We start from the raw sequence: 115,343 nt of genomic DNA on the forward strand, positions 1-115,343 counted from the left end.
GTCTTGCATATGGTTATAGCAGCCTAAAACTCCCAATCCGGCTATTTACGCATCACTTCTAACCGAAACGACTCGGTCGATTTTGCAAGCAAGGTGAGGGACTGGTTTTAGTTTTGCAAACCATTCTTACGATGGATGTCCTTATATATTTTTGACTCGGTCGTTGCAAACCATTCTTACGATGGGTGTCCTTATATATTAATGTTAACTGGCGGTGACTCCTCGACGTCAAATTATGGCTCAATCAAACCATTTTGATTATACTCGTGTAAAATGCGTCACGTTCAATTAATCGCCCTACCAACCCTTAATTAACGCAAACAAAAATTGCTGTACGCCGGCCAATAGAAAATGCAAAAAGGAACACAAAATGATCATCGATCTTGAGACATCGCCTCTGGGGAAAAAAGAAGTAAAAGCACAAGCCTGTATTGTTGGCGCGGGCCCAGCAGGAATAACTCTGGCGCTCGAATTAGCGCGAGCTCGACCGGACTGGAAGATTGTGCTGTGTGAAGCCGGCGGGCAAAACTTAGCGACGAATAGAGAGAAACAAATTTACAAAGCATCGCTAGGTGAAAAAAAGTACGCCGTCCTCGACATTTCTCGACGCCGGAAACTTGGCGGCACATCAACTCATTGGGGTGGGTGGTGCAAACCCCTCGATACCACTGACTATGAAGACAATCATGCATGGGACGTTCCGGCATGGCCTTTCTCTGAGAAAGAGCTAGAGCCCTTCTTCCAACAAACTCAAAAATGGTTAGAGATTAAAGGCGACTTTTACGACATAGAGAAAATTCGCGACCGACACGCTGAGAAGCTTCTTGAGCTCCGACCGAACACTCGGGTTAGCCAACATCTATTTCGTTTCAGCCCCCCGACCCGGTTCGCAGAGCGGTATGTCGATGAGCTTGAAAAACAGGACAACCTCACTTGTTTACTTCACGCAAACCTGCACGACCTGTCCCGTAATGGAGATCGTATTTCGGCTGCGCATGTACGCGCATTAGATGGCGAGTCTATTACGATTACAGCCGATAACTTTGTATTGGCAATGGGCGGAATGGAAACGACGAGACAACTACTAAATATGCAGGAGAATAATACCGCTCAAGGCGAAGGTATATATTCAAACCACCTAGGTCGTTATTTTGCAGACCATTACGGCGCTCGACCTGGAGAATTACTAGCAATTGAAAACTTGCAATATAGCCGCTTTCTAGATGGTGACGCACCAGTGATGCCGGTACTAACATTTTCAAAAAATGATATCAGAGCTGCTGGCCAACATAATTCATGCATGATGCTGCGACCAAAACCTTCTTCCGATTCGCTTTTATCTAACTACGGTGGTAACACAGGCCTAGGCTTTAAGTCTAGTGAATATTGGCACTATGATATCCAATCAATCGTCGAACCACGCCCCAACCCTTCGAGCAGAATTGTATTAACCGATGAACGCTGCGAACTAGGCTTACGTAAGATGAAGCTTGACTGGAAGCTACATCCTGGCGACTATAAATCCGCTTATGAGCTCTTAGGCGCATTAGGCGACGAGCTCTCAGCTTCTGGACTTGGTCGCGCTCGCATGGCTGACACAAACACGCCTAAATCTATCGCTGCAGCCAACGGAGCATGCCACCACCTTGGCACCACCAGAATGGCTGCCAACGCCGAAGACGGCGTGGTGGATCCAAACCTCAGGGTCTTCGACCATGAAAATTTGTACGTTGCCAGCTCATCGGTTTTTCCTCGTTACGGCTATTCTAATCCTACTTTCACAATTGTCGCACTATCGATACGACTGGCTAACCACTTAGCAAAACAAAATGGAGAAAAGGCATGATTAATCGTCGAGATTTCATGGTGGCGGGGTTGTCCGCTGGCGCAACCACTGCGCTATTTTCGGTCACTGACTTCAACTGTTTACCACCCGAAAAAGCAACAACGTCAATAGAGCAAGTCGCGCCAACCTACACCCTTGCCACCGGGCTAGGGGAAAAAATGGACACCTTTTTGTTATCGCTCGAGGGCACCGAACAGGTAGGGAAAGCATGGGTCACTTCATTTAGTACGCCGCCAACCTTAGCGCAGACCGCGCAAGCCGTGGGCGCACGGATTAAAGTTGATGCGGGTGACTTACCCGCAATTACCTCGTCTCGCATATTAAAAGATTTTTCTGAAAATAAATTATGCGAGTTAAATGGCTGGAAGCTTAGTCTGATGGAGTGCCAATTGGCGGGCCTTCGGCATTTGGCTATCGAAGCCAACCCTGAAAATCTTAAGATATCGACTGCAACTGAGAAGATGTCACTAATAGATCAATTGACACCTGGCATTATTGCACCGCTTAATAAATGGGGTCCACAATCAACAACTGAAGGTAAAAAGTTTAACGAACAACGAGATGGCCATAGCGGAATGTGGTTTCAGTTTGATGGTGCGCCATCCCATGCGAAAATAATGATCGACGGGCAGCTACTCAAAACTGCAGTGAATGAAAAAGTATTAACTTCCGGCCTATTTGGAGAAATGCAAGATCGAATTCTCGCCACTCCAGGAAGCTATGAGGTGGCACTGGTCGATCCTATCCGTAAAATCAAGCAGCCGATCGGCGAGCTAGTTATTAAAGCAGACCCAAGCAAAAGAGAGACGGGCTTTTGTGAGGTTACAAAATGGGGGCCACAACGAACCGTAGCCGGCACTGCCACCAACCCTCAGCCGGATGGTTCGATGGGCATTTGGGCTCACACTGATTGCTTACCCGAAAAAGCCCAGCTACTGTTAGTGGACGACCGACTCGAGCTTTCGCCCCGAAAATTCGGCTTCGTTTCATCAATACCTCTTGCCTTGTTAGAAACTCCAGGTAAAAAGCCCTTAATTATTTACGATGAAGTATCGAAGAAAAAGCACACAATAGGTTTCGTGACCATTGAATAGCCACGTGATATTACGTTACTTGGCGCAATAACGATGATCATCATGATTAAATTGAGCAGCAATGCAGCCATATAGATCATTACGCTGCCTAGACGGATTGATAAATCAGGCGCTGATTATTTGCTGGCATCGCGACGTCGGCTTGTAATGCAAACCCAGCGCCTACAGTAAGCGCGTCGACGAATTCGAAATCACGAATTGCGCGCCCTTAAGTCCTGATCGAAGCGGCAATAGACTAAAGTGCCTTAATGTACTATGGTCAAGGTGAAATGATGTACTCCTGGGCGGTGCGAATGCTGGAAGCACGATGTGCGGTACTGCTTGAGCAAGATAAAGAGTGTGTTGCGATACCCACGAGCTCAGAGCAAATGCGCAGTAACTCATCACTACATCGAACTGCCATGCTTGATTTATTTCGAGACAACGTAGAACGTTTGGTTCTGGAACACAGTTCACCCAGTAGTCTTAATCGTAATTTTCTACATGAAGACGCGATCAACGTTTTCATCTCGGCGGATTTTTTTGCTGCGATACACCTGCCAAATCGCCAAGGCATGCGCGGACGTGTTATCTCCGCCGGCGATGCTTTTTCTGGCACGCTTTCGATTAATAAAAAGAGTATCAAAGCGGAACGGGCACGCACCATAACCAGCTCTGCAGATATAGACTGGTGGACCCGCTCCGCCGCCAACAAACCATATACCGAGGTTCATTTTGCACCTGCATGGCGTATTTACGACGTTGTTTTAGATGCTTCCGATAACGAGAAACTCGAAATTGACAGCCCATTGCCTTGGCACACCGGCCCTTTCGAGTTGAAAAAAATTGATACGCTAACCGGCGAAATAGTGACAGACGAAACAGCCAAAGAAGGCGTAATAGCTTTCGGCGCATTTACCGCTATTGCGCGAGCTGGCGGTGCGTATGCCATGATGAACAATGCTTGGCCTGTGAACTTTGGCGAAGATACTGGCCCCAATAACTATGGAACTCGAACTCAGCCTGTGGTAATTGCGTCCGAATCAGCAAACGTTATCTATAACTCTTCAAAAATCTTTGAAGGCACTGCTGGCAAACAGGATTTTGATACAAAATGGTTAGTGAGACGTGTCGCCCCAATCACCATAGTCGACGGCGGTAATATCACCATCCATGGCCATTTTGGTGATGCCGAAGCGGCGCGTGCAGGCAGATCTAATAAGCAACGACGGTCATTTATTCCAGTTGACACCGCACTCTATTACGATATTGATTTTCGTAAAACGACGGTCAGCAGTTCCTCCAATATGTACTTACGTACCGCGGCAATCTTTAGCCGAAAGCAAGGCTACAATCAATTAGGTTGGAGCCATGAGAATTCGTTCTCAGCGCGGCATCAAGGCTCAGTATCGCATGAGGGTTCTCGCAGTACCAAAGTAAAGTACTCCGCAGGTGCCAAGCTGAACGTGAGTCTTCTAGCTGAATTCCGAGGCACCATTTACTCAACCGGCTGGGACGCGACGCCTTACACGCTTTTTGCTGGTATCGCACCAACCGCGTTGTATTTTACGCGGGATTAGTGCCGTTAGACGTGCAACGCAAAGGCTTAGAACAGGACCAACCTAAGTCAACGCGGTGACATTTATGACTTGGCCTTAGTCATTCCGATGCAAAGGCCAAGTCACTTATTTAGTGCGTTCTGCCACCAATGGCGGTGCGACTATGTACCCAAGCATATTCCTCAAAGGTGGCGTCGGCAGTGGTATTGGCTACGTGGCTCGTCTTGAATTCAACATTTGATCGAGCGAACCTACCCGAAGCCTAAGAAACCAGAAGTCAGCCTAATTTCTAGGAATAAATACGGGCAGAAAAGTAGATTGGAATACCCCTGTAATCTCAGTTTTGAGTAGAGGATTTCAGATGCATTCAGTTTCAAGATTTGAGTTACTTCATCAGTCGTCGATTTCGACCCGCATGATTCGGTTGGTAGCGCTTTGATGTATGAGCAAATCGCCATTACGGCTGGGGCGCATGTGACGCACGATGCCGGAGTGAATTCCGCCTGATGGTATAGGCCAGCTCTGAAAAGTCTTTGTTTTGATATCAAAACGCACCAGAGCATCCGGGCGCATCCCAGACTCGTTGTACCAGACTGCCCCATCGACGACCGCTATCGCGTAGGGGTGAGAGAGCGGACCACTCGGTGAGGGCCACTCCTGAACCTCGCCGCTACGCGGATTATAGCGCCCTAGGCGGCCGCGACTGGAGTTAACGTACCAGATCATGCCGTCGGCGGCGATATCAAGCCGCCGCACTTTAGTCCCCTTATGGGGAAGCTCGATTTCGGTGAGGGCCATAGTCTTGGGGTCGACCCGCACCAGACAATTGCGCCCGTTGCACGCGACCCAGGGCGTACCCGAAGCATCAATTTTGATTCCGTACGGACGTGAACCAGCAGCCGGCATGGTTACCAACTTGATTTTACCGCTTCGCGGGTCGAGGCGACCAATGCGGTTGGCGTGCTGAAGTGTGAACCAGAGGATGCCGTCAGAATCGAAAACTGCCGTATGTGGGTCGCGCGCCGCGGGGTCGGGCATATCGTAGACTCTGATTTCCCCATTGGCGGCGTCGAGCCGGCCAATCGTTCCGTTTTTATTACCCGTATACCAAACGCCGCCGTCGGGATCCAGCGTTACCGAGTGCGGCATTGCCCCTGTCGGCAATGGGTATTCACGCAGTTTCCCGGTGCTCGGATCAATTGACCCGACCAAATTGCCCCACTGGCCTGCCCACCAAATCTTGCCATCTGGTGCCTCTACTGGGTCGCGCGAGCGTTGACCTAGCGTTGGAACCACCCATTCTTTAAAAGAAATACGAGTGCCACCATCAACGATATTCGGCAAGCGGCGATTGTTAGGTGGAAAGTGTTCGGCGAGGTACTCTACGATGGTATTCCCGTGCGCGGGATCGGCCGACAGGTCGACCATGGTAGCGGCCAGTTCCAGCCAGCCCTCACGGTTATAGCCAAGGCTGTGGGTTATCCGATTAACAGAGTGACACACCGAGCATTGTGCTTCAACGGCCTCCCTGCCCTTGCCATTAGGCAGACCCTCGCCGTAAGCCGCTGTCGAGGCGACAGCGAAACATATCGCGAGCCGCAAAACATGGGTATTCAAGTGCCTATTCATAAGCCATCTCCAAGTGCACCGTGCGGACTTAGTGTTTTTTATACTATGCTTGCCGGTCACACACGTCAACGGCTCTATAAGTAATCAAAGTCAGAGTAAAATTAGAAATCAGTGTTACATTGCTAAAAATTATAGTTGGACACTCACTTACCTAAAAGCCGACAAATTCATGTGGGATTCTTACTTCACCAGCAAGGCCCTACTCAATTCAGGGCCAGACCAACTATTTTTGTGATCAATGATAAATAAAATTGTTGCATAACAATTGTCACAACTCAAACCGCGCTTCGACCAACCCCATCACTCGGCGTACGGTAGGAATTCGTTTACCGACAACCAGCTCTTTAGTGCGGACTTGGTACGTTCCAAATGATGACTATAGTGTGATCGATTTCGGTACAGGGATGTGGAAACATCAGTACCATGGAGCATTGATTTATTAAGCCGGGGCGGCCACTGAACTGGCAACGCGAATGATACTCTGGTTGACTTGTATGGCTATCGAATTAAAAATAATCGGGCGAAAAACTGAGTGCCAGCAGATTGAACAGCATTATCACTTAAGGCACGTAGCGCACCGAGTAAGACCAGAAGTTGGCGTACTCACAGGCTTCTAGATCATAACTACCCCACTGGAGTGTGGTGTGCGCCAATGTATAAACCTAGTCACGTTCTTAGGTATTGCGCTTTTATGCAACGGAATTACATTAGCAAATCCAAAAGTGGTGGTTCCATTAGAGTTCGATGGAGTGACACCTATAGTTAAAGAACTAGAGCAAAGTAATGCTAGCCATTTGGGAACTTCTGCGTGCGCTAGCAGTCGCCGCCTTACGTAGTGGCTCATTTGGTATTTACCATACAAAAGTTGAAGCGTCGCCAAGCTAGCTACAATGTAGGCTCAAACTCCGCGAGGACCTTTGGATCTGCTAGACTCATAGCTTAAACAAGGCCCTGTATAAGCTTGCTGAACAAGGTTTAAAACCTCTCACACAAGATTCACGACAGTCAACCCTCTACCAATAAAGTACAATACACAAAAAACCTAGATAAACGCCACCATGTCAAAAATAGCCTGCGCTTCACACATTCTTGTCAGAACAGAAAAAGACGCCAAATCTATTAGTCAGCAGTTACGCAAAGGCGGAGATTTTGCTGCACTGGCGAAAAAGCACTCTACATGCCCATCTAAAAATAAAGGCGGTGATTTAGGCGAGTTTAAAAAAGGCACCATGGTCAAGCAGTTTGACAATGCGGTGTTCACCAAAGGCAGTGAAGACAAACCATTTTTGGGGCCTATCAAAACCCGCTTTGGCTACCACCTGATTCAAGTTTTGTACAAGTCTTAGGCTAGGTGACCCTCAAACCGCAGTAACTAAATTCGATTTCTTCACTCTTATCAAAAAAGGTATTACTAGTGATCTGTGAACAATAAATCTACCACCACTTTAAACTTGAGCAGCAATTTTTATTATTCCTGACTAATTGATTAGCAAAAGCTTCAGCAGCTAATGTTTCTGCAGGTCCAAGCTGTGAGCCATAATATGCAGCACGCTGATCAACAGCATCAAAGAACCTACTCATAACCTTGTCGTTATAGTCAGAGTGAAATTTTGTAATTGAGGCTTCTTTGATCATCTTATAGGCATGGTTGTAAGCATATGCTTTTTCGAAATCTGGTTCTTTTTGTCCTCTTGAGTCTTCATTGATCCCCATTGAATAATGAATAGCCATATCACTTAGGGCATCAACATCCCCAAAGACTTCCCATGACTTATTGAGCCATTTGACGGCTTCTTTTGAGTCTCTACCTGCTTTCAATTGAAGCAGCTTTATTGCACCAAAATCACCTTGATCCGCCGCAATTTCTGCCCACTTAGCAACTTCTGACAATGCTCGTTGTGATGGAGTGATATCTGCACAACGTTCATAATCCTCGGTCAATTCTGATACAAGCAGAGTGATCATCTCAGCGCTTTCTCGGCTCACGTCAACCTCATACTCCCTATCAGATTCAAGGTTCGGATGAGCCAATACCTTTTCTTCGTCAATCCGCTTTATAGCCCCGTCTAGGGCTTCACGACTATCGTATGCAAAATTACACTGATATAGTTCAAAAGCTAAATTTCGAGCAGAGCCAACATCACCGTCCAGAGCTTTACTAACAAGTTCGTCATACACATTAGCCAAGTTTTTGGGTTGGATTCCATGGTCAGTAAACTCAATATTTTTATATTTAATACCATCTAAAAACGAAAGCTCATCCTCTAATCCAACATTACTTTTGATCGCGTCTCTAGTTTTGGTTTCCCCCAGTACTTCAGGCTTGTTTGTTGAGATATTTACTTGTTGAAAGTCATGTGACGTTGAATTTGGTAGATATTTATCCTGTACTAAGAAATAAATACAGATTGATATGCTTGTAACAATACCGCATGGCAATAAAATGCGTTTATTTGATTTCATCGGCTTTTCTTCTTAGTAAAATTAAACACATGGCTAACACCGCCCTGCTTCTCTAGCTTCGACATAAACTACGCTTTGTATGACTTTTTTGTGTAGTGTTTTTCCTTGAGGGAATTGACTTTGTCACGACTGAGCGCCAAAGTATAGTAGGTATATGTCTACTAATGGTTCACCTATGAAAAGGATTCTTTGGCTCATAAGCCTGCTTTTACTCAATTGCGACATTTCGTTTGCGCAACACTACACCGCTGACACCATCTTTAGCTTCCCTGGGAATAAAGTCTATGCAGGTGGATTCGCCAAAGTAAATGATGACCTATTTATTACGTATAAGGATGGTCATGAGGGTAAGGGTGTGTACGCCCAGAGTCGCACAAGTGGGAATTCAGAACTCATTCTGGCTAATAATAGTTTCTTTGGCACCGATAGAATCTGGGATTCGTATTTCCATTCACTAAAAAATGGTGCGCTGATAGATATTTTCGGCAAGCTTTACTTCACCGATGGGACGCGAGCAGGAACTCGGTTTATTGCTGACTTTGGATACACGGGCATTGGCGGGTCGTTAGGGTATGATTTTTCTCGGATATTACAAGTCGTTCAGGCTGGGCGCTTCGTATACCTGTTTCAGTCAAGGTTCTTGGAATACGGCGAGAGCACAGATCAGGAGGAACCTGCGCTCTGGCGCATTGATCTGCGTAACTTGAGTCGAACAAAGATTTACCAAGATGAGGGTTCCGAATATAGACAAACCAAAATTTTGGATAGCGATGATAACGGCGAGACTGTGATCGTGTTTGCAGACAGAGGTGATGCTGGAACTGGATTGTGGCTAGCGTCTCCGAATAGGAATGACATTGAGCCTTTAGCATTGTTCGATAATGCCGAAGGTCGTTTTTTACGAGTATCACAGTGGCAGTGGAGTGTTCGAAATCGGGCTGGGCTGTTTTTTTGTCGTAAAGGCATAGACCAAGGAGAAGGCTCCGACGGGATGGTTAAAGACTCTGTATGGAGACTTTCAAATTCCAATACTTTGGCGCGTATTGCTGAAAATTGTGGCGATTATGATGATGCGGCGGTGAGTTCCGATAAAGAAATGCTTTACTTCACTCTCAACGATGGTCGGGAAATTTGGCAAAATTCAGGACCTACAACGTCAAACCGGTTGCTTAAACTGGTGCCTGCGGGCAATGGAGCATTCTCAGACCTGTGTACCGCCGGTAATTATTTGGTTGCGAACTATATTGATTACAATGATTGGGAAGTTATTAACGGTCAGTATCAATTTGAATATCGAGTGGATATTTTTTCGCGCGACGGCTCCCAGCAGTCGTTGCCTAATGTGGAGGCAAGATGCATCGGTGACAAGGTTTTGTTGGCCGGCCCTGATTCACGAGGTTTGATGGCTTACGAGTACGACTACGTGTTTACCCCAGAAGATAGTCAGCGCACTAAAATTTATGGCACAAGCTCGGGCGAAGGTTTGTTGACATACCAGCAGTTTTCGGATGACGTATTATTCCTATACCGACGACAAGTGAGCGATACTGGGTTGTTTGAAAATAGATATCGAGACCGGCTAGTTAGCTTAGCGTTCAACGTAGGGAACTACACAGCATTCTTACCAAGTGTGATGCATTTGCTGGAAGAGCAGGACGACAGCGAATGAGGTAAAACAGTCAAAGATCGAGGGGTATCCAGTAAGTCAACTTGCGACATTAGGTCGAGCCTATCGCATATCGGTGACTGCTTGATCCACGCTAACACTTTTACTCATATGCATTGGATGTCTTTAGCATTTACTCCCATTGTGTGGAAAGGTTAAATCACCGTTGTTTGCCGCCCTACTTCCCTCGGCTAATTACCCCTCCTTGGATTTGGTTGCGCATCCTTGCGCTAGTGCGCCCCTGAAAAGACCGATCATTTTTTGTTGTTAAAGCCCAAAAATAACCGACTTTCCGTTTTTAAGAGGCACCACAAAGAAGCTGGTGTCGACAAATTCAAATGCGCCTACGTCGCACAGTGAGTCGCGTGTTGCCCCTCGTTGGTCGGTGTCGGTGCAGTTGCTAATGTTGCCGGTGTTGATAGCCATGCTGTTAGCGGCTAGAGCATGTGTTTGGGTTGGGCCGCCGTTATTCGCTAAGCGTAATAAGCCAGGGTCGCCAGAACGGTTTGCGTTGCATGATCCGTCTTCGATGATGCTGGCTGAGTCGATAATTACCGGTGCGGAAGTTCGTCGATAATAGCAGTCACCGCCAGCGGAATTGGCGATAATGCTATTGTTAAGGGTGAGCGTTCCTGTGTCGTTAAACCCATGGGATGCAACGATTCCCGCACCACCTGTAGCGGCGGAATTTGCAGACAGTGTCGTTTGGTTTAATATTACTGTAGAACCGTATGAGTTGATGCCTCCGCCGCGACTTGCCGCTGAGTTGCCAGAGAGGGTACTGTTGTTCAATGTTAGGGTGGTCGCTCGCGGGGTTAGGTAACCGACAACCCAAATGCCGCCGCCGCGACTTGCCGCTGAGTTGTCAGAGAGGGTGCTGTTGTTCACCGAAATAGTTGGTCCACTTAGGGCGGCAATGGCTCCACCATCCTGCGCTGAGTTTCCCGACAAAGTACTGTTATTGACCGTCAAGCTTGCCTGATTGCGAATGTGAATTGCCCCTCCTTCACTAAAATTTTGATCTAAAGCTGCGTTACTCCTCATTACACTATGGCTTAGCGTTACGTTGACGCTGCTGGCATAAATTCCACCAACACGAAACGCGGTATTGCCCGATACCGTGCTGTTAGTGATATTGATGCTACCAGCGGTTCCCGCAGAAATTCCACCACCATTCGCACCGGTGCTCTCACCACCAGTACTTAAATTATTGTTCACGGCGCTGTCATACAGATTAATGGTGCTGGAGGCAGCCGCTATACCGCCACCGCGGCGGGAAGCCGTGTTGCCAGATACGGTAGTGTTATTGAGCGTTAGGGTAGAAGAATAAGCCAGCACGCCTCCGCCATTCGACTCACCGCCTTCGATAAGCCCGCCTGTGAGAGTCAAATTGTCGAGTGTTAAAGATGACGAGTTAACCGTCAGCACACGTGAAGCTTTGTTGGCGTTAATCGTAATGCCATCGGTATTGGCGCTGGCATTAATCGCAATATCTTTATTGGGGCTAACCAATATACGACCATTAACTAAGGTGATGGTATTAGATGGCAGACCGTTTGAAAACGTAATGGTATCGGTACCTGAGTTGCTGCCAAGCGCACAACCATTGTTTTGGTCGACCGAGGTGTTGGCCGATACAATGGCCTCGCGCAAGGTGCAGCCAACGCCATCGTCGGTGTTTGAATTAACGACAATGGTGGTTGCATGCGACAATGAAGGTAAGGCTAGCAACTGACTGATGGCTAGTGCGACACAGGTTTTACTCATTGGGCTCAATGGCGGCATATGTACTCTCTTAACTAGGTTTCTTATTGGCGAATTCAGTGGATCTTTAGATCCACTATTCTCGTTAGTGCCAGAAAGTCAGTTAATGGTTCAATGGTTGAGAAAAAAAGGTCGGGCTGGATTAACGTTATTTACGTTTGCGTAAAAGTTGCTAGATACCCGCCTTTGCGGGTATGACAGGAGCTAAAGAAAGTGATTTATGACTTTTTGCATTAAGCCCTAAATGTTCGCTTCGAGTGTGCGACGGCTTTGATCTAGAGTTTTTTCTGATAGGAAGTCGGAAGATCACATTGGTTTGACCGCCAGATCATGCAATTCAGATAATTCAAGCGGCGAGAACAAAGGTACTAGCTCGATTCTACGTTCGAAAAGTGCACTCTGGTTCTGTGTGCGTCGTGCTAAAAGCTGTAACTGAGGCCGCCACCAACACTTAGAATATCAAAATCGGAATTCAGTTGAATATTATCTATGGCCACTTGAAAGCCGATTCGGTTGCCTGGCTGGTATCGCCAACCAACGGTAAGACCCAAACCAGTGCCATTTTCAGATATAGAAGACTCACCGTTTAAAAGTAAATTGACGTCATACCTTAGTACTGACACGTCGGCGAAAAACGCTTGTCGCTGAGACAAAAGATACTGGTAGCCTCCTTTAACATAAATAGCATCATAGACAAGTTCGTCTTCTCCAAACAAGTCGTCAACTAGAGACAAACTTCCGCTCTCTCCGTCTAGGTAGCCAATGCCAGTGTAGAAACCACTATCAAATTTATAATTATAAGACAAACTATAGTGCTTTGTATCTTCGTCATTAAAACCTAGTTGAGCAAGGTCGGAATCTAACTCTCCTGCCAAGAGATTGATTTCTAGTGAGTGCCGTGACTCCAATTTGGCGTTATTTTCTGCCAACGCAGGCTGGCTAATTACTGATAAAAAGAAGAGTTTTAGCGATAGAGGTATTAGATATTTGGTTTTCAAATTCATGTTTCTGTCCTGTTAGAGTGTAATTAATTGATTCTTCGTATGGCCAATTGAAAGATTACTGATGTCTGCAACACTCCCAAAAGCTTTTGCGATAGTTCTTAGTCATGAGCTATTTGTTTTTTTTCGCGACGATAAAAACCCACAGAGCTTTAGCTGGTCGCCATTGGTAGTCGATTTCGAAACCGGCGGCTACTAAACTGTTCACTAAGCTTCGGACTGAAACAAATTTTACGGTTGGAACTTGCCCAAACAGCTTTCCAAGCCAGAGTAAGGGCCAGAGTAGAATGTAATAGCCTTCACGTAAGCAGGCACTGCTAGTGATGAATACACCGCCGGGTTTAACGAGCTCAAATGACTTTGCAATCGCGGCCTCCCTGTCGTCGAGTAAGTGAAGCACACTCAACCCCAATACAGCATCATAAGACTCGGGAGCCGCGACGAAGTTATCAATAGATGCTTTTTCAAACCGGACATTAGTGATTTTTTCTTTGTCTGCCTTCGACTTTGCGATATCGATCATATTTTCTGAGAAGTCAATAGCATGAATATGTTCAACGTAAGGCGCATGGATCAAAGCGGTCGAGCCGGTACCACAACCAAATTCGAACACTCTTGATTGAGCGCTTAGATAACGCCGACTAACTTCAAGCTTCTTCTCATAACTTGGCACATCTGAAATTGCTTGCTTGGAATACTTGTTTGACGCTTTATCCCAAAATTTACTTGCTTTTGAATTCGTATTCTTATGGCTGGTCATAATTGATTTTTCGCTATTTTGCGAAGAGATACCGTCGCTGTATTGGACATTAATCAATTATATTGGTTTATATTAAACCTTTACAGATCTATAATTGCATGTTTTCTATGCGTATTTGTATGAAAAAGGATTCTTTAAAATTTGATTGGAATCACGCGCGAGCATTCCTAGTTACCGCTGAACAGGGTTCGTTGTCGGCAGCGGCCCGTGTTTTAGGGCTCACACAACCGACCCTAGGAAGACAAGTGAACGCCTTAGAAAGAGAATTAGATGTCACTCTTTTTGAACGCGTAGGACGAGGCTTGACGCTGACACAGAGTGGCCTTTATTTGCTTGAGCATGTCACGTCGATGGGCATGGCGGCAGAGCATGTTTCGTTGGCCGCAATGGGGCAGTCGCAATCTGTCTCGGGCACCGTCTGCATCTCAGTAGGTGAGATTTATGGTTCGTTGGTGATGCCTAAGATTGTTAAAAAAATCAAAGATGAAGAGCCTGGAATCACAATTGAAATCGTCGCATCAAATGAGACCAGTGATCTACAAAAGCGCGAAGCTGATATTGCTGTTCGCGCCTTTCGACCTACACAAACTGAGCTGATCACCAAAAAGATCAAAGAGATGAGCGGAACTTTTTACGCTACGCCCTCTTATCTAAAAACGCTAGGCCCGATCAACACAGTTCAAGAGTTGGGGCGTGCTAGTTTTGTTTCGCTAGGTAGCCGCGAGACTTATTTAAAGGCGATGGCTGGATTCGGTCTAACTCTCACAGACGAGAATATTTCAGTGCTTTGTGAGAATCATATTGTCCACTGGGAGATGACTAAAATCGGCTTAGGAATTGGTGTTGCACCGCAAGACATCGGAGATACGGAACCGCTGGTACAGCGCGTAATTCCAGATTTCGACCTGGTACAGTTTCCGATTTGGTTAACCACACACCGTGAACTTCGCACCAGCAAAAAAATTCGACTGGTATTTGACTTGCTTGCCGAAGCACTTGCGCGCTAAGAGACTATTACTAACAAACTCGTGAGAGGAGTAAGACCTAATTACGCTGGGGAAAATGTGCCCGGTAAATGCTGAACATCTACTTTCCTCTTAACGATAATCTAAGCCTCCCTAATTCTTGATGACTTTCTGCTGGAACGGAGGATATTGATATTAACTTATTCATAACCCTAGATTCTTTCGCTGCACACCGGTCGTTGGTTGAAAATTAGGTATTGTTGCCACCAATATTGAGTATTACTGCGAGTTTGAACATTGCTAAGATTTGTGGGGCGCATTAAGAGTTACCTTCACTACCAAAATGAATACTGACACTCACGCTCCCCGTGCTTCGAACAGGTGCTCGGAAATTGAAGTGGCTCGTTGCTGGAATGCTTTGTTAGCGCAGACAGGTTTCACAACGGTGTTAAATGCCGAATCAATAAATGAGCATGCGAGGGAATTTTTACGAAGACACGTTAGGCGTTGCCGGCTACGCATGAAGGATATTTCGCGACGTATCGTATGCTCTTAGCGATCAATTGATTTATATATGTGCGCGCCCGATAATGCTTGAACCATAATCATAGCCACCTACCTACCACTAACACTATGAAATCACTAGAATTTTTGAGTCCTGCGCGCTCCCTATTACTCGCCCTACCCTTCATTTTGGGCATGCCGTCTCAGCTCGTTGCCGGCCCAGAAGCAGCAAAATATATCAGTGCAATTATGCTGTTGCTGGATGAACAAGAGCTTGACCTGTGCGCTCACGCGGTCGGCGACCCGAGTCTGCCAGACCTAGGTGAAAACCCTATGCCGGGGCATACCGACCCAGGCAAAATGGCTGAGCATATGGCAATTTTTGATTTTGTCGACTATGACAACGCCACTCACGTAGCAGTGCAAAGCGGTAACTGGAGCAGTCAAAGCACTTGGTACGCGGGGCGAATCCCGACTGACTGCGCTAAGGTGGTGATTCCGGTGGACACTACGGTAAGTTATGACATTGACAGCGATGTACGCTTACATACAGTTCGAGTGGACGGAAACCTGAATTTTTCAACCTCAAGTTCGACCCGCATGGTACTGGACACGCTCGTTGTTGACCCTCGTGGCGTGTTACAAATAGGCACTAAAGCAAACCCGATGCCGGCCAATCGATCCGCCGAAATAGTGATCGCGGATAACGGTGATATTAATGTTCAACATGACCCCATGCTGCTAAGTCGCGGTGTGGTTGCACATGGCACCACTCGCATCCATGGCGCGGTCAAAACAACGCACCTAAAAGTAGCTAGCGATCCGCTGGCGGGCCAAACTTCATTGACTCTTACTGAGAGCCCAATTGGTTGGCGTATTGGCGATAAGCTGGTGATTGCCGGCACTTACTATCTTGGCTGGAAATGGGACAATGACATTCGTGCCGTACGTTACTTTGGTACGCAGGATGAAGTGCGTACCATTGAGTCTATTGCAGGCAACAGCATCACCTTGGATTCAGCACTGGCATTCGACCATACTTCGCCACGCGCCGATTTAAAAACCAGCGTTGCGAATTTTACTCGGAACGTGGCAATTCGAACTGAAAACGCAGATTCGGTAGCTGTTCACCAGCGCGGCCACGTGATGTTTATGCACAGCAATAAGGTGGATGTTCGGTACGCCGAATTTGATGAATTGGGCCGCACGGACAAATCCGTTCCTAGCCTTGATATCAGCAATGTGTCACCCGTTAGCGCGAACAGCAATGTACAGGGGCGCTACAGTTTTCACTTTCATAGAACCGGCACAGCCGATCAACGTCAGCCTGCGGTCGCGGTCGGTAATGCTGTATTCGGCTCGCCAGGATGGGGCTACACACATCACGACAGTCATGCAGACTTCCACGACAATGCGTCGTTCAATACCTTTGGCGCAGGATTTGTTGCGGAGACCGGCAATGAAACCGGAATTTGGTCAGGCAATATTGCGATTAAAGCTGAGGGTAACTCCGCATTCAATCCAAAGAATGGCAACGACCGAGAAGGCTTTGACATGGGGCGAACCGGAGACGGGTTCTGGTTCCAAGGCCGACTGGTAAGAAGTATTGATAATATCGCCGCAAGCGTGAATCATGGCTTTGTATACCTGCATCGCGGGTCGGGAATGCTGAATTTTCCACCGGACCGGTTTATGTTGCCTGAGGCTCTAGGCCTTGGAAGTGACGCGACGCCTGACGATGCACCGATTAGGGACTTTGACAACAATGAGGCGTTCGCGAACACCGTTGGGCTCTATATTGTTAAAGCAAACCCGAACCAAGAACACGACATAATGACAACCCTCAGTGACTTTACTGCTTGGAATGTGCGCGCAGGAGCGGCAATTGAATATACCTCGCATTACCTTGTTAATAACTTTGATCTAATCGCCGCGCCCAGCAATCTTGCGCCGTTCTATGCACCTGCATTTGGCTTAGAGTTTGGCACCAATACTACTGACATGGTCGCTAAGGATATTCATATTAACGGCTTTCCTGAAGGCATTCTATTGAGCAAACATCAGACGAATTCTGAGGATTCAGGTAGAGATCAATTTGTTGTGATCGGTGGCTCTTTTACCAATGTTGGTACCCATTTCGTGGAACAAGACGCCACCGATCTAATCATTAGTAATGACGATTTGGTGCCGGGTAGATTCAGCGTAGACGTGAATAACAACGGTGGTCGATTTGAATACCTGTCCGCTGCGACCTCCGCCGGCGCCGGTGTGTCTTATACGGGCTTTAAAACCGATAGCATCGGGCAGACGCCTGTGCCGGCTGGAGTTGACACCTATGGCATCTTTGTTCGCGACATGATTGCCAATGTTGAGATTAATGGCTACTACCACGACACCGATTCTGGAGATATTTACACTGTAGTTGAAAATTATTTCAGTGATCGCGCCACTGGCGAGATTCATAAGGTTGGCTTTAAGACGTTTCTCGGCCCAGATGTTGTGTCCGTGTTAGGCAATCAATTCCATGCTTGGGCAGACGCCGTAGACATGGGCGACATCAATATAGCGAGTGCGTCGCCAACGGCTATCGATGATGCAGCGAGCACCACGGTAGAAACCGCCGTACAACTTAACCTCACAACCAATGACACTGATCCAGAAAACGACTCCTTGTATGTGGATGGCATTGTGCAACCTAGAGACGGAAGGGTATTCCAAGATTCGGCTAGCAGTGTTACCTACATGCCCAATTTTGGATTTACCGGCGTAGACACCTTTTATTACTGGGTAAGCGATGGCAACGGCAATTTCAGCAAAGGCCATGTCAACGTTACCGTGTCAAACTAGGCCTGGCTATGCGGTGAAAAAAATCAACGAGTAGCTCTGGGTTTATAAGAGCTGCTCTGAGATTTTTTAAATTAGCTTAGGGCTTGAACAGTGTTTAAGCCTTGAAAGCCTGCCCTATTCTGCGCAGGTTACATCCATGGACCAGTGGTCTTGTCCACACATGCGGTAGATCCGTAACCTGCCACCACGCTTGTTTGGCGGAAGACCCACCGAAGTTGCTTTTTATCCCGCGGCGTCTTAGTTCCGCGGTCTTAGTTCCGCGCTCTTAGTTCCGTGGTCTTAGTTCCAACACAAATATATAATTTGACAGTCTGTGTTAGATTGTCGGCTACCACTGACTCTGATAACTGTATTAAATTTAAGGTAACTCACTAATGTCAATAATCATTCATGGGTCTATTCTGTCCCCGTTCGTTCGTAAAGTCAGCTTAGTTGCGGCGGAAAAAAATATCGCGATTGAACGACAAGACCTAAACCCTTTTGCACCACCTGCGAACTTTGAAGAAATAAGTCCGTTACGCCGTATTCCAGTCCTTGAAGAAGATGGTTTTTTTCTGGCTGACAGCTCGGCAATTGTGGCTTACCTTGATGCAAAACAGCCCTCTCCTGCTTTACTGTCATCTGAGCCTAAAGCTCGCGGTCAGGCTTTGTGGATTGAAGAATACGCTGACACGGCTTTGGCTTCTGACATTGGTCTGGGTGTGTTTCGTCCGGCCTTAATTAAACCAATGATGGGCAAGCCGGTTGATCTTGAGGCTATCAAAGAGGCTTTGACGGTTACTTTGCCTCCAAGGTTTGCGTATTTAGAAGCACAAATCGATGGTAAGGAGTGGTTCGCAGGTTCCGAACTAGGGGTAGCCGATATAGCCGTCTATTCACAAATTACAAGCTTGTTGCACACCGGTCACCTTCCAGAAGCTGAGTTGTACCCTTCACTCATGGCGCACTTCGCCAAAATACAAGCGCGACCAACATCACAAGAATTATTGCAAACCGAGATCGCTGTTATCAGCGCCGTTAAAGAAAAAATACAGGGTTCGAAATGATCGATTTATACACCGCACCAACGCCTAATGGCCATAAGGTATCGGTCACGTTAGAAGAGCTGGGGCTAGATTACACCGTTCACCTTTTAAGCCTGACTGACGGAGATCAAAAGAAGGATTCGTTTTTAAAAATAAACCCGAATGGTCGTATTCCAGCAATCATTGACCATGACTTAGACGGGCTGGCTATTTTTGAATCTGGCGCAATTATGATTCATCTGGCTGAAAAGACAGGACGTTTGATGCCAAGTGGCGCTAAAGGCCGTTCTCAAGTTATGCAATGGCTTATGTTCCAAATGGGGGGACTCGGACCAATGATGGGTCAAGCGAACGTTTTTCATCGTTACTTCCCTGAGAAAATCCAAGTCGTGATTGATCGATACCAGAACGAATCAACCCGTCTTTTGGGCGTATTGGATAAACACTTATCAGACCATGAGTACTTGGCTGGCGACTACTCCATAGCCGATATTGCCAATTGGTGTTGGGCAAGAATTCATAATTGGTCCGGCGCAGATATTACCGGTTTAGATAACCTACAACGCTGGATGCAACAAATCGATGAACGCCCAGCCGCAATTGCAGGCATTAAAGTGCCTATCGATTTGGCCGCGTTAATGGCGAGTAAAAAAGAACAAGAAGCCTTTAAAAAAGGTGGTCAGTCCTTGCTCTAAACTCCTCGAATGTTAAGCACTTTAGTAGAACTGCCATTTTTGAGGGCAGTCAGCTAAAGTGCTTGAGTTATGAACAGGGATGGCTCACGCAACGAGCTGACATAGAACGGAACCGGCTTTAGCCGTCTGAGAAGTTGTTCGTGGCAGCAGAGTATGGCTTAGCGTCGATATTCAAATAGATTCTAGGCAATGTTCAGCTTGTGTTGACCGTATATGAGTCGCACGTAGGCAGCTTCGGCAGGCTCGCCGTTGATTGCCGCTTTAATGAGAGGAGCAATGTGTGTCGACGAGCTATTTATACTTGTCCACACAACCTGTGGATAACATTGTTTGTAACTTTTGTATCGCTATATTCGACGCCAATATTTCGCGATTGACTCATTTTTAAGCAGAGGACTATCTCGGGTACTATTTCCCTCAAGTATGCCTTTCAAACCTCCGAATTAAGTGTTCGCTTTGTCTATTATCGCTAACCTCAGAAGCACGGATAATATCTAGATTCTCGCTAATACGCCGCACCTACTTTTGTTGTTACCTGATTTTTAAGCTGAGATTGTCTCTGTAACATACTGATTAATAGTGTTTATTTTTCATGTCAGCAAGAAGTCAGGTGAAAATCATTTGAACTTCATGTGATTTAAGTCTTGATGCCCTAAAGTCGATTCTAGTGTTTCGCTTTCAATAAAGAGAACTTAGATCATGGGCTGTAGGTAAACGCCTTAAATTCGAACTGACTCGAGGAAATTTATGAAAAATATGTCAATACTGGTGCTATTGGGCGCTGCCCTATTACTCGTAAATACTGATGCTAGTTATTCCAAAGCTATTACCATTAACCCGACCGGCACAGCTGCGCTATTGGACGGCCGATGCGGCAATGATGATGAATGGCACGCAGCAACAAAACTTGAGCTACCACACCAGGCATTCGTGTACCTAATGCATGATGACGAGTCCTTTTATATTTGTGCCAAAGGAGAGGCAACAGACACGGCGGTTTTAGATCTTTACATAGAGCATGCAGAAACCGGCTATCTTCACAAATTTCACCTTTCCGCTCAAATGGGAGAGCGGGTATTCACCGACCAAGGGTGGAGCGACCCCGAAACATGGATTCTCAAAGATTGGGCCGGATTCTGGGTACCCTATTTTGGCAATGAAGATTCTGAAAATGGAAAGCGCCCTAAGTTCTATACAGGGTTACACAGGCAGGTTCAGGTGTTACGCAAAAAGTTCCCCGGGAATACTTGGAATATGATGTTTGGCGTGAGTATTAAGCGTGATGGTAAGTGGATGGATTTACGGTACCCAGAAAAAGCGGAAGATGAAGATAAGTCGACTTGGGCGACGTTTGCGTTCTCGGAGTAACAGCGTCGATTTCTAATCTTTAGTAATAACTAACCGCTTATTTATCGCGGGACTCCTAATCATCAACAAACAGCTGAAACCGCTGCTTGGCTGCTAATCGGAAAGTGGAGATCGCTGGTCTTTTCTGACGTTGTTGGTCGCACGATGTCAATATCTGATGGTGTTGGGTTCTCCAAGGCGCTCCATATCTAGTTGGTCAGCGTCCTGATTGTCGGCAGCGTGCGGAAGTATTCGCGCCGTTCAATATCGCAGTACGCATATCGTTGCTAATTCTTTCTTGATATGGCCAAGGCCGCAGTGGTTCGATTGATGGCATATCGAAACCTGGGTCGCTCCAGAGTGATCCATCTATACCGGTCTTATTGGTAATATTGGCGCCGATTCGGTCGCCCTCTTCCCCAGCTGAGTGTAAGTTTGAGTTGGCCTCAAGGAGCGGCTGGTGCTGCAGACCGTTGTCACGTGAGTCACTTGACACTAAGCCGATGGCCGAGCAACCAACCCCGCCCTTGATGGCATTCTCAAAACAGTTGTTGAATGAATTAGTGATCACGCCATCGCCTGTGTTTTGGGTATTAAAAGCGTATTCGGTAACGTCTAAAATAATTGAGTAAACGATGTGCTCTCAGAGACTATTCGGATCGATAGCCGAGATTGTCTAGTTATTGATTGATCATTACAGCCCTAGAGGGTCTGTTGAGACAATATCGAACTTTGCTTCATCAACAAAGGCATCGTTTATAAAAAATCGAACGTAATAACGTCCTGGTTCTGCCCAACCTTTCGGGAGGTTTTCGTACTTCTGCATTTTAATATGAGTTGATGCGTATCGATGATCAAAGGCAAATGCTTGTCTCCATGGGCGCTCGCGCTCGATTTGAACCTCTCCATTTCTAAGCCACTGCAGCCTAAATTTAGTTCCCGGTTCTACTTCCGTGATCGCTTCAAAGCTCAAATAAATCTTTTTGTGTGTTGTAGTGAAAACGCGCTGATCGGATTTACATTGATTGTGCGGTAAGTACGCGAAATTCTCATTCGAACAAAATCGTATTTCGCCAAATACAGTGCCGAAACCTTCACCTTCATGATGTTTCTGTACCGACTTGGCCACCACAATAGCCGCCAAGGCAACAAAAAACACGAGAATATACTTAATGGCAGTACTGGACTTTATAGAACGAGGTCCTTTTTCAAAGGGAGGCGAAGGTAAGGCTAGGCTTTTTTCGATTCCCGCTAAGGTGATTGTGCGCATACCAGCCAATTTTGGCAATATTACATCTCGACCAGACGTTTTTCCGAATCGTGATATTCCGAAATAGCGCCTCCTATCTGCAGAGCGTTTTCCCTTGCGGGACGCGGCATGAGAGATCAAGGTTGCCCATTCCTGACTGTAAGCTTCACCTGAGGTAACCAATTGAGTGAATCTGACTAGGCTTTCACTACTCATGCCTGGAGGTTGTTCGTACCAATGGCGGATTTGACTTATGGCTAAATGCTCGGAAATCTCGGACTCAGTCCAGGAATCCGTCTCCGAGTCAGACTTTCCTAGCCCGACCTTGAGGCAAACATCCATTACTAGGCCTAAGGGCCACTCTAGTGCAATGGCTGGTGGTGGTCGGTGGTACATCTGCCAATATCCGTTTAATTAAGTTTCTACAGCTATTTTTAACAGATTTAGTCGAATATAACGTCGAATAACAAAAAAATAACAGAAATATTTCCGCTGTTATAGAAGATTGGTGTCGTTCAAGCCCGCTGGCTAATAATTAATAGTAAAAACGGATGCACTTGGGCAAACCTTGCTATTGGGTAATAAGGGCGACAACGACTAAATCGGCCTTCACAAACTCAATGTTTCTCAACAGTCTCATTATAGTTACAAAGGAGAATTGAATGAATTTAAGCGGAAAGATAATTGTAGTTGCAGGATTTTTGCTGTTGCTTGCTGGTTGTACGGCCGTACCGGCATTGATCCTAGAAGGGACGAGAGCTTCAGTGCAAAGTAGTCAGAATAAGTTCAAAGATATAGAAATTGTGTTTCGACAAGGGTTTGACTATTCCTCAATTCAGTCCGTGAAATCCGCAAGCTTTCTGGTTGCGGAAGGTGGTAATAATCCATTCTCACCTGGAGCCGGAACTACTCTTGCAGACAATCTGGCGAAGGAGTTTTTGATGAAAGGGCTAAATGTAGAGGAGTACACAATGCTAGAGAGCCTCGTGTTAGAAAACAAGCTAGGCTCAGACACAGGCTCGCTTTTGGTGGCGGCTGAAATGGCTGGTGTGGATGCGATTTTCTCAGGTTCAGTTGAAGTGGGGCAGGATTTTAACTCAGGCTTTATGGGGATTGGTATGGGAATGAAACAAGGAATAACAGGGGCGACTCTCAAGTTAATTGACGTTAAATCAAAAAAAATAATTTTAGTTGTGTCTTCGAATTATAAGAAGCCCAAATCATCAAATGACGTGGCGAGCGATATCGCGGAAGCATTTTATGCGAGCCAATCGACAGCATCAGATCAACCTAAGGATGGGTAGCTTGTTGGTTGATGTGTAGATCGAATTAGTGTTCGTAAGTATGCGTTAAAAAACGCGAAAATCGTAGAGTTGATGACAAAACGTAGCTCATCTTTATGGGCGCATATCAATCTTGATCAAGAAAATTAAAATAACAATGTATAGGTATATCCAATGAAAAAAATCATTAAGCTTTTAGTTAGTATGACTCTAATAATGTTTGTTTTGAATGCACAGGCCGAAAAATTATTCGAGTTGTCTGCTGGACAAGTCGAGATCGGGAATGGCGATACTGAATTTGCACAACTCGCATATGGCTTTGAGCTCGAGAGTTATCCAGTAGCAGTTCTCATTCGATTGGGAGCGGCTCTGGACGACATAGAAAATGAGACCAATTTAGGGCTTGGAGGTGAGGCTGCTGAAGCCCGCGGTTATACGTCGACTTTGAGTGAAACAGCTGCGGATTTGAAGTTTGCGTCACTCTTGGCATCACCGGATTTGGCTTTGACTGACAATTTTTCAGTGTACGGGCTAGCAGGATACAGCCTGATTAGTGCCGACGTCCAGACCATAGGTCGAGTAAATGGAATTGCTGTAGTTGACGGAAGTTTAGGTGAAATTGACGGAGGGTATTTTTCATACGGGGCAGGTCTTAGGCTCAACTTCATTGAGAGCTTTTCTATCAAAGCAGAGTACTTTGCTTTGTCTAGTGATATCTCTACCACCAGTGTCGGCTTCGCATGGCACTTTTAAAGCAGCCAATAACAAACGAATCGGAGGTTAACATGAGTAACACAAGCAGCGCTTACCAAACCAGTTCCGCACTCGGTGGGTTTGTATCATTTCTAGGTTGGTCCGTCATTATATTATCCTGTACAGCACCTATCTTTATGATCCAAAAGGCTGGTCAGGTTGGGCTAATAGCCATTCCAATATCGATCGCTATTAGTTTGTTCGGATTACTATTAGTGGTTGCAGGTCAGTCACTTCACGCTCAGTTAGCCACGGCAAATTACAGTAAACAGATACTAGATATAATGAAAGTGGACTCTTGACTTAGGTGTCGCAATGCCTCGTTCACGAGCGCCTCTGCTATTATAGAGTTGGGACTTTCAATGCCGTGGTTTAGACTTGGCCTACTCGCCTAAGCGGTAACTTTACCTATTTCTTCCATTGCCGCTATCCGATGCCCTTTCATATGTGAGAGGGCTTAAACCTGAAGCCAAGGATGATGCTTCGAGCGTAGACCAGCAGTTTACGGCTCACTCTAAGTTTTTTATATTGGCCTTTGAATAATCCTTAAATATGAAAAAAATATGACGGCAAGAGCTGTTATATTTTTTTGACCCTGTTCGCGTTTCAGACAGAACTTGTATGCTAACAAGCAACCTTCAATAATCTGGTGTTACTGACTATGGTCGTATTTCAGCATTATTTAGCCCTACTTCACCGCGTATTGTGTCCGCTGAGCAATGCGCAAGTGTAGCTACTATCTGGTTTTGGTAGCCCTGCTTGGGAGCATCGGGCTAGCTGGTGTAGTGCTGCTTGAAATAAGCCCTACTACCGACCTCACGTTACCTCTCACGCATTCACTACCGCTTACCGCTAAATCTAATCAGTCACCGCCCTCTTCCGAGCTCGAGTCAGGCGCTAAATCAAGCCCATCGGAGTTTGTCAAAGTGCCAGACTGGCAAGCCTTCATAGCCGACCTTAACGCGCCGTATGGTTTTGCAATTGAGCCTATTGGTAACCGCTTGATCTGGAGCAGTTCCGGGGACGCGACCTTTAAAACAGCAAATCAAGATGGGTCGCAAGTAACTAGCCTGTTGTCAAATTTTGAAAACCCTTTCGAGCTTTTGGTCGAGTCTTCATTTGGACATACTCGATACTTGTATCTCGACGGCGCAATTCAAGTGCAGACAGTCGATACTGAACTGGATACGCGAGATGATCGAGTGCTGCTAAACCTGCCTTCTCAACCACTCCATGGAATGGGGTTTGATGAAGCAACCAACACGCTGTATCTCGGAGATCAGTACGGCCGACCGGCTTTGGCGATTGATTTGTCCGCGAATACCCCGCCGTTTATAAAAAAAATAACTCTGATCAATATTCCATCACAGGAGAAATAAATGAAAACCCTATCATCTAGTTACCGGCCACAATGGCTGACCTTAGTATTTACGATTATGCTCGGCTTTCTTCTTCTCACCAAGCCGATACATTCGCAAGCGCAGCCTATTGTTGGCTTTGCAGATCTACACTCACACTTAATGGCCGAACATACCTTTGGTGGCAGTTGGTATTGGGGAACGGTCGAAGGATCAATTGACTGGGCCTTGCGTCGATGTGATGGCAACCCAGCCCAGAGCCACGGCGCTATTGCCAATTTACCCGGAATAGCCGAGTTCATCGCAACCGATACTGGAATTCATTTAGGCAAGCGACGTGGCTACGACCGACGCAAGTGTAAAAAGGTATTCGGCATTACAATTCCAGGCACCTGTCCACGCCCTCATTTTGAACACTGGCCACGTCATGATGGTTTAGCGCATCAACAGATGTGGCATGGGCACCTTCGTCAAGCATTCGACGGTGGAATGAAGGTTATGGTTGTATCACTCGCGGAATCCAATTTCCTATGTCGCAATACACCATCTTCAAAACGTCTGTATAACTGCGATGAAATGGCCTCTGTGCATCGCCAAATAGACAAACTAAATCAGTTTGTGGCTAATCATTCAAGCTGGGTTGGCATTGCCAGATCACCAGCGGAAGCGCGTAGCCTAGCGTCACAAAACAAGCTCGCCTTAGTTGTCGCGGTGGAGGTCAGCAATTTGATTCCGAGCGGTAGTATTACGACTCAGCTTGACCAGCTTTACAATAAAGGTGTTCGCTCAGTGCAATTGGTTCATCACCATAATAATCGCTTTTCAGGTGCAGCGCCGATTCCCAAGCTAGTGCAAACAGTGAACTTGGTTGAGGTCGTTAAAGGTGAAATGAGCCCGATTAACGATGTGAGTTGCGGGAACGATTGTGATGGTGACACGCACCTAAACTCGCAAGGGCTGACTGGCGATGGGTCGCTGTTGGTGAATGCTATGATCGATCGCGGTATGTTAGTTGATGTGGCGCACGTGTCGCGCTTATCACTTACACAAATTCACTCGATTTTGGCGCAGAATAGTAACTACCCAATGTTCTATTCTCACGCACATCTATTCAATTCGATAGATGGGAGCAAAGACCAACGGAATGAGAAGCACATCAAACCGAGCGAAATCAGTTTAATCAACGCGACTGGCGGTATGGTTGGCTTACGCACTGGGTTGGAAGCTACCACCACGCATAACGCGAACATTGGGAACTATTGCGATGGTTCAATACGATCTTTTGCGCAATCCTTAATGGCTGGCGTTGATCAAGGGCTTAGTTTGGGGTTTGGCGCAGACCTGAACGGGTTCATAACGCAAATGAAACCTCGTTGCTACCCCGACAATGACCCCGCGACGCAAGATGTGCAACGCAAAGGGCTGGCGCACGTAGGTTTGCTACCCCAGTTAATGCAGGATCTAGAGAATATTGGTGTGCCGCAGCAGTACATTGATCATTTGGATGGTTCTGCTGAGCGGTTTGTGACCATGTGGGAACGCGCTGAATCAATTGCTGCATCGAACTGATTCTTCATCTGAAGCCTTGTCGGTAAGCCGAGATCGGCAGTGACGAGCATAAAAATTAGCGTTGACCAGGTTATAAGCTGGTTAACGCTAATGTCGTTAAGGGGCTATTTTGCAGGAATATCACTTGAGATTGGAATACTCACGAGTACTTGAAATGTTCCGATCTTCGCCAAACTTAAGCCAAGACCGTCGCGTAGCACGCATTGAGTTGACCCAATATGGTTAGTCGCTGTGGCCTGCATAAATTGCGTGAGCGATATCTGTTGCGATCGCATTAATACTGGGCGTGTTCGATCCAGCGAGAAATCACTGGAAGGCAACCAATCGAACAAGCTTAGGTTTAAGGTTTGCTCAGGCAGAATTCCTTGGTGTTCAAAGGTAGCGTATAAGCCCCCAGAAACGTGAATAGAATGATCTTTAATCGAATCGGGTATTTGGCCATCTAATACTTCAACGGCCGCCATTTTGATGCCCTGCTCTAAACGCGTTAGGTCCATGATGTCGCGTGCCAAGTAAATTGCTTGGTTTGCCACGGTTAATTGCCCTTTTAAACCGCTAAGCAAATCACACAATTGGGTCATAGCATTCCATAAGGTGTGATCAAAGCGAGATGACATGTAACCTTGGGCGGTGCACATCAGCAGGTGCCGAGGTGGTAGCTGCTCGAGTGTTGGCGCTAATGCCGTCTTGCGACATCGCATGCGTTCATTCATCGGGGGGAATGAGTCCCCAAAATGCTCAGTTCTGAACTTGGCTGGTGATAGCCGGAACCGATCTTTGAATGCACGAGTAAAGTTCGCCTGACTCGAAAATCCGGCTAACGCGGCGATATCTAATAGTTTTTCATGGGTATTGGTTAGCCTGCTAGCAGCCAGAAAAAGTCGATTTCGTGACACATATTCAAAGAATGTTTCGCCCAAGTAGTCAGCAAACAGAGCCTGAAAGTGCGCAGGCGAGTAGCAGCTAAAATCGGCTGCCTGTTGTAATGAGATCGATCGATCCAATGATTCCAAAACGTAAGATACCGATGTGTCTAAACGCTGGCGATGACGCAGCTCAGTGGTGTAGTTCAGACGGCCTTCCATATTCCATTAGGTACTGGTTGATATGTCGATCAACCAAACGTCTCACAAGATCTGGGCGCATGCAACCGCTACACTCACAATTGTCTATTTGGCGGCCCGTTTCGGCATTCGATCAGATCTCTAGTCTTGTCGAGTACTCAAGATATAGCGAAGAACGAAAAGTGTTGCATACCTCGTGCCAGCCACAATTATTCCTGCCCTTTTTAGGCTGCGTTTTTCAAATCACTCTGTCGTAGGAAAATATCGCAACCACGGGCGGACAAGCCCTTGAAGATGGACAAGATGTTGCGGTCGAATTTACGCACGAACTACAAAATGGCACTACAAAATGGCACTGCAAAATGACACTGCAAAATGACACTACGGAATACCAGCGTCACCGGAAACGCAGCGGTCCTCGGCAGCGTTCTATCGGCTATTAATAACAGCATTGTTGCCGCCTGTGTAGTGACTTCAGCGACGGTTTCTGTGATGTGGGGGCTCTCGAAGTTTTTTAAGTCGAAACGTTCTTTATCATTCCTTTAGAGAATGGCAAGTTGGTCACTTTTGCGCTGTAAGAAAGCCAGATAACTTCGATAAGCTTCATTCGCCATTAATTCTAAGTCGACTGGCTTTGTGTTTGGTGTTTTTTCGCTGCATTTACAAAAAAATTAATCCAAGTGAACCGAACCGACAGTCTCCGACACTAATACATAACTGCCGAACCTCGAACCAGGCTCGGACGTAAGTACTATTCAAAAGCACTCTCATCTAAACAACCACTCACTGGCAAACTATACGATGTCAGTGGATAACCTGAGACAAATGAAAACATGGACAAGAATTCAAATAAACCGACCCATCATGCCGCGCAAAACTCACTAGCGGATGCACAGCCAATCGCTACTGATCGACGTAAAGCGGTGCGCACTATTTTGGCCGGTAGCGGAATAACGGCGGCGGCAACAGTAGGTAATTGGTCGAAACCACTACTCGATGCAGTGATATTGCCGGCCCACGCACAAACTTCAGTCGTCTCCGTAGTGCTTGCTGGTAATGTTGGCTTAACGCCAGTTGTTAATAACACTAGTCAAAAAACGAATGGTATTCTTGATTTTTTCGTTGGGACTGCCTATGCACAAGAGAGTGAGCCAAATTTGGGCGGCGCATGTCTGACAATGAGCATCACCGGCAGCGTGTTTACAGTTGATTTAGAGTTTGTTGCGGAACCAAAGATCATCATCGAAGGCGCGGTGTCAGGCAATGCTTTTACTGGCAGCGGACAAGGTGTCACAATTTCGGGTACCGTCGACCTTAGCCCTAGCGCTGAAACCGCAGTAGGCAACATAAGTAATTCTAGCAGCTCATTTGATTTTTCAATTAATTCAAATGCAGGTGCTTGCGAGGCGATCGCTCCGACTACGACTAGTGCTCCGACCACGACCAGTGCGCCGACTACGACCAGTGCCCCGACTACGACCAGTGCTCCGACTACGACCAGTGCCCCGACTACGACCAGTGCCCCGACTACGACCAGTGCCCCGACTACGACTAGTGCCCCGACTACGACGCCATCACCGGCCAACAGCTAACTATTCTGAGTCGATGCCTGAATCAATATCTAAAGCAATTTGTCTTGCCATATTCATCAAGCCAAATACGCAAATATCTGAAGCCTCGTTGCTCACTGCTAAGCCATTTATTGACCGTTGGATCATTAGCGGTGAAAGCTTGGAAGCGCAACAAGAGGGTCTTATCCGTAACGCGCTCGCGGGGGTCGAAGGTCATTTCGTAGGCAATGCTAAAAATGACTACGGCCAAGCAAAATGCGCATTACTGCGTGAAGCACAACTATCTGCCGATTGGGTTTTAATGCTCGATGCAAACGAAGAACTTTGTGTTTTTACGCCGAGGCTGCAAATTCCTGAAGCTGCTGACATTGGCTTGCTCGATATAAAAAGAGGTAAATCGGTCACCTCCGAGGCAAGATTATTTAGCGCCAACGCTAAGGTAACATTTAGCTATCCGGTGGCAGAGTATCCGAGCGCAAATGGCGACAACTCGGTTCAGGTATCAGGCTGCGCAGTACGCAGTCATACGCCATCACAAAGCTTGCTTGAAGATCGTGTAGTTAACCGGTTTCTGCTCGATTCGGTACTCGGAAAATACCCGCGAAGTGCTGAGCTATCGTTGTTATTAGGCAAGGTTGAACTTGCGAATGGTCAGCTTAAACCAGCGTTGCTGCACTTTGAGGCGATTCGAGACTTAATGGCATCGGACACAATTTCATGGACGGCTCACTATTTAGCTGGCGTGATTTGTTCCGCTCAACGAAACCTAGTTCGCGCAATCTATCACTGGCAAGCGGCATTTGATCTTATGCCCGATCGAGCAGAACCACTGATGCGGCTCGCTGAATTACACTATACCGAAGAAGACTATGGCTCCGCCGCTCGGCTCACGGCCGAGATAGCCGACATGGATCGACCCGTCTCGGTGGATTACTACGAACCTGATATTTATAGGTATACAGCGGAGGTTTTAAAAGCACACGCTTGGCATAAGTTAGGTCGAAGTGAAGAGGCTATTGCATGTCTGAATGACCTGATAGCGCCGCAGTTGAATCTCAGCGTCAAGACTGACGTGCGCGTGGCATTAGGTGATATTGAGCACGAAGTAGCCTTAGCAAGCGCCGAAAAAGAGACGTCGGCTCAAGTAGGCCAAACGAGCAACTGTCAAACCCTGACGACACAAGCATCATCCCCCTACCCGTCACCTCAGCCAAAGCTTACGATTGGTATGGCTACCCACGACGACTACGATGGCGTTTACTTTAGTGTAATGAGCTTGGTGCTGTATCACCGCGACCACTTGAACGACGTTGAGATTCTCATCATCGACAACAACCCAGATTCTAAACATGGTGAAGCGGTTCGCGGCTTGGCTCAGCGAGTTAAACAGATTCGGTATGTTGCTGCGCAAGAGTATCGTGGAACGGCCATTCGTGAACGAGTGTTTCAGGAAGCAAAAGGCAAATACGTTCTCTGTATGGATTGTCATGTATTTCTGCACACGGGCTCATTGGGCCGTTTGATCGACTACTTTGATGCGAATCCAAATTCTCCTGATATTCTACACGGCCCAATTTATTACGACGATCACAATAACTTCAGTACGCACATGACCGCAGATTGGTATGACGGTTTTTACGGGCGTTGGGGTAGTAATCCGCAAGGTGGCAATTCTGACAACCCGCCCTTTGAAATACCAATGCAAGGGCTTGGACTGTTTGCTTGTGTCAAGTCTCAGTGGCCAGGCTTTAATCTAAAGTTTCGCGGCTTTGGCGGCGAAGAAGGCTATATTCATGAAAAATTCCGTCAACGCGGTGGCAGAGCTCTGTGCTTACCATTCTTACGTTGGACACATAGATTTGACCGCCCTAATTCACCAACTTATACCAACTCATGGGAAGATCGTATTCGAAACTACCTTATTGGATGGGATGAGCTAGGCTTGGATACCAGCCAAATTTTACAACACTTTTCGCAGACGCTCGGAGAGGTTAATACCAGCGCGAATTACGCGCGCTTTCTAACCGAGAAACAGAGCCCACTTTGGGGCTACGACACCGTTTACCTGTATTCCGCTATCCCTTTTGGCTCAGAGGTTCTAACTGGTTTAGGTGTTCAGAGGATCATTCAAACAGCATCGTCTAAAGATATGCTGACAAGCTTATTGCGTCAGTCAGTAAAGCACGGCCTCCCCAATGTATTGGTACTGATAGCGAAAACTGATAGCAAGTTGGAGTTTGAAACAGCGATTTATAATTCACTTCCCAACTTCGAAAGCTTTCAAACAGGTGGCGACGATATTCAAATTATTGAGTCGCCTAAGTTCCAAGCAAATTTGATCACATCTGCAGGATTTTTAACGGCTGCTGATTGCATAACGGAAGAATGTTTGTTGAGTGCTGACAAGTTACATAAAATGTCGACGAGTTTTCGTGAATTGATGGTGGATGTATGATTACCTACGTATGTTCATATTGGTTGTCGCCAGCAGCTGGAGAAGCGAGAGAAGCCGAATTGAAACGCTATTTCGACTTACATTGCTATTTAAAACAGCGCATGGGGAGTCAGCAAATAATTTTAACTAATTTGGATTATCCCGGCGCCATAGAGTTAAAGGTTCCGCCAAATTTCACCGAGAAATATGCTTTTTTTGCACGATACTTTGGCCTCAAACAACTAATTGAAAGTGGTGTTCAATTACCTATTTGCTTACACGATCATGACTTTTTTAATGCGAAAGACTTACCCTATGACGAAAACGCAATCCTAGTGGGTTCAATGGTGGATGGATACTTTTCGGAGCAAGCGGTTGTTTATCCAGAAATAGCTAAGCAGGCGATTATGGCGTTTACTGACAAGTTGTGGAGCTTAGACTTCACTGCCGGATTACAATATGGCTATGGAACGGAAGTGCGTCATGAAGGGCTGTATTCGACCGAGCAAACGATGAGTGACTTGGCCCTACAACCCTTTAAGTCAATACCGATGCGCCAAGGGTTTAACGTTAAAGACCAAGTAAGTTTCGATATTGTGTCGCACCACTCACTTGATGCGGCATCTATTGCGAGCACAGAGATCCCATCTGGGTCGCACGGGATTCATGGGCATTTGAACAAAGGTCAAGCCACCGAGGTAATGCTCGATTGGCTTGCGGAAAATTTGAGCTAGAGCCGGACCGGTTAAAGTGATGCCTGACCATAGCCCACCCTATTCCCATTGCGCTGTGTGATATGTTCTTCCGATGTTGCGCTGCGCTTTCAAATGATTGCTAGGTCCAAGAATTCGGATCCCTATTGAACCATTTGCTCCGATCGAGGCACTAACTGATAACAAGCTGTTAGAAGTGGCAGGCTAGGCCTACAATAATACAATTTTTATAAGCACAGGATTCTCGTGGCTGACAGAGTAAATGATAGTGATGCAGCTCAACATAACAACTACCGCTCAATTGAAGACGATAAACTTTTGAATTTAATTGGAGACAAAAAAGACCGTATGGCGTTGACTGAGCTCTATGAGCGCTACCAGCGGCCGGTCAGGAATTTTTTGTTGCGCGGCATGCGCGAAGTCAAATTAATCGACGAAGTCTATAACGACGTAATGCTTACTATTTGGCACAAGGCAAATAGTTTTCGAGGCGAGTCAAAGGTGTCGACTTGGATATTTTCCATTGCGTATCGGCAGCGTATGGCTCACTCACGAAAAGAAAGCAAGCACGCGCAGCTGAGCGCAGTCGAACAACAGCTTGAGTTCGAGACTGATTCCCATGTATCGCAAGCTGAAACACTGCAAGCGGCAATGGCGGAGTTATCGGAACATCACAGGGCCGTTATTGAATTAATGTATTTTCATGGGTACAGCACAAGTGAAATTGGGGTCATCTTAGCTTGCCCTCAAAACACCGTTAAAACGCGGTTATTTCATGCGCGAAAAAAACTTAAAGCAACCTTAGAGGTCGGCTATTCAATGCTGGGGGCTCATTGATGAAAAATATTAAAGCGAGTGAACATAGTGATATTTTTAGCGAATCTATGATTGTCGACTATGTCGGAGGTCACATTGAAGACGATACAGTACGTGCCGACTTTGAAAAAAAGTTAGCAAATAACGCAAGGCTTAAGCGAGCTGTCGATGAAGAACGTCAATTGCGAGATGCCCTGCACTCACTTGAGCACGCCAGCGCTGAGCACGAAGTTACTAGTAGCGAAGATGGGCTTGAGAAGCTGTTCGCGAAACTAGATGAGGTAGAAGACGACGCTGCTATTCAGCAACACCAAGACTCTAAAACTGGTTTCAGGGTTGTTAGTCGGAACTGGTTCGCTGGCGCTGGCATCGCCGCTAGCTTAGCGTTTGTCGCCATGCTGTTGGTTGGGACCGAGGTGACTACGACTACTTCTGATTTCACGCTACTAAGTGATCCACAAAGTGCGACTCAGGCGGATTTTAATGACTTGGTTAAAGCTCGCCGAGTTGCTCAAGTGTGGCTTGTGAATGAATTGCCGGCGGCTGAATTGACTCGTCTTTTTGGTCAATATCAGCTTACCTTGATTAGCCGTGCCGGCGCGGCCTGGATCGTTGCATCGTCGACTCCGCTGTCTGACCAACAGTTAACACAACTTGAAGCCGTAGCGAGTTTCAAACAGGTCAGTCTGATCTCGTACAATAACTAAACAAGTGTGAGTAATTACACGCAAAGCAACGGTATTGATAAGTGAATATATATAGCAAAGTTTTATTAGCTATTGTGGTTGGTATATCGTCGGTTTCAATTAATGCTCAACCGCAGACTTCTGAGTGGGTTGTGGTGCTCAATGACCCTCGCCCTGAACGCCTTAAAGGTTGGCAACGTGATCAATACTCGGGAGATGGTCATTATCGCAATGCTTTAGAACTCAAGCGCGCTAGCCGACGCGTAGCCGATAAACATGATCTGGCCATTCGTGCAGAGTGGTTTATAGAAAGTCTTGGGGTTTACTGTTTGGTCGCGGCGATTAATGGCGATCAAGCGCTAACCTTGGATCGTTTAAGATCGGACGCTAATGTGAAGTCAGTGCAAGCATCAAACAGCTTCGAGCTGTTACGAGCCGAAATATTACCCGTTGTTGAACTCGCTAGCATCGATGCGAAGTTGTCTTCTAACCTAACAAAGCTACTCGCTCCGCCAGAGTTGCAACTGCCCCCATCTATTGATGGGCGTAGAGTTGCCATCGCATTGGTGGACTCAGCGGTGGACGATACCCATCCTGAAATTAGCAAGCAGGTCATTAAAAACCTTGATTTTGTTGATGATGAGAACTATCCAGCCACTACTGATGTACACGGAACCGCAGTAGCTGGAGTAATTGTCGCTGATCAAACCAGTGATATTGGCGTTACTGGCGTAGCGCCTGGCGCAAGCCTCTCGGCGTATCGAGGTTGTTGGGAGCGCGCAGAGAGTCATACTGGGGCACGTGATGCTACAAATTGCAACACCCTAACTCTCGCGCGCGCTTTGGACGCGGTAGCGATGAGCAACGAGGCAGACATTCTAAATTTGAGTCTGTCTGGCCCCAAAGATGAATTACTAGATCAGCTTGTGAAACAGATTGTGTCACAGGGCACGATAGTGGTCATTGCTTTTGACCCGACCCGATTAGCCACCGATCGCTTTCCGTCAGTCTCAACTGGCGTAGTGACGGTTCGCGCTGATTCCCTCAATCAGGACCAGACAGAGATTTTTTCTGCGCCCGGTGAAAAAATAGTGGCTGCACCTCGAAAACGTGCCAACTTTATGCAGGGCCACTCGGTTGCAGCGGCTTATACCAGCGGTATATTGGCGCTATGTATACAAGTTGAAGAACAGTTAAATAAGAAGATTTGCACACCTGAGCTCTTTGCGCAACTCAGTCGTAATAACACCAACAACCTACATCAACTCGCCAACGAGTTAGCTAAGAAATTAGATTCTGCAACCCCAGATTATTAGCTCTTAAATATCAGCCTAGTAGATTCGATAACGAACGTTTATCGCGACTTCCGGTTGTTCAATATTCAGCTTAACGAAGCGCTTATAGTCTGAGCTGCTTAGCATAAACTTTAACTCCGTTGTCCAACGTGATTGGGCATATTCAATGCCAAGCTGACCGTACTCCAGAGAGTCTACTGGCGCGGAGCTCTGTAGCGAGGTTAGGCCGGCCTCGAGCTTCAGTCGCCAGTTATCACGTAATGGTTGAGAAAATTGCAACGAGGTCGTTACTCCAGATGCTCCCTGCCCTAGCAATGAGTCAGTTGCCTTTACTGCTAGCGTGTAACGCTTGCCTAAATGCCATTTAGCGCTGGCCGTGGTGTACTCCCACCCTTTTAGAGTTGAACTTGAGTAATCGTGTCGAGAAACTGCGAAGCTAATCGCCTGGCGTTCATTGAGTGGAGTGAACCAGCCAAGTTTGGCGTCACAACCTCGCTGAATAACTACTCGATTAACGTTCTCACCAGCAAAGCATGAGAGCGCGGCAAAGCCTCCACCGTTTGCAGACCATTCACCGGACAGAGCGACTGTTGGATAGTTACTCGTGAGGTTTACGCCATCGATAAAGCGGCCCGATTCCAGGCCACCAGTGAACTCTATGACGTCCGCTCGCGCGGTATTGACGATGATAAAACAAACTACAAAGGTGATTGAGGATAAAACGTTACGTACTTGCATGCATGAGGACCGACGGTATTTCTCTGAGTCTTGGCTTGATGCCAATATTGCACAGGAGTCTAGTTTAGACTGCGTGTAATTGAAAGCGTAGAGCTAATCCGATTCGTAAAACCAAAGGCTAAATTCGAAGGTGCTAGTCATGTTGTTCGCTGTGGTCGGGATCACAGCGGTGATTCGGGACGACTATCAATAACGTAGATTCTGGCTGGTCATTGCTTAGGTCTCAGCGCTTCGATGATCTGCGCGTCGACCCAGAATATATCCACATTACCTTGTGGCGATGAATCTATCTTTCGATTGAAGAATAGATACTTGCCATCCGGCGTTACGCTAGCAGATGCTTCCCACGCTGAGGTGTTTATTTCATCACCCAAGTTAATGGCATCACTCCATGAAGCATCTTGCTGTCGAAAGCTTATGTAGATGTCAGAGTGACCAAACCCACCTTCTCTTCTACCATCCCAAATAATGTATGACTCATCGGCTGCGATAAACGGATGGGCATTGAATTTTCCGCTGTTAATCTCTTTACTCAGTGGCCGTGGCGCTTCGCGTTTACCGTCCACGAATCTTGAATAGCGGATTATGCCATCGCCATTAGATGAGCCTATTTCATCAAAGACATACGTTCCTTTAGCGGAAGCCGTAAGACGCATGATGCGTATTTCCGCAAATGGTGAACCGAGCCTTTTCACCTCAGACCATCCAGCCTCGTTGCGTTCCATATACTTTTTACCCAGATGCATGGTCTGGCCACTTGGCGAGATAAATGGTTGCCCTACCCTTGGAGATACAATTGTCTCAATCCATTGGCTTCCATCATTTTTGAGTACCACAAACTCTTGCTTTTTGACGCCATCAACGTCGGCGACCTCTCTGATGAAGTAAAATTCATTTAGTTCCGGTGTGAAAGTGCCTCCATACTCCCAATTTTCTGTAGTAACTATGCTTGGGGCGAAAGGTTCAGGCGTTATTCCAGGCGGTCGCTGCCCAAGATAAGCGCCAGTCCGGGCTGGGAGCTGATCGAAGCTATGGCTTTCGGCATTCACTGTAAGCAGCAGTGCGAGATAAAGATAAAACTTTTTCATGCGCTACTCCTTGCCAGCGGTTAAGCCTGATAACCAATTAACGCCACGGATACTCGTCATTGGGAATGCGGCCTGATGATCCCCTTCAACCACGACATTGGTTAACAACAAACTCTTATCGCTTGTACTCTTCAATATATTAATAAACTGTTCCGTGTATTCGCCCAATTGCGTCTCTAGCATGCCATATGAAACAAACACATTAGCGTTTAAGTTTTTATCTTTAGACTTAGACGCAAGTTCGGAGATCGCTGGAATATCTCTCTTTAACGACGGACTTCCTAGGATATAGTTTTTAAACGTGTCGGGTTGTGTGAATAGTATATAGGCGCCAAATTTTCCACCGGCTGAGTACCCAAAGTAAGTGCGGTTGTTAGGATCAGTTCGATAGCTGTTTTCTACTTTGGTGATGACAACGTTGCGAATGAAATCTAGATGATTGTTAGCTTGTCCAAATTGAATTTTAGCTTGGCGCTCGGGGTTGGCAGATGGTGTCATTGAGTAGTCGCGAAACCGACTAACGTGTTCACCAAACTCTTTCACCAAATTCTTGTCGATGTTCTTTTGCCAAGAGATACCAACTAAAATGACGTCTTCCATCAAATATTCAGCGGCGGCGGACAAAGCATCGATATGCCACTTGGCATCAGTAAAATAGATTACTGGGTATTTTTTATTGGAGTCCTTTGCATAGTCTTCGGGTAATTTTATCAACAATTCATATTGTCGGTTCGAGCTTGATTCATAAACCGGCACCACCTGGGTTCTCGGCATTTCATAGGGATTATATTCACTCCCCTCAGCAGCTACAGACGGTAGCAGTAGAAGCAAAATCGCTAATATCGAAATTTCTTTCATGTCTATTTAATTCTCCCTGGTGAAACGCCAACTTTTAATTAGCCAGTGTTTTGTATATAAACTAGAGGGGTCAAACTTAGACGGGGCGAAACAAAAATGCCTGAAGTTATGCTGATTTCTGTCTGACTTCCACCTGAATCCAGTTTGGTCTTATATATATCAACTGGTTACGATGGTATGTTCAAAAATAATTGAGCGTTATACTCAGGCAAGTTCTCATGTTTAGACTTACATTTACGTATAAGCGTTCACCCTAGTTAGAGGTAATATGTCGGCACAGTATTGGGTAGGTGAGTTTTTTATTGATTTATCCCGAAACCAAATCACGCAAAACAAGCAAACTCGCACTATTGCGCCCAAGGCTTTGGCGGTGCTGACCTGTTTGGCTAAAAACCAGGGAGAAGTGGTAAGCCAAGACGAGCTGTTAGCACAGGTTTGGAAAGACACGGTGGTATCTCCGAATACACTACAGAGAAGCATTGCCCAGCTACGAAAAGCACTCGGCGACGATGGTAAAGTTCAAGTGCTTATCAAAACTCATGCTAAACAAGGCTACAGCTTAGACTGTGCTGTTCGATGGCAAGCTAAGCCTAGCTTAGTAACCTCTAAAGATGCTCGGGATACGGTCGACCACACGCATCAAGATAATGTAAGAAACAGCCCGAACAAAGGCTCAAAGCGAACCAGACCAGTCTTCATTCTGGGCTCAATCGTGGCGACAATAATTACTATAGGTGCTATTAGCTATCAGTATTTTTCACATACGCAGAATCGCGTATTTAGCGTTGAGGAGATAACTTCGCTGACCGCCACTGACGACAAAGAATTCGATGCAACGTATACGCCTGACGGTAAATACATCGTGTTCCACCGCTATCTGGACAAACAATGTGGCAATAAATTATGGGCAAAGGACATTAGCACGCAAAAAGAGATCCAGTTGACCCAAGAGTGGGCCGCTTACGGACGCCATAGTTTTTCTAATGACGGCAAGAAACTTGTGTTTTTGGCAACTGAAGCGTGTAGCGCACCGGTAACCCAGTCTAGTTGCTACAATTTAATGAGTCTAGATTTTGCACAGGCAGTGGAAAGCCCACAGCAACCGAGCACCTTAATGCAATGTCAAAATTCAGTGGTAAAGAACCCGGTATGGCTGAACAATAACGATATTGCGTTATTGCAAAAGCATTCAAATCGGTGGAAATTAATCAGCTATTCGCCAAACAAAAATCGCAGCACCGATATATACGACCTCAAAGATGGGAATTTGATCCACTTTGCCTATTCGCTTAAAGATGATGTAATCGCCGTTACCAGTATTCACAATGATGGCCAGCAATACATTGAATTACTCAACCCTGATGGGCGGATCATCTCAAGCCAGAAAATAGAAAGCACGCCGGAAATACCCAATTTTCGTTCGATCTACCCGAGCTTTGATCCGTTAAATGAGCAACTCGTTTTTAGCACCGGTAGACAGCTTTTTACTCTTTCATATGCCGGAAAAATCACCAAAATTAGCTTAGCTTTTACGGAAAGAATGGTACAGCCACAGTTTCATCCGAACGGCAAACGTATGCTGATGATCAAAGGCCCGTACGACAGTGATATCGTGTCATTGCCGTTGAGCGAGGTAATCGAGACAAACTCTATTGAGGTAACCGCTCGCGCCGAGTCACAACAACCACGAACTACTGCAAGTTTCGAGCGATCAAACCTAGGTGAGGATTACGCTGTTTTTCAACCCAGTGGTGAGTTAATTGCATTCTGGTCGGAGCGTTCCGGAGAGGAACAGGTTTGGATTAGCGATGGGCACGGTGCGCCACGACAACTTACCGAATTTCCAATTGATACGTATATTCAAGGAATAGATTGGGCGGCTGACGGCCGGAGTCTTTTAGTAAGTGCCAACAATGTGCTTACTCAAGTGTTTCTGGATGGCAAGCAAATACCTTATCAATTACAACATCCGGTGGCTCGACTTCTCCAATGGGATAGCGCAAACCAAAGCGCCTTATTGATCTCACGTGTCAGCGGTATATTCAAACTTGTGGAGGTTGATTTGGATAGCCTAGTAACTAGGCAGCTAACCGATAAGACCGTTTTGTGGGCACTTAGAAGTGAAGATGGGCGCTTGATCTATAAAGATCGATCTGACCAATTTTGGCAACCTGGCGCCGCTGAAGATCGACTTATCGAAGCGTTGCTTGGACAAAAATCTAAGGCTAAATCGTTTGTGATAACTGGCAATGTGATTTACGCCATCAATACCGACAATCAACTTTGGTCTTATGATCTCAATACGGATACGCTGGAGGTATTAGGCGCGCTACCCGAAGACGTCGATTACCTGACAGATATTAATGAGACGGATATTTTAATGACTATTGAAGTTGCGGCGAAAAAGGAAGTGGTTGAACTCGTGTTAAGCGATTAAGTTGGCAAATACAATCTCGATGGGCGCGCTAACTTGGTAAACCAAAGCGGCGTTATCTGCTTGGATGAGGCCGAACTATTCGGCCTCATCACGATCATGTTACGCGGGCTTGATCAAACCACGGGGCGACTGCCCTTCAAAAGTGACACAGTGTCATCTGATATGGTCAATCGCAGTTCGTTTTTCGGTTGCTGAAAATACCTTATAAAAACTGGACTTATCTTGAATATTAATCGACAGCTGTAACATTCTAGATATATCACTGGCCGAAAAAATGCCTCTGATTTGCTTAAGTGTCTGATCTATAACCAAGCAATGTTGCTGGCCGCTGTCTTTGAGTACTTCTATCACATCGCCAATGGTGGCGTTTGCAAGCTCTTTATACGACAGTGCAACTAACTCACTCTTAGGGCGCATCATGTCGGTGACTACAATGTCTTCACGCAAGAAACCGTCAGATGCTCTTTGCAACAGCTTTTGGTCTTCTAAGTCTTCGGTGCTGATCACGCCTAGAATTTGATTGCCCTCATTGATTACAAATTTCAGCTTCACATGCGATTTAATCATCAGATTCTTAACATCAATTGCCGATACAGACGACTCGATCACTAACGGTTTTGTAACTTTGAAATCAGTCAAAAATTCCAGCGCTCGCGTCTCCATTGAAATATCTTGAATTTCGTTAGGCCATGCTAGTTCACTAACATCTGACGCTGGGTAAAATTTCAGTTTACTCATGGATGTTTGCTCCTAAGATTGTTGGTTCACGAAGTCTGTCAAATGCTTGACGATGTTGATGCAACTTGGCTAATCGTCGGTTTAAATGACTAATTGGCGAATCGTAATTTGAAAATGGGCTCGGGTTTTGAGCCGCTTGAGTATTACCTGTATTGGCATTGTAACCACAGGCTATAGAAACAATCATCAGATTGCCCTCCTAATAAAGTTTTAATCGTGTGAGATCTATTTACGAATGCTGTAAAACAATATTACTTGGAGGTGCCCTTATCGAATGAAGCTTAAGTGGTTGGTTTTCGCTGAGGTGAGGAAGTTGTTTGAAGACCAACTGGGATTTGATGTACCGCAATGAGGCTTGCGGTTCGCTGATATGACTCTCGTCGATGTCATCAAACTCAATGTCTTTTGCGTTCTGAGCATCGTCTAAGAAGACTGAACTCTGATTGACTAGGGAATATTCAGAGTATCGCGCACCTTCCCCATGGCTTGCGCTGGAGACAAGAAGTAGTGCGAAATAAAGAAATGTTCTTGCCATCAGAGTTTTATAATTTATCGAGCACATAGCCCGTCAACAACTCCACTGTATGAGCATATCAACTAAGTCGAATCGAAAGTTACTAATATTTCATTGTCGCTAATTCTGTACATTGACTCGTACCTGGGTAAGTATAGCTTGGTTAGTTATCCCTCACTCTTGAGTCCTATCACATAATTTCAGATCAGTGATTCTAGCAGTATTCTATTATATTGCTCGAAGCCCGAATGGCAGGTGGTCAACCCTCAACTATCGGATAGTCATAACTAGTTAACTGCGAAGGCTACGATTCTATTTTAATTTTAACTTGTCGTTAACAAATAAACCGACTAGAAATAGGAGTTGGAATAATACAAAAACATCGCCAATGTAATAATAGATTGTTCTGGTAGATCTCAGAGGCACGTCAGCCACGATATATGTTTGTTTAAACGTATCTGAGGCACTAGCAATCACTTTTCCGTGTGCATCTATAATCTGACTAGGACCAGTATTAGATGAAATAACTACGGGAACTCCAAATTCAACTGCCCTGAAAATGGAAGCAATATTATGCTGATATGGCGCGGATGTCTTTCCAAACCAGTTGTCATTCACGAGGTCAACAATTAGGTTGGTGTCTCTAGATAGCCCCTCGCGTACAAATCTAGTAAAGAGATTTTCCCAACAAATTATAGTGCTTGCGACGATACCCGAAGCCCTCATCTCGACAGCTTTATCTCCTGGCTTCAAATTTGAATTCATCGATACAAACCAGGTCGGCCAGTCAATAATATCGTCGTAAGGAAGGTATTCTGCAAACGGCATAAGCAACTGTTTGCTATAAATTATAGGCTTGCCGCTGGATGAAATTAAAATGGCTTGATTATACTGTTCAGGTTTTGAGTCCGTGCTGGTAGTGAATTTTTCATCCTCTGCGTACCCAGTTAATATGGATACGTTGCCAGTTGATGATAATTGTTGAATTTGTGAAAAACGACTATCTGAGGCAATGCCTCGCCCCCTCAATGCGCCTTCTGGCCAAACTACAAGTGTGGGATCATAGCTGGCTGCTTCGAGCGTTAAGTCCAATAAACGACGAAACCGTTGATTTGGGTCCTGTTCCGAATGAACTTTAGCTAAACCGAAACTAGGTTGTAGAGACGCAATCCTAACAAACAGATCAGGCTGCGGCTGAACTACATAAGCAAATGCGCCAATAATATGAATCGAAATTACGACAGATGCGCTGACTAACAACACTCTGTTTGATAACCTAGCGGCGTAAAAAATAATGACATTTGCACTTATTACGATGAATGCAATACCGTACTCTCCAAACACACTAGCCCATTGAAGTAGCCACTTATTGTCAAATTGAGAATGCGCTAGCGTGTTCCAAGGAAAAGCCAAAAAGCTCAAGTTTGCCATGATGTAATCCATCAATACCCAAGCGCCTGAGATGCCTATAAGCGTCGTAACAAAAGAAAATCTAGCGCGTAATATATAACTTGCGATGGCCGCCCATATAGCCCAGTAAACGGCAAAATACGGAGCCAATATACTCGCGTGCATTAGCTTGAATACTTGAACTTGATAAATCCAGAAAAAGTAAATGTTCTCTAAAATCAACGCGATAAGGAACACCACAAAGAACGCCAAAATTGGTTTAGCTTTCTCACAAATTTTCAATAAAGGTACATAGCCAACAAAGGCTAGCGGCCAAATAGACAATGGCTCAAAAATTACTGCAAGTCCGATAACCGCAAATATCGACCAGACCGCGAGCACTAGGTTGTTACTGCGAGTCGTCAAAATTTGCTACTAAGTAGAGACAGGCTTCTTTTCACCCAGTTTGACTTTGTGAGCGAGCTAATAGCAATACGTATCACACCCAAAGTAACTATTAATTGATAATTGAGCTTAATTCTTGAGCCGTCACTTTTCCATCATTCAAAATACCAAAATCTTCAGGTAACTCCGTTTGTGATTCGCTTATATAGCCTTCAAGCATAATCTGTCCCCCACGGTTCACACTTTTCACTCTTGCTTTTGGAAACTTTGAGGACAATGCCAATAAGAGGTTATGCTCAGCAAGCATTGCATCTACCCCGTCCGACGCCCCAGTAGGAAGGCTTAAAGAAACTTTGCAGACACCGGCTTTACAATGAGACGCCGCTACTTCCGCTACAGGTAAGCCCGACTGACCTGCAGACAACGCATCCAGGATAAATGTCTCTGATTCAATTGCCCATTCGGGATCCTCGGGAAGACCATTAAAGTATTGTTCGGTTAACACATCCCGATTACGCAGCAACGATTCTGCGTAGTCATTTATTTTCTGTGCTTTATTTGGATCCGAAGCGAGCTGTGAGTATAGTTCAGCCAGTTCAGCTCTTGCTATCAGATCACTTGGTAGTGGGGAGGTAGCATCTAAACTAGACAAACGATCGATCAACCTCGTTAGTTCGTTTAAACCCTTTTTGACGTCTGACAACTCAGATCTCAATTCAGCAACCTCTTGATTTAAAGCGCTGTTACTCTCTGCCCTTTCGCTACTATGGATAGTGTCTACTTGAGAATGTTCGACACTTAGGTTTGTATTTCTATCTAACGCAATTTCGGTTGGCTTAGTTGATGGAATCAACGATACAACTACGACACTCACTACGATCAGCAGCGACACTACTGAAGCAATAACTTGTTTTCGACTCATAACACCCCTACCTATGGATACCACTGTGAGCTATACGAAAGCACTATCTATGGCATCAAAGTATATGCTCACTTACTATAATTCTTACTGCCAGCGAATACCTTTTCACTGGCAGTAACGAAACTCACAACCTAAAGAAGAGAGTGTGTAACGCCAAATGCGTTTATACCAGTGCCTGGTGGTAACAGACATGTAACAGTGAATGATGTAGTACTCATAAGATCTAAGCCATCAAGAGCCACAAACGTAGTGTGTGTTACATTTGGAGTTGGACCATCGGCGGTTATTGTTTTGACGACGGAATCATTGGCGACGTCAGTGGTTGCAGTCACTGCCATTTCCCTAAAAATACATGAAACTTCTGCGTCTGGTGCGGAACCTTCAGCGAAATATGCATAAAGCGACCCAGTTTCTATTATCGAGTAGTTTAAAACTCCGAGCGGTGCAACCATCTGAGGACCAGTGGTTGCTGTGCAGGTAACAAAGCGAGAGCGAGTATTCCCTGCAGGATTTATTACCCTAGCGTGATTCCACTGTAGCTCAGAGCTTTGAAGTTGGTTAGCTGCAATGCAGGCGCCACCATTTGCTCCATCAGTTGCAGCAAGCGCTGATCCGGATGCGACCAACGTAAGGCATAGTAATAGAATAGATTTAGATAGAAAAATTCTGGAAATAATTGTTTTCATTTTAAAGCCCCCTTATTTAATGAAATTAGTTTTTTACCAAACTGTCGCTCAATTAAGTCATAACGCTTTTTACTCAGCCTAACCTGAAAAACCCAGTCACACCTGAGTCAAAAACGAAGAGTATTTAATCTGCTTACAAGACCAAAAAATCAATTTGATCGAGTCGACCTACAAGCAGAGTACTCTTACTTAATCTAGCCAAATTATCTTATCGCTGTTAATGATAAAACTCGAGCAATTTCGTGTTTTTTTTATAATCTTGAGCTTATGCAACCCCAAAATTCCTTTTTTATTACAAATAAATCAATAACTTACCTAATAGGTACCGTGTAAACTTTATCTTTTCAACGGCCAGCCAGTAAAAACGGTTAGCCTGCACTATTCAAACAAACGTCTATTATAAGATGGCCTTTGCACATGCATCAGAATTGGATATGACGTGATTTTGATTTCGCGCTAAGTGCGAGTTGATTACAACTTTAACCAACATCACCAATCGATTCGGTAGAATTGAAGTTACAAATCCGTATTAGATAAAGGCGCTGGAGAGACTGTTTTAAATAAAATTAACGCGATGCCCAAGAATCTAAAACCATGTAGAATTATTTGAATTTCTAACGTTTTTTTCAAACACAGAAACACATTAAATCTTTGTATTACGCGTCGCGCCTACACCATACTTAAAGCTAATGCAAGTCGAACACTAATTCTTCGAAAGTCCACCAATCATGCTTAACTAGGTTCCCGGAGTTCAAACAGTACGACCATCAATGAATTGTCGACCAACCCAGAGGTAATAGATGGTCGGAATCACAATCAAAGTCAGTAGCAAGGTCGATACCATGCCGCCGATCATAGGCAACGCAATTCGCCGCATGATATCTGCGCCAAGGCCATCGCTAATAAACACTGGTGCTAGGCCGAGCAGAATAGTCAAAACGGTCATTAGCTTAGGGCGAACTCGCATTACCGCGCCTTGACTTATAGCATCACGCAACTCAGTTATATTTTGTGGCACAGCATCTCTCACTTGTGCGTCAATATAGAGCAACATGATGATCGCTGTTTCGATCGCAATACCGCCAAGAGCGATAAACCCGACCGCTACCGCCACCGAAAGATTGTAGCCTGCTAGCCATACAGTCCAGAGCCCGCCGATCAATCCAAATGGCACAGACAACATGATAATTAACGTGCGGTCAATGCGGCCAAAATGCAGCATAAGCAACAACAACACCAACGCTATTGCACTTGGAATCGCGATTTTTAGTCGCTCGCGAGCCTGCTGCATTTGTTCATACTGTCCGGCAAACTCAACCGCGTAACCAGCTGGTAGGTCGACTGAGTTGTTAACCGCATCGCGGGCTTCACTAACATAGCCACCAAGGTCCCGCCCAGCTATGTCGACAAATACCCAACCGGTTAACCGTGCATTTTCAGAGCGAATCATCGGCGGTCCTTCGCTGAAGGTGATGCTAGCAACCTCGCCTAAGGGAATGTGTGCTCCAGTTGGCGTGGGGACTAAGATGCGGTGCAAATCATCGGCTGTTTCGCGGAACTGACGGTCATAGCGTAAGATAATATTGTAGCGTTCCCGTCCTTCGACTGACTGGGATAACTTCATGCCACCAAGCGCGGTTTGAATAACCGTCTGAAACACACTCATATCAATATTGCGCCGCGCAAGTTCGGCTCGGTTTGGCTTGATTTCTAGGTATTTTCCACCGAGTACTCGGTCCGCAAATGCCGAACGCGTTCCATTTATATCGCTTACGACTGCTTCTATTTGGCGCGCAATACGCTCGATTTCGAGCAAATTGTCGCCGGTCACTTTTATGCCGATTGGCGTTCGTACTCCGGTTGACACCATGTCCATACGAATTTTAATTGGGTATCCCCACGAGTTCACCAGGCCTGGGATTTGTAGCTTCTGGTTTAACTGTTCGACAATGTCATCGACCGATATATTCGGGCGCCATGTCTCTTTAGGCTTGAGTTTGATCCAGGTCTCAATCATGGTGAGCGGTGCTGGGTCGGTTGCGGTATCGGCTCTACCCGCTTTACCAAATGCACGCTCGACTTCAGGCATCGACATAAGAATTTTATTCGTTTGCCCGAGTACTTCGCGCATCTTCGTTGAGGAAACGCCGGGTAATGTGGTCGGCATATACAATAGTTCGCCTTCGTACAGCGAAGGCATGAACTCTGAACCAATGTATTTGATCGGTATTACCACGCTTACCGCGAGCGCTAGTCCAATGGCAATGGTATGCCATTTAAAACGTAATGCGGTTGCTAGAATGGGGCGGTAAAGACTTACAAATAGTCGATTTATTGGGTTGGCGCTTTCGTGTCGAAATTTACCCCGCATGAGCACTAGCATCAGAACCGGCACCAGCGTGACTGAAAGAATCGCCGCAAAGGCCATGGCGTAGGTCTTGGTAAAGGCCAGCGGACTGAACAGTCGGTAGCTCTCGCCAGTCAATGCAAATACAGGTAGAAAAGACACCGTTATGATCAGCAATGAAAAGAAGATTCCGGGGCCGACCTCTTGCGCCGATGTCAAAATAACTTGATACCTTAACGCTTTGCTTGGTTTTGAACCCAGTTCTGCTAAACGACGACTTGCGTTCTCAACTAACACTATCGAGGCATCAACCATAGCGCCAATGGCGATAGCGATGCCAGCCAGGCTCATAATATTTGCGGTAACACCTTGGTATGACATAACTAAAAATGCGCCGAGTACGCCTAATGGCAAAGTGATCAGAGCCACCAACGAAGAGCGAACATGCAACAGGAATATGAGAATGATTAGCCCAACGACCAAGCTCTCTTCAAGTAATTTCTCCTTGAGATACTGTACTGCGCCCTCTATGAGCGGTGTGCGATCGTATACGGTGACAATTTCGACTCCTGCCGGTAACCCTTTTTGCAACTCAGAAAGCTTAGATTTAACTCGGCGGATCACATCCAAGGCGTTTTCACCGTCACGCATGATCACAATACCCGCGACCGTTTCGCCCTCGCCATTGAGCTCAACTATTCCTCGTCTGAGTGCCGGACCTTCGACAATACGCGCGACCGAAGACAATAAAACCGGGGTACCATCGCTGGCGGTTAGAACCACTTGTTCGAGATCACGTTTGTCGTCAACATAACCTGACGAGCGGATCACGTATTCGGTTTCGCCTTGCTCCAAGACACGCCCACCTACTTCGCTTGACGCGGCGGTTACCGCCTCGGACACGCGTCGCAATGGAATGTCGAATGAGCGTAGAAGATTAGGGTCGATCAACACTTGATATTCACGCACAAATCCACCAACAGACGCAACTTCAGACACGCCGTCCACACCCGATAGCTCGAGCTTAACAAACCAGTCTTGCAATGACCGCAGTTGGGCTAGATCGGTTGTGCCGCTTTTGTCCACCAGTGCGTACTGATAGACCCAACCTACCCCAGTGGCATCGGGTCCGAGTTTCGGTACGGCACCATCCGGTAGCTGAGAGCCCAAGCTAGAGAGCGCTTCTAGCACTCTAGAGCGCGCCCAGTAAAGGTCAACACCGTCTTCAAATATGACGTAAACAAAGCTAGTGCCAAACATCGATGAGCCACGCACGTCTTTAGTTTTAGGTAGCCCGAGCAAGTTGGTCGACAATGGATAGGTGACTAAGTCCTCGACAATTTGCGGGCTCTGACCGGCAAAGTCAGTACGAATAATGACTTGTGTGTCGGTCAAATCTGGCACCGCATCGAGCGCAGTATTCTGGAGCGCTATCCAGCCTGAAATGCCGAGCGCACTGCACAGAATTAACACGATCAGCTGATTGGCCATTGACCATGCAATCAGTTTGGAAACCAACGATTCTGACGTGTCTTGGGTAGCGATAGAGTTGGGTTTGCTGGAGTGATCATTCATGAGATAGCCCTACCGATGGCCAGCATGAGGGTCGAGATGCTCACGTGCTGCATTCGGTTCTCTTAAATAGCCGGCTTCTGGCCATGATACTTTTTCTGGCGATGTCGTATGGTTTGACGCACTATCTTGGTAAGGGTTTGTCACTGCCCCACCCTTTTGTAACCAGAGTCGTTGAGTGGTCGATTCACGATACAAAGCCAAGCCTAAGTCGGCATAGTGTTGCGGCGCGCCGTGCAATAGCCAGGGCTCTAGTGCACTCATCAGTCGCTGCAAATCTGCTGCTAACTCATTGCCATGTAGGTTGGTCTGGGCAGATAGAAGCGCGCTCTTACTGCGTTGCAAGATTACGGCAAGTTCAGTATCGATATAGCGCTCTATCAGTTCATCGGCTAACAAAATGGCCGGCTCAACAAATTTCGGATCAATCGAATCTTGCGCTACCAACGTCATATGAAAATACAGCGCCATGTCAACGAAATGATCTATTTTTGCTAAGCTACCGGCATCTGGTGTCAATGCTGATAATGGTTGTTTGGCTGCGTTGATTTGCTCATTGTCTGGCCGTGAGGTGTCTGAAGGTTTTGATGCTGAGAGCTTGCTAAGGCCTTCGCGTAGATTAACCTCACTGTCGAGCATAAATTGCCCGCTAGCTACAACTAGCTCGTCGGCTTTCAAGCCGCTTAATATCTCGGTTCGACCGTCAGCGGATATGCCTGTTGTTACAGCGCGAGTGCCAAATCGGCCTTGGCCTAAATCGATAATGACGTGCTCGCCTCGGCTATCACGCAGGATGGCCTCGCTAACAGTAGAGAGTCTCGCGCGCTTAGAGAAACTTAGTGATATATCCGCGTAGGCACCGGGCAGCAAGTCACCATTTGTATTATCTACTTCTATACGTACCCGTCCGGTTCGAGTGCTTGGGTCGATCGTTGGATAGATATAGTTCACCTTGCCATGCGCTGCGGCGTCGGGCGCGCTGGGGAAACGTAAACCAGCGGATATACCCAGATCGATAAGCGGTAAATCGGTCTCTGGAATGCTAGCAATAACCCAAACCTGCCGGTACGACTGTAGAGTTAGAATTGCCGTTCCTGGCTTAACGTAATCTCCATCTCTAATATTTAACTGCGCGACGATTCCGTCGGACTCGGCATACACCGGCACCTTGTCGATAACGCTCTTACGCGCCGCAAGCTCTTGTAATGCTTGCTCTTGCATGCCGGTTGACAATAACCTCTGTTTGACAGACATAATCCGCTGCGTATCGCCGGTCACTAACGCGTTAACGTAGTCTCTTTGCGCCGCAACTAGGTCGGGGCTATAAACTAAATACAAAAGGTCGCCATTATTCACGGCGTCTCCTGCGGCGCGAACCTTGAGGTTTTCGACCCACCCTTCTAGCCGTGACACACTGACGTTTTCTAGACGTTGATCTGCCTCAACAGTACCGAAGGCGCGTAGCGCTCGACCGAATTCAACAATCTGCACCGGCGCGGTCCGAACCCCAATAGTTTGGCGCATTGCGTTCGATACGGTAATCGTAGCGTTGGGCTCGCTGTGTATTTCGCTCGCACTATTTGGCGACACTGGAACTAAGTCCATGCCACAAATTGGACAGGTGCCATTAGGATCAGTTGAAATATAGTGCGGATGCATCGCACAGGTGTATTGCGCGGCTTGCGGCTCTGAACTTAGTTCTTTGCTGGTGTTATTAGGCGGCGATGAGCTACCGCAGCTGCTTATTAGTAAGGTCAATAACAGTATGCTTGTTAGATATTTTAGTGTCATGGTGTCACCAATAATGCGTTCATTTGGGCAGCGGCAATGTGGCTAAGGGCTTGCTGAGCGGCAATTTCGGCGCGGAGTTTCAAGATCACGATTTCGCCATCAATGATTGGCGCATAGTCTCCGGCGCCGGACTCATAAGTTGCGCGCTGCGCTGCTATCTCGTTGCGAATGGCGGTGGTTTTCAGCTCAAGAATTGCTTGTGCCTGCTTGGCTGCAATATAGCTTGCGCGCGACTGTGCGTATTGTGCCGACGCATGTCGTACTGCGTCATTGAGAGCTGATTGGGCAGCTGCTTTGCGTGCCTCAGCGGCTCTTAAGTCGGGCTCTTGTTTGGCCTTAGACCAAAATGGCACGGTGACCGTGACCATCATAGATACCCAATCATCACCCGAAAAATTCCGGCCGGCATCGCGTTGTTGGTAGGTGAACTGCGCGCCCCACTCCGGCTTCCACGCTGACTTTGCTTGATCGATACCTGTCTCACTAATTTTGACGGCGGTATCTGCAACTCGGCTAGCGAGAAAGTCCATTCGGTTACCTGACCAAACGGAGGGTTCAATAGTCGGTGGGCTGGTGTCGGGAATCATCCCAACTAGATACATTAGTCGCGAGTCAATCTGCGCGCCTTCCGCGCGTAGGTCAATTAAGCTGCGGGCGACGTCTGCGCGCTCGGCTTCAATCTCGGCCAAGCGAAATACTGATGAGCGGCCACCGCCAACCTCTGACTCGACCACTTTGATTAGCTGATCGTATTTAGCATCGCGTTGCTCGGCGAGTAGCGTTTGCTTGTTGATTCGGTCTTTCTGATGCAATAAAGCGATAAGCTCGGCGCGCATCGATACCAATAGTTGTTGACGTATTTCATCAGTTTGGTTCGCCTGAGCCCGCCCTCCTGCTGAACGTGCTTCTCTGCTCGCGCGACTCGGGAAGCGTTGTTGTAAGCCAATCGCTTTATTGGTTGGCAAAAACTCGTTGAATGAAGGGTCATATATCGGAAAGTTGTTGATGCCCACTGATAGCACAGGGTCTGGTAGCCCCATCACTGCATCTGACCGTTCTCTATGGGCTTGTGCTTGATAGCTCATTGATTGCAACTGCGGATGCGCTGACAGCAAGGCCTCGAGTTCTGAGAAACTCTGTGCTTTCAACAGTCCGCTGAATACTATGCAAGTTAGACTGATGGCGTAGAGAGCTAGCGCCCGTCTAGACGCACGGTCGCGTTTAAATACAGGCATAGCAGCGTTAATGATGTTTGATCTGATGTCGACAATGCACGCAAGACTGCGGCGCCCAATCGACAATATAATATGAGTGGTCATCGGACCCTCCTGACTAATTGTTATGAAAAACGAATTGGTGTCAGAAGTCTATTTTGGAGGTTGGTGCTCGACCGTAGATTGCCTAGTGGTTAGGCTTGCTATGTTGGAGTGAGGTGATGTGGTATGGAAGTCAGCGGCGGAGCCTACTTGCTCGCTAGCCAGCAGCGCATGAGCGATCGCAGAACAGACAATTTTACAGGTATCAGCCTTCGAGGACTTACTAGCTGTCTGGTGACAGGATTGCATGGCGTCGGCAAGCGGCTCTAGATTACTAGCGGCGTGGCTACCCGCTGCTAGCGTTTGTTGTTCATTACGGGTGTCTACCGAGTCGGAGTCTGTCGCGTTCAGTGCGATGTTCATAGAGCCACTTATGCTAGCCGTCATCATTGGCAAGGCATGTGCTGCAGCCATCATCGAGGTTGCTAAATAGCAAGCCATCGAAAGTGCCGCGAATATTTTAGACAAAGCGCTCATAGTCAAACAGCATACTACTTAGACTTGACCGTAGGTCAAACAATTTACGTCGAAATTGAGGTTTTCTCAGCCTTGGCGACTTTAGTTAGCGCTCCTTCTACATTGATTTGCTGACTTTCAGACATTCGATTCTCCGCTCCTAGCCGCATATAGGTAGCTAACGATATAGGAGCAGAGACCTAAGAGTACAAACCGATTATTACTCTGACGCTGGCGCGTCTGATGCGTTAGCGCCAGCTGGTAATGGGGGCTCGGCCAAATCACCACCGAGGGCAATATATAGCGCGATTGCGTTAGTTGTCTGTACACGCTTAGCTTGCAACAACGCTTGTTCAGCGGCAAACAAGTTACGCTCAGCGTCAAGCACTTCAAGGTATCTTACGACGCCTTCTTTGTAGCGTTTTTGTGCAAGCTCGGCGAGACGACGTTGCGCGATGATGCCGCGTTGTTGTGCGGCAATTTGATCGGCTAAGAATTGACGTGCAGCTAATGCGTCGGCTACTTCACGGAAAGCGGTCTGTATCGCCTTTTCATATTGAGCAACGGCGATTTTTTCTCGTGCTACGGCGCCTCGTACTGTGGCGCGTCGACGACCGTAGTCAAATATTGGCAAATCAATGCTGGGCCCAAATCTCCAAGCTCGCCCATCGCTGCCAACCAACGTATCTAACTCGGTCGATGCGTAACCGTAGCTGCCAGTTAAACTGATTGATGGAAAATAAGCCGCGCGAGCTACGCCGATATTAGCGCGTGCGGCGATCAATTGTTGTTCCGCAGCTTGGATATCAGGACGAGACTCAAGTAGTTCTGAAGGCAAACCCGCAGTCAGGCGCGCGGTGTCAACTTGTTTACCAAGCTCAACCACCGTGGTGCTATCTGTGGTTAACGCGCCATCGATAGACCCGCCTATCAGTACACTTAGTAGGTTTTTGCTTTGCGCTTGGTTAAGCCTGAGTGCGGCTAATTCAGCTTCGGCCTGCGTCAGCAGAGTCTCAGCTTGACGGAACTCGAGCTCTGATGTGACCCCGGCGCTTAAGCGTCGTGAAGCAATTCGAACTTGCTCTCCACGCGACTCAACCGTTTGTTCCGCAAGTGCGATACGCGCGGATGCTTCTAGGTTACTCAAATAGGCGGACGAGACTTCACGGATTAACGCTAAGCGAAACGCGCGAGCGGCTTCTTGACTGGCCAAGTAATTACTGCGCGCGGATTTAGTAGCATTGCGAACCCGACCCCAAAAGTCGAGCTCGAACGCCGTTACCGACAAGTCCAGCGTGTAAGCTTCGGAGATTCCAGCTGCTGTTCCTGCGCTTGCGACAGACGTTCTAGACCGCAGTGCGTCAGCGCCAGCGGATACATTTGGCAAGCGCGATGAACGTTGCAGCCCGTAGGCGGCCATTGCTTCTTCCATACGCAATACGGCAACCGTCATATCACGATTATTTTCAAACGCTTGATTAATCAGTTGTTTTAAACGCTCGTCAATGAAAAAAGTCTCCCATGCCGTAACCTCGGAACCAGTTTCCGACGTTTTTACGGTGCCGTAATCAGGATACGAGCTGGCAACCGGCAGGTCGGGTCTAATGTGTGGCGGCGCTAATTGACAAGCACTGAGTAATAGCACCAACGGTAATATCAAAGTGTTACGCATTGCGCACCTCCGGTTGGTCGGTTGAGTCTTCACTATTATGTCGGTCGCCAGCAAGCCAGCGACGGACAGCGAGGTAGCTCAACGGAATAAAGAAAATCCCAAGTATTGTGGCGGTGATCATACCGCCCATAACGCCGGTGCCCACGGCGATTCGACTCGCGGCGCCAGCACCACTAGAAAGCGCCAGCGGCACCATACCGAGTACAAACGCTAACGACGTCATGATGATTGGTCGAAGTCGAAGCCGCACAGCATTCATGGTGGCATCAAACAGCCCTTTGCCTTTTTCCTCTTCTTCAATCGCGAACTCGACGATTAATATCGCGTTTTTGGCTGCTAAACCAATAATCGTAATGAGTCCAACGTTAAAGTAGATATCGGCAGGTAGTCCGCGCATTAGTGAGAATAACACTGCGCCAAAGATACCGAGTGGAACGATCAGCAATACCGCAATAGGAATAGACCAGCTCTCGTAAAGCGCCGCTAATAGCAGAAAGACCACCAGTAATGAAAACGCCATCAAGCTGGCAACTTGCCCCGCGGATTGCTTTTCTTCATATGACAAACCCGTCCACTCAAAGCCGTAGCCTTCAGGTAACTGTTCTGCGAGACGCTCCATTTCATTCATTGCATCACCAGTTGAGTAGCCCGATGCCGGAATGCCCGAAATGGTGGTCGATGGATAGCCGTTATAGCGATTTACCTGTGGTGTGCCTGCGGTCCACTCAACCGTAGTGAATGCGCCAAATGGCACCATTTCACCGTTGGCACTACGTACATGCAAACTGAGTACGTCGTTTGGTGTCATTCGATATTGTGCGTCAGCCTGTACTAACACGCGCAAGATACGGCCCCCACGCGCGAAATCGTTGGCGTAAGCACCGCCCATGGAAATCGACAGAGTTGAGTTGATGTCGCTAATTGCTAGCCCTAGTGCGCGAGCCTTAGTGCGGTCAATATTGACACGCAGTTGTGGTGCATCGGCTTGCCCCTCGGGTCGAACTTGCGTAAGCAGCGGACTTTGTGCGGCGGCGCCAAGCAATTGGTTTCGAGCATTAACCAATGCGGCGTTACCATGCCCTGAACGGTCTTGCAAAACGAATGAGAAGCCACTTGCTACGCCCAATTCTCTTATCGGTGGCGGGTTTAAGGTGAAAATAACCGCACTTTTGACTTGTGATAGTGTTTGCATCGCCCTCCCCGCTAGAGACTGGGCGCTACTCTCAGCATCACCGCGCTCATCCCACGGCTTGAGTGAAACAAAAGCCATAGCATTCGATTGCCCGCGACCAAAAAAGCTGAATCCACGTACCATTGTCACCGTCTTGATTTCGGGCTGGTCTTGGTAAAACGCTTCTACTTGTTCAATCGCTTGATTGGTTCGTTCCAACGTGGCACCAGGCGGGGCTTGGATTACAGTAAACACGCTGCCCTGATCTTCAGTCGGTAAAAAGCTGGTTGGCAAGCTGCTGAATAACACCGCAGTGATCCCAACTAAACCTAAAAATAACAAGATAAAACGACGAGGCCTACGGAGAATGCCGCCTACCGAATTCTGGTAGCGGTCAGTGATGCGGTCGAACCCGTTGTTGAAGCGAGCAAAAAAGCCACTGGCTGGACTGCTGTCGTGATCTTCGTCGCGCGATTTATGCGGTTTCAGGATGGTCGCGCATAACGCTGGCGTTAAGGTGAAGGCAAGCAACGCCGAGAACGCTATGGAAACGGCTAAGGTCAGTGAGAACTGGCGATAGATACCACCTGTCGATCCCGGGAAAAACGCCATAGGTACAAACACCGCGATCAACACTAGAGTGATCCCGACTATCGCAGAGGTGATTTGTTGCATTGCCACCACGGTTGCATCGTAGGCTGATAACTTATCCTCTTCCATGACCCGCTCGACGTTTTCAACCACCACAATGGCATCGTCGACCAGAATTCCGATAGCCAGTACCATTGCAAAAAGGGTAAGTACATTAATCGAAAAGCCAAAGATCCATAAGCCAATACAGCCACCAGCAAGTGCAATCGGCACCACGATTGTTGGGATCAGCGTGGCACGCCAACTTTGTAGAAACAGAAACATCACTAGAACAATCAATAGCATAGCTTCGACTAGTGTTTTGACTACCTCTTCCACCGATATTTTAATGAATGGCGTGGTATCAAATGGCACGGTCCAACCAATATCTTCAGGAAACGATTGCTCAAGTTCAGCCATGCGCTCGCGTACCCCATTGGCAGCTGATAACGCGTTAGCGCCCGAGCTTAGTTGCACAGCCATACCTGCGGCCGCCTTGCCATTGACTTCTATATCAAAAGCATAGCTTTGAGCCCCTAATTGCACACGCGCGACATCACCGAGTCGTATTGACGAACCATCGGTATTAGAACGCAGAATGATCGAGGAAAATTCCTCAACGGTACTAAACCGACTTTGGGTCAGGATTGGTGCCGTGATTTCGTATCCGCTAGCCGTGGGGCGATCGCCCAAAAATCCACCTGGGGATTGGCTATTCTGTTCACGAATGGCAGCCAAAACCTCAGCGGCAGTCATTGAGTAAGACGATAATTTGTCTGGATTAAGCCAGATACGCATCGCATATTCTGAAGAAAATGAACTGATATCACCAACGCCTGGAACGCGGCGTAATTCATCAATTACACGGGTAGATGCAAAGTTGCCCAGTTCTAATGTTGTGGTTGCGCCAGTTTTGGAGGTTAGCGCAATAATCATCATAAAGCCGGATGACGCTTTGGTGACTTGAATGCCCTGTCGGCGTACTTCCTCGGGTAAGCGTTGCTCAACTGTACGAAGACGATTTTGTACATCCACTTGCGCTAAATCGATATCAGTGCCGGATTCAAACGTTACTGTGATGCTCGCACTGCCATTTGACTGGCTTTGCGACGACATATAAAGAAAGCCTTCAACACCGTTGAGTGCCTGCTCGATTACTTGTGTGACATTGGTCTCTAATACTGAGGCCTCGGCGCCTGGGTAGTTTACCGTGACTGATAATGACGGTGGCGCGATTGATGGGTATTGTTCAACCGGCAGCGCACGCAGCGCAGTGAAACCGGCCAATAAAATTGTGAGCGCAACGACCCATGCGAAGATGGGGCGATCAATGAAAAATTTGGGACTCATTACTGCTCGCCCTCAGCGGTGTTTGGGTTAACGGTATCGCCGCTGACGGTCTCTTCTGAGACGTCAGCCTGATCAGTCGATGAGTCAGCGTTTGGTGCTGGAGCGTCGTTTGTCTCCACTACCTCTGCAAGATTTTCACTATCAGTAACATCGGTGCTATTTAAGTCAGTGCTCGCTCCAACGTCTTGAGTGTCTGCTTCCGGGGCAGTGTTTTGTTCTGGCTCTGAACTCTCTGACGAGCTGCTGGCGTGATGATACGGTTGTGGACTCACCGTTTGACCTGGGCGCACTTTCTGGACACCTTCGACAATGACTCGTTCACCAGGCTTCAAGCCTTCAGTGACACGCCAGGCGCCTTGATATAATTCGCCCAGGGTAATCGCGCGAGTTTCGACGACATCCCCCTCGCCTACTATTAACAATGTTGCGCCTTGAGGGGTTAGCTGTACGGCACGTTGCGGGATTAGAATGGAGTCGGGTCGAACTCCCGCTAATATTCGAGCTTGTACAAACTGGCCTGGAACCAATATTTGATCTGAATTAGGGAATTCTGCTCGAACAGCCACGGTGCCAGTTGCTGGATCCACCGCAAAGTTAAAGAAATCGAGGTGCCCAGTTTGATTGTATTGACGCCCATCTTCTAAGATTAATTCAACGGTGATACGCTCTAATTCTGGTACCTCTAAGATGCCAAGGGCGATCTCGCGACGCGCTCTAAGCACATCTGAGCTAGATTGAGAAAAGTTCACATACACTGGGTCCAGCTGTTCAATCGTGGTCATTAGTGTTGCCGATGAGGCACTAACTAGAGCGCCTTCGGTCACTTGAGCTCTACCCGCGCGGCCTTGAATTGGCGCAGCTACAGTGGCGAAGCTAAGGTTCAGTTCGGCGCTTTCTTGCTGTGCTTTAAACTGAGCCACATCGGCTTCGGCGGTTCTCAAACGAGCCACAGCGGCATCGTATTCTTGCTCGCTAATTGCTTGATCGGCGACTAGTCCCTTAAAACGCGCAACGTCTTGCGCTGCGTTGGCTACGGTTGCTTCGGCACGCGCTAATGAAGCGTTAACTCCATTTAGCTTCGCGCGCAGTTCACGTGGGTCAATTTGAAACAATACCTGACCCTCTTTAACGTCAACGCCCTCGTTATATAAGCGTCGTTCAACGATTCCGGTAACTCTTGCACGTACTTCGGCAGTTCGGATCGCCTGAACTCGACCAGGGAACTGTATGACATTCGGGCTCGGCTTAGATTCAGCGACGATGATTTCAACCGGTATCGGCGGCATTTGAAGCGGGGTATCGTCGCCGCCACAAGCGGAAATAATCGTGCTGATTAATAATACCAAGGCAAACCTGCTGCTGCGTCTAAGCTTGCTGCTTGCCGTTGTCATCTTAGTATTGTTAAGAACGTATGTGTTTGCGGTATCGGTGATAGCCGGTTCGCGTGTTAATGTCATTGTGGTGATCCTGTGCTTAGTAAGCTTTTCAGTATGCAGCCATGCATCTGTTAAGGGATGCATGGCTTGGTAAAAATTGGTGGAGCAAAGGCGTTAGTATTTTATTCCTGCGGTCAACCAAGGGCTGGTATGGCATATGGTCGGTAACGATGTGCTTCAGTCGTGGTCGCTGGTGTAGGACGCAATATGGTTAAGTAAACCAGCGGCCGATATCCAACTAGAGTATTTCTTTAAGTTCTTTGATCAATAACTCCGAGTTGCTTTGAGCGGTTTCATAAAACGTTTTGTGGTTCTTTAGGCGCTTCCATGCAAACGAATCTTCAGGAGCCTTGTTAAGTGTTTTGTCGAGCGCACGTAAATAATTACGCGTGCGCCCAGCAAAACCCTCTATAAGACTTGAGTATGGGTTGTCCGGCAATCTAAAGTAGTCTTGCCGCTCGCCCATTAATGACACTCGTCTGGCGATTCCTAAACTTTCTAACAACCGAGTATTAGTACTAACACTGCCTCGGCTAACTTGGAGCGTTTCGGCAATAGATGAAAAACTTAATAAATCATCGCTTATGATTAACAGACCAAATATTCGGCCCGCAATCTTAGGTAGTCCATCAGCCTGCATTGCAAGGCCGGTGTATTCAATAAACTCTACTTCAAATTCATCTAGTTGTTTCATCTTATCTCCCCTACGAAAAGGTCACTTATATTTATTTGGTGTGACATCCGTATTAATTCTCAATAGTTAAAAAGTTAGGTAAATCACGCCGGTTGTTTAGAACTCTAGTTTTACGCCAGCAGACGCAATATCGACACTAAGATCGCTGATGTCGGTATCTACAACAGAATACTCGGCAAACAAGTTTAGGGTTCCAAGGTCCCATTCAGCACCAAAAGCAGCGAACGGTTCAGTTGCTTCGTCGTCAAATCTAAGTCGCTGACCAGCAATGAATGAGTCGGCATTTGCATTGACTCTAAACGCACCAGCTTTAACGTAAAGGTCAAGCTGATCAACCACGCTCAAGTTCAGTACTAGCGCAGCTGAATAGCCATCGGCGTCAAGCTCGATCGCATTATTCGGGCCGTCGCCTGGAGCACTAAACTCGCCTAGATCTAAGTAAGCAACTTCCACGCCGATCAGATCAGTGAACATATAACCGGCACGTAGGCCGAATGCGTTGTCACTGTCATCGAAATCGATATCACGTATGTCCTCAAAATTAGCACTAGCGCGATTAACGCTGGCTGCAATATAAGGTCCGGTGTCGTCAGCCATTGAGACTGTAGGAGCGATCAAACCAGCGCTTAGACTCGCGATGGTGAGTAATTGTCTAATAGTCATGTAAGTCACCTATATGAATGTAATTTGTGAATTTTTCGTTCAGTACTAATTGAACAGTTTGAATAATGGGGGCGACAGTTGAATAAGTCAATCACTTTGTTTAGTTTATACTGAACTTACTAATCATCTTTGGAATGACGGTTGAAAACAGAATAATCTACGTATTTAACGTAGCGTGTTGAGCTTACAAAGCGTTGGATGGTGCAATGACAGCTTGTGTGCATTATCGATGTGGCTGGCTTGGGGGCTTGAGTTGCTTATCGCAAATTCCAGTCCATAACCAGCTTGTTACGAAAGGCCAAGCTTGTAAGGATTTCGCATCATGTATACCCACGCTATTAGGCCGACCTCATTGATGCCAATGCTTAGTACTGTGTTACGTCGATTATCTCCGGACACCAGCAATGCGGGTTGCCCATTAACATTTGCTAGTTCTATGGTGCTGTTGCTTGAATATTTGCGCAAAATCGAGAGCAACACACCGGCAACTTCTGGCGCGCCACTGAGAGGTCGTAGAGCTGCGCGAACGTATCCTCCACCATCGGACACCGACACGACATCTGGCGCTAGTAGCGACAATACTTCGGCATAATCCATCGACGCACAAGCTTGCGTGAACTTACTAAGCAATGCGCGCGTTTCGTCTTGTGTTATGTTGAACTTCAGCTTCGTCTCGGCAACTCTTTGTGTGGCTCGACTAACAATTTTACGACAGTTCGCTTCAGTTTTGCCTAATAGTTCAGATAACTCTGCATAGTCGCTGTCAAACGCTTTACGCAAGATAAAAGCGCTACGCTCTTCAGCCGTTAAGCGCTCCATCGCCCACATTAATGCCAATTCACAGTCCTTAGCCAATGCGAAAGCAGCATCTGGGCCAGTTTGTACATCATCGATCAATGGTTCGGGCAGCCACGGCCCTACATACACTTCGCGCTTTTTTCTAGCTGATCGCAGTGCGTCGATCGCAAGCCGGCTGGTGACGGTTCGTAACCAAGCCGGCGGCGACTCGATAACCGTTTTGTCTGCCCTATTCCAAAGTTCCCATGTATCTTGCACTAAATCTTGCGCAGCAGCTCGTTCGCCCAACATTTGATAGGCAATAGCCATTAATGCTGGCCTCTCTAACTCAAAGCGTTCAGCGTGATCCTGCATTAGGATTGTGGCGGCTCGATCACCGCTTGGTACTCACCAATCATCAGTTTTTGACATGCTTTTGCTGATCCCAATGCGCGTTTCAGTAAAGGGTAAACCGGATAGCTAACCGTTGCAAAGCTTGCGGCTAACAGCGTTTTGTCGCCATATTTTTCAACGATTTCGTTCCGCAATAAGTCAAGATTATCTAAGTTATGAAGCGTTGCATGAGCAAAGCGAAAGCCGAGCCCAGTCGTACCTGCCGTCGGCCAATCGTTATTGATACATGCCGTGAGTTGCTTGGCGTCTACGCCTGCCTCTAATAAACGATCGATTACTAATTGTGCACAGGGGCCACAGTCTCCATACAAAGTGGCGGCCAACGCAGCCCCGCCCCATATGGGCTTATTGGTTCCAGAATAATTTGTCATGCCCGATAGCATCATCAATCGGGTTGTTGCACTTGCAGAAATGGCGTTAATGTCATGCATGTAGCTAGCATCGTAGTCGTAATGAGATTCGAATTTTCTAATCATTTTGCTCAGTATTGATTTAAGCATTGCGCACCTCATTAAATCGAATTGCCAACAACATCACAAGTAAGCCTGGAATAATAACCGCTAGAAAATCTGACACGCTAACACGGTCCACGACGAAGTCTCGTCTGACCCATATCGTTATATGAAATAGCGCATGTAACAATGGCCATAATGCGCCTATCACCACCGCGAGTTTATTGTGTTGAATCGTGCCCAATTGAAGCGCGATGCCGCTGGCCAGAAATGCAAATGACACGTCACGGATAAAATGACTGTTGTACGGGCCCATCATCGACACGCCAGGTGTTACCGCATAAAAATGCGCCGGTGCAAATAACAAGTAGATTCCTAGCAATGTGTAATAGATCCCTAAGCCAAAAAGTAGTTTATTCATCATAGATAAGTAAGTAGTTTGTGTATTGCTATGACGAAATAGCGCAGTAATTTGTGACTCAATTATCGAAAATAGTGTTTTACTTGGTTGGGCATTTAACTAATTGCAGCTGATTGCATTGCAAAGTATTGTGTAGTGATGAAAGCGTGTAACTCCTGTGGAAAATGTTGTATCAAATACAGTAATGGTGGCTTGTCGGCTTCTGACCAAGACCTTGAGCTGTGGGAGACCTTACGACCAGAGATATTTCGCTATGTACGTAATGGTAATATCTGGATGGATCCGCTAACGGGCGAGCAAATAGAGCTGTGCCCTTGGTTGCGTCGCGAGCCCGAACAGATCCAGTTTAGCTGTGCCATCTACTTTGATCGACCTGAGGATTGCCGAGTTTATCCGGCCACGGTTAGCGATATGATCAAAGATGAGTGTGAGATGTTAGAACCGCACGACCTAAGCGATTTGCCACGAGCAACAAGAACTCTTAAAGCGAATTTCACTGACTATTAGCCGCACACTCACATTGGTTATAAAAGTTAGACGCTGAGCTAGCTCCGGGTTTAGGCGACGCTCAACCTCATATGGTTCGCGTCGCCATCTGCAGGCCGTTGCTAGGTTAATTTGATTCGAGCGATATGCTCATCGACAACCCGCTCCAGCACGGTCATTGGCACGGCGCCGCCAAGCACTACAGCATCGTTAAATTGTCGGTAGTCAAATTGTTTACCGAGAACGCGTTCTGCTTTTGATCGTAACTGGTTGATAGCCGTATGGCCGACTTTATATCCGCAGGCCTGACCCGGCCATGCACAATAACGATCGACTTCGCCACGAACTTCCTCTGGATTCGAACCATTATTGGTAACAAACCATGTATTGGCTTCCTCACGAGTCCAGCGTTTAGCGTGTAAGCCAGTATCAACCACCAAACGGCATGCTCGGAACGCGAGTGACTGCAGATACCCTAGACGACCGACTGGCGATTCACTGTAAACTCCAAGCTCATCGGCGATTTGCTCGGCGTACAATGCCCAGCCTTCCGAATATGCATTGAACGCCAACAGAGATCGGATTAATGGTTGTTTGAAGGTGTATTCGCCCTGCCAAACGTGACCCGGAATTGCTTCGTGATAGGTCAGGTCTTTGAGGGTATATTTATTGTGTAGGTCAGTGGTACGCAAATTGATCCAAAAGTGGCCCGGTTGCTTACCATCAATAGAACCGGCACCACCATAAGCGCCAGGCGCGCCGGCTTCGACTTCCGGTGCGATCCGTGTCACTTCTAGAAACCCTGGTACCTGCGTAGCAAACGCTTGCGGCATAAGGCCGCGAATCTCAGTTAATGTTTCATCGATGAAAGCCATTATCTCGGCGCGGCCTTTATCACCTGGTGAGAAGTGATACAGAGGGTCTTTAGCCAGCGCGGTCATGCGCTCTCCAACCGAACCCTGCGTGTAACCAATCGAGCGTAATATCGGATCCATGCGAGCGTGCAAACTAGCCAGCTCATCCAGCCCCATTTGATGCACTTCGTCAGGGCTCATGGTGGTGGTTGTACCGGCCTGTAATGCCCAAGCATAATACTGATCACCGTCTGGTTTAGCCCATACACCGGCATCACTATTGGCTTGCGGTGCGACGGCTTCTAGAGCGGCTATTTGCCGGTCAATTGCAGGGCCAATAGTTTTTGTGGCCAGCGATTTAGCCGTTGCGGCAAAGTTACCGTCCAACGTCGATGTGCGAGTTTCAAGTGAGGTGACAATGCCCCACTGCTCGGCTGAACGGCTGCGAGCGCCGCGTAATTGACCAAGCGTTTTTTCCATCAAAAAATCTGGCAATATCACGCCCTTCTCTGCGTCAATTCGAATGCGCTCACTTTCTCCGTCGAGCTGCTCAGCATAAGCCTCCATCCTTGCCAAGTAGGCTTGCGCGTCTTGTGTGGTTTTAATGCTATGACTTGCGTCCAAAAAGCTAGGTATCTCAATAAACGCTCCAGTGTTTTGAGCCACCGCATAGGGGCTATTTCGATACGACCAATTGTAGTTGAGCAAGGCCATGTCACCGTACGGTAGATCGAAGCCTTTAGCACTCATATCGAATACCGTGCGTATTACATCGATATTTAGCGTCTCGTCAGCGGTCAGCTCGTTAGTATCCACCGAGTTTAACTTTGCCAGCATCGCTTTTACACCGGCCTTAATTGCCGCTTGACCATCAGGTGATCGATCGGTTAACGCAAATTTATGCTGAGCGTACTGGCCAGTATCGATGCCAGCACTTGAGGCACTTTCAGGATAAGATTTGAGCATCAAGTCAGTTGCTTCAGCTAACAAATCATTAATGCTGGGCTTCTTTGCAGGGATTGGTTTTGTCGCTTTTGACGTTGCGCAGCCTGACGCTGCTAAGGTAGATGCTACAGCAACGGCTGATGTCTTTAAAAGTGAGCGGCGCGATAATTTCATGTACGAAACCTAAGAGCATATTGAGGCTTGCAACGGTAACCGAATGAGATGCTTCTAGCAAGCCAATGACCTGCGAGACCAGTTGCCCGCTTCTAACCTAGCCCGACTATCCAGTGTGATAAGTAGCTGAGGGCAACTATGGACTCAGCGCAACAACATGCGATGCAAAGCCGTTACCGGCTTCGGCATACACATTGAATACAGTGGTGGCTCCGGCCTGTTTGAGTGCCTCAGCTTCATCGTCAAATTTTGCAGTAACGGCAATTTTCCCCGAAAACGAAGCTTCTTTAAGCTGTTCAAGTACCGCTAAATTGCTCGAAAATTTAGGCAAAGCTAGCATCACCGTTTTTAGTGTGTGGGTACTTTGAACTCGGTCCCAAAAGTCGGAGTCACTTGGGTCACCAAGTAATACACGACGACCCGCAGCCTGTTGATTTTTTACCGTCACCGAATCTATATCAATACCGACTAGGGTCTCGCCATGTTGGTCGCGCATGCGGTCATATGCTCCGGTGCCGATACCGCCCATACCAATTATCACAATCGTAGCGCCGTCGATATTGAATAGACTGTCGTCGGCTAGCCGTTTTGGTCGTTGCATGCGTCGCCAGGTTGGTTGGTAGCGCGCATAAATATGATGTGCATTCTTGTTTAAGCCTGCCGCAATAACAAACGATACGGCCAGCGTAATGGCCATGACAATTAGCCATCCGTCTGCAATCCAGCCATTGCTAACCCCAATAGCGGCGACAATGAGTCCAAACTCGCTGAAATTTGTTAGATTTAACGAGGTTAGTAATGAGGTTCGTGCGCGCAACCTAAAACCAGCGAGCAGTGCAAAAAATAAGGCCGACTTTATTAGCACAAATGGAGCAATCAAAGCGCCAATTAATACCGTTTCAATGGTCAATTGCCCAGACATGCCGATCGATAAAAAGAAGCCTAGCAAAAACAAGTTTTTGAACTCCAACATGGTTTTAGCTAGCTCTCCGGCTTTAGGGTGGCTGGCAATTAGGACACCTAACAGTAATGCGCCCAAATCGCCCTTCAGACTCACTAGTTCGAATAACTCTGCACCACCTAGCGCTAAGGTGAAGCCAAACAATACCAGCAACTCGCCGTGCCCTACTCGCTTTAAAACGTAAAACAAAACGAAGCGCAATGGGATAAGCAAAACAAGGAAAAATGCCCATGCCGACGGCCATTTCCCGGTAGAAACAGCCAGAAATAACACCGCGATAATGTCTTGCATGATTAAGATGCCAACTGCGATCCGCCCATGCAGCGACGCCATTTCGCCCTTCTCTTCCAACACTTTTACCGCAAATACAGTGCTTGAGAAACTCAAAGCAAATGCAATAAGAAATGCCCCTTTAAAGTCTAAGTTAGAAACATACGGTATGCCTATCAGTGCTAAGCCATAAATCACAAAGCCAAACAATGCAACAACGACGGTCGTATGCAGGCCCGCCACTGCCCATACTTGAGGCCTAGCAAGCGTCCGCAGATTCAGCTTAAGACCAACCGTAAAAAGCAGTAATGTGATGCCGATATTTGCGAGTTTTTCTAAGGTATCGCCGGCAGCGATGCCTTGTGAGTTAAGCAAAAACCCAGTCGCAAGAAACCCAACCAGTGGCGGAAGCCCAACACTTCTAGCAATAAACCCGAATACGAAAGCCAGTGAAATCCAAGCCACGTCGCCAAGCGCTAAGGCAATTAAGTCAAAATTCATTGGCGTTAACTATGCAGCATAAAAATCGGGATATTGGCATGCTTAAGCATGTAATCGGTCACGCCCCCGAAGATGCTTTGTCGCAGGCGGCTATGGCTATAAGCGCCCATTACTAAGAGGTCGGAATTAATGTTTTGGTACGCTTGAAGAATCGCTTTGGCATCGTCGGTGCCGCTTGCTTTGATGCGCTTGGCCTTGACGCCCCATGCGTCGAGATAACTCGCGAGTTGGGTTGATTTAGGTCCAATACCTGCTTCGGAACCGCAAGTGATGATATTAACTTGATCCGCTTTAAGCAGTAACGGCATGGCGGCTGAAACTGCTTGCGCCGCTTCAGCACTTTGATTCCACGCAATGCTGATACATTTACCGGGCGAGGTTTTAAACGATTGTGGTAGCACGAGCACCGGCCGCGCAGTATTAAGCAGGCTGGCTTGCATGAATGTCTGAGCCAATTTACTACTTTTGTTTTTCGGCCTTGAAACGATGATTAAATCAGCGAGCGGCCCTATGTTCGCTAATACCTTGTCCGGTGACCCGACCTTCTCGGCCCAGACCGCACCAGCTTGTAGCTTCGGCTTTTTAATTACTGAGTAGTGTTGACTCTCGGCAATGTTAGCAAATAGTGTATGTGCTGCAACGCTGGCTGTACTATCCTGTGCTTTTGTATCAATCGAACTCGCGGATTGCGAGTCCGCAGATACACTGAGGTCTGAGTCGCTGTGAGCTCGTATGTGGCAACCGTAAACATTAGCGTCCAATTTTCCGGCTATATCGAATGCTACTTTCAAGGCACGCATACACTCAGGTCTGTCGGCGACGGGAACAAGTATTACTCGCATTCTAATTTCTCAAGTTGTTTCAAATAATATTCGACGTAACACCGTTTCATCATAGTGGCATTCAGTCAGGTATACCTACAATCTTAGCCGAGACCTCCTACAAATTAAAATTCCGTTTGTGTCTGCCGTTCAATGACCAAGTGATATGGTCAATGGATATGCAAAATTCAATCGAATAACGGTAGTTAGCGACTTCTTTGATTGAATTTAAGCACAGACGAGTTAGCTAATTTTGACCTAAATCAAATTACTGGTCATTTAACATTTACTGAAGTCGATTGGCCTAAGATGGCGTAAAATCTAGCTGCAACACGAGGTGACCTTAAGTCAGTTAAGGCAACGGAATTCCTCTATTTGCGGCTCAAGTGACGTATCTCGACTTTTTCAACTAGAGTGATTTTCTGAACACAGGATAATAACTAGCAGTTTCATTGGCGAATGAGCAGGCTCACAAAAGTGTTTGTGGTTCAGAGCTGAATGCTGAAATCAATACGCTTTTTTACGCTAGCTGCGTCTTGCTCGCTTAGCTCGACGCTGGCCGCAATTATGTTAGTAAAATGTTTATCGTCCCATGTATTGTCGCCGCTTGAACAGTAAACATAAAGCTCTGGCGCGTCTTCAACGGCAATGTGATCGGCAATGTAAAGCGTCTCGATCAATTTTGAGTCCTCGCCTTTGCGTTGTATGGCGTAAGCTCCGTCAGTCGGTAGTACACTTTTACGACACAATAAACTGCCTTCCCATAGCCGTACATTCGAACAATATACTTTATCATTGTTGCGATGGTGAATTAGCCAACGGGGTAACACTGACGCGGGTTTATTCTGACGATAGATGACCTGCAGTTGCTTGGTAATGCGTTCTGGATGATACCAATCGTCATCGTCCCATTGGCAAATAAATTCACCGTGAGCGAGACCAATCGACAAATTTCGTAGCGCTCCTAAGCTGAGTTTTGGTTCGACCGGCACCACATGTAAGCGAATATTTGCAGCATTTAGTTGATCTATATATTGGATTGTTGCTGTGTCGTCGGACTCGCAGACGATCAATAATTCGGTGTGCAAATAGCTCTGTGCTTGGAAGCAAGCTATCGCACGCTGCAAAGAGTTGACTCGGTTTCTGGTAACGCATAAACATGAGACCAGTGGTGAATCTTGACTAAGCGTCGATGAGGCCAGTTTCGCCGTTACATATTTCGCCTCAGAAGCATTCGTTGCTGAATCAGCTTGGGCGACTTGCTGATAGAACGACTGTGGTCGTTCATAGTACAGCGTTAATAAGCCGAGGTTTCGAATGTAATCATGTGACTCTTCAAGGCGCGGTGCGCTTGGTGGATGCCAGAGATGATAGGCCTGATGATCTAAACTAATCATATTTGAGGCAAAGTGAGCGACCCGCTTTGAGATGGCGTCGTCTTCGCCGCCCCAACCTTCAAAACGTTCATCCATACCTCCGCAGACCTCAAAAAGTGCACGCGTCACGGCAAAGACACCTCCACAAAACGGTGGATTCTGCCCGATTGATTTGCGATTTAGAAGTGCATCACTTCGCTCTATATGAACCGCGCTTGCATTGCTCAGTAGTTGTTGCGTTTCGTGTTCATCTAAATCTATCAGTGCGGTGTAAGGATTAATTGCATCGACATCACCGGCCATAAGCTGCGACATTTCTTGTAATGCTAATGCATCGATTAGCATATCTGAATCAGCTAATATCAAGCGCTCACAGTTAGCGTGTTTCGCCGCGATATTTAGCCCCCACGATTTGTTGAACGAACCTGCATTTTCGACAAAAATATAGCGTAAATTAGTTTGATCACCGACCTCAAAATGTGGGGACACATCCTGTTCTACCAAGATAATCTCTAAGCTTGAGTCGCGTGCCAGTTGGTTTAGCAAGTAGCGCAAGTTGTTACGTCGACTGGCGTCAGATTCGCGGTAAGTTATGAGGTAAGAGAAACGGTGCATGATTTTATTCGGTGTCAAAACAAGTCGAGGTTTGGCAAAATTTAGTGTCGCAGGTCATTACTGGAGTGTCGATTGAATTACGCGGCAAGCGAAGCTTTATTGAATTTAGGGTAAGATATCACGACCTCCGATCATTGAGAGTCACTCAATGGATGACCTAATCTACAATTTAGCGCGCTATGAACCAGACGACACCTCCAAACGTTTTGATCGGCACACCGGCTTACAACGGCATGTTACACACCGACTATTTGCATGCGATCCTAGGATTTGCCAACAACGACATCCCGCACTCAGTGATGACGATTGGTAACGAAAGCCTGATTACCCGAGCCCGCAATGCGATTTTAGCTACGTTCTGGGAGTCCGAGATATTTACTCATTTATTGTTTCTTGATGCTGACGTTTTTCTCGATCATCAAGGGCTAAAAGACATGTTGAACCATAACAAAGATGTTGTCGGTGCTCCGGTATTTCTGAAAAGTAAAACAGCTGCCGGTGAGCAAACGTTAAACACCGACGCTGATCCTAAGCTAGCGCCGGTTCTGCAATCGGTCTCGCGCGTCGGTACGGCCGCGTTACTACTGTCGCGTGCGGCCGTTAATTCCTTAGTAGAGCACGCAGTAAAACAGGATCGGGTATATCAAATCAACAGTATGTTGCAACGTGAGGGAATGGCGAGTAACCACTACGATGTGTTTAGAGTGGGAATATCTAACGGCGAATACTTGTCAGAAGATTTTTGGGTTTGCAAAGAATTAATTGAACTAGGCTACGAGGTTTTTGTGGATACCTCAGTCTATACTCGCCACCATGGCATGGTTTGCTTTGACTAAACCTATCCCTGTTTAACCTGAACCCTATTTAATTAACGTTAGTCTTATGCAGATCATAGCTAGATCTGCATAAGAGCGGAAGCAAGGTGTTAACGCGTTAATCTACGTCCAGTACGACTTTGACAAGCTAAAGTTAAACGCAACATTCGCGTTAGGGTTAGGCGTTGTCGTCGGCGTTGGGACGGCCGTTGTCGTCGGTGTGGCTGTAGTAGTTGGTGTCGCCGTAGTCGTTGGAGCTGCGGTAGTTGTTGGTGTAGCTGTAGTAGTTGGTGCTACGGTAGTCGTCGGTGTTGTCACAGCAGCACAAACTGGGTCAGCAGATGTCACAGTAAATGATCCACTGTCACCAAACCCACTTACTGTACCGGTACAGGTAGTTGGAGCACTTGCACTATCAAGCGTTCCACTTACTGTGTAGCCTGAATGGAGTCCACTAACATTCACCGAGGTACCACTGACTGTGCCTGTTTTTGTGTCAACGGCATTGGTATTCAATGTCATTTCAACGGTAGCGACTGATCCCTCGACTGTAAGCAATACGCAACCGCCAGCCAATTCACCACTCGCCGCATGAGCTTCGCTAACAAACATACCTAGTATGTCACTTGCATCGAAACCTTTGTTATCGGCTTTAGTAACCAAAATACCACTACCGCCGCCCATCACAATGGCTGCGCCACTAGTTTGTGCATGGCTCGGTAAGATCACCGCATCGAGAATTGGCTTCTTCCATTTGTCCGCGATTAGGCCGGTTGAAATAACCGCCCCGCCGCCAATCAACGTACTTTTTAACAACTGGCGTCGATCATTTTTCTGATCAGCACCTAGAGCTTGATCTTGCTCAACGACTAAGTCAGGTGAGGAGTCTTTATTGGTGTTAGGCAGAACGCTGCTACCCGTTTTATTATTGTCTCTATTCTTGCTCATCGTGATGTAATTTATCCGTTGATTTTGTGACTAGTCGATAATACTCAAATGACTAACTAATTGACAAGGCGTTATCGACTGATTCTCAATGCGATACACATTAATCTAAGGCTCAGCTGTCACTAAAACATCGTTCGTTGTTACATTGAGCTGAGTTACAATGAGCTGAACCGATCGGACTATCGATTCAGTATGATCCCAAAAATAATTCATCAAACATGGAAAACAGAGCAAATACCAGAGCAATGGAAATCATTCGCTGAGTCATGGAAATTACATCATCCTGATTGGGATTATATTCTCTGGACTAATGCTGATGGCCTTAGGTTTGTAGAGAGTTTTTACCCAAAATTTCTGCCCACCTACTTAGCTTACCCTCACGACATACAGCGAGCTGACGCGATTCGATATCTTGTTATCCATCATTATGGCGGGCTGTACGTTGATCTTGATTTCGAGTGTTTACAATCATTCGAGCCGCTACTCAATACCAAACAACTTATTGCAGGCTTCGAACCGCAAAAGCACGCGAATCAACAGTCGCGTCCGGAAATGTTATGTAACGCCTTGCTTGCTTCTCAACCTCGGTCTCCTTTTTTGCAAGCGGTTATCGATTTTTTAGCATCGAATAACACTAAGGGGTTTGCGCACGACATACTGGCAACTACCGGGCCAGTGATGTTGCAGTCGATCTACGAGTTGTCGAACAAGGTCGGTGTGGATGCACATCCAGCGATACGTTTCTATCCATTTGTCAATAACGCACCGGAGTTATTACGGCTTGCTGAGAATTCTGCGACCAGTGAAAGTATCCGCGAAGAGTTGGTTAACTTAGGATGTTTTGCGGTTCATCATTGGGCGAACTCTTGGCTTACTCAGTCATCTGAGGCGCTGTTAAATCCCGACCCCAAATCAATAAATGGATATGACTTCTATCCAAGGCAGGATTCTCCCGGCGCGGATCTATTCAATGGTGGTAGAGATATCATGCTGTTAGCGGACCGCTGCCGCAATAATCCTAAGGTAGTGGCATTCAACACCAAAGGCTTTGCTAAACACACAATTTGCGCTACCACTGACTTTCAGACCATGCTAAACGCGAAGTCTAATGAGGGCATCTACGTTAAACACAGGAACAATCCGTGGACCGAGCAATCAAATCAACCGCTGAGCATGCAGTTCGCTAATCTTACCGCGGTGGGGCCTAAACCGTTTCGGTTGTTTTTGGACGACGCAAATGATTCAACTGTGAGTCCATACATTCGTCATAACCAAGTTTGGGAACCCGTGGAAACAGCGCTGATCAATAAACTTGTTGGGTCTGGTGACACGGTACTTGATGTCGGTGCGCATATTGGCTACTTCACGGTGCTGCTGTCACAATTAGTCGGCCCGCATGGCAAGGTGTACAGCTTTGAGCCAGAGTTCGCTAATCACGCTCTACTCCATACCAATGTTTTGACAAATTGTCTGCGCAACGTAACGATCGAAAATCAAGCAATCTCTAGCCATACAGGTGTCGCTGAGCTGTATTTGTCTAGCTATAACAAAGGCGACCATAGGATTGCGTTCACGCCGGGTCGAGAGGTGCAAAAAATTAGCCGGACTACGCTTGACGAGTACTTCGGGAATGATCCGGCGCCGGTGCATTTTATTAAATGCGACACGCAAGGTCATGAGCTAGATGTATTGCGTGGGATGCGCGGCATTATCCAACACAATTTAGAGCGCTTATGTTGCTTACTCGAGTTTTCTCCGAATCTATTAAATGCAACAAATATTGATGGAACTAGCCATTTCATTGAGTTTTTTAGCCGCTACGAAGCTGAAATATATTGGATTAACGAGGAATCTGGAAATCATAAACTAGTATTTATGGATAAAGCAGCCCTGTACGACCTCGCGGGTATTATGGTGGATCACGAGGACTATGATTATTCCAATAACATGCTGGTATTTTTCAGCAAACAAGCTCGGCTCAGCTATTTTAAAAAATTAGGTTGGTGAGCCACACGCGGATCAAATACTATTGGTCATTCGAGTCGACCATTTGTTTAAAGTCTCTACTTGGCTAACGGCCTGCGCAATAACTGGCACTAGCTTTACATCAGAAGATCAAGTCGGCTAATACACGTAAATAACGGTACCAAGTAATTTATGAAAACTCAGATTCCGAAGCTTTTTCATTTTGTGTTCGGTTTAAAGGAACAGACCGAGCCCTTCCACTTGGCTTACTTTCTGTGTTTGAAATCGTGTATTGAGGTTAATAAACCCAGTGCGATTCACTTCTATTATCATCATGAACCTTACGGCGACTATTGGGAGCTAATCAAACCGCAATTGACGCTGATCGAGGTGCAGCTGGAATCCTTTGTGCAGGACAATAAGGCTTACGAAAATCATCAGGAAGGTCAGTTCATCAAGGCCGCGAAACTGGACTACGCTCACCAAACGGATTTTATTCGACTCAAAAAGTTGATTCAATACGGCGGCGTTTATGCGGATATGGACACTCTGTTTGTGAATACTATTCCAGATGAGCTATATCAGCATCCGTTTGTGATTGGCCGAGAGCAAGGCGTGACCGATACGCTGACTAAGCAACAGCGTCCATCATTGTGTAACGCTCTACTCATGGCCGAACCTAATTCCGCGTTTGCGAAAGCGTGGCTGCAAGCTAGTTACGAGTCCTTTGATGGCACTTGGAGCTCACATTCTTGTCAACAGGCGGCAACCTTAGCAGCTGAGATGCCGAATGAAGTTTACGTAGCGCCACAACGATATTTTTATAAGCACATGTGGACTCAACAAGGCATCAGTACATTGTTTGAGGGCTTAGATAACGACTTTGAACACGTTTTTAGCATGCATATGTGGAACCACTTATGGTGGGACAAGTCGCGAGTAGATTTTTCTGAGTTTCACTCAGGGCTAATTAATGAAGCAACTATACTAGCCGTTGATACTACCTATAACGTTATCGCAAGACGCTTTTTGCCGGATCAAGCATCGAGAAAAAACATAATTAGACGAATCTTAAAGCTACCAGAACATGATGAACCAACACCTATGAAAAAATCATCTTCATCTATTCTAGTTCCTGAAATCGTCGATGGTTGGGAGCTGTCGTTAGAGCAAAGCCCTACTCGCTTTTTGCAGCGAACTTCAGGTCAGTTTTTTGTCACTAATGACATTACTAATATGATTCTGGAGTATTGCGACGGCATTAATAGTGTCGAACGCATTATTCAACAGTTGCTTGAGCGCTTTCCCAATGATGGCGAAGACATCAGTAAGGACGTGCAATTAACACTGCGCGACCTGGCCCTCAATGGCGCAATTCGATTTAACCAGACCGCTAAGCAAGTAGCCGTTACACCAAGGTACTCGCCGCCTCCGGTCTCGTCTACTCAAGCCAAGTTATGCATCGGCATGGCGACTTATGACGACTACGATGGGGTTTATTTTTCAGTCCAAGCGATTCGTCTTTATCATCCGGAAGTATTGGATGACATTGAGTTTGTGGTGCTGGATAACAACCCTTCAGGAGTTTGTGCTGAAGCACTGCAGAGTTTAGGTCACTCAATGCCGAACTATCGCTATGTCCCCGGCGATAACTTTCAAGGTACATGGTCGCGATTTTCGTTGATCAATCAAACCAATGCACCGTACATATTGTGTATTGATTCTCATGTAATGATTGCGCCTGGTGCGATTAAGCAATTATTGGACTATTTTGACACGCATCCTGACACCGCTGATTTTTTACAAGGACCGTTAGTTAGTGATGACCTGGTGTCGCTGTCATCACATTTTACGCCGGGCTGGAGCGGAGGCATGTATGGTCAGTGGGCGAGCGACCCAAGGGCTGAAGACGCCGCTAACGATGCGTTTGAGATCCCGATGCAAGGACTCGGTTTATTTGCACTCAGACGCGACAATTGGCCTCAGGTTAACCCGCGTTTCAAAGGGTTCGGCGGTGAAGAAGGATATGTACAAGAGAAAATAAGACGGTCCGGCGGACGGGCTTTGTGTTTGCCATTTTTACGCTGGATACATCGTTTTAACCGTCCAATGGGGACGCGCTATGCGCTTAATTGGGAAGACCGAATCCGTAATTATCTGATTGCTCACCACGAATTAGCCACTGACCCAAACGAGACTATTGAACACTTTAAATCCCATATAGGGGCAACTGAGACAGCAAATATAGTTGCTAGAGTTGAGTCTGAAATAGCTAACCCGTTTTATTATTTTGATGCCATTTATTGCATTAATAAAGATACTGCCGTTGAGCGATGGAACCTTGCTAAGCAGCAGTTTGAGGCGCTTAACATCAGTCACCGGGTACAGCGCTTGTCAGCCATCGAAACACCGCAAAACCATCAGATAGGTCGCGCGCTTTCGTATCGAAGTATTATTCAGTTGGCGAGCATGAATAAATTTAACAACGTACTGATACTGGAGGATGACGTTGTTTTTGATTCAAACACGCTCAACAATCTAGCTCAAAGCCTAGCGCACCTAAGCAGCGTAGATTGGGACATTCTGTATTTAGGTACAGGCCTGCAAGATAATCAAGGTCACCGCGTAGCAAGCGATGAATATGCTCGCGAAGTCACACGAGACGACGAATTCTCGGCCAAGGCGCTGGTTGTCAAAGCGTCAAGCTATGAGTCAATTCTAAATGGGCTGCCTGACAATGCTGATGAAATGGCCAGATACATTAAGCTATATCAGCCGTCAATAGACCACCATCTTGCTGCCGTTGGCGCACTGAGTCAGTTTGTTGTGGAAGCATCGTTGGTCAACCAATCAGTGGCTATCGACCGCAACCACAAGTCGAGCTAATGTGGGCTTCACCGCTGAGCGAGTAAAGAATTGTCCGGCCACAGGTGCTGAGTATGCCAAGCAACCTGGTCATCAAGTCAACATAGTCATCAAGTTCAACATAGTCATCAAGTTCAACATAGTCATCAAGTTCAACATAGTCATCAAGTTCAACATGGGCAATTAGCAGCTCTCCCCAGTGGCCCTCGCACATTTGACGTCATTACACTGTGGCATGTTCCATCCCCACGAGAGTTGCTGGAGGACATTCGATACCACCTCTCACCAAATGGGATTTTGGCAGTTGCCATACCTAATGAATTAGCTCCGCTGCTGAGAGTCAGAGTCATTGCTTCAAATCATCTGCCAGTTGCTCGGCACGCTCTAGGCGAGTTTAGATTTGTAGAAGAAATCCATTTAACCCACTTTACCCCAAGATTGTCAAAGGCACTTCTTCAACAACGTGATTTCAAGATTCTAGCGTTTGGAGTAGACGATGTTCACGTAGATAGAACCGTCTACACGACAGTTAAATATCACGCTAATCGTGTAATCAATGCGCTGACGAACACGCATTTCGATAGTGCGATGTACGTCATTTGTTCACCGAATAGATAAGTTCAATCCTCGAGTAACGAGTTGCTCGGTAGGTACTATATCTTCATCGCTCGACGCTAGGAGGCAGCAATTTTTATGTCGATTTAGAGCCGCGTAAGTTTTGATTGTGCCACGCAGAAGCGCTTGATGGCGCGCATGATTCGACGGCGTGTTGCTGAGTGCGTTTAGTAGCATGGAGTGCGCTTTTTCTAACACGTGTCGTGCTGAGCAAACCAGTCCGAGTTTTTGGTATAGGTCGGCAATGTTATGGTGCGTCACTACTATCATTGATACCGCTTCATTCGGCTCGCTCCAGCGTGGGAATAGGCGCTCAGCGGCTTGCAGCGCCGCGGCATAAGACGACTGTGCTCTGTCAAAATCATGATTAACAAATTGTCGGTTTCCCAGTGTAATGTGGTGTTTCCACTCATGCATGACTTCTGACCTCTATACTAAAAAATAGTTAGATAGCATTCTGAATTCGGTTTCGATTCTGGCTACCTCGCGTTTTTGTTGATCGGATTGCGACAAAATACGCAAGTAAGCCATCGGTCGATAGACATTGTCTAAACACCAACCTCGCCAGCATTTGGCGATCTGGCAATCACAGATGGTATCGAGAATAATCCGTAACATATCGATCTGAAGCTGGCGCTGTTGGCTCGCTGGCATTTTTTCTCCTGCTTGACAGCACGCGTCGATCCAACCAGTAAGAAGTTTTGGGCAGGTGCCGCATTGACCGTTGCGTACCGCTTTACTGAGCGGATATTGACTTAACTCTCGAGTAAACACGTGCCTGCCCTATTTCGTTGCTGGTATCGGTTTCAATTTAGAATTGGTAGCTAATGCTGCCAATGACAGAGCGACGCTCTCCTTGAAAGCAATCACCTCGCGAAATACAGGTTGATTGATATTCCTCGTCGGCTAAATTACGAGCATTTACGCGCCATACCCAATGCTCCATTTGATATGCCAACATGGCGTCAATCAATGTGTAGGAAGGTGTTTCGATGGTATCGACTCCATCAAATGATTCGCCGGTATAGCGCGCGCCTAGGCCTGCTCGAAAGCCATTTCCAGGGTTATAAGTAACCCAACTTGATGCTTGATCTTCTGGCACGGTGGTAAATCTATAGCCATCTTGTGTTTGTGTGTCTAGCTGACTTAGATTGGTTTCTATCTCAAACTTACCAAGACTAAACTTGGCTTCTAGCTCCCAGCCTGACACGCTATCGATACCGCCGGCCTGTGTGCTTCCAGTTGGGGTTGATGTCAGCAAATTGGATTGTTCAATATCAAAGTACGCCACCGTTATATAGCCAATATTGTCTGGCAACTGTACTTTCACACCAGCTTCTATCTGTTCTCCGTCCTGTGCTTGAAACGGAGTTCCTGTCACTGCATCAAGACCAACCACCGGCTGAAACGATTCAGCGTAGCTAAGATATGGCGAAACTCCGCTGTCAAAAGCATAGAGCAGCCCGCTTGCTATGCTGGTGGATGAGTCCTTTTGGCGCACATCGGCACCAACCGTTACGTTGGTAACATCATCACGTCGCACACCGATATTCCAATGCAAATTGCCTACTTGCATCTGATTGTTGATATACAGGCCGCGATCTTTCACATTGCTGGCAGGCGCATCGTAAAAGTATTGATCTAAGATATCTTGGCTCGGAACATCACCATATTGCGGGGCGAATACATTGATCCAATAGCGGTCGCCGAGTATTGCATCGGGGCCTGCGCTGGCGAAGTCGTAACCAAGGGCATAAGCATAGGCGCTGCTATCGTTGGTTGTTACGTCTTGGTATTGCCCGCCGATCATCAGTTGGTGGTTAACTGCGCCAGTATCAAAGTCTGCTCTAAACCTCAGATCCACTGCGTTTTGCTCGGATTCGGCGGCTGCTTGATAAAAACTTCGAGGAACCAGCCCGCCGCCGTAAAGGCTACCATCGGCATTGCGCACATAACGATCGGCGCTAAAGCCCAGCGCGATCCAAGCTTGTTCGTAGTCGCGATCGCCAGTTGTGCGACGCGCGGTAAATTCAGTTGACCAAACGTCGTTTAATTGATGGTTTGCGAGTAAGGTAACGGACTCAGTAGTGCCATCATAATAACTGAACTCTGGGTCACCAGCATTGAAATCAGACGCAATAAACTCACCATTTGGTGCAGCAATTAACGTGCCGGCAATCGGCAAAAATTGTGCGCCAGCATCTGCCTTAGAATCTTGATAACTTAGCAATAATGTTACTTCGGTATCGTCCGAAGGTTGGTAGCTTATCGACGGTGCAATTACACGCGCGTTATTCTCCACAAACTGGACTTGTGTTTCTGACTCGCGAGCCAAACCTATCAAGCGGTATAGCCAATGACCTTGCGAGTCTAGCTGGCCGTTGACATCAGCGGCGATTTGTTGGTAATTGAAATTGCCAAATGACACGACTAACTCATTGCTAGCATCAGCATTTGGTCGTTTGCTGACGGTATTTACTATCCCTCCTGGTGAGCCTTGACCATACAGCACTGAGGCAGGCCCTTTTAAAATCTCAACTTGTTCCAAGGTATACACTTCAGGGCGAGTGTTGTTGTAATTACCAAACAAGGATTGCAGGCTGTCCTGGTATTGCGGCACGTCGAGTCCACGCACTCTTACCCAGTCACCTCGCGTCGAAAAGCCGAATGCTTCGCCGGCTACACCAGCGCTATAAGTGTAGGCATCGGCGAGTTCAACCGCTCCAAAGTCCAATAAAGATTGACGATCTTCTACCGAAAGCGAGCGAGCCGTTTCTAGGATTGGAGTGTCAGATTTAGTGGCTGAGTAACGAGACAATTCACCGATGACGGTGATCTCCTCCAGCGGCCCGTCTTGAGATTGTGCAAAGGCGCCATTTGAAAAAAGTGCAAGGAGAAGTAACTGGGAACGAAGTTTCATGATGAGTTGAGTTTGTTATTCAAAATTGTTTCTTGTTGGCGAGGAATTTAGTACAATTCATTTGCTAATGCAAATCATTCTCATTCGCGTTCTCAATATGCCAATAATAATACTGGCGGTTTTAATGGCCGCACTCGGATTTACTTTGATTTTTATAAGTTGGAAATCGAAAGGATCATCACCAGACACAACCAACGTCAAGTCACATGCTCGGGCGTACACGTTTATCGGCTGGGTTTTGCTTCTCACTTCAGTGGTGCTTGCTATCCGTCAATGTGGGTTGGAGTTTGGACTTATGTATGCGTCGTTTTGGCTAGCCTTGATTCCTTTGTTGATTGCTGGGCTTAACGTTCAGCGACGTCGTAACGTCAAGGTCGCCGTCACTAACAGTCAGCTAACAAAGTTAGCGCCAAAACACCTGCTAATGAACGTTATACACTTCTGGATCATCGTCCCTGCCCTCTGTTTGCTTAGCTTGTTGCTAAGCCTAGGTATGACCAGCCTGACTAATTGGCAAGCAGTAAACAAAATGACGTTTATAGTGCTTATTTTTCCGCTGCTTTGGGGATTGCTTGCCTATTGGTATCTGTACAGCGAACGTCGTGTGGTATCGACTGCATTAATCATCACTGCGACGTCCGTAATCGGATTTAGCCTTTTCTTATCTCAATAGTCGGTACCCTGTCATGACATTCTCCAACGCATTTTTCTCGCGATCTTTAGCTGCGCACTCATGGATGGGCCTTTTCGTTGGCGCCTTGATGTACCTCATTTGCTTGAGCGGTACCTTGGCTGTCTACTTTGAGGAGTTTGAACGCTGGGAGCAACCCACGGCACAAGAGTTCTTCGATTTTGATATTGGCATGGTGGATCGAGCGTTTAATCGACTGCTAGCAAGTGGTGATACTGAGGTCACTCCGCATATGTATGTCACGTTGCCAACGCAAGGTAATCCACGAGTTGGTCTTATTACCGAGAATGAAGGTTGGTTTATGAATCAAGCTGGTGAGCTAACATCGTCGACGGCGCACCCTTGGACCGATGTCTTGACTGACCTTCACCTTTATTTGCACTTACCAAAGGCTTGGGGAATGATTGTTGTTAGTGCACTTGGCGCGATGTTGTTGGCCTTGGTTATATCTGGTTTTGCATCTCATCGCACGCTGTTTAAAGATGCATTTAAATTGCGCTTATTTGGCAACAAGCAGCTCGAGCAAACTGATATTCATAATCGCTTAAGTGTTTGGGGAGCGCCCTTCCACTTGATGATTGGTGCGACTGGCGCATTTTTCGGATTTTCGATGGTGGTGGTCGCACTTTATGCGGCGGTATATCACAACAACGATACCGATCGCGTAACCCAGTTAGTCTTTGGTGACGAGCCAGAGTTAAGTCAAGAAATTGGTCGTGTCGAACTAGCGAAAGCGTTTAACCAAATGCCTGAGTTGGCACCGAACACTAAGCCTATATTGGCTATCGTGCATGACACTGGGACTCCGGGGCAATTTATTGAAATATATGCTCAATATCCGAATCGACTTATTTATTCAGATAATTTTGTTTTCGACGCCAGCGGCAACTTTATCAAGCAAGAAGGATTTTCTGATGGTGCTATAGGTAAACAAATTATCTATTCGATGTATCGATTACATTTTGGGCACTTCGGCGGCTGGTGGACCAAAGTGGTTTACGTGTTACTGGGCTTGGCATTGACGGTTATCTCGGTCAGCGGTATCAATATCTGGTTGGCCAAACGACGGCGCAAAGACTTGATTAACTATTGTTGGAACGGTTTTGTCTGGGGTACACCGGTCGCATTAACCATACCCGCGATTACCCGTTTTGCTTTTGACTTCACAAATTTTAGTCTGTTCTGGTTGAGCCTAGTGGTCAGTTGCGTTTATGCCTGCGTAACTCGCAATGAAGCGAAATCAAAGCGCCGCCTCATCGTCGCGTGGGCATTGCTCAGCGTAATTTTGGTAACGACCTATATTTGGCGATTCGAGGCCTATGCCCTCCAAACCTTACCGCTGGTAATCAACTTAACGCTGATATGCATGCCGGTGACCCTGTTTATTGCAATGACTAAATTAGTGCAAAAACAAACTTTAACGTGAAGCCACTAAGTGAGCATTTACAATACTTACTCAACCTTGGTAATGCTGACAAACTGATCCCATAAGGTCTGTGCTACCGGGCCAAGTATTTGATCTTGATTTTTAATGATCTGGTAGCTTAAATTTACATAATTTTTGTTATCGCTTAGTTGTAACAATACTAATTCACCACTGTCAATCTTGTCTCTAGCCAAAAAATATGGAACTTTGCCCCAGCCCATGCCGCGTTCGATCAACATCTGTTTAGTTGAGAAGTCGTTGACGAACCAGCACCTCTGTCCATCTTGCACGCCAAAATTATGACCCTTAGTTGTCACACCACTGCCTTGCAAAACTATTTGGTACTCATTGATCAGATCAAGGCTGCTGCTTAAGTTTGGATGGCGCGAAACCAGCTTCGGTGCGGCGACATTGACCAATTTCCCTGACGCTAAAAAATGGTGTTCCAATTTAGTATCGATTAAAAAGGCGCTATCTAATGGCGAAATGCATAGTGTTGCAGCTCGATTGGTCAGGGCTTCTAATGCACCACTAATATATTCTTGCCGAAGCACGATTTGCGTATTTGGAAACATACCTTGAACAGTTTCAAGGATGGGCAATACGATCTTCAAATCGAATGATGCTTCAATAGCAATGGTAATACTAGGTTCGTTTCCAGCTCCAATATGATCAGCGATCTGACGTAAAGACGCTGCCTCATGTTTTACTCGAAGCGCTTGTTGATAGACTACCTTACCGGCATCTGTGAGCGCTAATCGATATCCTGAACGACTGAACAACTCTAGGTTTAATGAGTTTTCGAGTTGTCGAATTGCTTGGCTAATAGCAGGCTGAGTTTTATTTATCTCTCGACTTGCGCCACTAAGAGACCCCAATTCAGCGACAGATATGAACATCATCAATTGATCAAGCTTCATAGGCATTCCCAAAAAATAAATTTTTCCTTATGGAGATATAAAAATATATTAGATATTTATTCACAGCAAGTGGCTGTACTCTCGCTAAGCGGTTCGGTACTTAAAACTAGGAATCGCTTGGATTGCTTTAAAAGGCAATAACAATCACAAAAAAGCTTGCTGGAGACAGACATGAGTAAAGCAGTAAAAATTAGTTTTTGGATTAGCGTGACGTTGGCGAGTCTTGCCCTTGTTGCAGGTGGTGCGGCCAAACTTGCCAGCGTTGAGCAAGTGCATACGTCATTTTCGGTTATGGGTTTGCCCGTTTGGTTCGGTTATTTCATTGGGCTGTGTGAGGTATTAGGTGGTATTGGCCTTTGGTTGCGCAAGGTGAGTGCATTGGCCGCTGGCGGACTGCTAATTATCATGGCCGGTGCTATGTATTTTCACATTGTCTATGACTCTATAGCTAACGGCATTCCGGCCTTTGTTATCAGTCTATTGTTAATACATATTTTGATTAGCCGTATTAAAAATAGCATTAACTAGCAAAAATTTTATGGCCCTACGATTCGGTAAACTATTCTAAAAATAGTTTTACCGAATCGACTAACAAATCGTTTGTAAGGTCTCTCGCTACAAAATTTGAATGCGACGACTCCCTCACCATTCTCCGTCTTAAGCGTTTTCAGCCAGCCCCCAACGCTCTGAATACTGCGATTTGTGCAATGATAATGTCGTAAACACCGCGCTTGGAGGCTAGCTCCGTTTGCAGCAACTTTAGTTCGGCATCTAGCAAGTCGCGAAACGGCGATGCCCCGAATTCGTACTGAGCCTTAGCGATTCTGGCCGATTCAATTGAATCGCTGAGTGCGGAGTCCAGCAATGGCTGTCGATCGCGAGCTGCTTTTTGATTTGATAAGGCAGCATTGAGGTCTTCGAGTGCAACTAACACACTTTTTTCATACTCGGCAAACGCCGCATTTGAGCGGTGTTCAGCGGCATTGACCCTTTGCTTACCTAGCACCAAATTACTTAATGACCAAGATAGGGTCGGCCCAAACGCGAATTGCAGCGCATTATCTTCAAATAATTGTTCAGACTCTTGAGCCGAGTAACCCACAGAACCGACAAGTGATACTTGTGGAAACATAGATGACACGGCCAAGCCGACTTCGCTAACTGAACTAGCCAACTTACGTTCAGCCACCTGAATTCCAGGTTGGCGACGAATCAGCTCGGCTAGCTCGCCAATTGGAAGTGATTGGTCAATATAAGAAGCCGTGCTACGCGTTGAGAGCTGTTGTTTAAGCGCACCAGGAGCGCGACCGGTCAGCACGGCTAATCGAGCTTCGACTTGTGATAATGAGGCTTCAATTGTAGGCATCGCCGCTTGACTGGATTGCAGTTGCGCGCGCGCATTCAGTACATCGACTTCAATGCCTCGACCATATTCCAAAAGCACTTCAGCGACTCTGAGACTGTCTTGCTGTAAACCAATATTGCGTTGCAGTGTCTCGCGTTCCGACAATAGCGATTGAAGTTGAAAGTATTGAGTTGCCACTTCACCAACGACCATCAATTGCAAGCCACGCAACTGCATCAATTGTCCTTCATAGTTGCTTTTGGAAATCTCAATCTGGCGCGATAGTCGACCAAACAGGTCTAGATCCCATTGCGGAGCAAAGCTTACCGAATACAAATCGGTGTCGGCAAACGCATCTGACTGCCCTACTGCGGCCGCTGATTGGCGCGACTCGCTTGAGGATGCACTTATTTGATCAGATGGAATTCGGTCTAGTCTAGCAAGCGTTAAATTTGCCCGCGACGCTTGAATGTTCGCGCTCAGTGCTACCAAATCTCGATTGTGTTGTAGTGCTTGGTCGACTAGCTCTGATAACCGGTCATCATCAAATACCTTCCACCATTCGGTTAGCACCTCGTTAGTATTTTGATACGCTGATATTAAGGCGCCATCTGACAGGAGTGATTGTGTATTAGGCGTCGAGTATTGTGGGCCAATTGTCGCGCATCCGCTGCTAATCAGGGTTAAGCCGAGCCAGAAAAAAGTACGTGTGATGTTGTTCATACCTGCCCCTGCAGTTCTGTTTCATTGCTTCGCGTTCTTCTTTGCTCTCGAGCGATCGTGAGACGATCAAGCATACTGCCCAGAGCTGGGACCAATAGCATTTGAATGAACGTGCCGATTAATACTCCAAAAGCGATGCTTGCCGCCATTGGAATCAGAAATTGAGCTTGGACGCTTTGTTCTAACATTAGTGGTCCAACTCCTAGAAAGGTTGTCAGAGCCGTTAGGAAAATAGGTCTAAAACGGCTCTTGCCGGCCTCAATCCAAGCCTGTCGCGAATCAACACCTTGCGCGCGCAACTCGTTTGCGAAGTCAACTTGAACCAATGCGCCATTAATTACCACGCCGGCTAATCCAACAATGCCAAATATACTCAACAAGCCCATATAAAGATCCATGACCAGATGGCCTAGTACCGCGCCAACCAACCCAAAGGGAATGGCTAACATTACCACTATTGGTTGTGAGTACGAGCGAAACGGGATCGCTAATAGAATAAAGATTGCCAACAACGCGAGTGTGAAATTTCGACCTAATACTGATCCAACATCGCCCATCTCTCTTGCTTCACCACCAAAGTCAAACCGCACATCTGGCACTGACTTCTCGATCTCCGGCAGAATCGCCTCAGTTAATACCGCGTTGGCTTGCTGGCCACTAATTACCGCATTATCGACATCGGCAGTAATCGTAATTAACCGTCGACCGTTGCGACGGTTAATGGTCGACGGACTGAGCGTCTCAGTAACATTGGCCACTTGCGATAGCGGTATGAATTCGCCGGTGCTAGTTTGAATCCGGTAGTCAAACAAGTCGCTGATATGACTTCGTTCAGTTTTAGGTAGACGAACATAGACTCGTACTTCGTCGCGACCACGCTGCACTCTAAGCGCTTCGTCGCCGAAAAACGCACCGCGTACTTGCAAAGCAAGTGACTGCAAACTTAAGCCATAGCGGCGTGCTTCGTCTTTGAGTTCGATTTTGAATTCGCGTTTACCTGCATCAAAGTCATTTCTGACGTCGAATACTCCATTTATCGAGTTTAGCCCAGCCTCAGTTTGGCTAATTGCCTCACGCAAGCTGGAATCTGTATCCGCTGAAACCTCAACCTGAACCGACGCACCAAGTGACACTAGGTTGGATGCGACACTAATCTTGGCCTGGCTTTTGAACGGTGCTAGCGCTTTTCGCCACTTTGCTTCAAATTCAGATGACGAAAAATCGCGATCTTCCGGCGAGGCAAGCTGAATGACGACTGAGCCTTGATTGGATTTAGGTGCGTTTAGTCCGCCGGACCCCGGTGGTCCGCCAGCTTCCTCTTGAGTACCGACTAACACTAATTGCCCTAGCATAAGCTCGTCGACTGTTTGTTTGTCAGTTGCCATTGACCGCGCTACCTCAACTCCCGCCTGTTCGACTTCGGCGATTAATTGAGCGGTTCGCTGCAACGATGTTCCTTCGGTCATTTCGACTGAGGCCGTGACATAGTTACCCTCAATCTGAGGAAAGAAAGAAAATTTAATATAGCCGTTCGCGAGAATGCCAATAGTCAAAACTAACACCGTTACGGCGCCAGTTATGGTGACAAACCAGTGCTTCGTGGTGAAGTCCAAAATACGTTCTAAAGGGCCTTCAATAAAGCGCTTTAATGCGCCATCGACTTTATCTCGAGCTTTGGCAAAAAACTGAAAAACGAAGTTGCGCGGCGGCTCTTGTACATTTATATGTGATAAATGGTGCGGCAAAATCAATAGCGATTCGATTAACGAGAGCCCTAAAATGATGATCACAACAGCGGGAATATCCGTTAGAAACTTACCTAAAATGCCAGGCAGTAATAGCAGTGGGACGAATGCCGCCACGGTAGTTGATACCGCGAATATGACCGGTGCGGCAACTCGACTAGCCCCTTTAACCGCCGCCTCCATGGGCGGCGTGCCACGCTCCGCTTCGGCAAAAATATTTTCGCCGGTAACGATAGCGTCATCAACCACGATGCCGATCGCTAGTATAAATCCAAACATAGATAGCGAGTTTATCGACAGGCCAAGCAATGACATGGGAATAAACGCGGCAGTAAACGACACACCAATTCCAGCTGAGACCCAGAACGCCAGACGCAAATCGAGAAACAGTGTTAGCGCAAGTGCGACCAACAATATGCCGATGATTGCGTTCTTCACCAAAAGATCAATGCGTTGATCCAACTCAACGGCATCGTTGCGCCAAATGACTACGTTGACGCTCTCTGGGAGGCTAGGCTTCAAACTTTGCTCTATATACGTTTCGGCGCTTTCAATTACGTCAAGCACGCGCTCGTCACCAACACGGAAAACGTCGAGGAAGACCGCGGGTTGACCGTTGAACAGCGCAAACTGATCGCGCTCCTGAAAACCGTCGACGACGCGAGCGATATCACGAACTCGAATGACTCCGTCACTCGGTGATGATCGAACAATGATCTCTTCAAAGTCTTGTCGCGTGAGGTTCCGTCCGACTGTACGAATCAGAATATTCTCTTTGGCGGTGTCGATATCGCCGCCGGGTAACTCTAAACTTTCGAGCCGAATTGCATTTGACAAGTCAGCTAAACTTACGTCGTAAGCACGCAAATTATCGCGCGATACTTCGATTGAGATTTCATAATCGCGAGCCCGCTTGACCTCAATCAATGAAATATTGTCTTCAAGAACGAGATCGTCTTTTATGCGGTACGCCAGCTCCTTCAAAGCGGCTTCGGGCAATGCGCCGCTGATCGCTATTTCAGCAACACGAGTTTTACCACTAACTTGCGAGACGATTGGTTCCTCGGCGTCGTCTGGAAAAACCGTTATGCGATCTACCTCTGATTTAACATCATTTAGAGCGCGGCCAATATCGGCGGTTCGCGAAAACTCGAGCTTAACAACCCCAACGCCTTCAGCCGCAGTTGCCGTTACTTCCTTAACACCTTCCACGCCATTGAGTTGCTGCTCAAGCGGCTGAATGATCGATTTCTCAATTTCATCAGGTGATGCGCCGACATACGGCACTTCGACTTGGATTATCTCAAGCGTGAATTCAGGAAAGGCCTCTTGCGAGGTGTTTGACATGCTGATCAAACCGCCAATCAGCATGAAGCCCATCAGTAGGTTTGACGCAACTGGATGTCTAGCAAACCATTCAATAATACCGTTCATTGCCCCTGACCTACTGCTGTTGTTGCTTCAGGCTTGGCGTTGATTTCGGCTTCAGTTATTGGCTCGCTGGACGTATCACCTCGACTGGGATTCAGCAACGGTTCCGACATATCTTGAGTTTGTGGTGAGGCGGATTCAGTGCTAATTGTGTTGCTTGGTTTGACACTTTGGGTTTCGACAGCTTCGTTAAGTGCGGATGGGGCAGTTGACGCTGAGGGCTCTTGTTGTGCTGAGGGCTTTTGTTGTGCTGAGGGCTTTTGTTGTGCTGAGGGCTCTTGTTCCGTTGAAGGCTCTTGTTCCGCTGAAGGCTCTTGTACCGCTGATGGCTCTTGTTCCGCTAAAGGCTCTTCTCCAGCTAAAGGCTCTTGCATCAAGGCAGCTGGGCTGGGTTCGTGGTTGCGAATCTGTACGTGGTTGCCGGGTAGCACACCGCCGATGTCAGACCCCAGAACATAAAGTTCGCCGTTATTCTCAATTGCTGGCTTTATGAAGGCTGTTTCTTGTTGGTTGCTGAGGGTTTTGATGCTCGCTGATTGCACTACGCCAATGCCTTCTTGGTTTACTGCTACGAACCAAATGCTGTTATCTGATCGTACGCTGTCACGATTGACCTTGATATATCGCCCCATGTCGCGGGTTTGAATAAAAGCTTGGGCAAACATGCTTGGTAAAAGTGGAGGTGCTTCGACGTCGGTTTCTTGCAGGGCTATCCCGCGAGCTTCAGGCGCATCTACGCGCACAATCACGTCAATAGTACGAGAGGCGCTGTCTAGTCCGGCTTCAACTCGGTCGACTACAGCAGGCCAATAAAAGCGACTACCACCAAATGATGCTTCTACCCGCGCGGCAATATGAGCCGTTTCAGTACTGAATAAATTCTCCAGCAGCACTGCATCTGATTCAGCTAATGCTACGGAGAGTTCGAATGCTTCGGTTGAATAAATGTCGGCAAATTGCACGCCTGGAGCCAACACATCACCAGTGCTGACTTGCTCGCTAATAACTCGGCCATTGAACGGCGCTCGGATAACACTGCGACTCAGGTCGGTTTGGGCACTTTTAAGACTGGCTTCGAATTGAGCTACTCGTGCTTTAGCCGCACCTAAGGCTGCTTGTCTTTGATCTAGCTCCTCCTGCGCAGCTGCTTTTAGCTCAACTAATTTTTTCGATCTTGCCAATTGCGCCGTCGCAAGAACTAGATCGGCCTTGGCACTGGCTAATTGGGCCTTAAGTTCTGCAACTCGCGCGGACAAGCTAACTGGGTCGATTGTCAGCAATGCGTCACCGGCTTTGAAATAGGCTCCCGACTTAAAGTTATCGCTTAGCTCAATCACTTCACCGGATACCTGTGCTTGTAGCTTAACGGTTGCTACTGGCACAACACGGCCACTGGCAGAAATCTCAAAGTGGCCGCTTTGCCACACCAAAGGTTCGGCATCAATCACAGGAGTTCGTGTTTCAATTGGTGTGAGTTGGGGTTCTGACTTTAGCGCCGTCAATAACAGTAAAACAACCGCTCCGAAACCAACTATTGCCAAGCAAACGAGTAGCCAGCGTTTACGTTCATCGTCAATGTGAAAAGTCATTAGGCCCCCTCTGGCAACAATAGTTTTTGAATATTTGAGAATACAACTCGTTTTATCTGTGCAACTTCTTCAGCCCCAAATGTGCTTATGTTAAGCGCGATTTTGGAGCTCAAGCGACTAACCCTGAACACCAATATTTGCCCAAATATAGTTTGCGCAATGATCGCGTTTTCCAATCTGTTGTCCGGTTGATGCCGAACGATAGACACCAATTTAGTGACTAGACCATGAAACGGGTTTTTGCTTAATTGGTGGTCTTGATTGTGCTCACCTAGTTGAAATTGCGTGACGAACCGTGCCCACCTCTTAGTTTGGTCGGAATCGGGAATCAGTATCTCGATAGTATTTTCGACAATATTCAAAATGTGTTGTAACGCCTCGCCGGCATCCAAACTTGCTGAATTGATAAAACTTTCTGCCGCCGCAACTGGTGCATTACTGTGTGTAGCAATTTGCTCACTTATATAATCCGCAACGGCGCTGTATAGGCCATCTTTGCTGCCAAAATGGTAGCTGATTGAGGCGACATTCATACCTGCGGAATCGCTAATTTGACGAATCGAAACACCGTCAAAACCATGTTGCCCGAACATATCCAAGGCTGCTTGTATTAGCTTTGTTCGAGCTAATTCGCCTACTCCCGGAGAATCATTTTTTACTGTCACGCGGTTTTACCTATAGTCACTCACTGCATTATTGGCGGACAATACGCTAGATCTAAAATTAAATCAAACGTTTGATTTAATTTTAGATCTAGGCAGATTAGGCTTATATACTCGAGCTGTTAAAGCCTGCGAACGTATATCTGCGGAGAGTTTGAATTTTTGCCAGCTAAAGGAGGAGAAAACAAATCGTCGGCATCCATCTAATGTCAGCTGACAATGCTTCGATTTTGGCTAAGCGTTGCGCTTATTCTTGCGTTACTTGTTAGAGTCTATTGGCGGTTCGCTAGATTCGTCCGCTTGTACATTGCCAACTATAAGGAGTGGCGCGGCATCAATATCTTGCGCATCCATCATCTGCGCGACACGCTGCAAAGCAGCGATGATCATGGATTGTTCCCAGGCTTGAAGTTGATCAAACTGTTCGGTGAAGCGATCTTGTAGTGGCACCGGGGCATCTCGCAGTGCAACGGCGCCTTTATCACTCAGATGCACGTGCACTTTGCGTCGATCCTGCTGAGACCGCTCACGGTACAAGTACCCTCGCCCCTCGAGTCGCCCCAATATATTGGTAACCGTGGGCTGGCTTAAGCTCATCTCGTCAGCTAATTTGCTAATCGTTGCATCGCTATGATGCTGGACTGTTTGCAGCAACAAAATCTGCGGACCGGTGAGCCCGATTGTTTTAGCCAGGTGTTTGGAATGTAGGTCGGTTGCTCGAATAACTCTGCGTAATGCGATCAACACTTTCTCGGCTTGTTTCAATGTTTGTAAGACCGCGGCGTAGCGTTTTGCTGTGTGCTTAAAGAATACAACGGAGTGACCATTTCGCCAAACTTGTTAATGAGTCTTATTGAAATAGACAGCTTACGACGCAGCTGCAATCGGTTTCAGGGTGTTGCGTTTGATGAATAATGTATATAACTGAATGTATTATTTACTATGGGAATTCGCTTTGAATCGAATTTGCACAAGTGTTACTATGCCTTTCGGCAAAATCTTGCCACATTTCCTCTATATTTATTATATTCAGCTGAAACTAAATAAGATTTGGTTGACGGATGTTCTTTATCAATTGGGCCACGGACCCACTACTACATGTTCTTTAAGAAAAAATTACCCTTAGCAATCGCGCTCGCTACTTCTGGTTCGGTGTACGCGCAGCAATCGGCAATCGAAGAAATAGTGGTGACCGCCACCAAGCGAGCAGCAAGCACGCAAGACATTCCGATTGCAGTAACCGCTGTATCAGAAAAAACTCTTGAACAGCTTGGGATATCTAACTTCTCTGACTACCTAGTGCAACTGCCAGGCGTCACAGCAGGCGGCAGTGGACCGGGGCAAAACACTATCTATATTAGAGGCGTTGCTTCCACCACACCAAACCTAACTACTGCGGGCGTCGCCGGCCTTGCGCCAAACGTAGCGCTGTACTTAGATGAACAACCCTTGGCGCAACCAGGCCGTAATCTAGACGTATATACCGCCGACATGAATCGTGTTGAAGTATTGTCCGGCCCACAAGGAACACTATTTGGTGCTAGCTCGCAAGCCGGCACGGTTCGCTTGATCACCAATAAGCCAGATCCAACGGACACTTACGGCAACGTAAAAGTTGGCTTTGCTACGACTAAACTGGGCGAAGAAAGCAACAATATCGAAGCCATGTTAAACCTACCCATCACTGAGCAGTTCACACTGCGTGGTGTGGTTTACCGAGACGATCAAGGTGGTTACATTGACAATGTTGCAGGAAACCTAAATCTGACAGAAAGCGCTCGGTTCCGCCCACAAGGAACGGTTCGAGCAAATGGCGTGCCGGTCAGCGCGGATCGCGCTGGTTTTCAATCTACCGCCGATCTGAGCGGTGTACAGTTTATTAATGCAGATAATAGCGCCTTAGTTGAAGAAGACTTTAATGACACCACTTACACCGGTGGCCGTCTTACCGCACTCGTTGATATCAACGATGAGTGGAGTGTGCTGCTGTCTCAATCAGCCCAGCAATTGGACTCGGACGGCGTTTTCTTTGCCGACCCAGACTTAGGCGACTTGGAAATTGCGCGTTACGAACAAGACACAATGGAAGACAGTTTCAGCAACACAAGTTTGACTCTAACTGGTCGATTTGCTGAATTAGAAGTCGTGTATGCGGGCGCATATACTGATCGAGAAACAGAGCAAGTTATTGATTATGCTGACTATATGTTCGTCGGTCAGTACCTGCCCTACTACATTTGTGATAGCTCTGTGTCCTACCCAGGTAGTGCAGCGCCGAGCGGCGTGTGTCAAGCTCCAAACCTGCTTGTCGACAGTCTAACCAACACTAAGATCCAAACCCATGAGATCCGTGTGTCGACGCTGTCTGACTCAAAAGTCAGTGCGACTGTTGGTGCGTTCTATAGTGATTTGGAGTTAGAGGAACGCAATGACTTCACTTACAAAGGATCAACCCAGATTGACGGTTATGGAGCCCAAACCGGCTTTTCACCTAACTTTCCATTCACCACTGGCTATATTTCCGATGCGGGACCATTTCCTGCCGACGTTATCTTCCGCAACGATATCCGCCGTACTGATGAGCAGTTCGGTGTATTTGGCGAAGTAACTTACGAAATGAATGATCAGTTTGCGTTAACATTTGGCGCGCGCTACTACGATATTGAGGTGGATTTTGAAGGCAGCGCTAACTCGTCATTCTGTAACTTGTTTCAATCAGATTCGAACTCGTTCGGTACTGATATCAGCGATATTTACAACGGTGATGGTCAAATCACTTTTCGCGGTACGTGTAGCCCCGATGCACAAATCACCTATAGCGCTGAGACAATTGATGAGAACACTCCAGCCTCTGTGGTAGCTGCGTTAAACGCACCTGATAAAGCAAAAACCGACGGCACAATCTTTAAACTAACCGGAAATTGGACGCCTAGTGCTGACCAACTGTTCTACGCGACTGTGTCAGAAGGCTTTAGACCTGGACTATTAAACCGACCTGGTGGCGCGACTAACCCTGCCGGCACTTTTAGTGTTCCATTTGCCTTGGATACCGATGAAGTGCTGAATATGGAAGTTGGTTGGAAAACCGATTTGTTAGACGGTGCCTTGCGTTTGAATGGTAGTGTATTCAGAGTGGACATCGAAAATCTACAAACGACAATCCTCGATCCGAGTATTACCAACCTATTCTTCTCTGATAATGCGGCCAATGCAGAAGTTACTGGACTTGAAACTGACTTCATTTGGTTGCCTGATCTAGCCGGTTTAACTGTTCGTGGCGCGGTGTCATTTTTAGATACTGAGATCACCGAAGTACTTACCCCGACCAACGATGTTAGAGTTGGCGATGAATTGGCGTTTGCACCAAGTATGCAAGCCAACCTGTTAGCCCGATATGAGTGGAACCTGAGTGGCGATAAAGTTGCTCATGTCATGCCGCATATGGCCTACTCAGATGAATCGTACTCTGACATTATTTCGATTAACCGTTCACGAATCGACAGCTGGACTATGTTTGGCATCACCGCTGGTGTTAGCACTGAAAAGTGGTCTGCGGAGTTGTATATCGATAATTTGAGTGACGAGCGCGCTGAGTTATCACGTAACTTCGTGAATGATCGCCACCGTGTGTCGTATGCGCGTCCACGCACCGCTGGCGTACGTTTAAGTTACAACTTCTAGTCAACTGTAATGAATTCACCAATGTGCGCTTTACTGATCGGCGCACATTGGTGATTCCGTCAATTCTATGCCTGCAGCGAAACCTGATTCTGAACTATCTAGCGTAGAACCGCTGATGCGCGCTGGCGATTTCGCCGCTGCGCTATCCAGCTTAATGGCTCGCCCTAAACAAGACGTTGAAACACTGTATCTAATTGCCGTTTGTTTGCGTTATCAAAAGAACTTCGATGGCGCTCTTGAGACGCTTCAACAACTCCATAGACTATCGCCAGACCATAGCCGAGCCTTACAGGAAGAAGGCCACGTTTTTCGTGCTAAACAAGACTGGAACCATGCACTCGCAGCCTATTCCCGCGCGACTCAGCTTAACCCCGCGTTAGCGGCAAGTTGGCAAGCGCAGTTCGAAATATTGCGTATGCAGCAGCGCGCACCAGAAGCGAATATGATTCTTGAGCGAATCGAACGCTTACAGCAACTTCCCAAGATCTTGGTGTCAGCCACTGATTTAGTCGCTCAAGGTAAACTGGTTAAGGCAGAACAAGTGTGCCGAGCGTTCTTACACAAAAACCCATTGAACGTTGAGGCCATGCGGCTTTTAGCTGACATAGGCCTTAAACTCGGCGTGTTAGAAGATGCTGAGTTTTTACTTAGCACAGCCGCTGACCTTGCGCCAGATGACCCTCAAATTCAGATGGAACTGCTACAAGTATTGCGCAAGCGTCAGAAGTTTAATGCTTCGCTGGCCTGTGCTAAGCGTTTGCTTGAAAAGGCTCCGAATAACCCTCAGTTCCAATCCTTATATGCCATTGAGTGTATGCAAACTGGTGACTACCAAAAAGCGCTAGCACTGTTTGACACTGTATTAACGGCGTTACCTGGCGAACCGATCACGCTGACTTCGCGCGGTCATGCACTTAAGACTGATGGCCAACAGAGTGCTGCCATTGATTCATATACCCGCGCGCTTGCGTCCAAACGCAGCCACGGAGAGGCATGGTATTCGCTCGCCAACTTAAAGACCTTTACCTTCTCGGCTCAGCAAATTACCGAAATGCAGTCATTAGTAGAGCAAGCCTACTTGTCACACAATGATCGTGTATACCTTAATTTCGCGTTGGGCAAAGCCTTAGAGGATCAAGCTCAGTACCACGATTCGTTTGCTCACTATCAGGCGGGAAATGATCTTAAGAAAGCTCAAAGCCGATATTTGGCCAGCAAGATGAAAGAAGAGTTTGACCTGCAACGCAAGCATTGCAACGCCGAATTTGTGTCACGAATTAGTGGCGCTGGCGACCCGTCCCCTGCTCCCATATTTATTGTCGGCTTGCCGCGTGCTGGTTCAACTCTATTAGAGCAAATTCTGTCGTCTCATAGCCAAGTAGACGGCACCTTAGAACTACCTAATATTCCAGCGCTGGCACACCGCTTAAGGCGTGGTCCGCGTGAACAAATTACCGCTAGCAATCAGTACCCAGAAGTATTGCATAGACTGACAAAACAAGAGCTTGCGGAATACGGGGCGACCTATTTACGCGACACTCAAATCCATCGCCAGGACGCACCATTCTTCATCGATAAAATGCCGAATAATTTTCGACATATCGGTCTCATAAAAGCGATTTTGCCGAATGCGAAAATTATTGATGCTCGACGTCATCCGATGGCGTGTTGTTTTAGCGGTTACAAACAGCTGTTTGCTGAAGGCCAAGAGTTTACCTACGACCTAACTGACATAGGTCGCTATTATCGTGACTATGTCGAGCTAATGGCACACTGGCAATCGGTACTCCCTGAGCAAATTTTGCAAGTGAATTATGAGGATGTAGTCGACGACCTTGAGACGCAAGTGAGTCGTATTCTCGATTATTGCGGCTTGCCACATGAAAGCGCATGTATCGACTTCCACCGTACTAAACGAGCGGTCAGAACCCCCAGTTCTGAACAGGTTCGACAACCGCTGTTCCGCTCTGGGCTTGAACAATGGCGTCACTATGACGCATGGCTGAGTCCGTTACGCGACGCGCTCGGCGATCTCCCAACTACTTGTGACCTTCCAACTACTTAAGGCGCCATAGGGGCCAGTATATGTCTGATAATAATGCAACTTCACAAAGCACACGATTTTCAGTTGATCGCCCGGTGTTTTATACCTCCATTATCGCCCTACTAGCATTGGTGGCTTATGCTGGATTGATGCCTAAACAAAGCGGTGAATTTTTCAGCTTGCTGCAGAGTGGAATCGTTACTTACGCAAGTTGGTATTATGTAATGGTGGTGGCAATTATTCTGGTCTGCGTTTTGGTGCTGGGGTTCTCACGAGCTGGTGACATCAAGCTTGGCTTAGATCACAGCCAACCCGAGTATTCGAACTTGTCTTGGTTTGCCATGCTGTTTTCGGCGGGAATGGGCATTGGACTGATGTTCTTTGGGGTAGCGGAACCGGTTATGCATTTTATGTCGCCGCCTCGAGGTGATGGCAACACCGTGGCCGCGGCACGTGAAGCGATGCGTCTAACGTTTTTTCACTGGGGGCTGCATGCCTGGTCGATTTACGCGATTGTTGCGTTGATCCTTGGGTACTTTTCGCACCGTCACGGTTTACCGCTAACGCTTAGATCCGCGCTTTACCCGTTGATTGGCGAGCGAATTTACGGGCGCTGGGGCACCACTATTGATGTGTTTGCCATTCTCGGCACCACCTGTGGTATCGCAACTAGTCTTGGCTTGGGCGTGATTCAGATAAACTCTGGACTGGATCACTTGTTCGGTATAGAGATTAGCAAGGCAACGCAGGTGCTATTGATAATAGGCACGATGGGGCTCGCCACAGTTTCGGTGCTTATGGGGCTCGATGCCGGTATCAAACGACTGTCAGAACTTAATATGACGCTCGCAGCGATTCTATTGGCGATCATTGTCTTGGTCGGCCCAACGGTGTTTATCTTTCAGACGTTCATGCAGAATATCGGTGACTATCTGTCGGAAATTGTATCGAAGACCTTTAATTTATATGCCTATGACCCAACCGACTGGTTAGGTGGCTGGACGATCTTATATTGGGGATGGTGGTTATCTTGGGCCCCGTTTGTCGGGTTGTTCATTGCTCGCATCTCAAAAGGTCGAACGATTCGTGAGTTCGTGTTCGGCGCGATGCTAGTTCCTTGTGTGTTTAACTTATTTTGGTTTAGCGCGTTTGGCAACAGCGCAATTGACCTGATTCTTAGCGGCACAATGCCGGAGCTTGGTGCAGCGGTACAGGAAAATCAGGCCGTCGCGCTGTTTGGTTTCTTGGAAAGCTTCCCAATGTCATCCGTCTTAGCTTTTATTGCGCTATTGATGGTAGTTGTGTTCTTTGTGACATCGGCAGACAGTGGTGCAATGGTGCTGAATATGTTGGCCTCTAAAGGTGAAGATAATACCTCTGCATGGCAGCGGGTCATTTGGACCGTCATGATAGGCTTAATCACCGTAGTGTTGTTGTACGCTGGTGGACTATCAGCATTACAAACCGCATCTATTGCCGGTGCGTTGCCGTTTTCCCTCGCGCTATTGTGGGCAATTTATGGATTCTTTAAAGCGGTGCGCATCGATGTGGCTAAGCGTGATGTAGAAGCATCGATGCAGCCAGCCGCAATGGCAAGCGGCGAAAGTGCATGGCGTGATCGACTTGACCGTCTATTGCATTATCCAGATACCGCAAAAGTAAGCACCTTCCAAACCTCGGTTGTGCTACCCGCCATGACTGAATTTGTAAGCGAACTAAAGGCGCATGGCATTGAGGCATCGGTGACTGACCGAGTAGCTCAAGAAGGTAAAGTCGCCTTAGAAGTTAATCACGAACAGGAAATTAACTTTGTCTACGAAGTGATCTGCGTTAGTAGTGCAGTACCTAAAGTCGGCGAAGTGACAGATACCGAGGACTTAGATGAAACCTACTCGCAAGCAGAGGTTCATCTAAGCGAAGGTGGTCAAGGTTATGACATTATGGGTTGGTCTAAAGACAGTGTCGTTAGCGATATCGTCAGCCGCTATGAAAATCATTTATATTTTATTGACGGCATCAGTTAGCGCCGTGTTAGCAGCTCCACTCGTCATCGAGCGCTAATAAGTCGTCACTGCGAGCATTATGAAAAGCACCTTGCTATCGATAGCGGCGTTGTTGTTTGGCGTCGCAATACTTCTTACCGGTCAAGGGCTTCAGGGCGCGTTAGTGCCCACTCGGGCGGCCCTTGAGAGCTTTCCGACTGCTACGATTGGTGCCATTGGTGCTGCGTATTTTCTCGGCTTTATGATCGGCTGCTTACGTGGCGGCGTATTGATTAGCGCAGTGGGACATGTTCGAGTGTTCGCTGCAATGACAGCCCTAGCCTCAGCGACGCCACTACTGTTGGGCTTGTGGACCGATCCTTGGTTTTGGAGCGTATTACGCTTTCTCACCGGTTTCTGTTTTGCCGTTTTGTATATCGTAATTGAGAGTTGGTTAAATGGCATAGCAACCAATAAAACACGGGGCCTTATTTTTTCAGTTTATGTGTTTATCACATTAACCGTCATGGCTATTGGTCAAATGATGTTGCTACTTTACGACCCGCAAGCGTTACAACTTTTCGTAATCGCGTCAATATTGGTGTCGGTGGCAGCCATCCCCGTGGCCTTGTCGCGCTCTGAGGCTCCGGTTAAACCGCGAGCGGTACGCATTGACCTTCGGCGACTGATAAGCATCTCACGTGCTGGCACAGCAAGTTGCTTCGCAGCCGGATTAACCAACGGATCGTTTTGGGCCGTGTCGGCCATTTTCGCTACGCAATATACCGGAGATACCGATTCAGCTGCTTGGTATATGACGGCTGGGGTAATTGGTGGTGCTGTTTGTCAATGGCCGCTTGGCTATTTATCGGATCGGGTTGAACGGCGTAAAGTGCTTATCGGTACCGCGCTCGGCGCCGGCTTACTCAGTATTTTTATTGTGCTAGCCGGCCGGCAATTAAGTGAGATTCAGCTCATGATGTTTGGCGTGTTATGGGGCGGTATGGCGTTTCCCCTGTATTCGGTGGCAGTTGCCTTAACCAATGATTACGCAAAGCCTTATGAATATGTGCGTGTCTCCAGTGGCTTGTTATTGATTTATGGTATTGGCGCGGTGATTGGTCCGATACTCTCGTCGATATTGATGGGCACTTTGGGGCCAACCGGCTTATATGTTTTCTGCGCTGCAGTGTATGCCCTACTTTGCGCTGTGATTGCTCAAACCATGAACCGCCCACCTGCAACCGACGAGGCACAGTGCGATTTCTCCGATGCAATCGCCAGTGTTTACACCGCATCGAACGTGCTGCAAAGTTCTGATTCGGGGCTGACTAACGACCAGCGGGCGAACGCCAGCGGCGCAAAGTAATCTATATTGATATTGGGCTATTAGTGCTATTGGCGGCAACCATGTGCTTTAATAGCCGAATGAATCAGGCTATTAAACAACTGACGCTGTAATGCAATTAAGGCTAATTTTGGCCGACTGGTTAAACTCCTCAATCACTCAATGCTAATTTCACTGATAGCAATCATTATTGGGCTTGCAGCATTGGTTTGGAGCGCTGATCGGTTCGTGGCTGGTGCCTCGGCTATGGCGAATCACGTCAATGTGCCACCGTTGTTGATTGGAATGATTATCGTTGGGTTTGGTACATCGATGCCAGAAATGATTGTGTCCGCAAGCGCCTCGCTCAACGGTAATACCGGGTTGGCGCTTGGCAACGTAATTGGATCTAATATTGTCAATATTGGGTTGATTTTGGGCGTCACAGCTCTAGTCGCACCAATTATGGTCAGTTCTCAGATTGTCCGCCGAGAACTACCGGCTCTAGTGTTAATCAGTATTCTTTTTGGCTTAGCAATCTGCGACTTTAAGCTCTCACGGCTTGAATCAGTAGGTTTGCTGCTCGGCTTTTTTACACTCATTGCATGGTCGATTTATACCGCTCTACGGCAGCGAGATGATGCGCTAGGTATAGAAATAGCGTCGTCACTCTCCACCACAGATGCAATGAGTATGTCGAAATCGACACTATGGACCGCTGTCGGTTTGGCGCTGCTGATACTCAGTTCACAAGTATTGATTTGGGGAGCAGTTACCTTAGCTGCCGCTGTTGGTATGAGCGACCTAGTGATAGGCCTAACAATTGTGGCGTTTGGAACCTCATTTCCTGAATTAGCCACATCGATAATTGCCGCGCGTAAGGGCGAACATGACATTGCTATCGGCAATGTGGTGGGTTCAAATATGTTCAATTTACTCGCAGTTGTTGGTGTGGCTGGAGTTATTCAGCCGATGCAGTCCATTGCGCAACAAGTATTGATTCGAGACTGGTCTGTTATGCTCGCTTTAACCATAGCCTTACTGCTGATGGCCTATGGTTTTAAGCGCCAAGGCCGCATAAATCGATTTGAAGGCATTGCGCTATTGTGTGCTTACAGTGTCTACACCGGATACCTTGTTGTATCGTCAACCACCAGCTAGCTAGGTCGAACTAATGGAGCGGAACAGCATTGTTAATCCGTGTCCTTGGTGCCGATATACTTAGAACCAGTATTACTTGATAGCTCGGAGGCGCTCATGGATGAGTTAACAGGAAATATCGTCACTTTACCAATTCTATTACGCTCTTCCGTCACGGCGATAAATCGAAGGTCATAGTATTCAATTTGATCATTCTGTTTAGGCATACGATCGAGTTGCTTCATAAATAGTCCGTTGATGGTGTTCGCGTCAGGAAAATTTGGAAAATCAACATCGATGGCACGCGACAGATCGTTTAATGAAACCATGCCGTCGGTCTGCCAATGATCCTCGACCCAGATAACCGCAGCATGAGGGTCGTCTATATCAAGCTCATCAGATATCTCGCCAACAATTTCTTCCAACATGTCTTCCATGGTTACAACACCAGAAAAACTACCATATTCATCCATTACCACCGCTAAGTGTACTCGGTCTTTGCGCATAAGCTCGAATAGGTTGCTAACTTGTTGACGCTCAGGCACCAGTAATGGTGTGCGCAAACACTGTCTTATAACGCCTAATGGATCGGGCGCTTGAGCTCGGTCTGAGCCACCATTAACGGTGACGCCTCCCATCGAACTTACGATGGCACTGTAGATATCCTTGACTAGCACAACCCCAATTGGATTATCAGTATTGCCATCAAAAACAGGAAAGCGCGAATGTCCGCTACTTTGCATAACCCGCAAGGCGTCTTCCCATGAGTCGTTTAGATTGAGTATTTCGACCTGCGGTTTGGGCACCATGATTTGTTGTACTGAATGACTGTCAAATTTAAACATGTTTTGCAGCATTGTCGCGCGGTCAGTATCCAATTCACCGTGTTGCTCAGAGGTATCGATGATCCCTTGTATTTCGGCGTTTGATAACACGTCCGCATGCGTTGCCTCTTCAACATTGAACAACGATAGTATTGAACCCGACGCCTTGTTTAACAGCCAATTCAACGGAAAGGCGCAAAGATAAAACCAGTGCAACGGATAGGCTGACCATAACGACACTGGCTCGGATTTACGAATTGCAAATGTTTTGGGTACTTGCTCACCAATAATGATGTGGAGTGACGAAAAGATTAGAAAACCTAAAATAAATGACGTGGTGTGTACCGTATTGCCGGACATTCCCAGAGCGTGAAACATTGGCTCAAGTAGCGCCGCCACAACGGGTTCCCCAACCCAACCGAGGCCCAGTGACGCCATGGTAATACCCAGTTGACAGGCGGCTAAGTATGATTCTAACTTCTGCTGTATACGCTGAGTTAGCTTGGCCGCACGACTGCCGCTATCTGCCATCTGGTCAATTCGGAATGCGCGAGCTTTAACTAAGGCGAACTCCGCCGCAACGAAGAAAGCGTTAATTGCGAGTAAAACTAAGATCGTTAATATGCCAATTGTTTCGCTACTCATAATCGCATCCAAGTGTTGTTAAAGGCTACCCGTGCTGAAGCAGCATTGGGTTGGCAAAGTAATTCGTCGGCAGTATGGGGTAACGAATCGCAAATTAATAGTGGCGCCAATTCGAATCTTTCGCTTGGCGGATGCTTGCTTAAACCCAGTTCTGAAAGCTCTCGCTAAACCTATCACACGACGTGCTGCAAGCAGCGGATTGCAACGCCCTTTTGATGAGCCTAACCCAAGTGTCTAGCGCAGTTTAGTTATGCTTGTTCAACGCTAGGGCTTACGTCAAGCAACCAACATGCAGTGAGTTTGTACTAGAGCCACCTTTTCCGACGAAAATAGAAAACTTGTATTACCGCTACCACCGCCATAATTGCTAGCAGCACAAAGTATCCGCCTTTGAACCCTAGCTCGGGTATGTATTCAAAGTTCATTCCATAAATGCCGGCCATAAATGTGAGTGGCACAAAGATAACGGTAATAATCGTTAATAGTTGCATTACGCGGTTTAGTTGATGCGACGACATCCCCAAATACCCATCGGTTAAATCGTTGCAAATCTGGTAATACATATTAGCCAGCGTTTGTGTACGCTCAATTTGCTCGTATAGGTCGACTATTTCATGAACTAGTGAATCAGCTAGCAGCGGTTCATCATGACTACGCAAGGCCATCGCCACGTCGCGATGATAGTTAGCGGTTCGGGTCAGCTTTCGAAGTCGCGACTTGTAGCCCGTTAGCTCAGCCAACAGCGTATCGTCCGGACTTTTAAACATCTCCTCCTCTATTTCATCAAGCCGAGGTTCGAGTTCAAGTAAAATTTCAACATAGCGTCGAGCTAGTCGATTACTTAAGCGAATAGCCAGCGCACCAGGACCGTCATAGATTAATGACGGGTCTTTTTCGAGCTGATCAAACAACCAATTGGCGGAAGCCGATGGTTTTGCATGGCGTGTAATCAGAAATCGAGGGCTGATAAAGCAGGAAAGCTGAATAGTGCCACTATTGATGCCATTGGTATCAGCATCTAAGCCTCGCAGTAAGATGAACAAGAACTGCTGAAAGCGTTCTATTTTAGGCGGATGTCGTGGTCGCAAGGCATCCTGAATTGCCAATGGATGGATGCCAAATTCTGCCAATAAAGCATTATCGTGCTCATCAGCCTTGCCTTCAATATCAAGCCAAATGATGTTGCGATCTGATTGCTTCCACATTTCAATCAGCTCTTCCCCACCACTCTGCGATGTCTTGGTTTTGGGGTCGTAAACAAACGCTCGTATCATCGTCGATTCCTTAATTTTTTTCAGTGTGACACTGGACTTAATAAGAATAACCCACTACTAAGGATTGTAGTGTCGGTTCAGGTAACAACACCGTTGTGTCAGGAGATAATTACCATATCACATAGAATATCGCATCGGTGCGACTTCATATAACTGACTTGATTACCCTTTGTGTGCTCGTAAATAGAACCTAGTCATCTAGCATCCATGCAGATGCTGTATGCTCAAACACAGCTATTCAGTGGCGGCGTGTTTGTCGGACTGCTTTGTCTAGGTATAGCGTGTGCAGTACGCGAAACACGTTATACCTAATTCGCTCCGGCTAAGCATGAGTCATGACCACGTCCTACTTACATACCTTACTAATCCAGGAATCTATTATGCGCATCGCCATATTATCTAGAAACAAAAAGCTCTATTCCACTCGACGATTAATTGAAGCTGGTAAGGCTCGTGGTCATGAAGTAGATGTTATAGATACATTACAGTGCTATATGGATATCACCAAGAATCGTCCGGTTGTTCGGTACCGTGGTGCCGAGTTGCCAAAATATGATGCGATTATTCCGCGCATCGGCGCCTCAATCACATTTTATGGAACCGCGGTAGTGCGACAGTTTGAAATGATGGGCACCTTCTCGGTCAATGAATCCGTAGCGATAAGCCGGTCGCGTGACAAGCTCCGCTCTTTGCAGCTATTGTCACGGAAAGGGATTGGACTGCCGCGCACCGGTTTTGCCAATAAATCATCGAATACACAAGACTTGATTAAGACCGTAGGAGGCGCCCCATTGGTTATCAAGTTGTTAGAAGGTACCCAAGGAATTGGTGTTGTGCTGGCGGAAAACACCAAAACGGCAGAGGCCGTTATTGAAGCGTTTATGGGGCTAAACGCCAATATTTTAGTGCAGGAGTTTGTCAAAGAGGCAAGTGGTGTGGATATCCGCTGCTTTGTTGTAGGCGACAAAGTCGTAGCGGCTATGAAGCGACAAGGAGCTGAGGGCGAGTTCCGCTCCAATTTGCATCGTGGCGGTTCGGCCAAACTAATAAAACTTAGCCCTGACGAACGCGCTACCGCTATGGCCGCCGCTAAAGCAATGGGACTGGGCGTATGTGGTGTCGACATTTTACAGTCCAATCACGGCCCAGTCGTCATGGAGGTTAATTCAAGCCCAGGGCTTGAAGGCATAGAAGCCGCAACTAAGCGAGACGTGGCCGGAATGATTTTTGAACATATTGAAAAACATGCTAAACCCTTTGCAACCAAGACTCGCGGAACTGGTTAGCCGAATTCGTCAACAATAGAAAATCAACTAGGCATGCTCATGCAGCAAAAAATGCACTCATCGACCTAAGCTGTTGCTGATTGATTTGTAGGCATCGTAGTGACTCAGAAAGAGTGAGCCAGTGAGCCTATCAATGAACCCGACTTTGTCCAATTGTGCTTTAACCGGCACTTTTAGTTCAGATAGGTGTAACTGCTTGGATTGCTCACGCATTCGAGTGTTTTGCTGTTCCAACATTTCCAGCGCACTAAGGTCTATGCCGTTAATAGCGCCACAGTGAAGAATTATGTGCTTGACTTGGGGGCGATCGATCAACAAGTTATCGATATAGTCTTCAAGATAGCCAGCGTTGGAAAATAGCAGGCTTTCATCGATACGCAGCGACACAATAGCGGAGTTGGTTTCAACCTCAAAATGCTTGATGTTTCTAAAATGGTGGGAATCTTGAAGTAGCCCTATCTCGGCAATATGAGGCTCAGACGTGTGATACAGATGAAGTAAAATAGACGTGACTATTCCGCTGGCAACGCCGATCTCAACGCCAAGGTAAAGCGTCATCGCGACCGTGATCAGCATGGCACTAAAATCACTTTTGGAAAATCGCCATGCCTCGCGAAATATCGCGATATTGACCAAAGACAGCACGGCCACAATGATGGTTGCCGCTAACATAGCTACCGGTAAGTAGTGAAGTAACGGTGTCAAAAACAGCGCAGCTAATGTAATGCCTATTGCGGTAAAGATCCCTGCGAGTTGGGTTTCTGCACCAGCGTCAAAGTTAACGACCGAGCGAGCAAATCCACCGGTCACTGGGAACCCTGCGGATATACCGGATGCTAAATTAGCGGCACCAAGCCCTATAAGCTCCTGATTTCCATCTATCTTTTCACGTCTTTTAGCTGACAAGGTTTTACCAACAGACACCGATTCAACGTAGCCGATAATTGAGATTAGCATTGCTGGCAATGCCAACGCCTTAACCGCGTCCATCGAAATTCCAGGCAACTGAAGAGCCGGAATGCCGGTTGGAATAGCCCCGACGATATCCACGCCGCGAAGGTCAAGCGCAAAGCCTGCGACAATAATTGTGGTTGCAACAACGCCGATAACCGGTGCGACTTTGGCGAGCACCTTCGCTAAATCTGCCTGAACTCCGCATAACTCTAATAGTCGCGGCGCGCCGCGCCTAGCCCATACCAAAAAACCTAAAGAGCCTATTCCGAGTGCTAAAGTATATTTATTAAACTGCGTGACACTCGCAAAAATCGACTGTACGAGCTCAAAGAAGTTGTGCCCTGAGGCTGGGATTCCCAAAATATGTTTAAGCTGACTCAGCGCAATCACCAAGCCGGATGCAGTGATAAAGCCTGCAACCACGGAGTGTGACAAGAAGTGCGATAGAAACCCGAGCCGCAAAATTCCCAGCAGTAATAAAAAACCGCCTGACAGTAGCGCTAGCAACATGGCGCCTTCGACATAGCCAACAATACCTTGCTCAGTAACGACGCTAAGCGCCGATGCCGTCATAAGCGAAGCAATCGCGACGGGGCCAACGGCAAGTGTTTTACACGAGCCAAATATCGCGTAAGCGACTAGTGGCAGAATGCTCGCATAGAGGCCCACCTCTGGCGGCAGACCAGCCAACATGGCGTACGCCAATGACTGTGGGATCAACATGATTGTGACCACAATTGCCGCAATTAGGTCACGGCCAAGCTTGCCGCGATCATAGTCGCGCAGCTGTCCGATAATCGGAACGGTCTTGGTTAGTCGGCTCAATAGCATAGTTTTAGGTTTGTGTTGGTTAGCAGTTGATGGCGTCTAACTACATCGGCGAGGCCATCCACTCCCTACCCTTCAACATCGCATGCCAGTAAATTGCGGGTAAGATATTGGCCTTGAGTATCCAAGCAAACTTCGTCGGTTTAGTACCATTATTTAGCCACGCTGGAAATGACGGAGCTAATTTTCCACCATAAGTGAATTCCGCCAATACAATTTTGCCACGTTCTACTGTAAGCGGACACGAGCCATAGCCATCGTAGGCGACACGCGACTGATTGCTGGCAAACACATTTGCAATATTCTGAGCCACCACTGGTGCTTGTTTACGAGCTGCAGCCATGGTCTTTGCATTGCCAGTGTTCATTACATCGCCAGCGCCCCAGATATTTGGATACTGTTTGTGTTGCAATGTTGCAGGGTCGACATCTAACCATCCTGCGGCATCGCTCAACTCGCATTCGCGAATAAATTGCGGTGCTCGCTGCGGTGGGCATACATGCAAAAAGTCGAACTTAGTTTCCACGATTCGTTCTTGTCCGTCGCCATCAACCTGCTTAAACCAAGCCGTTTTAGTGTTGCCGTCGACTTTCATCAAGGTGTGCGAAAGCTTCAATTGAGCACGGTATTTTTCGATATAGCTCATCAGTGCTGGCACGTACTCTTGCACACCGAACAGGACGCCGCCAGCATTGTAAAATTCAATATCGATATCCTTTAATCGGTTTGAGCTAAGCCACTCCGAAGCCGAAAGGTAGAGCGCTTTTTGCGGTGCGCCGGCGCACTTGATGGGCATCGGTGGTTGCGTGAAAATCGCTTTTCCCTGCTTCAAATTCTGTACCAACTCCCACGTGTACGGAGCGAGGTCATATCGATAATTAGAAGTGACCCCATTTTTACCAAGAGTCTCCTCTAAGCCTTCAATGCCGGCCCAATTGAGTTCTAGACCGGGCGCAATAACCAATTGCTGATAGCTGACCGTGCCGCCATCATCAAGGCTCACGTTATTGTCGTTTGGTGTAAAGCCCGTCACGGCTGCTTGAAGCCACTGCACTCCAGAAGGTATGACGTCTTTAGTCATTCTATGTGTGCTCTTAACGTCAAATACTCCCCCACCGACCATAGTCCAGCCAGGTTGATAGTAGTGATCGTCCGATGGGTCGATGACCGCAATGGTCACTGATTTATTGCGCTTCCTTAGGCTGGCGGCCGTCGCGATACCAGCCGAGCCGGCACCAACTATGACAACATCAAATGCGCGATTATTAGCGCCAGTTGGCGCGGCACTTTTTGGCAATGTGTTAGCGCGCTCAAAAATGACTTTTGAACGAGCTCCAGACCGACAATAAGCGTGAATCTTCTTGCAAGAGGCCAGTAATTGGTGGAATTCTTCAAGCTGCGCATCGCTGAGCTTTCCGGGTTCGAATGGAATCGCGTACGCGTCAATTCCAAGCTTTTCCGCAGCGGTTTTGATTTCGTCATAACTAGGCTGTTCAGCAGACTCGCCATCGGGTCGGTTGCATACCAGAATTTCCACGCCGTCGGCTTTCAAACGAGTGATGTCATCCGGCAAAATCTGATCGGAGACGGACATTGAGGCGTTTATTTTTTCGATTTTCATTTCGGTGCTACTCCTTTGGTGGTCGTGGGCGGTTGATACTATTGCGAATGTGCAATGAGTATTTTCTTTAGGCCTGCGACCGGAATTTTCAGATAAGTCGTTTGATTATCCTCTGGTTCAGGAAAGTGACCTGCTCGCATGTTTACCTGCAATGAAGGCAGAATAAGGCGCGGCATGCCTAAGCTGGCATCTCGAGTTTGCCGCATCGTCACGAACGCATCTTCTGATATGCTGTCATTTACGTGGATGTTCGAGCGCTTTTGCTCTGCTACCGTGGTCAAATATTCTAATTCTCGGCCGTTTGGTTGATAGTCGTGACACATAAACAGGCGCGTGTCGTCAGGCAGACTTAAGACCTTTTTAATTGATCTATAGAGTATCCGCGCATCGCCACCGGGGAAATCGGCGCGTGCTGTGCCACCATCAGGCATAAACAATGTGTCACCAACGAAAGCCGCATCACCAATCAAATGCGTCATGCAGGCTGGGGTATGTCCTGGAGTATGAATTGCACGACCTTCAAGCGCGCCGATTTGGTAGCGCTCATCGTCATCAAACAACACATCGAACTGCGAGCCATCACGCTCAAACTCGGTGCCTTCATTAAACGTTTTACCGAAAACACCCTGAACATCGACGATATGTTTACCAATTGCAATTTTTCCGCCCAGAACTGACTGAATATAGGGCGCAGCGGATATATGGTCAGCATGAACGTGAGTTTCTAACAAGTACACCACGTTTAGGCCTTTTTTGTTAACGCAATCAATTATTTTATTAGCACCATCATAGGCAACGGTGCCGGACGGATAATCGAAATCGAGTACTGAATCAACGATTGCGCAAGCGCTTGAAGTCGGGTCTTTAACGATATAGGAAAAGGTGTTTGAGTCTTCGTCAAAAAACGGAAGGACTTCAGGTTTCACTGGTTTTTGATTTGTCATATTAGGCTTACCTCTTTGAGTTTATTCTTCGCTGGGGCCGAGGTTTTATGGTGATTTCAGCCCAAATCGAATGCGTTGTGAATTTCTATGAATCGTATTAAGCATAAGTCGTGCCAACTTCAAAATGGCGAACTTGTTGGGGGATATAGGGTTAGATTCATGCATTCTTTGTCATTATTGACATATCTGTGCTATTAATGACAAAAATCCTGCGCTTAGTTCAAATTATGCAAAACCACGACAACATGGGGCAAATGCTCGAAGCCTACGATGTGCCAGCTATTTTAGTTACCGCGGACTATGAGATTTTGGCGAGCAATACAAAATATCGTGAGAGCTTCGGTGAAATAGATTGGCAAACTAAGCCCCGTTGCTATGCAGTCTCTCATGGTTACAATCGTCCGTGCGACCAAGCTGGAGAAGACTGCCCCTTATTGGCGGCTAAGGAGTCGAAACACAAAGAGACAGTTCTGCACATCCACCAAACGCCAAATGGGCGCGAGCATGTAGACGTCGAAATGATTCCGATCTTTGACGAGCAGGATCAGTTGAGTTTTTTCGTTGAACTATTAAAACCAGTGCCCTTAGCGAGCGGCAGTTTGGGAACCCAGAAGATGTTGGGCTCCAGTCAGGCGTTCGAGAGGATGCTTCGATCTGTAACCCAAGTAGCGAATAGTAACGCCAGCGTATTGCTGCTGGGCGAATCAGGCACCGGCAAGGAGCTCGTAAGCCAAACGATACATATGGCAAGTAAACGCAGCGACCAAGCTTTGGTGACACTAGAATGTTCAGGTTTAAGCGAGACCTTAATTGAGAGTGAGTTATTTGGACACAAAAAAGGTGCATTCACCGGCGCTAATTCTGATAAGCCTGGCCTCGTTGAGAAGGCGCATGGAGGCACACTCTTTCTTGATGAAATTGGTGATGTTTCGCTAGCCACTCAAGTAAAACTGCTGCGACTCATTGAAAGCAAGACATTCCGCCGAGTTGGTGGCACCGAAGTTCGCACTGCCGATTTCAGATTGATCTGCGCAACCCATCGTGATCTAGCGAACTTGATTGAGCAAGGGCTATTTCGACTAGACCTTTATTATCGAATTAATGTATTTCCAATTCTGATACCGTCACTTGATGACAGGCTGTCGGACATACCTCAGTTAGTGGAGCATTTCCTTAGGCTTGAGGACGAGAGCTTACATATTACTCAATCGGCCATCGACGTGTTACAGCATCATCGCTATCGCGGCAATATTCGAGAGCTTAGGAATATCATTGATCGAGCCGTGGTACTTTGTGAAACAAATATAATAGATGAGACCGTAATCACTGAGTGTATTGATTTAGACCGCTCTCTACATCACGCTCCGAGTTTGACATCGAAGCACGCCCTCTCTTTGCGAGATATCGAAGCTGAGTATCTAAACGACCTAATGAAGCAGTGTCGAGGCGATAAACAAAAAGTTGCCAATATCGCTAAAGTGAGCTTACGGACACTCTATCGAAAGCTTGACCGGTATGCCATAAGCGAGGCTGACACTTAAGATTAGACGTGCTAACTTTGCTTAAATACATTCTTTAAGCGACTGTTAAATAAAGGAATATGTGAAAATAAAAGCCGCTATTTTAACCAACTGGAAGCTTATCAAGAGCGAGCTTCCAGCTAAGCAATGTGAATTGATATGTTAACTAGGGCAAACAACGAAAAATAGCGAATGTTTGCTGTCCATCTTGGATCTTGGATGTAGCGGCAATTGTGTCTCCTTGTCGCTCAACGGCATCATTCATCGCCAGCGTTTGTAGTTCCTGCCGAACCTTCTCAGCACTTCGATTGAGTACCGACACTGAGTCCTTAGTGTAGGCAGTCACTGAGCCAAGATTTCGGCAATCAGTGACTCTGTCCAGTGGCACAACGCGCACACGCTCAGCACCTGGTGTTTTTTTTACCCAAGTACAACCGGTTACTATCGTTGATGTAATCAAAATGGTCATACATAACACCGGAAGCTTTTTGGAACGAGTTCTAAGCATAGATTTTCTCCAACAGTGTGCGTTCGCCGCATCAAAAGTGAATCATTAATTTAGCCTTCAATATTACTCTAGTTAAACACTAGCGCTAGCTGGCTGTCAGTTTTGTAACCTCGTAAGCATAAAACAGACGCCTAACTTAATAATCTAAGATAGAACAAACAGACATGTTTAGATAATCGAGTATGAAACATGGATTGCACGACCACTTGGATGATGGCGCTACTTAAGCTAGAGTAAGCGCCTCCACCAAACGACCCACATAATTACCTGCTCTTGAAAGCCAGTCGACTCTCTCAGAAATTGCATAAATGGTTAGGACTGCTGGTTGGCCTACAGCTACTGATTTGGACTCTCAGTGGTTTGTATATGGTCGTGATAGATATCGATATTATCCATGGCGATCACTTAGTTGTGGAACCTTCAAATCAGCTCGATTTAATCGACTGGCCTTCGCTGCCGCCAACATTGTTTGAGACGCTCGCTAAAGCCAACCCTGAAGCTCAATCGATATCGCTGAATTTACTTAGAAGTCAGCTAATGTACCATGTTGACAACCCTAACAAGACCACTCTATACGATGCAAAATCTGGCTTAACGGTGGCTGATCTGACAGTCGAGGAAGCTCACCAACAAGCCCAGCAATACTATGCTGGCGATGCTGAAATCAGTAGCGCAACTCTAATAGAGGCCAATCCACCATCTGAAATTGGTTCTCGTGCCCTGCCCTTATGGCGTATTGATTTTGATGATATATGGGGATCAAGCCTATATATTTCTCCTCAAACTGGTGAATTAGTAAGCAAGCGACATACGCTGTGGCGAGTGTTCGATTTCGCGTGGATGCTCCATATTATGGATTACGACGAGCGGGAGAATGTCAATAATGGCATCTTACGGATCACCTCGAGTCTAGCTCTGCTGCTGGTTTTCAGCGGCGTTTGGTACTTGTACTTCCGACTTAATTTGGGTCGTATTTGGCGGAGAAAAGCACAGTGACACTGCGTTTTCTGCATAAGTGGCTCGGCGTGGTTATCGGCTTGCAAGTGATAATATGGGTAGTCAGTGGCATGCTGATTAGTTTTATTGATCATAAAACAGTTTCTGGTCGACTAACTCGTACGCCCCAAGACTTGCCTGCCATAGCCCAGGTAAAAGCGCCGTTATTTCCAATTCAGAAACTGATTGCGTCGGCACCAACATCTCAGGTCAGTTCAGTCGCATTAACGACCTTCATGCAAACCTTGAGTTATCGCTTAGAAACGCCTAGCGGCCCACTTTTTTATGATGCGACAACTGGCCGCCCTCTGACCGTATCGAAGCAGGAAGTGCAACAAGTGGCGGTACAAAGCTATCAAGGTGACGGCCGATTAATGTCTGTTGAATACCTTAAAAGCGGAAGTCGTGACGATAATATTAAGGACGCTGCCTGGCGCGCCAACTTTGATGATGACCTCGCTACACGAGTTTACATTTCTACCGCCGACGCGTCGGTTCTGGCGCATCGAAACCGTTACTGGAAAGTGGTCGACTTTCTGCTAATGTTGCACTTCATGGACTATCCTCGAAAGCATAATTTCAATAACCCGCAAATACTGATTGTGGCATTTTTGACATTATGGTTAGCAATCTCAGGAGTATTGCTGGTGATGACGACCTTTACACGTCGTGATTTTACTCGGCGTGGCTTAGTTCGCTAAAGCGCTTGGCGCGACTTACGTTTTTGCTTTGCATAGTTTTTGCTTTGCATAGTTTTTGCTTTGCATAGTTTTTGCTTTGCATAGTTTTAGCTCTGTATAGTTGCTGATCTCACTAGCGCCAAACCACAAATGAGAATGAGTAGAGCCAGCAATGCGCGATCAAATAAAGCCGGATGTTGGCTATAAAATGAGCCTTGTGCCTTATTCGAAATCGGCACGTCGACCAAGTAGCCCGCAGCACGTCTGAAATCTGACTCAAATAGTCTATCCCCACTCGGTGAAACGACAATTGACGGCCCGTTGTTAGTGACGTGTACCAGCGGGAGCCGGTTTTCGACAGCTCTGAGCGTCGATGACATAATATGTTGATAAGGTTGAATACTTGAACCAAACCAACCGTCATTTGATAGCCCCAGCAACAACCCGCCGGGTCTGTCTGTTTGACCACGCTCTAGGCGGGACTTGTGAACCGCTGTGCCAACGAATGCAGGAAATGTTGTTTCATAACAAATCAACGGAATTATTGTGGCCGACTCGGTGTCAAACGACAAAAACTGATCTCCGGCCTGAATTTCATTGAGAAAGTCTCCCAACCAACGTTTAATCGCCGCCTTGGAAGCCGGTTCGCCTACGAACCATGGCAAATATTCACCGAAAGGAATGCGCTTTAATTTTTGATATTGGCCTAACTCAGAGCCTGTAGCATCGATCATAATGGCCGTATTGTATTGGCTCTCAATTTTCCCAGTCAAAGCGTTGCGTCGCTGACTGGTATCCTGAAAAATTAGCTGCACCGCAAGGTCTTGAGTTCGTGCGGCAAACGCATGTTGAACCTGCTGATGATTCAAATATCCTTTAGGTTGTGCTTCCGGCCATACGACTATTTTCGCGCCGAGTTCACTTAAGCGCTCGGTCATGTGCATCTCTGGCGGAAAGCTAAGGCTATAGCCTACATGCTGAATAGTCTTGCCCAGAGTCGGCGTCTCGTTGGGTTGCACAATGCCAACTTTAAGCTTGTCCCATGCCGTCGTTTCTTGCTGCCACCACCGATAGGAAGAGTGGCCATATGAAAACCAGACTATTACGATGAACCCAGCAATCAACCATGCCAGTTTACCTGGAGCTTCACCACGAGGTGCGAGCGGAATAAACCGATGAATCGAGTAAAAAACAATAATATTCACCAAAGCGATCAGCGCATCAAGTCCGTGGGTTCCAACCCACTGCGTGGCTTGCAGCGCTGGTAAGAAGTCGCTCTGAGTTTCAGCAAGTTTCATCGGAAACAACACTGGGAAATAGACTGTCATCGCCGCCACGATGATTGGAAACAAAAGAAACTCTGATACCGTTGTAGCGCGGCGAAGCCACTGAAATATCAAGGTGATTGCGGCAATTTGATGTGCACAATATAACCACACAATGAAGGCTAACAAGGTGCTCTCAAGCCGAGTTAAGCCTTTTGACAACACAATAAAATCGACCATCCAGTACATAGCCATTGCATACGCAACTAAGCCACCAAACAGTCCTAGTAGATAGCTACGCTTGAGTGACGCTTTTTCCAACGCAAAAAGCAAAGGCACGAAAGCGATCCAAGTGAAGAAAAAGTCACTTTGCCGAATAAATGCCGCGGACAACAACGCTGCGAAAATGAACATCAGCATGAGTTGCTTTAACCACATGTTCATTCCGACCAAACGCGTCTTATTCCGATTAATCACTTATTTTCTGCGAGTTATCGCGAGCCAGCCGAGTCGTTTGATACTCTTGTCGCAAAGTGTTTAAGCGCGTTACCTTCTGCGCCTTAGTAAGGCTTGGATCGAGTTGAATGAGTCGACGTTGATTTAGGTAATGTGTTGTTATATTTCGCTGGCTAAATAGCGCACTCGCTTGCTCATGCCCAAAAAAATCTTGTTGTTGCTGCTCTAGGGTTCGATCCAAGGTCTGCAACAACCTATATTTGTCACCATCCAACAGACTGTTGAGCTTGCTCTGACCTGCTCGGTAAGCGCTCCGGTAGTGATTATATTGTCGCAATAACGGCGCGATTTCCACGCTGCGAGTATCAGGCCAAATTTTAGCCGTTAGTAAAGCCAGACGACGGTAATCGCTGGGAACCATTTGATCCGGTAGATAGCGGTTGATTGAATGTAGGATCTCAGCCGTTTCAGGGCCGAGGGTCAGCGCCCCCGACGGGTTAATTTGAACTTTCCAAAGAAGCTTCTCGATGGCATAGAAGTCAATGTTCCCCGCGTAACTTCCCACTGGCTCTGGGTACTTTTCATCTAAGGTGCGGGGTTGTAGCCATGCCTGCGACGCAGACCTGGTTTCGCTATCAAAGCTTGAGTGATGTAATCGATAATGATGAGCCACAAGCCAGCAAACTATGCCGATCAGCAAGTAGAACCCGCCCGCTCTGAGTGTACTAGTCAACATAGTCGGTAATGACACGCAAGCAGTGACTTGGGGAAATCAGCCATTCCATTGTCACTGACATCGTGTTTACTGAACTGGAGTTTGAGTTTGAGTTTGA

The 115,343-nt window shown here is 47.0% G+C and carries 91 protein-coding genes and 1 pseudogene (1 of these 92 running past the window's edge); 40 read left to right on the top strand and 52 right to left on the bottom strand.

Translation table 11 applies throughout. The features are described 5' to 3' along the window. The first annotated feature begins 370 nt into the window (after nt 1–370). From DFR28_RS05970 to DFR28_RS05985, 3 genes are all read left to right on the top strand, one after another. On the top strand, nt 371–1,846 hold the full coding sequence (locus DFR28_RS05970) for a GMC oxidoreductase (protein WP_113953438.1): 1,476 nt from the start codon (nt 371–373) through the stop codon (nt 1,844–1,846). Continuing rightward, nucleotides 1,843–2,940 carry a hypothetical protein gene (locus tag DFR28_RS05975; RefSeq protein WP_113953439.1) on the top strand — a complete coding sequence of 366 codons (1,098 nt, stop codon included), beginning with the start codon at nt 1,843–1,845 and terminating at the stop codon, nt 2,938–2,940. Before DFR28_RS05970 ends, DFR28_RS05975 begins: the two co-directional genes overlap by 4 nt. Before the next feature lie 269 nt (nt 2,941–3,209). Beyond that, the gene (locus DFR28_RS05985) at nt 3,210–4,499 is read left to right on the top strand and encodes a hypothetical protein (RefSeq protein ID WP_147250936.1); all 1,290 of its coding nucleotides are present in this window, start codon (nt 3,210–3,212) and stop codon (nt 4,497–4,499) included. A gap of 372 nt (nt 4,500–4,871) precedes the next feature. On the opposite strand, the gene DFR28_RS05990 is transcribed toward DFR28_RS05985, so the two are convergent. After that, nucleotides 4,872–6,107: a Vgb family protein gene (locus DFR28_RS05990; protein ID WP_113953441.1), complete on the bottom strand. Its 1,236-nt coding sequence runs from the start codon at nt 6,105–6,107 to the stop codon at nt 4,872–4,874. Nucleotides 6,108–7,165: 1,058 nt separating this feature from the next. Between DFR28_RS05990 and DFR28_RS05995 the strand changes: the two genes are divergently transcribed. Then, nucleotides 7,166–7,453 carry a peptidylprolyl isomerase gene (locus DFR28_RS05995; protein ID WP_113953442.1) on the top strand — a complete coding sequence of 96 codons (288 nt, stop codon included), beginning with the start codon at nt 7,166–7,168 and terminating at the stop codon, nt 7,451–7,453. 88 nt (nt 7,454–7,541) lie between these two features. On the opposite strand, the gene DFR28_RS06000 is transcribed toward DFR28_RS05995, so the two are convergent. Beyond that, nucleotides 7,542–8,570 carry an SEL1-like repeat protein gene (locus DFR28_RS06000; RefSeq protein ID WP_113953443.1) on the bottom strand — a complete coding sequence of 343 codons (1,029 nt, stop codon included), beginning with the start codon at nt 8,568–8,570 and terminating at the stop codon, nt 7,542–7,544. A gap of 175 nt (nt 8,571–8,745) precedes the next feature. Between DFR28_RS06000 and DFR28_RS06005 the strand changes: the two genes are divergently transcribed. Then, a complete protein-coding gene (locus DFR28_RS06005) occupies nt 8,746–10,239 on the top strand; it encodes a hypothetical protein (RefSeq protein ID WP_147250937.1) in 1,494 nt (497 codons plus the stop codon). Nucleotides 10,240–10,503: 264 nt separating this feature from the next. Here the strand turns inward: DFR28_RS06005 and DFR28_RS06010 are convergent, their stop codons facing one another. The 3 genes from DFR28_RS06010 to DFR28_RS06020 all read right to left on the bottom strand — a co-directional run bounded on the left by DFR28_RS06010 (nt 10,504) and on the right by DFR28_RS06020 (nt 13,761). Further along, nucleotides 10,504–12,021 (bottom strand): choice-of-anchor Q domain-containing protein, encoded by a 1,518-nt coding sequence (locus tag DFR28_RS06010; RefSeq protein ID WP_113953445.1) that lies wholly within the window; start codon nt 12,019–12,021, stop codon nt 10,504–10,506. Between the two features lie 398 nt (nt 12,022–12,419). After that, nucleotides 12,420–13,004: an outer membrane beta-barrel protein gene (locus tag DFR28_RS06015; protein WP_113953446.1), complete on the bottom strand. Its 585-nt coding sequence runs from the start codon at nt 13,002–13,004 to the stop codon at nt 12,420–12,422. Between the two features lie 109 nt (nt 13,005–13,113). Further along, on the bottom strand, nt 13,114–13,761 hold the full coding sequence (locus DFR28_RS06020; protein WP_113953447.1) for a class I SAM-dependent methyltransferase: 648 nt from the start codon (nt 13,759–13,761) through the stop codon (nt 13,114–13,116). 119 nt (nt 13,762–13,880) lie between these two features. Here DFR28_RS06020 and DFR28_RS06025 point away from each other — a divergent pair, with 119 nt between their 5' ends. The 5 genes from DFR28_RS06025 (at nt 13,881) to DFR28_RS06045 (ending at nt 21,165) form a co-directional block, all read left to right on the top strand. Next, nucleotides 13,881–14,768: a LysR family transcriptional regulator gene (locus tag DFR28_RS06025; RefSeq protein ID WP_211316896.1), complete on the top strand. Its 888-nt coding sequence runs from the start codon at nt 13,881–13,883 to the stop codon at nt 14,766–14,768. 591 nt (nt 14,769–15,359) lie between these two features. Beyond that, a complete protein-coding gene (locus tag DFR28_RS06030; RefSeq protein ID WP_113953449.1) occupies nt 15,360–18,077 on the top strand; it encodes an Ig-like domain-containing protein in 2,718 nt (905 codons plus the stop codon). Between the two features lie 374 nt (nt 18,078–18,451). Beyond that, complete coding sequence (locus tag DFR28_RS06035) at nt 18,452–19,123, top strand: glutathione S-transferase family protein (protein WP_113953450.1); 672 nt, start codon at nt 18,452–18,454, stop codon at nt 19,121–19,123. Then, the gene (locus DFR28_RS06040; protein ID WP_113953451.1) at nt 19,120–19,797 is read left to right on the top strand and encodes a glutathione S-transferase family protein; all 678 of its coding nucleotides are present in this window, start codon (nt 19,120–19,122) and stop codon (nt 19,795–19,797) included. Before DFR28_RS06035 ends, DFR28_RS06040 begins: the two co-directional genes overlap by 4 nt. A gap of 747 nt (nt 19,798–20,544) precedes the next feature. Next, complete coding sequence (locus tag DFR28_RS06045; RefSeq protein ID WP_113953452.1) at nt 20,545–21,165, top strand: hypothetical protein; 621 nt, start codon at nt 20,545–20,547, stop codon at nt 21,163–21,165. A 196-nt stretch (nt 21,166–21,361) separates the two neighbouring features. Here the strand turns inward: DFR28_RS06045 and DFR28_RS06050 are convergent, their stop codons facing one another. Both DFR28_RS06050 and DFR28_RS06055 read right to left on the bottom strand, forming a co-directional pair. Further along, nucleotides 21,362–21,715, bottom strand: a complete 354-nt coding sequence (locus DFR28_RS06050; RefSeq protein WP_113953453.1) for a hypothetical protein — start codon at nt 21,713–21,715, stop codon at nt 21,362–21,364. A 123-nt stretch (nt 21,716–21,838) separates the two neighbouring features. Continuing rightward, the gene (locus DFR28_RS06055; protein WP_113953454.1) at nt 21,839–22,789 is read right to left on the bottom strand and encodes a hypothetical protein; all 951 of its coding nucleotides are present in this window, start codon (nt 22,787–22,789) and stop codon (nt 21,839–21,841) included. A gap of 266 nt (nt 22,790–23,055) precedes the next feature. On the opposite strand from DFR28_RS06055, the gene DFR28_RS06060 reads away from it, so the two are divergent. The 5 genes from DFR28_RS06060 (at nt 23,056) to DFR28_RS06080 (ending at nt 27,356) form a co-directional block, all read left to right on the top strand. Beyond that, nucleotides 23,056–23,697, top strand: a complete 642-nt coding sequence (locus DFR28_RS06060) for a hypothetical protein (protein ID WP_113953455.1) — start codon at nt 23,056–23,058, stop codon at nt 23,695–23,697. Between the two features lie 153 nt (nt 23,698–23,850). Beyond that, nucleotides 23,851–24,429, top strand: coding sequence for an outer membrane protein (locus DFR28_RS06065; protein WP_113953456.1), 579 nt, complete (start codon nt 23,851–23,853; stop codon nt 24,427–24,429). A gap of 32 nt (nt 24,430–24,461) precedes the next feature. Beyond that, nucleotides 24,462–24,731, top strand: a complete 270-nt coding sequence (locus DFR28_RS06070) for a hypothetical protein (RefSeq protein WP_113953457.1) — start codon at nt 24,462–24,464, stop codon at nt 24,729–24,731. A 417-nt stretch (nt 24,732–25,148) separates the two neighbouring features. Then, nucleotides 25,149–25,808 (top strand): hypothetical protein, encoded by a 660-nt coding sequence (locus tag DFR28_RS06075; RefSeq protein ID WP_113953458.1) that lies wholly within the window; start codon nt 25,149–25,151, stop codon nt 25,806–25,808. After that, entirely contained in the window at nt 25,809–27,356 is a 1,548-nt protein-coding gene (locus DFR28_RS06080; RefSeq protein ID WP_113953459.1) for a membrane dipeptidase, read from the top strand. A gap of 104 nt (nt 27,357–27,460) precedes the next feature. On the opposite strand, the gene DFR28_RS06085 is transcribed toward DFR28_RS06080, so the two are convergent. Further along, nucleotides 27,461–28,441, bottom strand: a complete 981-nt coding sequence (locus tag DFR28_RS06085) for a helix-turn-helix domain-containing protein (RefSeq protein WP_113953460.1) — start codon at nt 28,439–28,441, stop codon at nt 27,461–27,463. An 812-nt stretch (nt 28,442–29,253) separates the two neighbouring features. Between DFR28_RS06085 and DFR28_RS06090 the strand changes: the two genes are divergently transcribed. The 6 genes from DFR28_RS06090 (at nt 29,254) to DFR28_RS06115 (ending at nt 35,956) form a co-directional block, all read left to right on the top strand. Beyond that, entirely contained in the window at nt 29,254–30,012 is a 759-nt protein-coding gene (locus DFR28_RS06090) for a hypothetical protein (RefSeq protein ID WP_113953461.1), read from the top strand. A 13-nt stretch (nt 30,013–30,025) separates the two neighbouring features. Continuing rightward, nucleotides 30,026–32,446: a glycosyltransferase gene (locus DFR28_RS06095; protein WP_113953462.1), complete on the top strand. Its 2,421-nt coding sequence runs from the start codon at nt 30,026–30,028 to the stop codon at nt 32,444–32,446. Further along, nucleotides 32,443–33,159: a hypothetical protein gene (locus DFR28_RS06100; RefSeq protein ID WP_113953463.1), complete on the top strand. Its 717-nt coding sequence runs from the start codon at nt 32,443–32,445 to the stop codon at nt 33,157–33,159. Before DFR28_RS06095 ends, DFR28_RS06100 begins: the two co-directional genes overlap by 4 nt. Before the next feature lie 225 nt (nt 33,160–33,384). Further along, nucleotides 33,385–33,975 carry an RNA polymerase sigma factor gene (locus DFR28_RS06105; RefSeq protein ID WP_113953464.1) on the top strand — a complete coding sequence of 197 codons (591 nt, stop codon included), beginning with the start codon at nt 33,385–33,387 and terminating at the stop codon, nt 33,973–33,975. Then, nucleotides 33,975–34,661 (top strand): hypothetical protein, encoded by a 687-nt coding sequence (locus DFR28_RS06110; RefSeq protein WP_113953465.1) that lies wholly within the window; start codon nt 33,975–33,977, stop codon nt 34,659–34,661. Before DFR28_RS06105 ends, DFR28_RS06110 begins: the two co-directional genes overlap by 1 nt. A gap of 41 nt (nt 34,662–34,702) precedes the next feature. Continuing rightward, the gene (locus DFR28_RS06115; RefSeq protein ID WP_113953466.1) at nt 34,703–35,956 is read left to right on the top strand and encodes a S8 family peptidase; all 1,254 of its coding nucleotides are present in this window, start codon (nt 34,703–34,705) and stop codon (nt 35,954–35,956) included. Between the two features lie 15 nt (nt 35,957–35,971). Here DFR28_RS06115 and DFR28_RS06120 read toward each other — a convergent pair whose 3' ends face one another. The 3 genes from DFR28_RS06120 to DFR28_RS06130 all read right to left on the bottom strand — a co-directional run bounded on the left by DFR28_RS06120 (nt 35,972) and on the right by DFR28_RS06130 (nt 38,619). After that, nucleotides 35,972–36,673, bottom strand: coding sequence for a hypothetical protein (locus DFR28_RS06120; RefSeq protein ID WP_113953467.1), 702 nt, complete (start codon nt 36,671–36,673; stop codon nt 35,972–35,974). Between the two features lie 209 nt (nt 36,674–36,882). Continuing rightward, nucleotides 36,883–37,761 carry a TolB-like translocation protein gene (locus tag DFR28_RS06125; RefSeq protein ID WP_113953468.1) on the bottom strand — a complete coding sequence of 293 codons (879 nt, stop codon included), beginning with the start codon at nt 37,759–37,761 and terminating at the stop codon, nt 36,883–36,885. A gap of 3 nt (nt 37,762–37,764) precedes the next feature. Continuing rightward, nucleotides 37,765–38,619, bottom strand: a complete 855-nt coding sequence (locus tag DFR28_RS06130; protein WP_113953469.1) for an alpha/beta hydrolase — start codon at nt 38,617–38,619, stop codon at nt 37,765–37,767. 268 nt (nt 38,620–38,887) lie between these two features. Between DFR28_RS06130 and DFR28_RS06135 the strand changes: the two genes are divergently transcribed. Next, the gene (locus DFR28_RS06135; RefSeq protein WP_113953470.1) at nt 38,888–41,056 is read left to right on the top strand and encodes a winged helix-turn-helix domain-containing protein; all 2,169 of its coding nucleotides are present in this window, start codon (nt 38,888–38,890) and stop codon (nt 41,054–41,056) included. A gap of 153 nt (nt 41,057–41,209) precedes the next feature. Here DFR28_RS06135 and DFR28_RS06140 read toward each other — a convergent pair whose 3' ends face one another. From DFR28_RS06140 to DFR28_RS06225, 18 genes are all read right to left on the bottom strand, one after another. Beyond that, nucleotides 41,210–41,794, bottom strand: coding sequence for a CBS domain-containing protein (locus DFR28_RS06140; protein ID WP_113953471.1), 585 nt, complete (start codon nt 41,792–41,794; stop codon nt 41,210–41,212). Continuing rightward, nucleotides 41,787–41,981: a hypothetical protein gene (locus DFR28_RS06145; protein ID WP_113953472.1), complete on the bottom strand. Its 195-nt coding sequence runs from the start codon at nt 41,979–41,981 to the stop codon at nt 41,787–41,789. Before DFR28_RS06145 ends, DFR28_RS06140 begins: the two co-directional genes overlap by 8 nt. 42 nt (nt 41,982–42,023) lie before the next feature. After that, nucleotides 42,024–42,329: a hypothetical protein gene (locus DFR28_RS06150; RefSeq protein ID WP_113953473.1), complete on the bottom strand. Its 306-nt coding sequence runs from the start codon at nt 42,327–42,329 to the stop codon at nt 42,024–42,026. Nucleotides 42,330–42,620: 291 nt separating this feature from the next. Continuing rightward, complete coding sequence (gene lnt, locus DFR28_RS06155; RefSeq protein WP_281268377.1) at nt 42,621–44,099, bottom strand: apolipoprotein N-acyltransferase; 1,479 nt, start codon at nt 44,097–44,099, stop codon at nt 42,621–42,623. A 115-nt stretch (nt 44,100–44,214) separates the two neighbouring features. Next, nucleotides 44,215–45,024, bottom strand: a complete 810-nt coding sequence (locus tag DFR28_RS06160; RefSeq protein ID WP_113953475.1) for a hypothetical protein — start codon at nt 45,022–45,024, stop codon at nt 44,215–44,217. 131 nt (nt 45,025–45,155) lie between these two features. Beyond that, nucleotides 45,156–45,710 (bottom strand): hypothetical protein, encoded by a 555-nt coding sequence (locus DFR28_RS06165; protein ID WP_113953476.1) that lies wholly within the window; start codon nt 45,708–45,710, stop codon nt 45,156–45,158. 751 nt (nt 45,711–46,461) lie between these two features. Beyond that, a complete protein-coding gene (locus DFR28_RS06170) occupies nt 46,462–49,632 on the bottom strand; it encodes an efflux RND transporter permease subunit (RefSeq protein WP_113953477.1) in 3,171 nt (1,056 codons plus the stop codon). A gap of 9 nt (nt 49,633–49,641) precedes the next feature. Further along, nucleotides 49,642–51,420: an efflux RND transporter periplasmic adaptor subunit gene (locus DFR28_RS06175; protein ID WP_113953478.1), complete on the bottom strand. Its 1,779-nt coding sequence runs from the start codon at nt 51,418–51,420 to the stop codon at nt 49,642–49,644. Next, nucleotides 51,417–52,739: a TolC family protein gene (locus tag DFR28_RS06180; protein WP_211316897.1), complete on the bottom strand. Its 1,323-nt coding sequence runs from the start codon at nt 52,737–52,739 to the stop codon at nt 51,417–51,419. The genes DFR28_RS06175 and DFR28_RS06180 overlap by 4 nt, the downstream gene beginning before the upstream one ends. Before the next feature lie 48 nt (nt 52,740–52,787). After that, entirely contained in the window at nt 52,788–53,213 is a 426-nt protein-coding gene (locus tag DFR28_RS06185) for a hypothetical protein (protein ID WP_113953479.1), read from the bottom strand. 199 nt (nt 53,214–53,412) lie between these two features. Further along, nucleotides 53,413–54,864: an efflux transporter outer membrane subunit gene (locus DFR28_RS06190; RefSeq protein ID WP_113953480.1), complete on the bottom strand. Its 1,452-nt coding sequence runs from the start codon at nt 54,862–54,864 to the stop codon at nt 53,413–53,415. After that, nucleotides 54,857–58,015: an efflux RND transporter permease subunit gene (locus DFR28_RS06195; RefSeq protein WP_113953481.1), complete on the bottom strand. Its 3,159-nt coding sequence runs from the start codon at nt 58,013–58,015 to the stop codon at nt 54,857–54,859. The genes DFR28_RS06190 and DFR28_RS06195 overlap by 8 nt, the downstream gene beginning before the upstream one ends. Further along, nucleotides 58,015–59,472 carry an efflux RND transporter periplasmic adaptor subunit gene (locus DFR28_RS06200; protein ID WP_211316899.1) on the bottom strand — a complete coding sequence of 486 codons (1,458 nt, stop codon included), beginning with the start codon at nt 59,470–59,472 and terminating at the stop codon, nt 58,015–58,017. Before DFR28_RS06200 ends, DFR28_RS06195 begins: the two co-directional genes overlap by 1 nt. Before the next feature lie 217 nt (nt 59,473–59,689). Continuing rightward, nucleotides 59,690–60,145, bottom strand: a complete 456-nt coding sequence (locus DFR28_RS06205; protein WP_113953482.1) for a GbsR/MarR family transcriptional regulator — start codon at nt 60,143–60,145, stop codon at nt 59,690–59,692. A gap of 96 nt (nt 60,146–60,241) precedes the next feature. After that, complete coding sequence (locus DFR28_RS06210; protein WP_113953483.1) at nt 60,242–60,808, bottom strand: porin family protein; 567 nt, start codon at nt 60,806–60,808, stop codon at nt 60,242–60,244. 288 nt (nt 60,809–61,096) lie between these two features. Next, nucleotides 61,097–61,960 carry an RNA polymerase sigma factor SigJ gene (sigJ, locus tag DFR28_RS06215; RefSeq protein ID WP_113953484.1) on the bottom strand — a complete coding sequence of 288 codons (864 nt, stop codon included), beginning with the start codon at nt 61,958–61,960 and terminating at the stop codon, nt 61,097–61,099. Beyond that, entirely contained in the window at nt 61,960–62,499 is a 540-nt protein-coding gene (locus DFR28_RS06220; RefSeq protein WP_211316901.1) for a hypothetical protein, read from the bottom strand. Before DFR28_RS06220 ends, sigJ begins: the two co-directional genes overlap by 1 nt. Next, nucleotides 62,492–62,872: a hypothetical protein gene (locus DFR28_RS06225; protein WP_147250938.1), complete on the bottom strand. Its 381-nt coding sequence runs from the start codon at nt 62,870–62,872 to the stop codon at nt 62,492–62,494. The genes DFR28_RS06220 and DFR28_RS06225 overlap by 8 nt, the downstream gene beginning before the upstream one ends. 138 nt (nt 62,873–63,010) lie before the next feature. Here DFR28_RS06225 and DFR28_RS06230 point away from each other — a divergent pair, with 138 nt between their 5' ends. Beyond that, entirely contained in the window at nt 63,011–63,379 is a 369-nt protein-coding gene (locus tag DFR28_RS06230; RefSeq protein ID WP_113953487.1) for a YkgJ family cysteine cluster protein, read from the top strand. A gap of 101 nt (nt 63,380–63,480) precedes the next feature. On the opposite strand, the gene DFR28_RS06235 is transcribed toward DFR28_RS06230, so the two are convergent. Further along, the gene (locus tag DFR28_RS06235) at nt 63,481–65,178 is read right to left on the bottom strand and encodes a DUF885 domain-containing protein (RefSeq protein WP_211316903.1); all 1,698 of its coding nucleotides are present in this window, start codon (nt 65,176–65,178) and stop codon (nt 63,481–63,483) included. Between DFR28_RS06235 and DFR28_RS19815 the strand changes: the two genes are divergently transcribed. Then, nucleotides 65,171–65,344: a hypothetical protein gene (locus DFR28_RS19815; protein WP_211316904.1), complete on the top strand. Its 174-nt coding sequence runs from the start codon at nt 65,171–65,173 to the stop codon at nt 65,342–65,344. The genes DFR28_RS06235 and DFR28_RS19815 overlap by 8 nt on opposite strands. Before the next feature lie 123 nt (nt 65,345–65,467). Here the strand turns inward: DFR28_RS19815 and DFR28_RS06240 are convergent, their stop codons facing one another. From DFR28_RS06240 to DFR28_RS06250, 3 genes are all read right to left on the bottom strand, one after another. Beyond that, nucleotides 65,468–67,063 carry a cation:proton antiporter domain-containing protein gene (locus DFR28_RS06240; RefSeq protein WP_113953489.1) on the bottom strand — a complete coding sequence of 532 codons (1,596 nt, stop codon included), beginning with the start codon at nt 67,061–67,063 and terminating at the stop codon, nt 65,468–65,470. Nucleotides 67,064–67,068: 5 nt separating this feature from the next. Further along, a complete protein-coding gene (locus DFR28_RS06245; RefSeq protein ID WP_113953490.1) occupies nt 67,069–67,905 on the bottom strand; it encodes a universal stress protein in 837 nt (278 codons plus the stop codon). Nucleotides 67,906–68,372: 467 nt separating this feature from the next. Further along, on the bottom strand, nt 68,373–69,875 hold the full coding sequence (locus tag DFR28_RS06250) for a glycosyltransferase (RefSeq protein ID WP_113953491.1): 1,503 nt from the start codon (nt 69,873–69,875) through the stop codon (nt 68,373–68,375). A gap of 179 nt (nt 69,876–70,054) precedes the next feature. Between DFR28_RS06250 and DFR28_RS06255 the strand changes: the two genes are divergently transcribed. Further along, complete coding sequence (locus DFR28_RS06255; protein ID WP_113953492.1) at nt 70,055–70,711, top strand: hypothetical protein; 657 nt, start codon at nt 70,055–70,057, stop codon at nt 70,709–70,711. A 102-nt stretch (nt 70,712–70,813) separates the two neighbouring features. Here DFR28_RS06255 and DFR28_RS19820 read toward each other — a convergent pair whose 3' ends face one another. Further along, nucleotides 70,814–71,638: a hypothetical protein gene (locus DFR28_RS19820; protein ID WP_211316906.1), complete on the bottom strand. Its 825-nt coding sequence runs from the start codon at nt 71,636–71,638 to the stop codon at nt 70,814–70,816. Between the two features lie 192 nt (nt 71,639–71,830). Here DFR28_RS19820 and DFR28_RS06265 point away from each other — a divergent pair, with 192 nt between their 5' ends. The 3 genes and pseudogenes from DFR28_RS06265 to DFR28_RS20155 all read left to right on the top strand — a co-directional run. Then, the gene (locus tag DFR28_RS06265) at nt 71,831–73,645 is read left to right on the top strand and encodes an FkbM family methyltransferase (protein WP_113953493.1); all 1,815 of its coding nucleotides are present in this window, start codon (nt 71,831–71,833) and stop codon (nt 73,643–73,645) included. A 150-nt stretch (nt 73,646–73,795) separates the two neighbouring features. Next, entirely contained in the window at nt 73,796–76,489 is a 2,694-nt protein-coding gene (locus DFR28_RS06270) for a PqqD family peptide modification chaperone (protein ID WP_113953494.1), read from the top strand. A gap of 150 nt (nt 76,490–76,639) precedes the next feature. Then, nucleotides 76,640–77,086, top strand: a pseudogene (locus DFR28_RS20155) (class I SAM-dependent methyltransferase); the annotation flags it as partial. On the opposite strand, the gene DFR28_RS06275 reads toward DFR28_RS20155, so the two are convergent. The 3 genes from DFR28_RS06275 to DFR28_RS06285 form a co-directional block, all read right to left on the bottom strand. Continuing rightward, complete coding sequence (locus tag DFR28_RS06275) at nt 77,072–77,500, bottom strand: hypothetical protein (RefSeq protein ID WP_113953495.1); 429 nt, start codon at nt 77,498–77,500, stop codon at nt 77,072–77,074. The pseudogene DFR28_RS20155 and the gene DFR28_RS06275 overlap by 15 nt on opposite strands. 12 nt (nt 77,501–77,512) lie before the next feature. Then, a complete protein-coding gene (locus DFR28_RS06280; RefSeq protein ID WP_147250940.1) occupies nt 77,513–77,737 on the bottom strand; it encodes a hypothetical protein in 225 nt (74 codons plus the stop codon). 157 nt (nt 77,738–77,894) lie between these two features. Beyond that, on the bottom strand, nt 77,895–80,003 hold the full coding sequence (locus DFR28_RS06285) for a TonB-dependent siderophore receptor (RefSeq protein ID WP_113953497.1): 2,109 nt from the start codon (nt 80,001–80,003) through the stop codon (nt 77,895–77,897). 67 nt (nt 80,004–80,070) lie between these two features. Here DFR28_RS06285 and DFR28_RS06290 point away from each other — a divergent pair, with 67 nt between their 5' ends. Continuing rightward, nucleotides 80,071–80,676 (top strand): hypothetical protein, encoded by a 606-nt coding sequence (locus DFR28_RS06290; RefSeq protein WP_147250941.1) that lies wholly within the window; start codon nt 80,071–80,073, stop codon nt 80,674–80,676. A 13-nt stretch (nt 80,677–80,689) separates the two neighbouring features. Continuing rightward, complete coding sequence (locus tag DFR28_RS06295) at nt 80,690–82,120, top strand: PepSY-associated TM helix domain-containing protein (protein WP_113953499.1); 1,431 nt, start codon at nt 80,690–80,692, stop codon at nt 82,118–82,120. Between the two features lie 26 nt (nt 82,121–82,146). Here the strand turns inward: DFR28_RS06295 and DFR28_RS06300 are convergent, their stop codons facing one another. Continuing rightward, nucleotides 82,147–83,040, bottom strand: coding sequence for a LysR family transcriptional regulator (locus tag DFR28_RS06300; protein ID WP_113953500.1), 894 nt, complete (start codon nt 83,038–83,040; stop codon nt 82,147–82,149). Between the two features lie 171 nt (nt 83,041–83,211). Between DFR28_RS06300 and DFR28_RS06305 the strand changes: the two genes are divergently transcribed. Further along, entirely contained in the window at nt 83,212–83,568 is a 357-nt protein-coding gene (locus tag DFR28_RS06305) for a DoxX family protein (protein ID WP_113953501.1), read from the top strand. A gap of 139 nt (nt 83,569–83,707) precedes the next feature. On the opposite strand, the gene DFR28_RS06310 is transcribed toward DFR28_RS06305, so the two are convergent. From DFR28_RS06310 to DFR28_RS06330, 5 genes are all read right to left on the bottom strand, one after another. After that, nucleotides 83,708–85,108 carry a TolC family protein gene (locus DFR28_RS06310; RefSeq protein ID WP_113953502.1) on the bottom strand — a complete coding sequence of 467 codons (1,401 nt, stop codon included), beginning with the start codon at nt 85,106–85,108 and terminating at the stop codon, nt 83,708–83,710. Continuing rightward, nucleotides 85,105–88,287: an efflux RND transporter permease subunit gene (locus DFR28_RS06315; protein WP_113953503.1), complete on the bottom strand. Its 3,183-nt coding sequence runs from the start codon at nt 88,285–88,287 to the stop codon at nt 85,105–85,107. The genes DFR28_RS06310 and DFR28_RS06315 overlap by 4 nt, the downstream gene beginning before the upstream one ends. Further along, complete coding sequence (locus DFR28_RS06320) at nt 88,284–89,873, bottom strand: efflux RND transporter periplasmic adaptor subunit (RefSeq protein ID WP_113953504.1); 1,590 nt, start codon at nt 89,871–89,873, stop codon at nt 88,284–88,286. Before DFR28_RS06320 ends, DFR28_RS06315 begins: the two co-directional genes overlap by 4 nt. After that, nucleotides 89,873–90,538, bottom strand: a complete 666-nt coding sequence (locus DFR28_RS06325) for a TetR family transcriptional regulator (protein ID WP_147250942.1) — start codon at nt 90,536–90,538, stop codon at nt 89,873–89,875. The genes DFR28_RS06320 and DFR28_RS06325 overlap by 1 nt, the downstream gene beginning before the upstream one ends. A 255-nt stretch (nt 90,539–90,793) precedes the next feature. Beyond that, nucleotides 90,794–91,300, bottom strand: a complete 507-nt coding sequence (locus DFR28_RS06330) for a MarR family winged helix-turn-helix transcriptional regulator (RefSeq protein ID WP_113953506.1) — start codon at nt 91,298–91,300, stop codon at nt 90,794–90,796. Nucleotides 91,301–91,633: 333 nt separating this feature from the next. Here DFR28_RS06330 and DFR28_RS06335 point away from each other — a divergent pair, with 333 nt between their 5' ends. From DFR28_RS06335 to DFR28_RS06355, 5 genes are all read left to right on the top strand, one after another. Next, complete coding sequence (locus DFR28_RS06335; protein ID WP_113953507.1) at nt 91,634–94,216, top strand: TonB-dependent receptor; 2,583 nt, start codon at nt 91,634–91,636, stop codon at nt 94,214–94,216. A 67-nt stretch (nt 94,217–94,283) separates the two neighbouring features. Next, on the top strand, nt 94,284–96,281 hold the full coding sequence (locus DFR28_RS06340; protein ID WP_113953508.1) for a tetratricopeptide repeat-containing sulfotransferase family protein: 1,998 nt from the start codon (nt 94,284–94,286) through the stop codon (nt 96,279–96,281). A gap of 20 nt (nt 96,282–96,301) precedes the next feature. After that, complete coding sequence (locus DFR28_RS06345) at nt 96,302–98,284, top strand: BCCT family transporter (protein ID WP_113953509.1); 1,983 nt, start codon at nt 96,302–96,304, stop codon at nt 98,282–98,284. A 58-nt stretch (nt 98,285–98,342) separates the two neighbouring features. Beyond that, nucleotides 98,343–99,611: an MFS transporter gene (locus tag DFR28_RS06350; protein ID WP_113953510.1), complete on the top strand. Its 1,269-nt coding sequence runs from the start codon at nt 98,343–98,345 to the stop codon at nt 99,609–99,611. Between the two features lie 141 nt (nt 99,612–99,752). Then, the gene (locus tag DFR28_RS06355; protein WP_113953511.1) at nt 99,753–100,730 is read left to right on the top strand and encodes a calcium/sodium antiporter; all 978 of its coding nucleotides are present in this window, start codon (nt 99,753–99,755) and stop codon (nt 100,728–100,730) included. A 32-nt stretch (nt 100,731–100,762) separates the two neighbouring features. Here the strand turns inward: DFR28_RS06355 and DFR28_RS06360 are convergent, their stop codons facing one another. After that, on the bottom strand, nt 100,763–102,178 hold the full coding sequence (locus DFR28_RS06360; RefSeq protein ID WP_113953512.1) for a hemolysin family protein: 1,416 nt from the start codon (nt 102,176–102,178) through the stop codon (nt 100,763–100,765). 305 nt (nt 102,179–102,483) lie between these two features. After that, the gene (gene corA, locus DFR28_RS06370) at nt 102,484–103,452 is read right to left on the bottom strand and encodes a magnesium/cobalt transporter CorA (protein ID WP_113953514.1); all 969 of its coding nucleotides are present in this window, start codon (nt 103,450–103,452) and stop codon (nt 102,484–102,486) included. Between the two features lie 380 nt (nt 103,453–103,832). Here corA and rimK point away from each other — a divergent pair, with 380 nt between their 5' ends. Beyond that, nucleotides 103,833–104,738 (top strand): 30S ribosomal protein S6--L-glutamate ligase, encoded by a 906-nt coding sequence (rimK, locus tag DFR28_RS06375; RefSeq protein WP_113953515.1) that lies wholly within the window; start codon nt 103,833–103,835, stop codon nt 104,736–104,738. 57 nt (nt 104,739–104,795) lie between these two features. Here rimK and DFR28_RS06380 read toward each other — a convergent pair whose 3' ends face one another. Genes DFR28_RS06380 through DFR28_RS06390 form a run of 3 tightly spaced genes read right to left on the bottom strand, consistent with a single transcriptional unit; the run spans nt 104,796 to nt 109,085 of the window. Continuing rightward, nucleotides 104,796–106,523 (bottom strand): SulP family inorganic anion transporter, encoded by a 1,728-nt coding sequence (locus tag DFR28_RS06380; RefSeq protein WP_113953516.1) that lies wholly within the window; start codon nt 106,521–106,523, stop codon nt 104,796–104,798. Between the two features lie 40 nt (nt 106,524–106,563). After that, entirely contained in the window at nt 106,564–108,141 is a 1,578-nt protein-coding gene (locus DFR28_RS06385) for a bifunctional protein tyrosine phosphatase family protein/NAD(P)/FAD-dependent oxidoreductase (RefSeq protein ID WP_113953517.1), read from the bottom strand. Between the two features lie 38 nt (nt 108,142–108,179). After that, nucleotides 108,180–109,085 carry an MBL fold metallo-hydrolase gene (locus tag DFR28_RS06390; protein ID WP_113953518.1) on the bottom strand — a complete coding sequence of 302 codons (906 nt, stop codon included), beginning with the start codon at nt 109,083–109,085 and terminating at the stop codon, nt 108,180–108,182. A gap of 197 nt (nt 109,086–109,282) precedes the next feature. Here DFR28_RS06390 and DFR28_RS06395 point away from each other — a divergent pair, with 197 nt between their 5' ends. Then, complete coding sequence (locus DFR28_RS06395; protein ID WP_211316908.1) at nt 109,283–110,626, top strand: sigma-54 interaction domain-containing protein; 1,344 nt, start codon at nt 109,283–109,285, stop codon at nt 110,624–110,626. Nucleotides 110,627–110,771: 145 nt separating this feature from the next. Here DFR28_RS06395 and DFR28_RS06400 read toward each other — a convergent pair whose 3' ends face one another. Further along, a complete protein-coding gene (locus DFR28_RS06400; protein ID WP_113953519.1) occupies nt 110,772–111,113 on the bottom strand; it encodes a DUF4156 domain-containing protein in 342 nt (113 codons plus the stop codon). 273 nt (nt 111,114–111,386) lie between these two features. Between DFR28_RS06400 and DFR28_RS06405 the strand changes: the two genes are divergently transcribed. Continuing rightward, nucleotides 111,387–112,109, top strand: a complete 723-nt coding sequence (locus tag DFR28_RS06405) for a PepSY domain-containing protein (protein WP_211316909.1) — start codon at nt 111,387–111,389, stop codon at nt 112,107–112,109. Next, on the top strand, nt 112,106–112,810 hold the full coding sequence (locus DFR28_RS06410) for a PepSY domain-containing protein (protein WP_170131995.1): 705 nt from the start codon (nt 112,106–112,108) through the stop codon (nt 112,808–112,810). Before DFR28_RS06405 ends, DFR28_RS06410 begins: the two co-directional genes overlap by 4 nt. A gap of 86 nt (nt 112,811–112,896) precedes the next feature. Here DFR28_RS06410 and lnt (DFR28_RS06415) read toward each other — a convergent pair whose 3' ends face one another. The 3 genes from lnt (DFR28_RS06415) to DFR28_RS06425 form a co-directional block, all read right to left on the bottom strand. Continuing rightward, nucleotides 112,897–114,531, bottom strand: coding sequence for an apolipoprotein N-acyltransferase (lnt, locus tag DFR28_RS06415; RefSeq protein WP_113953522.1), 1,635 nt, complete (start codon nt 114,529–114,531; stop codon nt 112,897–112,899). Continuing rightward, nucleotides 114,524–115,246 carry a lipase secretion chaperone gene (locus tag DFR28_RS06420; RefSeq protein WP_113953523.1) on the bottom strand — a complete coding sequence of 241 codons (723 nt, stop codon included), beginning with the start codon at nt 115,244–115,246 and terminating at the stop codon, nt 114,524–114,526. The genes lnt (DFR28_RS06415) and DFR28_RS06420 overlap by 8 nt, the downstream gene beginning before the upstream one ends. A 66-nt stretch (nt 115,247–115,312) precedes the next feature. Beyond that, on the bottom strand, nt 115,313–115,343 hold the 3' portion of the coding sequence (locus DFR28_RS06425; protein WP_113953524.1) for a lipase secretion chaperone. It continues 767 nt past the right edge of the window; 31 of the gene's 798 nt are visible here — the last part of the coding sequence; its start codon lies beyond the right edge, outside the window; it ends in the stop codon at nt 115,313–115,315.

The sequence above is a fragment of the Arenicella xantha genome (assembly GCF_003315245.1).
GTDB lineage: Bacteria > Pseudomonadota > Gammaproteobacteria > Arenicellales > Arenicellaceae > Arenicella > Arenicella xantha.

Excerpts from the sequence above, each read along its gene's own strand:
- DFR28_RS05970 (WP_113953438.1), top strand. The coding sequence starts at position 371 with ATGATCATCGATCTTGAGACATCGCCTCTGGGGAAAAAAGAAGTAAAA.
- DFR28_RS05975 (WP_113953439.1), top strand. The coding sequence starts at position 1,843 with ATGATTAATCGTCGAGATTTCATGGTGGCGGGGTTGTCCGCTGGCGCA.
- DFR28_RS05985 (WP_147250936.1), top strand. The coding sequence starts at position 3,210 with ATGATGTACTCCTGGGCGGTGCGAATGCTGGAAGCACGATGTGCGGTA.
- DFR28_RS05990 (WP_113953441.1), bottom strand. The coding sequence starts at position 6,107 with ATGAATAGGCACTTGAATACCCATGTTTTGCGGCTCGCGATATGTTTC.
- DFR28_RS05995 (WP_113953442.1), top strand. The coding sequence starts at position 7,166 with ATGTCAAAAATAGCCTGCGCTTCACACATTCTTGTCAGAACAGAAAAA.
- DFR28_RS06000 (WP_113953443.1), bottom strand. The coding sequence starts at position 8,570 with ATGAAATCAAATAAACGCATTTTATTGCCATGCGGTATTGTTACAAGC.
- DFR28_RS06005 (WP_147250937.1), top strand. The coding sequence starts at position 8,746 with ATGAAAAGGATTCTTTGGCTCATAAGCCTGCTTTTACTCAATTGCGAC.
- DFR28_RS06010 (WP_113953445.1), bottom strand. The coding sequence starts at position 12,021 with ATGCCGCCATTGAGCCCAATGAGTAAAACCTGTGTCGCACTAGCCATC.
- DFR28_RS06015 (WP_113953446.1), bottom strand. The coding sequence starts at position 13,004 with ATGAATTTGAAAACCAAATATCTAATACCTCTATCGCTAAAACTCTTC.
- DFR28_RS06020 (WP_113953447.1), bottom strand. The coding sequence starts at position 13,761 with ATGACCAGCCATAAGAATACGAATTCAAAAGCAAGTAAATTTTGGGAT.
- DFR28_RS06025 (WP_211316896.1), top strand. The coding sequence starts at position 13,881 with ATGAAAAAGGATTCTTTAAAATTTGATTGGAATCACGCGCGAGCATTC.
- DFR28_RS06030 (WP_113953449.1), top strand. The coding sequence starts at position 15,360 with ATGAAATCACTAGAATTTTTGAGTCCTGCGCGCTCCCTATTACTCGCC.
- DFR28_RS06035 (WP_113953450.1), top strand. The coding sequence starts at position 18,452 with ATGTCAATAATCATTCATGGGTCTATTCTGTCCCCGTTCGTTCGTAAA.
- DFR28_RS06040 (WP_113953451.1), top strand. The coding sequence starts at position 19,120 with ATGATCGATTTATACACCGCACCAACGCCTAATGGCCATAAGGTATCG.
- DFR28_RS06045 (WP_113953452.1), top strand. The coding sequence starts at position 20,545 with ATGAAAAATATGTCAATACTGGTGCTATTGGGCGCTGCCCTATTACTC.
- DFR28_RS06055 (WP_113953454.1), bottom strand. The coding sequence starts at position 22,789 with ATGTACCACCGACCACCACCAGCCATTGCACTAGAGTGGCCCTTAGGC.
- DFR28_RS06060 (WP_113953455.1), top strand. The coding sequence starts at position 23,056 with ATGAATTTAAGCGGAAAGATAATTGTAGTTGCAGGATTTTTGCTGTTG.
- DFR28_RS06065 (WP_113953456.1), top strand. The coding sequence starts at position 23,851 with ATGAAAAAAATCATTAAGCTTTTAGTTAGTATGACTCTAATAATGTTT.
- DFR28_RS06070 (WP_113953457.1), top strand. The coding sequence starts at position 24,462 with ATGAGTAACACAAGCAGCGCTTACCAAACCAGTTCCGCACTCGGTGGG.
- DFR28_RS06075 (WP_113953458.1), top strand. The coding sequence starts at position 25,149 with ATGCGCAAGTGTAGCTACTATCTGGTTTTGGTAGCCCTGCTTGGGAGC.
- DFR28_RS06080 (WP_113953459.1), top strand. The coding sequence starts at position 25,809 with ATGAAAACCCTATCATCTAGTTACCGGCCACAATGGCTGACCTTAGTA.
- DFR28_RS06085 (WP_113953460.1), bottom strand. The coding sequence starts at position 28,441 with ATGGAAGGCCGTCTGAACTACACCACTGAGCTGCGTCATCGCCAGCGT.
- DFR28_RS06090 (WP_113953461.1), top strand. The coding sequence starts at position 29,254 with ATGGACAAGAATTCAAATAAACCGACCCATCATGCCGCGCAAAACTCA.
- DFR28_RS06095 (WP_113953462.1), top strand. The coding sequence starts at position 30,026 with ATGCCTGAATCAATATCTAAAGCAATTTGTCTTGCCATATTCATCAAG.
- DFR28_RS06100 (WP_113953463.1), top strand. The coding sequence starts at position 32,443 with ATGATTACCTACGTATGTTCATATTGGTTGTCGCCAGCAGCTGGAGAA.
- DFR28_RS06110 (WP_113953465.1), top strand. The coding sequence starts at position 33,975 with ATGAAAAATATTAAAGCGAGTGAACATAGTGATATTTTTAGCGAATCT.
- DFR28_RS06120 (WP_113953467.1), bottom strand. The coding sequence starts at position 36,673 with ATGCAAGTACGTAACGTTTTATCCTCAATCACCTTTGTAGTTTGTTTT.
- DFR28_RS06125 (WP_113953468.1), bottom strand. The coding sequence starts at position 37,761 with ATGAAAAAGTTTTATCTTTATCTCGCACTGCTGCTTACAGTGAATGCC.
- DFR28_RS06130 (WP_113953469.1), bottom strand. The coding sequence starts at position 38,619 with ATGAAAGAAATTTCGATATTAGCGATTTTGCTTCTACTGCTACCGTCT.
- DFR28_RS06135 (WP_113953470.1), top strand. The coding sequence starts at position 38,888 with ATGTCGGCACAGTATTGGGTAGGTGAGTTTTTTATTGATTTATCCCGA.
- DFR28_RS06140 (WP_113953471.1), bottom strand. The coding sequence starts at position 41,794 with ATGAGTAAACTGAAATTTTACCCAGCGTCAGATGTTAGTGAACTAGCA.
- DFR28_RS06145 (WP_113953472.1), bottom strand. The coding sequence starts at position 41,981 with ATGATTGTTTCTATAGCCTGTGGTTACAATGCCAATACAGGTAATACT.
- DFR28_RS06150 (WP_113953473.1), bottom strand. The coding sequence starts at position 42,329 with ATGGCAAGAACATTTCTTTATTTCGCACTACTTCTTGTCTCCAGCGCA.
- DFR28_RS06160 (WP_113953475.1), bottom strand. The coding sequence starts at position 45,024 with ATGAGTCGAAAACAAGTTATTGCTTCAGTAGTGTCGCTGCTGATCGTA.
- DFR28_RS06165 (WP_113953476.1), bottom strand. The coding sequence starts at position 45,710 with ATGAAAACAATTATTTCCAGAATTTTTCTATCTAAATCTATTCTATTA.
- DFR28_RS06170 (WP_113953477.1), bottom strand. The coding sequence starts at position 49,632 with ATGAATGATCACTCCAGCAAACCCAACTCTATCGCTACCCAAGACACG.
- DFR28_RS06175 (WP_113953478.1), bottom strand. The coding sequence starts at position 51,420 with ATGACACTAAAATATCTAACAAGCATACTGTTATTGACCTTACTAATA.
- DFR28_RS06180 (WP_211316897.1), bottom strand. The coding sequence starts at position 52,739 with ATGACCACTCATATTATATTGTCGATTGGGCGCCGCAGTCTTGCGTGC.
- DFR28_RS06185 (WP_113953479.1), bottom strand. The coding sequence starts at position 53,213 with ATGAGCGCTTTGTCTAAAATATTCGCGGCACTTTCGATGGCTTGCTAT.
- DFR28_RS06190 (WP_113953480.1), bottom strand. The coding sequence starts at position 54,864 with ATGCGTAACACTTTGATATTACCGTTGGTGCTATTACTCAGTGCTTGT.
- DFR28_RS06195 (WP_113953481.1), bottom strand. The coding sequence starts at position 58,015 with ATGAGTCCCAAATTTTTCATTGATCGCCCCATCTTCGCATGGGTCGTT.
- DFR28_RS06200 (WP_211316899.1), bottom strand. The coding sequence starts at position 59,472 with ATGACATTAACACGCGAACCGGCTATCACCGATACCGCAAACACATAC.
- DFR28_RS06205 (WP_113953482.1), bottom strand. The coding sequence starts at position 60,145 with ATGAAACAACTAGATGAATTTGAAGTAGAGTTTATTGAATACACCGGC.
- DFR28_RS06210 (WP_113953483.1), bottom strand. The coding sequence starts at position 60,808 with ATGACTATTAGACAATTACTCACCATCGCGAGTCTAAGCGCTGGTTTG.
- sigJ (WP_113953484.1), bottom strand. The coding sequence starts at position 61,960 with ATGCAGGATCACGCTGAACGCTTTGAGTTAGAGAGGCCAGCATTAATG.
- DFR28_RS06220 (WP_211316901.1), bottom strand. The coding sequence starts at position 62,499 with ATGCTTAAATCAATACTGAGCAAAATGATTAGAAAATTCGAATCTCAT.
- DFR28_RS06225 (WP_147250938.1), bottom strand. The coding sequence starts at position 62,872 with ATGAATAAACTACTTTTTGGCTTAGGGATCTATTACACATTGCTAGGA.
- DFR28_RS06230 (WP_113953487.1), top strand. The coding sequence starts at position 63,011 with ATGAAAGCGTGTAACTCCTGTGGAAAATGTTGTATCAAATACAGTAAT.
- DFR28_RS06235 (WP_211316903.1), bottom strand. The coding sequence starts at position 65,178 with ATGCTCAAATCTTATCCTGAAAGTGCCTCAAGTGCTGGCATCGATACT.
- DFR28_RS06240 (WP_113953489.1), bottom strand. The coding sequence starts at position 67,063 with ATGAATTTTGACTTAATTGCCTTAGCGCTTGGCGACGTGGCTTGGATT.
- DFR28_RS06245 (WP_113953490.1), bottom strand. The coding sequence starts at position 67,905 with ATGCGAGTAATACTTGTTCCCGTCGCCGACAGACCTGAGTGTATGCGT.
- DFR28_RS06250 (WP_113953491.1), bottom strand. The coding sequence starts at position 69,875 with ATGCACCGTTTCTCTTACCTCATAACTTACCGCGAATCTGACGCCAGT.
- DFR28_RS06255 (WP_113953492.1), top strand. The coding sequence starts at position 70,055 with ATGAACCAGACGACACCTCCAAACGTTTTGATCGGCACACCGGCTTAC.
- DFR28_RS19820 (WP_211316906.1), bottom strand. The coding sequence starts at position 71,638 with ATGAGCAAGAATAGAGACAATAATAAAACGGGTAGCAGCGTTCTGCCT.
- DFR28_RS06265 (WP_113953493.1), top strand. The coding sequence starts at position 71,831 with ATGATCCCAAAAATAATTCATCAAACATGGAAAACAGAGCAAATACCA.
- DFR28_RS06270 (WP_113953494.1), top strand. The coding sequence starts at position 73,796 with ATGAAAACTCAGATTCCGAAGCTTTTTCATTTTGTGTTCGGTTTAAAG.
- DFR28_RS06275 (WP_113953495.1), bottom strand. The coding sequence starts at position 77,500 with ATGCATGAGTGGAAACACCACATTACACTGGGAAACCGACAATTTGTT.
- DFR28_RS06280 (WP_147250940.1), bottom strand. The coding sequence starts at position 77,737 with ATGCCAGCGAGCCAACAGCGCCAGCTTCAGATCGATATGTTACGGATT.
- DFR28_RS06285 (WP_113953497.1), bottom strand. The coding sequence starts at position 80,003 with ATGAAACTTCGTTCCCAGTTACTTCTCCTTGCACTTTTTTCAAATGGC.
- DFR28_RS06290 (WP_147250941.1), top strand. The coding sequence starts at position 80,071 with ATGCAAATCATTCTCATTCGCGTTCTCAATATGCCAATAATAATACTG.
- DFR28_RS06295 (WP_113953499.1), top strand. The coding sequence starts at position 80,690 with ATGACATTCTCCAACGCATTTTTCTCGCGATCTTTAGCTGCGCACTCA.
- DFR28_RS06300 (WP_113953500.1), bottom strand. The coding sequence starts at position 83,040 with ATGAAGCTTGATCAATTGATGATGTTCATATCTGTCGCTGAATTGGGG.
- DFR28_RS06305 (WP_113953501.1), top strand. The coding sequence starts at position 83,212 with ATGAGTAAAGCAGTAAAAATTAGTTTTTGGATTAGCGTGACGTTGGCG.
- DFR28_RS06310 (WP_113953502.1), bottom strand. The coding sequence starts at position 85,108 with ATGAACAACATCACACGTACTTTTTTCTGGCTCGGCTTAACCCTGATT.
- DFR28_RS06315 (WP_113953503.1), bottom strand. The coding sequence starts at position 88,287 with ATGAACGGTATTATTGAATGGTTTGCTAGACATCCAGTTGCGTCAAAC.
- DFR28_RS06320 (WP_113953504.1), bottom strand. The coding sequence starts at position 89,873 with ATGACTTTTCACATTGACGATGAACGTAAACGCTGGCTACTCGTTTGC.
- DFR28_RS06335 (WP_113953507.1), top strand. The coding sequence starts at position 91,634 with ATGTTCTTTAAGAAAAAATTACCCTTAGCAATCGCGCTCGCTACTTCT.
- DFR28_RS06340 (WP_113953508.1), top strand. The coding sequence starts at position 94,284 with ATGCCTGCAGCGAAACCTGATTCTGAACTATCTAGCGTAGAACCGCTG.
- DFR28_RS06345 (WP_113953509.1), top strand. The coding sequence starts at position 96,302 with ATGTCTGATAATAATGCAACTTCACAAAGCACACGATTTTCAGTTGAT.
- DFR28_RS06350 (WP_113953510.1), top strand. The coding sequence starts at position 98,343 with ATGAAAAGCACCTTGCTATCGATAGCGGCGTTGTTGTTTGGCGTCGCA.
- DFR28_RS06355 (WP_113953511.1), top strand. The coding sequence starts at position 99,753 with ATGCTAATTTCACTGATAGCAATCATTATTGGGCTTGCAGCATTGGTT.
- DFR28_RS06360 (WP_113953512.1), bottom strand. The coding sequence starts at position 102,178 with ATGAGTAGCGAAACAATTGGCATATTAACGATCTTAGTTTTACTCGCA.
- corA (WP_113953514.1), bottom strand. The coding sequence starts at position 103,452 with ATGATACGAGCGTTTGTTTACGACCCCAAAACCAAGACATCGCAGAGT.
- rimK (WP_113953515.1), top strand. The coding sequence starts at position 103,833 with ATGCGCATCGCCATATTATCTAGAAACAAAAAGCTCTATTCCACTCGA.
- DFR28_RS06380 (WP_113953516.1), bottom strand. The coding sequence starts at position 106,523 with ATGCTATTGAGCCGACTAACCAAGACCGTTCCGATTATCGGACAGCTG.
- DFR28_RS06385 (WP_113953517.1), bottom strand. The coding sequence starts at position 108,141 with ATGAAAATCGAAAAAATAAACGCCTCAATGTCCGTCTCCGATCAGATT.
- DFR28_RS06390 (WP_113953518.1), bottom strand. The coding sequence starts at position 109,085 with ATGACAAATCAAAAACCAGTGAAACCTGAAGTCCTTCCGTTTTTTGAC.
- DFR28_RS06395 (WP_211316908.1), top strand. The coding sequence starts at position 109,283 with ATGACAAAAATCCTGCGCTTAGTTCAAATTATGCAAAACCACGACAAC.
- DFR28_RS06400 (WP_113953519.1), bottom strand. The coding sequence starts at position 111,113 with ATGCTTAGAACTCGTTCCAAAAAGCTTCCGGTGTTATGTATGACCATT.
- DFR28_RS06420 (WP_113953523.1), bottom strand. The coding sequence starts at position 115,246 with ATGTTGACTAGTACACTCAGAGCGGGCGGGTTCTACTTGCTGATCGGC.